The sequence below is a fragment of the Pseudomonas sp. o96-267 genome, assembly GCF_003935465.1.
Classification (GTDB): Bacteria; Pseudomonadota; Gammaproteobacteria; order Pseudomonadales; family Pseudomonadaceae; genus Aquipseudomonas; species Aquipseudomonas sediminis.
This window is the reverse complement of sequence record NZ_RHQP01000011.1, coordinates 54,906-152,391: the sequence shown is the minus strand read 5'-3', so window position 1 is coordinate 152,391 and position 97,486 is coordinate 54,906. Positions and strand designations below refer to the sequence as shown.

Sequence of the window (97,486 nt, the reverse complement as noted above, 5' to 3'; positions counted from 1 at the left end):
CGACCCCGGAATCCTCCCCCCGCCTGGGTCTCGGGGGCTCGCTATATGTTTAAACCACACCGCTGCTGCTCGCCAGCCAGCTGCGCCACCCGCGGGGACCCCTGCTCGTCTATGGGCGCCGCGCGGCCGGCCGCGCTGTCGATGTTCATCAGCATCTGTTCGCTTTCCGCGAGGCTAGCGTCTTCACCCGGCCGATAAAGACCATGGTGGATATGCAGGCGCTTGGCGTCGTGCGCCAGCAACTGGGTGCGCACCTCCACCCGCTCGCCCTCCTTCACCTCCGCCAGGAAGTTCAGGTGACACTCCAGGGTGTACAGCGTGTGGCCGGTGCGGGCGCGACCGGCTTCATCCAGGCCCAGCACATCCATCAGCGCATCGGTGGCATGGCTGAAGATCAGCAGGTAGAAGGCGTCACGCAAGTGGCCGTTGTAGTCGACCCAGTCAGGGGAGATGGTGGTGCGATAGGTTGGCAGATTCATGCTCGGCTTCCGATGAGGCCCTCTCCCCCAGCCCCTCTCCCACAAGTGGGAGAGGGGAGCTGGATTGGAGTCGGTCTGTAGGGTGCGCCGTGCGCACCGGGAATGACTCGGTTACTCGGCGAACTCGAAGCCATGCTTGGCTTTGGTCTGGCGAATCGCCTCCAGCACCGCCAGAAGGCAATCATCGCGATAGCGCTCCAGGGCATCCAGGCTGCGCTCACCTTGCTGTTCGGCCGTGCCTTCGACCACCGCATCGATCAACCCATCGGTCAGTTCCGGCGCCTCCAGGTACGTCCAGGGCAGCTTCCGCGCCGGGCCGAATTGCGCCATGAAGGGGCGCATGCCGGCCGGGCCACCGGCCAGGGTGTAGGTCAAGAAGCTACCCATGAACGACCAGCGCAGACCGGCACCGAAGCGGATCGCGTCGTCGATCTCGCCGGTGGTCGCCACACCGTCGTTGACCAGGTGCAGCGCCTCGCGCCATAGCGCTTCGAGCAGGCGATCGGCGATAAAGCCCGGGACTTCCTTGCGCACGTGCAGCGGGCGCATACCCAGCGACTCGTACACACTGATCGCCGCCTGCACCGCTTCGGGTGCGGTCTTCGCCCCGCCGACTACCTCCACCAGTGGCAGCAGGTACACCGGATTGAACGGATGGCCAACCACGCAGCGCTCGGGGTGCGCGGCATCTGCGTAGAACTCGCTGGGCAGCAGACCCGAGGTGCTGGAACCGATCAGTACGTCGGGACGAGCGGCAGCGCTGATCTTGGCATGCAGCTCACACTTGAGATCGAGGCGCTCGGGCGCGCTTTCCTGAATGAAATCGGCATCGCGCACGCAGTCCTCGATGGTGCTGACGAAACGCAGGCGATCCAGAGCGGCGCCGGGTGCCAGGCCCTGTTTTTCCAGCGCAGGCCAGGCATTGGCTAAACGCGTGCGCAGCGCAGCCTCGGCGCCGGGCGCCGGGTCCCAGGCGATGACGTCGAGGCCATGGGCCAGGGCTCGAGCAATCCAGCCGGCGCCTATAACGCCGGTACCGAGGGCGGCGAAGGTCTTGATATCGGTGACGAAGGTCATGGTTGAACTCCGGTAGCCCGGATGCAATCCGGGGAATTGGCGGTAGGGAATGCCGCGGATTGCGTCCGGGCTACGGGGGATGCTTACAGGCCCTCTCCCTCGGCCCCCACTCTGTGCCCCAGCCCTTCGCAGAGCTCAGGTCGCACAAGCGGGCGAAGCAGTGCTTCGCTGTTCCCGCTTTTGCCCCATAAATGGGAGAGGGGAGGAAGCGGGCTTAGCGTCTGGGTTTGAGCTTCATCTTTTCCCGCCCCTCGGCCGGGGTCAGGGCGCGACCACCAAGGCGCTCGATGATCTCGATGGCGCGCTCGACCAGTTGGCCGTTGCTCGCATGCACGCCGCGATCCAGCCAGATGTTGTCCTCCAGCCCCACCCGCACGTGGCCGCCGAGCAACATCGCCTGGGCGACCATCGGCATCTGCATGCGGCCAATGCCGAAGCCAGCCCAGGTGATGCCTGGCGGCAGGTTGTCGGCCATGGCCTTCATGGTCGTGGTGTCGGCCGGCGCGCCCCAGGGAATGCCCAGGCACAGCTGGATCAGCGGGTCGTCCAGCAGGCCTTCCTTGATCATCTGCTTGGCGAACCACAGGTGGCCGGTGTCGAAAATTTCCAGCTCGGCCTTCACCCCCAGCTCGGTGATGCGTTTGGCGCCGGCGCGCAGTTGCGCCGGGGTGGAGACGTAGATGAAGTCGCCGTCGCCGAAATTCAGCGTGCCGCAGTCCAGGGTGCAGATTTCCGGCAGCAGCTCCTCGACATGCGCCAGGCGGGTGATCGGTCCGACCAGATCGGTGCCGGCACCGAACTCCAGTGGCTGCTCGCCGCGGCCAATCTCCAGATCACCGCCCATGCCGGCGGTGAGGTTGATGATCACGTCGGTATCGCTTTCACGAATGCGCTCGACCAACTCACGGTACAGCGCCACATCGCGGCTCGGCTTGCCGGTCTGCGGGTCGCGCACATGACAGTGGGCGACGGTGGCACCGGCCTTGGCCGCCTCGATGGCGGCGGCAGCGATCTCCTTGGGCGTGACCGGGATCGCCGGGTGCTTGCCGACGGTGTCGCCAGCGCCGGTCACCGCGCAGGTGACGATAACCTCGTAATTCATTTTCGACTGTCCTTTCCAGAGGCAAACGAGTGCCGACGGCGGGGCCGCAGGCGTTGTGCAAAAAGGGAAGTTGGCGCCGGATCAACCGGCGCCGTGCTATCAGTTACCGGCGACCAGCGCGGCGTTGGCCGGCTTGCCGTCCAGCGTGGTGACGCCCTCGAGCCAGGCATCGACCACCTGCGGGTTGGCCTTGATCCAGTCACGTGCCACCTGCGCGGCCGGCTTACGGTCCATGATCGGCTGCATCAGCTCGGCTTCCTGCTGGCTGGTGAAGCGCAGGCTGGTGAGCAGGCGGTTGGCGTTGGGGCAACGCTCGGCGTAGTCTGGCGCGGTGACGGTGGACACCGTGGCGGCGCCATCGTTGGGGCCGAACACGTCGTCGGTGCCGGTCAGGTAGGTGACCTGCATCGACAGGTTCATCGGGTGCGGTTTCCAGCCGAAGAACACCACCGGTTTCTCGTTGCGTACGGCGCGACCGACGGCGGCGAGCATGCCCGCCTCGCTGGACTCAACCAGTTTGAAGCCACCCAGACCGAACTGGTCGGAGTCGATCATCTTCTGGATCGCCGTATTGGCGCCCGAGCCGGCTTCGATGCCGTAGATCTTGCCGTCCAACTCGTCCTTGAATTTGGCGATGTCGGCCAGGGTCTTCAGGCCCTTGTCGGCGGTGTAGCTCGGCACCGCGAGCACCGCCACGGCGTCATCCAGCGACGGCTCGGCCGCGACCTTGACTGCACCGGCATCAAGGAAGGGTTTGATGTTGTCGTCCATGATCGGCTTCCAGTAGCCGAGGAAGGCATCGATCTGCCCTTTCTGGATACCGGCGAAGATGATCTGTTGCGACGCCTGGGTCTGCTTGGTTTCGTAGCCGAGGCCACTCAGCAGCTCGCTGGCGACGGCGGTGGTGGCGACCACGTCGGTCCAGCCGACGGCACCGATTCGAACGTTCTTGCAACTGGCGTCGTCGGCCAGCAGGGAGGTACTGAACAGGCTCAGGGTGCAGCACGCGGCCAGCGCGGTAAGACCTTTCATCTGGGTGCTCCTCATCGTGTCACAGCGGTTCTATTTCGTTCTTCTAGAGGCCTGCCAACGGACAGAGCCCCCACCGTGCTCGGGGACTTTCATCTCCCGATGAAAACACCTTACGCTTCGATTCGATGCAACATTCGCACTTGAACGACTATTTATTGACCTATACCGACTTTTCCTTGCATGAAAGCCATACTGACCGATTAATCTCTCGGTATGCCCGTAACCCTGCACCAGCCTCGTGACCTGAATGCCCCAGACCTTCTGCTTCCTGCTGCTGCCCGGCTTCTCGATGATGGGCCTGATGTCGGCCATCGAACCGCTGCGCGTGGCCAATCGCTTTCGCGGCGAGCTGTATCGCTGGCGCCTGCTCAGCCAGGACGGCAATGCCGTGCAGGCCAGCAACGGCATGTCGCTCAACGTCGACGACGGCCTGGAGCTGCCCGCTGACAGCCAGGCGCTGTTCGTGGTCGCCGGCTTCGAGCCGCTGGCCCATTACGACCATCATCTGGCGCACTGGCTGCAACGACGCGAGCCGGAACTGGCGATCCTCGGCGGCATCGACACCGGCAGCTTCGTGCTGGCTGAAGCGGGGCTGTTCCAGCACCAGCGCCTGACCCTGCACTGGGAAGCCATCGATGCCTTTCGCGAACGCTACCCGACGTTGCTGGTCACCCAGGAACTGTTCGAGATCGACGGCCGGCGCATCACCAGCGCCGGCGGCACCAGTAGTCTCGACCTGATGCTCGGCTTGATCGGCCAGGAACACGGCGAGTCGCTGGCGGTGCAGATATCCGAACAGTTCGTGGTCAGCCGCATCCGCACCCGTCTGGACCACCAGCGCATGCAGGTGGCCAGCCGCTACGACCTGCACAACAAGAAACTGGTACGGGTGGTCGGCGAGATGGAGCGCCAGTGCGAGCAACCGCTGTCCAGCGAGGCACTGGCCGAGCTGGTGAGCATCACCGTGCGCCAGCTGGAGCGCCTTTTTCGCCACCATCTGGCGACCACACCCTCGGCCTTTTACCTCGATCTGCGCCTGGACAAGGCGCGCCAGCTATTGCGCCAGAGCGATCTCAGCGTACTAGAGGTGAGCCTTGCCTGCGGCTTCGACTCGGCCTCTTACTTCTCGCGCAGCTACCACAGGCGCTTCGCCGTCAGCCCCAGCCAGGATCGTCACGAGCGGCCAGCCTGAATGCACACATGCCCGTAGGAGCGGCTTCAGCCGCGAAGCTTTCCATGTCGCGTTCTTTCGGTATAGACCGCGCCCCCCCCTTCGGGTCGGATCGAGGCTGAAGCCGCTCCTACAGGGGGATACCGCAGGCCAGGACGCATCCGGTCTCATAGCACTCGCGCCAACCCGGCAACGAGCAGCGACTGAACGCACACCTGCCCGTTGGAACGGGATACCACATGCAGAGCCACATATCCGTTCGCGACCTCGGCTTGACGCTTTCGGCAAACCCCCAGTCGTTTTTGCACCGGGTCGCCCTGCCCCCCAGGGATAAGCTCTCCCCAAAGCGCCGACGTCCGACTCGGCGTATCTGTTTAGGGGACAAGCCTGATGAGCCCAGCCGAATTGCACGCCGACAGCATCGTCATCGACGGTCTGATCATCGCCAAGTGGAACCGCGAACTGTTCGAAGACATGCGCAAGGGCGGCCTGACCGCGGCCAACTGCACCGTGTCGGTGTGGGAAGGTTTCCAGGCCACGGTGAACAATATCGTCGCCAGCAACAACCTGATCCGCGAGAACAGCGACCTGGTCATCCCGGTGCGCACCACCGCTGACATCCGTAAAGCCAAGGAACAGGGCAAGACCGGCATCCTTTATGGCTTCCAGAATGCCCATGCGTTCGAGGATCAGATCGGCTACGTCGAGGTATTCAAGCAGCTCGGCGTGGGTATCGTGCAGCTGTGCTACAACACCCAGAATCTGGTCGGCACCGGCTGCTACGAGCGCGACGGCGGCCTGTCCGGCTTCGGCCGCGAGATCGTCGCCGAGATGAACCGCGTCGGCATCATGTGCGACCTGTCGCACGTCGGTTCCAAGACCAGCGAGGAAGTCATCCTCGAGTCGAAGAAGCCGGTCTGCTACTCGCACTGCCTGCCCTCGGGCCTGAAAGAACACCCGCGCAACAAATCCGATGAAGAACTGAAGTTCATCGCCGACCACGGCGGCTTCGTCGGCGTGACCATGTTCGCGCCGTTCCTGGCCAAGGGCATCGACTCGACCATCGACGACTACGCCGAGGCCATCGAGTACGTGATGAACCTCGTCGGCGAAGACGCCATCGGTATCGGCACCGACTTCACCCAGGGCCACGGCAAGGAATTCTTCGAGTGGCTGACCCACGACAAAGGTTACGCCCGCCGCCTGACCAGCTTCGGCAAGATCGTCAACCCACTGGGCATCCGCACCGTGGGCGAATTCCCCAACCTCACCGAGACCCTGCTCAAACGCGGCATGCCCGAGCGCGTGGTGCGCAAGGTCATGGGCGAGAACTGGGTACGCGTATTGAAGGATGTCTGGGGCGAGTAAGCCTTTTTAACTGCCCCTCTCCCCCGGCCCCTCTCCCATGAATGGGAGAGGGGAGCAAAGCGGCCGGTATGCGCTTGAAGTCATGCATACACGGACAGCCCCCTCTCCCGCTTGCGGGAGAGGGTTGGGGAGAGGGCAAAAACCAACGAATTCTGGAGTTTGAACACATGTCCACCCACGCCCCCGAAATGCCCATCCAGGTCGACGACGAAACCGGCGTCTGGACCACCGACGCGCTGCCGATGCTGTACGTGCCGCGGCATTTTTTCGTCAACAACCACATGGGCATCGAGGAAGTGCTCGGCGCCGAGAAGTACGCCGAGATCCTCTACAAGGCCGGCTACAAGTCCGCCTGGCACTGGTGCGAGAAGGAAGCCGAGTGCCATGGCATTTCAGGCGCGGCGGTATTCGAGCACTACATGAAGCGCCTGTCGCAGCGCGGCTGGGGTCTGTTCGAAACGCAGAAGCTCGACCTGGAAACCGGCCATGCCGAGGTCAAGCTCAAGCATTCGGCCTTCGTTTACGTGTACGGAAAGGTGAATCGCAAGGTGGATTACATGTTCACCGGCTGGTTCTCCGGTGCCATCGACCAGATTCTGGCCGCCAAGGGCAGTCCGATCCGCACCGTCACCGTGCAGGAGTACAGCGGTTCCGAAGAAGGCCATGACGACGGCCTGTTCGTCACCCGGCCACTCTGAGTCACCCATAAGAATTCCGTGGAAAGGCCGGACTGCAGCGGCGACACCCTTGCCGCTGCAGCGCCTCCCACAACGCTAGAGCGCTTACCGTGAGGATGCCGTAATGGCCTTCGAAGCAATGTTCCAGCCGATCCAGATCGGCAAGCTGACCATCCGCAACCGCGTGCTCTCCACCGCGCACGCCGAGGTCTACGCCACCGACGGCGGCATGACCACCGAGCGCTACGTGAAGTACTACGAGGAGAAGGCCAAGGGCGGCATCGGCCTGGCCATCTGTGGCGGCTCCTCGGTGGTGGCCATCGACAGCCCGCAGCAATGGTGGAGCTCGGTGAACCTGTCCACCGACCGCATCATTCCGCACTTCCAGAATCTCGCTGACGCCATGCACAAGCACGGCGCCAAGATCATGATCCAGATTACCCACATGGGCCGTCGCTCGCGTTGGGATGGCTACCACTGGCCGACCCTGATGTCGCCATCCGGCATCCGTGAACCCGTGCACCGCGCCACCTGCAAGACCATCGAGGTCGAGGAAATCTGGCGTGTGATCGGCAACTACGCGCAAGCAGCGCGTCGTGCCAAGGAAGGTGGCCTGGACGGCGTCGAGCTGTCCGCCGTGCACCAGCACATGATCGACCAGTTCTGGTCGCCGCGCGTCAACAAACGTACCGACGAATGGGGCGGCACCTTCGAGGGCCGCATGAAGTTCGGCCTGGAAGTGCTCAAGGCTGTGCGCGCCGAGGTCGGTGACGACTTCTGCGTCGGTATGCGTATCTGCGGCGACGAGTTCCATCCGGACGGCCTGTCCCATGAGGACATGAAGCAGATCGCCGCCTACTACGACGCCACCGGCATGATCGACTTCATCGGTGTGGTCGGCTCGGGCTGCGACACCCATAACACCCTGGCCAACGTCATTCCGAACATGAGCTACCCGCCGGAGCCTTTCCTGCACCTGGCGGCCGGCATCAAGGAAGTGGTCAAGGTGCCGGTGCTGCACGCACAGAACATCAAGGACCCGAACCAGGCCACGCGCATCCTCGAAGGCGGCTACGTGGACATGGTCGGCATGACCCGCGCGCACATCGCCGACCCGCACCTGATCGCCAAGATCAAGATGGGCCAGATCGACCAGATCAAGCAGTGCGTCGGCGCCAACTACTGCATCGACCGTCAGTACCAGGGTCTGGACGTGCTGTGCATCCAGAACGCCGCGACCTCCCGTGAATACATGGGCGTGCCGCACATCATCGAGAAATCCACCGGGCCGAAGCGCAAGGTGGTGATCGTCGGTGGTGGCCCTGCCGGTATGGAAGCGGCACGCGTCGCCGCCGAGCGTGGCCACGACGTGACCCTGTTCGAGAAGCAGGATCAACTGGGTGGCCAGATCACTCTGGCAGCCAAGGCCCCGCAGCGTGACCAGATCGCCGGTATCACCCGCTGGTATCAGCTGGAGCTGGCACGCCTGGGCATCGATCTGCGCCTGGGTACTGCGGCCGACGAGGCCACCCTACTCGACCTGCGTCCGGACATCATCGTGCTGGCCAACGGCGGCCATCCGTTCCTCGAGCAGAACGAGCACTGGGGCGCTGACGAAGGCCTGGTGGTGAGCAGCTGGGACGTGCTCTCGGGCAAAGTGGCGCCGGGCAAGAACGTGCTGGTGTACGACACCATCTGCGAATTCACCGGCATGTCGGTCGCCGACTACCTGGCCGACAAGGGCGCACAGGTGGAGATCGTCACCGACGACATCAAGCCAGGCGTGGCCATCGGTGGCACCAGTTTCCCGACCTACTACCGCAGCCTGTATCCGAAAGAAGTGATCATGACCGGCGACCTGATGCTGGAGAAGGTCTACCGCGAGGGCGACAAACTGGTAGCGGTACTGGAGAACGAATACACCGGTGCCAAGGAAGAGCGCGTGGTCGACCAGGTGGTGGTGGAGAACGGCGTGCGGCCTGACGAGTCGCTGTACTACGCACTCAAGCAGGGCTCGCGCAACAAGGGCCAGATCGATGTCGACGCGCTGTTCGCGATCAAGCCGCAGCCGTGCCTGAGCGAGCCGGGCGACAGCTACCTGCTGTTCCGCATCGGCGACTGCGTGGCTCAGCGCAACACTCACGCGGCGATCTATGACGCCTTGCGCCTGTGCAAGGACTTTTAGCCACGACACGAACGGCCCCCTCTCCCGCTTGCGGGAGAGGGCGGGGGGAGAGGGTCCATTGGGCGGAGATCGATGTCGTCTGCCCCCTCTCCCTAACCCTCTCCCCAGGGGGAGAGGGGATGGATTTGCGTAGCTTTCGGTCCCGCTAAGGAGACCCCAAGATGTTGAACACCATCCTCCCCACTCTGCTCTTCGCCGCCCTGGCCCTCGCGGTCATCGGGGCGGCCAAGCGCTTCTTCATGTGGCGTCGCGGTCGGCCGGCCAAGGTCGACTGGATTGGCGGCCTGCTGAAGATGCCGCGTCGCTACCTGGTGGACCTGCACCACGTGGTCGAGCGCGACAAGTACATGTCCAAGACCCACGTGGCCACCGCTGGCGGCTTCGTTCTCGCGGCAGTGCTGGCCATCGTCGTGCACGGTTTCGGCCTGCATAACCGCATCCTCGGCTTCGCCCTGCTGGCCGCCACGGTGCTGATGTTCACTGGCGCCCTGTTCGTCGCCAAGCGCCGCCTGAACCCGCCCTCGCGCCTGTCGAAAGGCCCGTGGATGCGTCTGCCGAAAAGCCTGCTGATGTTCGCCGCCAGCTTCTTTATCGCCACTTTGCCAGTAGCTGGGATTCTGCCCGCCGACTTTGGCGGCTGGGTGCTGGCGGCGATCCTCGCCGTTGGCGTGGCCTGGGGTGTGTCCGAGCTGTTCCTCGGCATGACCTGGGGCGGACCGATGAAGCACGCCTTCGCTGGCGCCCTGCACCTGGCCTGGCACCGCCGTGCCGAGCGCTTCGGTGGCGGTCGCTCCACCGGCCTGAAAGCGCTGGACCTGAATGACCCAAAAGCCCCGCTGGGCGTGGAAAAGCCCACCGACTTCACTTGGAACCAGCTGCTCGGCTTCGACGCCTGCGTGCAGTGCGGCAAGTGCGAGGCCATGTGCCCGGCCTTCGCCGCCGGCCAGCCGCTGAACCCGAAGAAGCTGATCCAGGACATGGTCATCGGCCTGGCCGGTGGCAATGACGCCAAGTTCGCCGGCTCGCCGTATCCGGGCAAGCCACTCGGTGAACACGGCGGCGGCCCGCACCAACCAATTGTTTCGCTGCAGGGCAAAGCCCTGGTCGACGCCGACACCCTGTGGTCGTGCACGACCTGCCGCGCCTGCGTCGAGGAATGCCCGATGATGATCGAGCACGTCGATGCCATCGTCGACATGCGCCGTCATCTCACGCTTGAGAAAGGCTCGACGCCGAACAAGGGCGCCGAAGTGCTGGAAAACCTCATTGCTACCGACAACCCGGGCGGCTTCAACCCAGGCGGTCGCCTGAACTGGGCCGCCGACCTGAACCTGCCGCTGCTTGCCGACAAGGGCGAAACCGACGTGCTGTTCTGGGTCGGCGACGGCGCCTTCGACATGCGCAATCAAAGAACGCTGAGGGCCTTCGTGAAGATCCTCAAGGCTGCCGACGTCGACTTCGCCGTACTCGGCCTGGAGGAACGCGACAGCGGCGACGTGGCTCGCCGCCTGGGTGACGAAGCGACCTTCCAGCACCTGGCCAAGCGCAACATCGCCACCCTGGCCAAGTACCGCTTCAAACGCATCGTCAGCTGCGACCCGCACAGCTTCCACGTGCTGAAGAACGAATACGGCGCACTCGGCGGCAACTATCAGGTTCTGCACCACAGCACCTTCATCGAAGAGCTGGTGCGCAAGGGCTCGCTGAATCTCGGCCAGAGCAAGGCCGCCAGCGTCACCTATCACGACCCCTGCTACCTCGGCCGCTACAACGGTGAGTACGAAGCGCCCCGCGCGGTACTCAAGGCCATCGGCATCGAGGTCAAGGAGATGGAACGGTCGGGTTTCCGTTCGCGCTGCTGCGGCGGCGGTGGCGGCGCGCCGATCACCGACATCCCCGGCAAGCAACGTATCCCCGACATGCGCATGGTCGACATCAAGGAAACCGGTGCCGAACTGGTAGCCGTCGGTTGCCCACAGTGCACCGCGATGCTCGAAGGCGTGGTCGCGCCGCGCCCGGAGATCAAGGACATCGCCGAGCTGGTCGCCGAAGTGCTGATCGAAGCTACCGACGTAGCGGCCAAGCGCCCTGCCGCCAAGCGCGAACTGGCGGAGGTGCAGTGATGAAACAACAATCCCAGCGCATCCAGGAGGCCCAGGCATGAGTGACATAATCCGTCGCGACCCACGCGCCGAGTGGATCGCCCGCAACCGCCTGCATCCACTGCATGCCTCGATGCAGAAGGCCGAAACCAGCTGGATGGGGCCCAATGGCATCATCCGCAAGAACCCGCACGTCATTGCCGCCGGTTTCGTCGGCCCGGCCGGGCTCAAGCGCATCGACCGCAGCGGCGCCCAGCAGGGCACTGTCGGCAAACGCAGCAACGCCAGCGTCGAGGTGCAACTACCGCTGCACATTATCGAACAGCCAGCCTTCCACATCTGTGTGGTGCCGGATATGGTCGGCGGACGTCTCTCCAGCCATGACAAGGATCTGCTCGGCCTGGCACGCAAGCTGGCCGGCGATAGCGGTGCCGTAGTCGCCGTGATCTTCGGCGAAGACAAGGAAGGCGCCTTCGACACAGCCGGCGTCGACCGCCTGCTGCGCGTCCTGGGCGATGCCTTCGACGGCTACGCCCCGGACGCCCGCGTACTGGCGCTAAGCGCCGTAGAGAGCCAACTGGCTCCACGCCACTGGCTGCTGCCCGACAGCCGCACCGGCGGCGGAGAACTGGGTCGGCGCCTGGCTGCCAAGCTCGGTGAGCGCCCTGCGACGCGCGGCTGGCAGGTCGCCGGCGAGCAGGCCATCGGCCGTGCCGGCAGTGGCCAGCAGGATATCCAGCGCGCGCTGCCACGGTTGATCCTGGCCGCCGCCGAATGCGCCGAGCCGGTCAGCGACACCCGCCATGAAGTCCGCTCGCTGGAGCTGGCCGAAAAAGTCGCGCACAGCCTGCCGCGCGTCGAAGATCTCGGCCCGGTGGCCGTAGACCCTGCACAGATTCCCATGGCCGAAGCCGAATTCATCCTCTCCGGCGGCAACGGCGTGAAGGACTGGAAGCTGTTCCATCAGGCCGCCATTGCCCTGGGCGCCACCGAAGGTGCCTCGCGCGTGGCGGTCGACGATGGCTTCATGCCGCGCAACCGTCAGGTCGGCGCCACCGGCACCTGGGTCACCGCTCGCGTCTACCTCGCCGTCGGTATTTCCGGCGCCATCCAGCACCTGCAGGGTATCGGTGCCTGCGACAAGGTGGTGGCAGTGAACATGGACCCCGGCTGCGACATGATCAAACGTGCCGACCTCTCGGTGATCGGTGACTCGGCAGCGATCCTCGCAGCGCTGATGGAGCGCGTCGCGGCCTGGCGCCAGGAAGGAAAACGTGATGCGGCCTGACTCTCACGAATGCGCCCTCGTGGGAGGGGCTTCAGCCGCAACAGAGTGCGTGCATGGCCAGATCGCGGCTAATGCCGCTACAGCGGTTCGAGGTTGCCACCATGACTGATCTGAATATCGTCGCCCTGGTCTCGGTCGGCGCCCACCCGACCTCCGCTCGCCCACGGCGTGCCGAGCAGGACGCCCGCGCGGTGGAGCTCGGCCTGCGTCTGGCCGGACAGAATCTGCAGCTGTTGCACGCTGGCGATCCCCAGAACGAAGCCCTGCGCGGCTACCTGGGCATGGGATTGGAACAGCTCGACGTACTGGAGCAACCCGAAGGCGCCGACGCCTTGCCGCTGCTGGTCGATTACCTGCAAGGCAGCCGCACGCAGCTGGTGCTGACCGGTAGCCAGGCGGAAACCGGCGAAGGTTCGGGCATGCTGCCGTTCCTGCTCGCCGAGCGGCTGGGCTGGCCGATGGTCGTTGGCCTGGCCGAAGTGGAGAAGGTCGAGAACGGCGTAGCCCAAGTGCTGCAAGCACTTCCACGTGGCCAGCGGCGTCGCCTAAAGGTGCGCTTGCCGTGCGTGGCCAGCGTCGACAACGCCGCACCCGTTGCTCGCCAGAGCGCCTTTGGCCCGGCACGACGCGGACAGATCGAAGCACATGAAGTGACGGTGGTGGATGACACGCTGCTGGCCGAGGCTAGCCTGCAGCCGGCCAAGCCGCGGCCCAAGCGTCTCAAGGTGATCAAGGCCAAGACCGGCGCGGAACGGATGAAGGCAGCCACGGCCAAAGCCAGTGGTGGCGGCGGCCAGATCCTCAAGGATGTCTCGCCACAGGAAGGAGCAGAGGCTATCTTCAAGCTACTGATCGAAGAAGGCGTCCTGCGCTAGCAGGCAGTTTAAAAACTACCTGCGTTGCCATTGCGGCGTTAAAAACAGGCTGGAACGCCAGCCCGGTCAAATGCTCATTTACAAGTCGTAAAGTCGGTCGCGACCCCGGCCGTTTTTCGCCTGTTTTTGCGGGGCCGCCATCGGTATTGCACTGGCTGCCTCGCCTACGTTTTTAAACGCCTGCTTTTCCACAAGGAGCCACGACCATGATGCATGCCGATCTGATCGACCAGGAAGACTTCCGTGAACGCCTGATCGCGTTGGGCCTGAGCATTCCAGCAGGCGTTACGCCCGAGCAGGCTTGCGAGCTGGCCGTCAGCGGCCTCAGCGCCGAACGCGCCGTGGCCTTGCGCCGTCTGGTGGAGGAGTTGCTCGGCGGCAGCGCCACCCTGCTGCCCAACGTGCGCGAAGCCATCAGTAAGCATTTGCTGCCAGCGCTGGTGCCCAAGCCGGCTTGATATTACCCGGTGCGCATGGCGCACCCTACAGCAACGACACAATGAAAACGGGGCGCCACTGGCGCCCCGTTTTCATTGCGGCTCGACTCAGATGCGTACACTCGCGAAGGTCGACTCGCCCTGCGCCCGGTTGAGTGCCAGCACCGCGCTGGAGTTGACCTGATGCTCGGGGATCGGCAGCAGCATGACCAGGTTGTTGCCCTGCTGACCGGCGCGCTCGTCGCGTGGCGGAATACCGAAATATTCGCGGTAGCACTTGGAGAAATGCGGGGTTGAGACGAAGCCGCAAACCGAGGCCACTTCGATGATCGACATGCTGGTCTGCTTGAGCAACTGGCGTGCGCGGATCAGCCGCAGCTTGAGGTAGTAACGCGACGGCGAGCAGTGCAGATACTTCTGGAACAGGCGCTCGAGTTGACGACGGGAGATGTCGACGAAGCAGGCAAGCTCGTCGAGATCGATCGGCTCTTCAAGATTCGCCTCCATCAGTGCGACGATTTCCTGCAACTTCGGCTGGTTACTGCCAAGCATGTGCTTGAGCGGTACACGCTGGTGATCCTGCTCGTTACGAATACGTTCGTAGATGAACATTTCGGAGATGCCGGCTGCCAGCTCGCGGCCATGCTGCTGACCGATCAGGTGCAGCATCATGTCCATCGGCGCGGTCCCGCCAGAGGAAGTGTGGCGATTGCGGTCGATGGAAAACAGGCGAGTGGTGATGGCCGCACGCGGGAAGGCTTCCTGCATCGAGGCCAGGCACTCCCAATGCACGCTGCAATCGTAGCCGTCGAGCAGACCGGCCTTGGCCAGCGCCCAACTGCCGGTGCACACAGCACCGAGCAGGCGCCCCTGGCGCGCCTGCAGTTGCAGCCAGCTGACATGTTCACGCTTGACGCTGTGTTGAATATCCACGCCACCACAGACGATCACCGCATCCGGCGCCGGCGCACTTTGCATGGCCGCGTCCGGGGTGATCTGCAAGCCATCGCTGGCGCAGACCGGCAGGCCATCATGAGTCAGGGTGTGCCAGCGAAACAGTTCCTTGCCGGAAAGCTGGTTGGCCATGCGCAGGGGCTCTACCGCCGAAGCGAGAGAAATCAGGGTGAAGTTGTCCAGAAGCAGGAAGCCGATGGACTGGGCGACACGGTTCTGGGGATGCGCCCCTTGGCTGAACTGCGACATTGATGGAACCCTCTCACGCTAAGCACGGTGTGAGCCCAATTGAAGTGGGCCTCTGTTTTATCCTGGCCAGGCCTGAAAACCCGGTGGTTATGCATCTCTACGCAAAGGTCATGCCTAAATTGATCAAGCGTTCAATAAAAACAGAGCCTTCCATGCGTGGCGCGCCAGACGGGCTTCTTGACGCGAATCCAAGAGCTTGCGAAACGCTCTCAAAGCCTCTTACCGCAAGGCTTTGAGCATTTCGGTAGCACGGATTGAGTGGCCTTCTACGGCTGCCCTGATTACCAGTAACGGACGGACGGTAACAGCAGCGACCGATCGGTCACGACCGATGGAGTCGATGACCGCACGCGTCGCACCAAAATCTCGCGAAGCGGTGGCCTAGCCAGAATCACTGCACCAGCACAGGTCAACGCTCGCCGATGCACCAGCCGCCAGACCTGATAGAGACAAGCGACCTGACTAATCCGCAACAGGTTCGCGATGATCCAACTTTCGTCAGCTCGTCCAGATCTCCAACCGACTCGTACATATTCAATCGCGCCGCAGCGAGCAGCCGTATCAAGGTCTTTTCTCGGCATGCCAGTGTCGCTTCTCGCCCAGGGGGCGGCCCACCTCTTGCTGTGAAATAGTCAATCGTCCGCTCCAAGAATCTTCCAGCGGCTTCAGCCGCCCGAACAGAGGCACACCCCATGAACAGATTCGCTCGCTGGCTGCTCGTGATCGCCCTCACCTCCTCCACCACCTTGTACGCCGCAGAATCCGAGCGCTGCGAGCTGGTACGCCTCAGCGATGTAGGCTGGACCGACATCACCATGACCACCGCCGTGGCTCGCCTGATACTGGGCGAGATCGGCTATCGCACGCAGATCCGCCGCATGTCACTGCCCGATACCTATCGTGGATTGTCCGAAGGCCAGTTGGACGTGTTCCTTGGCAACTGGATGCCGGCACAGAGCGAGCAGGTACAGCCGCACCTGGACAGCGGCAAGATCGAAAAACTGCACACCAACCTGCCCACGGTGCGCTACACCCTGGCAGTGCTGGCACCAGGTTATGAAGCGGGGCTCAAGGACTTCGCCGACATCCATCGTTTCAAGGACGAGCTCAGCGGGCAGATTTTCGGCATCGAGCCTGGCAACGAAGGCAACGAGATGGTCAAAGGCATGATCCGCGACAACGTATTCGGCTTGCAGGGATTCACCCTGGTGGAGTCCAGCGAAAGCGGCATGCTCAACCACGTCGAACGCGCTCAGCGCCTGGGCAAATGGGCAGTTTTTCTGGGCTGGGAACCGCACCCGATGAACGAGCGTCTGAAGATGAGCTATCTGGCCGGTGGCGATGATTATTTCGGCCCCAATTACGGTGCAGCGCAGGTCAACACGGTGGCACGCGGCGGCTTCAGCCAGCAGTGTCCTAATCTGGCCAAGCTGTTTCGCAACATGACCTTCACCATCGCCGCAGAAAACCATTTGATGAGCGCCGTGCTGGAAGGCAATACCAATCGTCGCCGCGTGGCCAAGCAGTGGATCGAAGACAACCCGCAGATGGTTGCGTCCTGGCTGGAAGGTGTGACTCGCTATCAAGGCGGCCCCATCAGCAAGGTATTCGACGTATCGCTAGCGAAAAATGACTGATAAATTCGACGAAATAGCCGAGAAAAATCAATAAAAATGGCAGAAAGCACAGACCGCCACATGGCTCGAAAGGGTTTTCCCTTGTCGTGTCGAGAATCACGGCCAGGCTCGCAAGCCTGGCCAGCCATGACCGACCGGTCACATTGCGCCGCCTTTGGATTTTTCAGCGCTTTTCGGCACGCCTTCACCTCTGGCTGTAAATTTTTTTCAACATCGCCACAGCCCCCGCGCTACGCCGCCTGCGCCTCGCTTAAAGAGCTGAAAACCAGCACCGGCGCGGCGTTCAGCCGTGGCCAAGGGACGAAAAAGTCTGTTAAGGTTTTTAAAGCACGTTCTCGAAAGCGCTTCTCGATGCTCACATCGAGCGCTATTCAAAACGGCATCATGCAGTGCTTTCAGGAGCCCGAAAAACGGCGAAAACATGGAAAAACACGGGGTGTGACGGGCCATGTCGTCGCCCAACACGTCAGGGTCGCAAACCGATAATTGCGCAGACCCCAAGACTATATCGTTGAGTCAGCCGATGACGTCGCTGCCGCCTCCCGAGGGGACCGGCAGACTGGGGCCCACCGCCCCGGACCGAAGAACACATAAGCGCTGGCCCACCATCGATAGGGCGCCAGCCCAACAAGAAATTTCGGATGTACGCATGCGCCAGGACGACGCATGAAACCCCAAAGGAATGGGCTTCGAAACACTGCCAGAGGGTTTGGAAAGCGGTTTGCAGCACGGCAAGACAGTGGTCACTCATCAACAGGTTGCAACGACGCAGTGGGCAGTTTCTGCCACCAGCCGCGTCCGCTGCAGCGTGCCCGAGCGCCACATCCGACGCCCGCAGCGAAGCGCTCGCCAGCCCCGAAACCCAGCAAACACCCAAACAGGTATCAGAAGCCTGACACCGCTGTTCTACGCTTCGACAATGCGTACCCAGCCGTGCCAGCGCGAACCGGATGCCGATTGAAGGGGAAACGTCCCATGCAGTCTGGAAAGATCGTGGTCGAACACCTGTACAAGGTTTTCGGCCCTAACCCACAAGAAGCCATCGACCTGCTCAAGGAAGGCTGGAGCAAGGAGAGGATTCTGGCCGAGAAAGGCGCCGTGATCGGCGTCAGCGATGTGTCGTTCAGTGTCGAAGAGGGCGAAATCTTCGTGCTCATGGGCCTGTCCGGTTCTGGCAAATCCACCCTGATCCGCCTGATAAACCGCCTGGTCGAGCCCAGCGGCGGTGACGTCTACATCGATGGCCAGAACGTGGCCAAGCTGCCGCAGTCGCAACTGATCGACCTGCGCCGCCGCGACATGAGCATGGTCTTCCAGTCCTTCGCCCTGATGCCTTCGCGCAGCGTGCTGGACAACGCCGCCTTCGGCCTGGAAGTGGCCGGCACCGGCCGCAAGGCGCGCGAGAAGCGCGCCATGGAAGTGCTCAAGCAGGTCGGCCTGGACACCTTCGCCCACAAGTACCCGCACGAACTCTCCGGCGGCATGCAGCAGCGCGTCGGCCTGGCTCGTGCACTGACGGTGAACCCGTCGATGATCATCATGGACGAGGCCTTCTCCGCCCTCGACCCGCTCAAGCGCCGCGAGATGCAGGACGTGCTGCTGGAGCTGCAGAAGACTCATCGCCGCACCATCATCTTCGTCTCCCACGACATTGAAGAAGCCATGCGCATCGGTACCCGCATCGGCATCATGGAAGGCGGCAAGCTAATTCAGGTCGGCACCCCGCAGGAACTGATCGAAAAGCCAGCCAACGAGTACGTGCGCAACTTCTTCGACACCGTCGACACCAGCCGTTACCTCACCGCCGGCCAACTCAAGGCCGACAGCGTGCCGACCTACGTCTACAACGGCAGCGCGCCGGACGCGGCGAAGATCTGCAAGGAGCTGCAGGCGCTGGATAAGCACTACGCCTTCATCGTCGACGAGCAGAACAACTTCCAGGGCTCCATCAGCCTGGAGAAGATCGCCCTGATGGTCGACGGCGACGAACCCCGACCACTCGAAGCAGATGCGCTCAAGCAGGTCGTGCCGGTGCCCGAAGACATGCCGCTGGAAGACGTGATCACCCGTCTGGTGGACAACGAAGGTCCGATCCCGGTGGTGGACGCCGACGGCCATTACTGCGGCGCCATCAGCAAGGGCCGTCTGCTGACCCGACTGCAGGGGGAATCCAATGAGTGACAAGAAACTCGACCTGGGTAGCTGGGTCAACGACGTCGTCCAGCACCTCCTGGATAACTACAGCGGCGCCTTCGACAGCATTGGCAGCGTGGTCGCCGGCTTCTCTGAGGCCATCGAGAAGGTGCTGATGCTGCCGCCAGCCTGGCTGCTGATCGCCATCTTCGTCGCTCTCGGCCTGTGGCGCATCGGCGCACGCTTCGCGATCTTCACCGCCGTGGCCTTCATCCTGATCGTCATGACCGGTTTCTGGGATCAGACCGTGGTCACCCTCGGCCTGACCTTCTCAGCCACCCTGATTAGCCTGCTGCTGGGTATCCCACTGGGCATCTGGGCCGCCAAGAGCGAGCGCGTGGCCACCATCATCCGGCCGATTCTCGACTTCATGCAGACCATGCCGGCGTTCGTCTACCTGATCCCGGCTGCCATGCTCTTCGGCCTCGGTCGCGTGCCAGGCATCATCGCCACGGTGATCTTCGCCATGCCACCCGCGGTGCGCCTGACCAGCCTGGGTATCCGCCAGGTGAACAAGGAAATCGTCGAAGCCGGTCAATCCTTCGGCTGCACCAGCCGCCAGTTGCTGTTCAAGGTGCAACTGCCCAACGCCATGCCGTCGATCATGGCCGGGGTCAACCAGACCATCATGATGGCCCTGTCGATGGTGATCATCGCCTCGATGGTCGGCGCCGGTGGCCTGGGTAACGATGTATTGGCAAGTATCCAGCGACTGGACATCGGTCTAGGCTTCGAGAGCGGCATGGCCGTGGTGCTGCTGGCGATCATCCTCGACCGCATCACCGAAAGCTTCGGCACGCCGCAGACCGCCAAACGCGGCCTATTCGCCTGGTTCAGTGGCAAACTGCAGCGCCAGTCCAGCTAATACGTTTTTTCACTTCACAGGGAACCGCAGATGAAAACGATCAAGACCACCGCCGTCATCGGCCTGTTGTCCTGCGCACTGATGCAGGGCGCCATGGCCGCTGAACCGGCCAGCTGCAAGCAGGTACGCTTTGCCGAAATTGGCTGGGCCGACATCGCCGCCACCACCGGTGTGGCCATGACCCTGGCCGAAGGTCTGGGCTATCAGCCACGCAAGATCATGGCCTCGGTGCCTATCGCCTTCACTGGCGTGAAGAGCGGCCAGGTCGATGTCTTCCTCGGCTACTGGGCGCCGTCGATGGACTCGGTGATCGAGCCCTTCCTCAAGGATGACGGCGTCAAGGTGCTGCCCAAGGCAAACCTCGAAGGCGCCAAGTACACCCTCGCCGTGCCGACCTACGCAGCCGAGGCTGGCCTGAAGAGCTTCCAGGACATCGCCAAGTTCAAGGATCAACTGGGCGGCAAGATCTACGGCATCGAGCCGGGTAACGACGGCAATCTGCTGATCGATGGCATGATCAAGAACAACCAGTTCGACCTCGGCGACTTCCGCATGGTCGAGTCCAGCGAAGCCGGGATGCTGGTGCAGGTATCGCGCGCCATCAAGAAGAAAGAGCCGGTGGTCTTCCTCGGCTGGGCGCCGCACCCGATGAACACTCAGCACGACATCACCTACCTGTCCGGCGGTGAGGACGTGTTCGGCCCCGACTACGGTGCAGCCAAGGTCTACACCGTGGTACCTCCGGATTACGAAGCACGCTGCGAGAACGTCGGCAAACTGCTGAACAACCTGCAGTTCACCGTCGATATCGAAAGCCAACTGATGGAAAAGGTGCTGGAGAAGGAAAACCCGCAGACCGTCGCCAAGGAGTGGATCAAGGCCAACCCGGCGATCCTCGACCAGTGGCTGAACGGCGTGACCACCTTTGACGGTCAGGACGGCGTTGCCGCCGTGAAGAAACACGTCGGGCTGTAACAGGCCACGACCCGATTCGGGCTCGAACCTCAGGGTTCGAGCCTGAAAATCTCCTCGTAAACCACTAGCGGCTGATTTCTGGCCGTGACGGGGAGACTTTGCCCGCGAAACCGCTATCTGCTGCGCAACACGGATTCGCAAGGCCCGCAATGAGAACGAGCCAGTCAACGATTTTGCAACTGCCACTCACTGATGGAGCACAACAACATGCGCGTACTTAAGCACCTCTGCCTCGGCGCTGCCGCCCTGGCCATCGGCATGGGCAGCGCCCTGGCCGCCGACAAACCCACCCTGAAGATCGGCTACGTCAACGGCTGGGACGACAGCGTCGCCGTCACCCATGTCGCCGGTGAAATCCTGCAAAGCAAACTCGGCTACAGCGTCGAGCTGAAGCCGGTCGAACCCGCCATCATGTGGCAGGGCGTGGCCCGTGGCGACCTCGATGCCACCCTCTCCGCCTGGCTGCCGGCTACCCACGGCGAGTACTACGACAAGCTCAAGGACAAGGTGGAAATCCTCGGCACCAACTACTCCGGCGCCAAGATCGGCCTGATCGTGCCGGACTACGTTCAAGCCAAGACCATCGAAGACCTGGAAAAATATTCCAAGGACTTCGACGGCAAGATCACCGGTATCGACGCCGGTGCCGGCGTGATGCGCCGCACCGAAGACGCCATCAAGGAATACAACCTGGCCAGCATCAAGCTGATGCCGAGCTCGGGCCCGGCCATGGCCACTGCCCTGACCCGTGCCGAGAAGGCGCAGAAGCCGATCGTGGTCACCGGCTGGATTCCGCACTGGATGTTCGCCAAGTGGAAACTGCGCTTCCTTGAAGATCCGAAGAAAGTCTTCGGCGACGACGAGCGTGTCGACACCGTGGCCAACCCGGAACTGAAGGGCAAGGCCCCCGACGCTGCTGCTTTCCTCAGCAAGATTTCCTGGAGCGGCGAAGAAGTCGGTGCAGTCATGCTGGCCATCCGCGAAGGCGCCAAGCCTGACCAGGCTGCCAAGGACTGGATCGCCCAGAACCCGGACCGCGTTGCGGAGTGGCTGAAGTAAGCCTCACCCTGTCGCATCACAACGCGGGCTTCGGCCCGCTTTGTCGTTTCCGTAGGATGTCGCAAGTTCGCGTGTGCACCGCAGGCACCGATGATAAGGCGGTCTGCACGGCCAAGGTGGCCCCGTGACGCCCTGCGGAATCGGCGCCCCGCCCCCGCACCCCCACCTCGCTTGATTGATCGAACGATCAAAATCCGCCTAGACTCCGGCCCAACTTCACCCGCTGGAGATCCCCATGCCCAAGGTCGGCATGCAGCCCATTCGTCGTTCGCAACTGATCGCCGCCACCCTGGAAGCGGTCGACCAGGTCGGCATGGCCGATGCCAGCATCGCCTATATCGCCCGCCTGGCGGGGGTGTCGAACGGCATCATCAGCCACTACTTCAACGACAAGAACGGCCTGCTCGAAGCGACCATGCGCCATTTGATGCAGGCGCTCAGCAATGCCGTGGGGGAACGCCGTCGCGCATTGCGCGAGGACAGTCCGCGGGCACACCTGAAGGCGATGATCGATGGCAACTTCGATGAAAGTCAGGTCAGCGGCCCGGCGATGAAAACCTGGCTGGCATTCTGGGCCAGCAGCATGCACCAGCCGGCACTGCGCCGCCTGCAGCGGGTCAACGACCACCGCCTCTACTCCAACCTGTGTGGCCAGTTCCATCGCGCGCTGCCGCAGGATCAGGCGCGCTTCGCCGCCCGCGGCCTGGCTTCGCTGATCGACGGCCTGTGGCTGCGTGGCGCGCTGTCCGGCGAGGCCTTCGACACCGAACAGGCGCGCCGCATCGCCTACGACTACCTCGACCTGCAATTGGCCAAGGCCCGTTAGGGTTGTCGGCGGCGAGGCCTCAGGAGCTCGATCCTTCAACCCTGGTGGGCTAAAGCCCACCCTACGGACGACCGTTCGCCCGCGTGCATGTCGCGTTTGGCTGCGCGCTGTCGTTTTTGTTGATTGATCGTTCAATTTAAATAAAATAGGCTGTTCTCTTAGCAGATTGCCAAGTGCAGAGGACAGCCCATGCCCCATTTCGCCGAACAGCAGCTCTACATCGGTGGCCAGTACGTCGCCGCCAGCAGTGGAGAAACCTTCGACAGCATCAACCCGGCTACCGGTGAGGTGCTGGCCGAGGTGCAGCGCGCCAGCCAGGCGGATGTCGACCGCGCCGTGGCCAGTGCCGCCGAAGGGCAGAAGGTGTGGGCAGCGATGACCGCCATGCAGCGCTCGCGCATCCTGCGCAAGGCCGTCGACATCCTGCGTGAGCGCAACGACGAGCTGGCCGAGCTGGAAACCCTCGACACCGGCAAGCCACTGTCGGAAACCCGCTACGTCGACATCGTTACCGGTGCTGATGTGCTGGAGTACTACGCTGGCCTGATCCCGGCCATCGAAGGCGAGCAGATCCCGCTGCGCGAGACCTCGTTCGTCTACACCCGTCGCGAACCGCTGGGCGTAGTCGCCGGCATCGGTGCCTGGAACTACCCGATCCAGATCGCCCTGTGGAAATCCGCCCCGGCCCTGGCCGCCGGCAACGCGATGATCTTCAAGCCCAGCGAAGTCACCTCGCTGACCGCACTGAAATTGGCCGAGATCTACACCGCAGCCGGCCTGCCCGACGGCGTGTTCAACGTGCTCACCGGCAGCGGTCGCGAAGTCGGCCAGTGGCTGACCGAGCATCCGGGTATCGAGAAGATTTCCTTCACCGGCGGCACCGTCACAGGCAAGAAAGTGATGGCCAGCGCATCCAGCTCCAGCCTCAAGGAAGTGACCATGGAGCTGGGCGGCAAGTCGCCGCTGATCGTGTTCGAGGACGCCGACCTGGACCGCGCCGCCGACATCGCGGTGATGGCCAACTTCTACAGCTCCGGCCAGGTGTGCACCAACGGCACCCGCGTGTTCGTACCGCGCATGCTGCAAGCGCGCTTCGAGGCCAAGGTGCTGGAGCGGATCAAGCGCATCCGCCTAGGCGATCCGCTCAGCGACACCACCAACTTCGGCCCGCTGGTGAGCTACGCGCACATGGAAAGCGTGCTCGGCTACATCGAGCAAGGCCGCAAAGAAGGCGCGCGCCTGCTGATCGGCGGTTCACGCGTCACGGATGGCGACTACGCCAAGGGCGCCTACGTGGCACCGACCGTGTTCACCGACTGCCGCGACGACATGACCATCGTGCGCGAGGAAATCTTCGGCCCGGTAATGAGCATCCTCATCTACGACAGCGAAGAGGAAGTGATCCGCCGCGCCAACGATACCGACTACGGCCTGGCTGCCGGCGTGGTGACGCGCGATCTGAACCGCGCGCACCGGGTGATCCACAAGCTGGAAGCCGGCATCTGCTGGATCAACACCTGGGGCGAGTCGCCGGCCGAGATGCCGGTGGGCGGCTACAAGCAGTCCGGCGTCGGCCGCGAGAACGGCCTGGTCACCCTCGGCCACTACACCCGCATCAAGTCGGTGCAGTTGGAAATGGGCGATTACGCGTCAGTGTTCTGAACACCGTTTTGTGGGAGCGGCCGGGCGGCGCACCGCTTCAGCCGCGAAAGACATCGCGGATGAAGCCGCTCCTACAAAGAATCGCCGCCCCCGTAGCCCGGATGCCATCCGGGGACATTCATCCAGGTTTTCCCGGTTCGCAGCCGGGCAACAGGAGGAGCCATGACCCAGGAATTCGACTACATCATCATCGGCGCCGGTTCAGCCGGTAACGTCCTGGCCACCCGTCTGACCGAAGACGCAGACGTCAGCGTACTGCTGCTGGAAGCTGGCGGCCCCGATTACCGTCTCGACTTTCGCACTCAGATGCCGGCCGCCCTGGCCTTCCCGCTGCAGGGCCGACGCTACAACTGGGCCTACGAGACCGAACCCGAGCCGTACATGAACAACCGCCGCATGGAGTGCGGGCGCGGCAAGGGCCTGGGCGGCTCATCTTTGATCAACGGTATGTGCTACATCCGCGGTAACGCGCTGGATTTCGACAACTGGGCCACGGCCAAAGGCCTGGAAGACTGGACCTATCTGGACTGCCTGCCGTACTTCCGCAAGGCGGAAACCCGCGACATCGGTCCCAACGACTACCACGGCGGCGATGGCCCGGTGAGCGTGACCACGCCCAAGGCCGGTAACAACCCGCTGTTCCACGCCATGGTCGAGGCTGGCGTGCAGGCTGGTTACCCGCGCACCGATGACCTTAACGGCTACCAGCAGGAAGGCTTTGGCCCGATGGATCGTACCGTGACTCCGGAAGGTCGCCGCGCCAGTACCGCGCGGGGATATCTGGATCAGGCACGGGCGCGCGCCAACCTGACCATCGTCACCCATGCCACCACCGACCGCATCCTGTTCGACGGCAAACACGCCAGTGGCGTCAGCTACCTGATCGGTAATTCGAATGACACCATCACCGCCCGTGCCCGCCGCGAAGTGCTGCTGTGCGCCGGCGCCATCGCCTCGCCGCAGATCCTGCAGCGCTCCGGCGTTGGCCCTGCCGCGCTGCTGCGCGAGCTGGATATCCCTCTGGTGCATGAACTGCCTGGCGTCGGCCAGAACCTGCAAGACCACCTGGAGATGTACCTGCAGTACGCATGCACCCAGCCGGTGTCGCTGTACCCGGCGCTCAAGCTGCTCAACCAGCCAGGCATCGGCGCGCAATGGCTGTTCGCCGGCAACGGCATCGGCGCCAGCAACCAGTTCGAGGCCGGAGGCTTCATCCGCACCCGCCCGGAATTCGCCTGGCCCAACATCCAGTTCCACTTCCTGCCGGTGGCGATCAACTACAACGGCAGCAACGCAGTGAACGAGCACGGCTTTCAGGCTCACGTCGGCTCGATGCGCTCGCCCAGCCGCGGGCGCATCCAGCTCAAGTCCAAGGACCCGCGCCAACACCCGAGCATCCTGTTCAACTACATGAGCCATGAGCAGGACTGGCAGGAGTTCCGTGACGGCATACGCCTGACCCGCGAGATCATGGCGCAGCCGGCACTCGATCCTTACCGTGGGCGTGAAATCAGCCCTGGCGCGCATGTGCAGAGCGACGCCGAGCTGGATGCCTTCATTCGCGAGCATGCGGAAACGGCTTTCCACCCCTCCTGCTCGTGCAAGATGGGCGAGGACGACATGGCAGTTGTGGATAGCCAGGGCCGCGTGCACGGCGTGCAGGGCTTGCGCGTGGTGGATGCGTCGATCATGCCGGAGATCATCACCGGCAACCTCAACGCCACCGCCATCATGATGGCGGAGAAGATCGCGGACCGGATTCGCGGTCGTCAGCCCTTGCCGCGCAGCACCGCGCCCTACTTCGTCGCCGGTGAGCGCCCGGTGCGCGGCACGCCGTTGCGCAGCCAGCACGACAGGTTAGTCGGGTAACTCCTGGCGGATCATCCAGTGCCCCTCGGGCGGCATCAGCCGGCCGAGGTCGAAGCGATCCAGCGCCTCCGCGTCGAGCATTTCGATCTGCGGGCTCACCAGTTGCGGCAGCTTTTCGCCCTGCAGGCCACGAACGGCCAGATCCAGCGCGATACGCGCCTGAATCACCGGTGAGTCGGTGGGCGCGGCCAGCACCTGCCCCTCGCGTATCTGCTCCAGCACCCGCTCGGTGGCGTATAGCGACAGCACCTGTGCCTCGGAGCCGAGGTTACGCACCAGTTGCGCAGCGAAGGCTGCTGCTTCGGCATTGGCGATCAGATAATCGAGATGCGGATGCTGCTTGAACAGCTCGCGCGCCAGCTGCGCCTGCCGGCTGCGATCCACCGGGCCGTAGCCGCCATGGATCAGGGTCACCTGGGTTCCCGGCAAGGCATCGCGCAGACCGCGTTCGGCATCCTGCACCCAGCCTGCATCGGCTGGGCCGGGTAGCCAGCCGACCTGAATCGGCCGACCGTCGCTGATGCGCACCAGATACTCGAGCGTGGTGCGCGCCATGTCGGCGAAATCGACCCGCGAGTGTGCGCTCAGCGTTGGGCACTCCAGGCGATTGACCAGATCGATGACCGGGTGGCCCGCCTTGCTCTGCACTTCTGCCGCGCTGCACAGGTCATAGGTGTTGATGCTGGCGACGACGAAGGCATCGGCGCCCTCGGCCACACAATGCTCGAACTGCTCCACCTGCACCTCGGCATGCTCGTAGCCACCGGCTTCATAGATGCCCAGGCGCACGCCCAGACGGTTGGCCTCCTGATCCAGGCCCCAGGCCACGCCCCACCAGTAGCGGTCCTTGCCATGAGGCAGTAGCGCGCAGATCCGCCAGGGCTGGCTGGCCACCGGCAGAGGCCGGTAATCCAGCAGGCGGCCATCGGCGCGTACCGGATACGGGAACCACTCGGCTGCCAACAGCGGCTGACAGGCCAGCGAAAACCACAGAGAGAACCAGCGCATGAAGCCATCCTTAGCCCTTGCGGGGCGATGTGCCAGTCACCCCAGCGTAGCACTCCCATTGACTCGCGCCTGCCCGCAGCCTGTCGCGGTTGCCCCTGCTGAACCAGCAGCCTAGAGTGAAAGGCACAAACCATGAGAACAGCATGACCAACCCTGCCCTGCTCGACCCTCGCACTGCCCGCCTGCTGCCCTGGATAGTCGCCATCGCCTTCTTCATGCAGACGCTTGACGGCACCATCCTCAATACGGCGCTGCCAGCCATGGCGGGCGATCTCAACGAGGACCCACTGCGCATGCAGTCGGTGGTGATCGCCTACATGCTCACCGTGGCCCTGCTGATCCCGGCCTCGGGCTGGGTCGCCGACCGTTTCGGTACGCGACGTATCTTCTTCGGCGCCATCGCCCTGTTCAGCCTCGGTTCACTGCTCTGCGCACTGTCGGAGTCGCTCAGCATGCTGATCGGCGCACGGGTCATCCAGGGCCTGGGCGGCGCGCTGATGATGCCGGTCGGGCGCCTGGTGGTGCTGCGTGCTTATCCGCGCTCGGAGCTGGTGCGGATCATGAGCTTCATCACCCTGCCAGGCCTGCTCGGCCCGCTGATCGGCCCAAGCCTCGGCGGCTGGCTGGTGGAGGTGGCCAGCTGGCACTGGATCTTCCTGATCAACCTGCCGGTGGGGCTGCTCGGCTGCTGGGCGGTATGGCGGCACATGCCGGACCTGCGCGGGCCGGAACGCAGCCGCTTCGATACCGCCGGCTTTCTGCTGTTCGGCGCCGCCATGCTGCTGATCACCGTAGCCCTGGAAGGGCTCGGCGAGCTGCACCTGCCAACCATGCGCGTGGTGCTGCTGTTGCTCGGCGGCATGGCCTGCCTGGCCGCCTACTGGCTGCGCGCCGGGCGCATCGAGCAGCCCTTGTTCTCACCTGCGCTGTTTCATACCCGTAGCTTCGCCGTGGGCATCATCGGCAACCTGTTCGCCCGCCTCGGCAGCGGCGCGCTGCCCTTCCTCACCCCGCTGTTGCTGCAACTGGCGATGGGCTATTCGCCGGCCCAGGCCGGCATGAGCCTGATCCCGCTGGCACTGGCGGCGATGGCGGCCAAGCCCCTGGCCAAACCGTTGATCGAACGCCTCGGCTACCGTACCATCCTCACCAGCAATACCTTGCTGCTCGGCGCCCTGATCGCCAGCCTGGCGCTGGTCGATGCCGAGACCTCGACGCTGCAGTTGATCATCCAGCTAGGCCTGATCGGCGCCTGTAACTCACTGCAGTTCACCGCAATGAATACCGTGACCCTGATCGACCTGGACAACCGCGATGCCAGCAGCGGCAACAGCCTGCTGTCGGTGGTGGTGCAACTGGCGATGGGCCTCGGCGTTGCTTCGGCGGCAGCGCTGCTCAGCGGTTTCAGCCGTGAACTGGGCGACAGTGGGCATGTGTTGCAGGCGTTCCAGGCCACCTATCTGTGCGTCGGCCTGTTGTCGATGCTGGCAGCGGCTATCTTCCTGCAACTGGATGCGAAAGACGGCCGCGGCGGGGGCAATATCGAGGTTTCAGCGGACGAATGATCGGGCCTGCTACACTGCCGGCCTGTTTCTCCATGCCCGAGCCACTGCCGTGACCGCCAACGCCTTCGCCAGCCTGCCCCTTTCCGCCGCCATGCAGGCCAACCTCGCCGCCATCGGCTATGCCGAGATGACGCCGATCCAGGCCGCCAGCCTGCCGCTGATTCTCAAGGGCCGCGACCTGATCGCCCAGGCCAAGACCGGCAGCGGCAAGACCGCCGCCTTCGGCATCGGCCTGCTGCATCCCCTCAATCCGCGCTACTTCGGCTGCCAGGCGCTGGTGCTGTGCCCGACACGCGAGCTGGCCGACCAAGTGGCCAAGGAAATCCGCCGGCTGGCCCGCGCCGCCGATAACATCAAGGTACTGACCCTGTGTGGTGGCGTGCCCTTCGGCCCGCAGATCGGCTCGCTGGAGCATGGTGCCCACGTAATCGTCGGCACGCCGGGCCGGGTGCAGGAACACCTGCGCAAGGGCACGCTGAAGGTCGACGGGCTCAATACCCTGGTGCTCGACGAGGCCGACCGCATGCTCGACATGGGCTTCGTCGACAGCATCAGCGAGATCATCGAACAGACCCCGGCGCGCCGGCAGACCCTGCTGTTCTCCGCCACCTATCCGGCCGGCATCGAGCAACTCGCCGCGCGCTTCCTGCGCACACCCGAGCGGGTCGAGGTCGAGGCGATGCACGACGATGATCAGATCGAGCAACGCTTCTACGAAATAGCGCCGAGCCAGCGCATGGAAGCGGTCAGCACCCTGCTGCGGCATTTCCGCAAGCAACCAACCGTGGCCTTCTGCGCCACGCGCCAGCAGTGCGACGAGCTGGCCGCGCAACTGGAAGCCGAGAAGATTTCCGCCGCGGCCCTGCATGGCGATCTGGAACAGCGCGAGCGCGATCAGATTCTCGCCCTGTTCGCCAATCGCAGCCTCAGTGTGCTGGTGGCCACCGACGTGGCCGCGCGCGGCCTGGATATCGCGGGGCTGGAAATGGTGATCAACGTCGAGCTGTCGCGTGATGCCGAGGTGCATATCCACCGTATCGGCCGTAGTGGTCGCGCTGGCGAGAAAGGCCTGTCACTGAGCCTGGTGGCGCCCGCTGAAGCCGGTCGCGCCCAGGCCATCGAAACCCTGCAAGGCAAGGAACTCGCCTGGTACCCATTACCCGCGGCCAAGGCAACGGGTGAGCCGCTGCTGCCGCCAATGCACACCCTGTGCATCGGCGCCGGACGCAAGGACAAGCTGCGCCCCGGCGATATTCTCGGTGCCCTGACCGGCGACGCCGGGCTGCCCGGTAGTCAGGTCGGCAAGATCGCCCTGTTCGACTACCAAGCCTATGTCGCAGTCGACCGCGATGTCGCCCGCCAGGCGCTCAAGCGCCTCACTGAGGGCAAGATCAAGGGCAGAACACTGCGCGTGCGTCTACTGTAAGAGCCTGCACACGACCTGCTGCGCGTCGGCGCTACTGCGTTGAAAGCAAGCTCGGACGCTCGTTTTCTTGCCGGGCGCTCTAGCTCGCAAGATCGCGAACAGGCTCTTAGGCTGATATAAAGCATCAAAAGGCCTGGGCCGGAGTTACCCATGCGCAATATTCTGGTCATTGAAGACAGTCCACTGGTACTGAAGATCCTCGAACATCTGTTTCGCCAGGAAACCGATCTGGAGCCGATCTTCTGTGCCTCGCTGGCAGAAGCCGAAGTGATGCTGGAAACCTCGGCCGCGCTGTTCTTCGCCGCTATCGTCGACCTGCACCTGCCCGATGCACCGGACGGCGAGAGCGTCGACCTGGTGATGCGCTATAACCTGCCGTGCATCGTGCTCAGTGGCAGTTACAACGAGCAGCGCCGCGATGATCTGCTGATGAAAGGCGTGGTCGACTACGTGCTCAAGGAAAGCCAGCACTCCTACGAGTACGCCTTTCGCCTGCTGCACCGGCTCGATCACAACAGCCACATCAAGATTCTCATCGCCGACGACTCCACGGCGCAGCGCCACTACATTCGCCACATTCTCGAGCCGCACCACTACCAGATCATCGAAGCCAGCGATGGCAAGGAGACGCTGCGCCAGCTGAACGAGCACCCTGACCTCGACCTGCTGGTCCTCGACCATGCCATGCCCGGCGTCAGCGGTTTCGAGTTGGTCAAGCTGCTGCGGCAGAAGCTGCGCCTCAACGACCTGATCATCATCGGCGTGTCCGCCGACCCCAAGGGTTCGCTCAGTGCGCAGTTCATCAAGCACGGCGCCGACGACTTCCTGCGCAAACCCTTCTGCCCGGAAGAACTGAACTGCCGGGTGATGTCCACCCTTGAGCGGCGCGACCTGCTGCGCGCGCTGAAGAAGGCCGCGCAGTTCGATGCCCTGACCGGCCTGAACAACCGCCGCGCCTTCTACGAGCAAGGCATGCAGATACTGCAGAAGGCGCAACGGGAAAGTCGCGAGGTCAGCGTGGCGATGCTCGATCTCGATCACTTCAAGCAGATCAACGATGGCTTCGGTCATGCCAGCGGCGACAGTGCTCTGGTGGTGTTCGCCCGAGCGATGAGCACTGCCTTCCCCGACATGCTGCTGGGCCGCCTGGGCGGTGAGGAATTTGCCCTGCTCACCCTGCACGGCGCGGACCATGTGGTGCAGGCACTGGATAAACTGCGCCGACAGTGCGCCGGCCTGCACTACGCCGTTGGTGCGCCTGCGCTATCGTTCAGCGCCGGCCTTTACCAGGGTGAACCCGAAGACCTGGAAAGCCTGCTGCACGAGGCCGACATTCGCCTGTATCGCGCCAAGCAGCAGGGCCGTGCCCGCACCGTACTGGCCTGATCAGGGACCGTGGCGCCTCAGCGTGGCGGCATAGCTGCCGTCTTCGCTCATGGACTGAATCGCCGCATCGAAACGCCGGGCAATATCGCGATGCTGTGCATGGCTACGGCGTATCAGGATATGCAGACCGTTCTCGCTCAACGGCAGTGGCAGAAACTCCAGCTCATCACGAATGCTGCTCAGTGTGCGCCCGAGCATGTAGCGCGCGACCAGCTCATCCTCCAGCGCCAGTTGCACGCGCCCGGCATGCAGCATGCGCGCGGCGATCTCGAAACTGCCGACACCGACCTTGAGCAACTGCGGGTCGCTGTCGAACTCTTTGGAGTAGGCATAGCCCCTGACCACCGCGATGCTGTGCGAATAGAGATCGGCCAGGGTCTCGAAGCGGATATCGCTGCCCTTGCGCCGCATGAAGCGAATGCGATTGACCAGATAGGGCTGGGAGAAATAACCGTACTCGGTGCGATCGGCGCTATACCAGGCGTTGATCAGCACATCGTAATCCCCGCGTTTGAGCCCTAACACAGCACGCTCCCAGGGCACCTCCACATAACTGGTGGTGTAGCCAGCGCGGGCCAGCGCCTGCTCCACCAGATCACTGGCCAGCCCCTTGCCGGGCAAGCGTTGATCATTGAACGGCGGCCAGGGGTCGGCCACCAGACGCAAAAGCTCAGCCGAGGCCGATGCCGGCGACAGCAGCAAGAGCAATAGCCAGGCACGCACGACGGTCATGAGTGGAGATCCATCCGAAATGATCAGTTCTAGTCATAGCAGGCACAACGCCACTCGTCACTGTCTCATATCTGAGACAGTCATTCGCAGTGTGCCCTTCTTGCCAGTAGCGCGCTGACAGAAGCGTCGGCACAGAGCGGTTCGGGTAAACTTCAGCGGTTTTCGCGCGGCGCTGGCTGCGTCAGCAGATTCACCTGAGGACATCCCGTGTTGCAAACCGACGTATTGATCATCGGCGCAGGGGCCGCCGGCCTGATGTGCGCAGCCAGTGCAGCTGCCCGTGGTCGCCGCGTGCTGGTGCTCGACCACGCCAACAAGGCCGGCAAGAAGATCCTCATGTCCGGCGGCGGGCGCTGCAACTTCACCAACATGTATTGCGAGCCGAGCAACTTCCTCTCCGGCAACCCGCACTTCTGCAAATCCGCCCTGGCGCGCTTCACCCAATGGGACTTCATCGGCCTGGTGGCCAAGCATGGCGTGCCGTATCACGAGAAGAAACTCGGACAGCTGTTCTGCGATAACAAGTCCAGCGACATTCTCGAACTGCTACTGGCCGAGTGCGCAGAAGCAGGCGCAGAGATCCGCCTCGACACCGCCGTGCAAAGCATCGAGAAAACCGACGCCGGCTTCTGCCTGCAAACCGATCTCGGCGCCGTGGCCTGCCAGTCGCTGGTGATCGCCACTGGTGGGCTGTCGATCCCGACCCTGGGTGCGACCGGCTTCGGCTATCAGGTAGCCAGGCAATTCGGCCACGAACTGCTGCCAACCCGCGCCGGGCTGGTGCCGTTCACCCTCACCGATCCGCAACTCAAGGCGCTGTGCACCGAGCTGTCCGGCACGTCGGTGGAGGATTGCCGGGTGACCTGCAACGGCCAGAGCTTCGTCGAGAACATCCTCTTCACCCACCGCGGCCTGTCCGGGCCGGCGATCCTGCAGATTTCCTCCTACTGGCAGCCGGGCGATACCGTGCACATCGACCTGCTGCCGCATATTGATCTGCCCGAATGGCTGGCGACGCAACAGCGCGAGCGCGGCAACAGCGAGCTGAAAACCCTGCTGGCCGAGCTGTTCACCAAGAAGATGGCGACCCTGCTGGTCGACGCCTGGTTCAGCAACAAACCCCTCAAGCAGTACACGCCTGGCGAACTAAAGACGATCGCCGAGCACCTGGCCGACTGGCAATTGGTGCCGGCCGGCACCGAGGGCTACCGCACCGCCGAGGTAACCCTGGGCGGGGTGAACACCGACGAGGTGTCGTCCAAGACCCTGGAATCGCTCAAAGTGCCGGGGCTGTATTTCATCGGCGAAGTGCTCGACGTCACCGGCCACCTCGGCGGCTTCAACTTCCAGTGGGCCTGGGCTTCGGGCTACGCCGCCGCGCAATACGTCTGAGACAAAATTTTGCGCCCCATTTGAAGGCGCGCCGGGAACTGCCGGCGCGGCGCAGACTCTGCTGTGAACAGCCACGCAACGCTGCAATCACAGGGATGACGCCGCATCATGACGTTCGAACAAGGCCTGATCTTCGCCATTCTAATCGCCAGCATGGGCTTGTTCATCTGGGGTCGCTGGCGCCACGATGTGGTCGCACTGGGGGCGCTGCTGGCCTGCGTGATCGTCGGCATCGTGCCAGACCGCGACGCCTTCGCTGGTTTCGGTCACCCGGCGGTGATCACCGTTGCCTGCGTGCTGGTGCTCAGCCATGGCCTGCAGCGCACTGGCGCGGTCAACCGCCTGGCGCAACGCCTGCTGCCCAGCGGCGCGGGCGCTCTAGTGTCCATCGCTGCGTTGACCAGCCTCGGGGCGCTGCTCTCGGCATTCATGAACAACGTCGGCGCCCTCGCTCTGCTGATGCCCATCGCCCTGCAGATTTCCGCACGCCTGGAGTTGCCGCCAGGACGCGTGCTGATGCCGCTGGCCTTCGGCACCATCCTCGGCGGCATGACCACGCTGATCGGCACACCGCCGAACCTGATCGTCTCCAGCTTCCGCGCCCAGCATGGCGGTGGGCCCTTCGAAATGTTCGACTTCAGCCCGGTCGGCGTGGCCGTGGCGCTGGCCGGCGTACTGTTCATCAGCCTGCTTGGTTGGCGCCTGGTACCCAAGCGCGAAGTGGGCAACGCCGCCAGCTTCGATACTGGCCATTACCTCACCGAGGCGCGGGTCAAGGCAGGCGGCAGCGCCGAGGGCAAGACGCTGCGCGAGATCGAACAGTTGCTCGATGAAGCCGACGCCCAAGTGGTGGCCATGGTGCGCAACAAGCTGCGCCTGACTGCCCCCAACCCGCGGCGTGTGCTGCAGGCCGACGACGTGCTGGTGATCGAGGCCGACCCGACAGAACTGGGCGAAGTGCTCGGCAAGCTGGACCTGCTGCTGGAGGCCGAGCGCGAAGCCAGGGAGGCGGAGCAACAGAACGACAAGAACAGTGATACCGAGAAGAAAGTCAGCAACGACGAAGACCGTGCAATGCAGGAACTGCTGGTCAAACCTGACTCCTCGCTGATCGGGCGCTCCGCCAGCAGCACACGCTTGCGCAGCCGCTACTCCATCAACTTGCTGGCCATCTCACGGCAGAGCCATCGCTCGATCAAGCGCCTGCGCTCGACCCTGATCCAGGGTGGTGACGTACTGCTGATGCAGGGCAGCGCCGAGGATATCGGTGAGTTCGCCAGCGACTATGACTGCGTGCCGCTGGCGGCGCGCGCCATCAACATTCCCGATCCACGTCAGGCCAACCTGGCCCTTGGCATCATGATCCTGGCCATCGTCGCGGCGGCCTTTGGTCTGCTGCCCACGGCGATCGCCTTCGCCTGCGGGGTGCTGGCCTACATGCTGCTGCGCCTGGTGCCGCTGCGGGCCGTCTACGAGTCCATCGACTGGCCGGTGATCGTGCTGCTCGGCGCGTTGATCCCTGTGGCTGGGGCGATGTCCACCACAGGCGCGGCCGATCTGCTGGCACGAGTGCTGATGGAAAATCTGGCGCAGGGCAACGCCATCATCACTCTGACCCTGTTGCTGGTGGTGACCATGACCCTGTCGGACTTCATGAACAACGCGGCAACCGCTGCGGTGATGTGCCCGATTGCGCTGAGCGCCGCGAGCCAACTTGGCGTCAGCCCGGACGCACTGTTGATGGCGGTGGCCATCGGCGCCTCGTGCTCGTTCCTCACGCCCATCGGCCACCAGAACAACACCCTGATCCTCAGCCCCGGAGGCTTTCGCTTCGGCGACTACTGGCGCTTGGGCCTACCGCTGGAAATCCTCGTAGCGTTGGTCAGTATTCCGTTGCTGCTCTGGGTCTGGCCGCTGTAATTGGCCACCAGCCTACCCGACGCACCGGAGCCACCCTGTCGAAAACGTCTCAGAGCTGCTCGATCACGCTGGCCGGCGACTGGAAGCGCAGGTCATGAGCCTCGGCGACACTGGCACAGGTGATGATGCCGCGCGCGACGTTGAGGCCAGCGAGCAGGTGTGGGTCCTCCTGCAAGGCGCGTCGTGTGCCCTTTTGCGCCAGCGCCACGACGAACGGCAGCGTGGCGTTGTTGAGCGCCAGGGTCGAGGTACGCGCCACCGCGCCAGGCATGTTGGCCACGCAGTAATGCACTACATCATCAACCACATAGGTGGGCTCGGCATGGGTGGTGGCGCGCGAGGTCTCGGCGCAGCCGCCCTGGTCGATGGCGACATCCACCAGCACTGCGCCCACCTTCATCTGCCGGACCATCTCCGCAGTGATCAGCTTCGGCGCGGCAGCGCCGGGAATCAGTACCCCGCCGATCACCAGATCAGCAGCCAATACCTGCTCGCGCACCGCCGCGCGGGTGGAATAGAGCGTGGTGATGCGATTGCCATACTGGGAATCGAGCCGGCGCAGTGCGTCGACGCTCTTGTCCAGCACCGTGACATCGGCGCCCAGGCCAACTGCCATGGCCAGGGCATGGCTACCGACCACGCCAGCGCCGAGAATCACCACCTTGCCCGGCGCCACGCCTGGCACACCGCCGAGCAGGACGCCACGCCCGCCGCGGGCCTTTTCCAGGCAGCCGGCGCCGGCCTGGATCGACATGCGTCCGGCCACTTCCGACATCGGTGCCAGCAACGGCAGGCGCCCCTGTGCATCGGTCACCGTCTCATAGGCAATACAGGTGGCGCCACCGGCCATCAGCTCTTCGGTCTGCGCCCGGTCCGGCGCCAGGTGCAGGTAGGTGAACAGCGTGTGATGGGCGCGCAACCTAGCGCGCTCCACTGCCAGCGGCTCCTTGACCTTGACGATCAACTGCCCCTGCTGGAACACCTCGGCCGAGTTCCTGGCGATCTGCGCGCCGGCCTCGAGGTAATCCTCGTCGGCAAAACCGATGGCGGCTCCGGCATGGGTTTCGACCCACACCTCATGGCCGAGCGCGGTCAGCTCGGCCACCGACTGCGGCGTGAGACCGACGCGGTATTCGTGGTTCTTGATTTCCTTGGGTACGCCGATTCGCATCACCATCTCCAACCATTGCGGGCCAACAGTCTGAAGTCTAGGAAAGCGTGAGCCGTATCACAGGAAAATCCGCGAGAAAGTTCGCCCGTCCGTCACTGTCCGAACAGCAGGCGCCGCGCCTCAGCCGTGAGCAATGCCTGCGGATCGGCATTCACCTGCTCTACCAGCGCGTAGGCACGCTGCACCGCAGGGCGTGCATCGATGCGTTCTAGCCAGGCGGCCATGTTGGGGAAGTCCTCCAGCTTCTGCTGCTGCATCTTCCACAGCTTGGCCCAGGGGTAGATGGCCATGTCGGCGATGGAATACTCGCCCGCCACATACTCGCGCCCGGCCAGCTGGCGGTCGAGCACACCGTAGAGGCGCGCGGTTTCCTTCACGTAGCGGTCGATGGCATAGGGGATCGGCTCCGGTGCGTAGCGCACGAAGTGATGATTCTGCCCCGCCATCGGCCCGAGGCCGCCCATCTGCCAGTACAGCCACTGCAGCACGTCGAAGCGTGCCCGCGTCTCGCGCGGCAGGAACTGCCCGCTCTTGTCCGCCAGGTATTCGAGAATTGCCCCGGACTCGAACAGGGCAATGGGCTCGCCAGTATCGGCCGGCGCGTTATCGACGATGGCGGGAATGCGATTGTTCGGCGCGATCTTGAGAAACGCCGGCGCGAACTGCTCACCCTTGCCGATGTGCACCGGGACGATGCGGTAGTCGAGCCCGGCCTCCTCGAGAAAGATGCTGACCTTGTGGCCGTTGGGTGTGGTCCAGTAGTACAGGTCGATCATTGCTTTTCCTCCACGTGGATCTCGGCCCGCTTGACCGGGCCGTGAGTCGCCTCATACGCCTGCAGGATGCGCGCGAACCAGGCGCCCAGCGCCGAATCGTCGGCCCAGGGTTGTGCCCCCAGGCACCATGCCCAGAACAACATGCCGGCCAGCAGGTAGTCGCAGCCACCGGGCGCCTGGCCTTCGAAGAAGGGCTGATCACGTAGCCACATTTCCAGCGGCGCCACGCCCTCACGGAACAGCCGCTCACCACCCTGCGGATCGGCGAACGCCTCCAGGCTCATGCCCAGCGCCTTCTCCCGACTGCTGCGGAAGTAATCGCGATCAGCGGGGTCGATCACCTGCCAGACCCGCGGGATCAGCATCTTCAACAGCGGCGCACGCACCATGTGAAAACTCAGCCGCTCGACCAGCCGGGCGCGCTCGGCAGCCAAGGCATCACCGAGCAGAGGATGCTGCGGATAACGCTGGTCGAGGTAGGCGAAGATGGCCAGGCTGTCATGCACGGTTTCACCGTCATCGATCAGCACCGGCACCAGCTTCTGTCCGGAAAAAGCGATCAGCTCCTTGTCGGTGAAACGTGTCGGCCGGCTCTGCCAGTCCAGGCCCTTGTGCGCCAGCGCCAGACGTACGCGCCAGCAGTAGGGCGAGAACACCAGCTCAGGGTCGGCACCGCACAGCTCGAACAATTCCCGCATATCAGCTCCTTTAAAAACCAGTCAGTCCAAAATTGGACGAAGAAAAGCCTGCGCAACGCCGCTCATGCGCAATCCAGGCTAGCCATGACCACCGCCACGGTGGCGCGAATCGAGTCCGCAGGCACTGCGGATTTCACCTGGGTACGCAGCCCGCTCATCACGCACTGCAGGTAGCCAGCACGGGCCGCAAGGCCATGAGCGTTGTTCAGCTCCCCGCAGGCCACGGCGCGTTCGAGCGCCTGCTGGAAAATCTGGCAGATGCCCGTCGTGGCCTGTTGCAGCACCGGCACCAGAGCCGGTTCCGACAAGGAGAATTCATTGGCGACGTTGACCAGCATGCAGCCACGCGGCACGCCATCGGGGCCGTCGTCCTCCAGCACGCTGAGCAGACGCTCGCGGATAAAGGCGAGCGGCGAGGCACTGGTCTGCAGTTGCTCCAGCAGCAGGGCGCGGCGCTGCGCTACATACAGGCTGAAGGCCGCGACGAACCAAGCCTGCTTGCTCGGATAGGTCTGATAGAGGCTGCTCTTGGACAGCCCGGTGGCCGCCTGCAGGTCCTGTAGCGACGCGGCTTCATAACCGCGCTGCCAGAACAGCTGCATGGCATTTTCCAGGGCCCGGTCCGGGCAGAAGCTTTTGGGGCGTCCACGTGTCGTCATATGTCGAATTTAGAACCAATCGGTCCAAATAATCAACACGATCTGCGTATCGCTACCGATACCCAGTGACCGATGAGTTCCGGTAGGCTTCATGCATCGCTTCAGATCAGGCTTCGTATGCCCCGCCCTCGCCTCCGTCAATCACTGCGCCGCCTCTGGGCACTGGACAAGTTCAGCACAAGCCTGCGGGTGTTCATCGCCCTGGCCGGAGCCCTTGCGCTGTGCTGGTGGCAGGGCTGGATGCACGGACTGATTCCGTTGTTCCTCGGCATCATCGCCAGCGCCCTGACCGAGACCGACGACAGCTGGCAGGGCCGTCTCGGTGCAGTGCTGGTGACCCTGGCCTGCTTCAGCGCGGCCGCGTATGCAGTGGAGCTTCTCTTTCCCTACCCCTGGCTGTTCGTCATCGCCCTGGCGCTATCGGCGTTCTGCCTGACTCTGCTCGGCGCCCTGGGCGAGCGTTTCGCCACCTTGGGCTCCGGTACGCTGATTCTCGCCGTGTACAGCATGATCGGCGTCGAGCAGCGCGGCGGCGTCACCGGCCTGTGGCTGGAGCCGCTGCTGCTGGTCGCTGGCGCCGCCTGGTACGGACTATTGTCGGTGATCTGGCATGGCCTGTTCGCCCATCAGCCGGTGCAGCAGAGCCTGGCCAGGCTGTTTCGCGAACTGGGCAAGTACCTCAAGCTCAAGGCAGCCCTGTTCGAACCCGTGCGCCAGTTGGACGTCGAGCAGCGCCGCCTGGAGCTGGCGCAGCAGAACGGGCGCGTGGTGTCGGCGCTCAATGCGGCCAAGGAGATCATCCTGCACCGGGTCGGCAACGGTCGCCCCGGGCCCAAGGTCAATCGCTACCTGAAGCTGTACTTTCTCGCCCAGGACATTCACGAACGCGCCAGCTCCTCGCACTACCCCTACAACGAGCTGGCCGAGGCCTTCTTCCACAGCGACGTGCTGTTCCGCTGCCAGCGCCTGCTGCGCCTGCACGGTGAAGCCTGCCAGCGCCTGGGCAGCGCCATCGAGTTGCGCCAGCCATTCGAATATCGCGAACTGTGCAGCCAGGCGCTGGAAGACCTGCATGCGTCGCTCGACCATCTGCATCTGCAAAGCAACCCGGCCTGGCGCCGCCTGCTGCGCTCGCTCGGTGCATTGGCCGGCAACCTCGCCGGCCTCGACCTGCTGCTCGGCAACGCCAGCAAGCCCGCCGCTCTGGCCGATGAGCAGGACAGTAGCCTGCTGGACCGCGAGCCGCATTCGTTGCGCGAAGTCATCGATCGGATCGGCCAGCAACTGACGCCCACTTCGCTGCTGTTCCGCCACGCGCTGCGCCTGTCCATTGCCCTGGCGGCAGGTTACGGCCTGCTGCATTTGATCCACCCGACTCAGGGTTACTGGATTCTGCTGACCACCCTGTTCGTCTGCCAGCCGAACTACGGCGCCACGCGCCTGAAGCTGGTGCAGCGTATCGTCGGCACCCTGATCGGCTTGGGCCTCGGCTGGGCATTGTTCGATCTGTTCCCCGACCCGCGCATCCAGGCACTGTTCGCCGTGATCGCCGGGGTCGCCTTCTTCGCCACACGCAGCACCCGCTACACCCTGGCCACAGCGGCGATCACCCTGCTGGTGCTGTTCTGCTTCAACCAGATCGGCAATGGCTACGGCCTGTTCCTGCCGCGCCTGGTCGACACCCTGCTCGGCGGTATGCTGGCCGGGCTGGCGGTATTCCTGATCCTGCCGGACTGGCAGGGTCGACGGCTGGGGCGCATGCTGGCGAGCACACTGAGCTGCAACAGCGCCTACCTGCGGCAGATCATCGCCCAATACGCGCGCGGCAAGCGTGACGACCTCGGCTACCGCCTGGCCCGACGCAACGCGCATAACGCCGACGCGGCGCTATCCACCACCCTCGGCAACATGCTGATGGAGCCCGGCCACTTCCGTAAGGATGCCGACCTCGGCTTTCGCTTTCTGGTGCTATCGCACACCCTGCTCAGCTATCTCTCCGGGCTCGGCGCCCATCGTGGCGAGCAGTTGCCGCAGGCGGCCCAGGCACAATTGCTGGAACAGGCCGAAGCGCTGGCGGTGAGCCTCGATGAAATCGCTACCGGCCTGCGCGGCGAGCAGCCGCTGGCCATCCACAGCGACGAGGAGCAAGCGTTGGCACAGAGCCTGGAGCAGATAGCCGATGACGTCGACGAACGCCAGCGCCTGGTGCAAACACAACTGGCGCTGATCTGCCGCCAGCTCGCGCCGCTGCGCACCCTGGCCGTGCATCTGCAGAAGGATAGCCACTAGCAGGCTCATGGGGCTTTCTGCCACTATCTGACGACGCCGAGTTCCCAGACCTTGCCCATGCCAGCCAATCGACACACCACCCTCGCCTACCTGGCCTCGCTGCCGGGTCTGCTGTTGGTGTGCAGCCTGCTTTTGGCCAGCCAGGCCACCCTCGCCAGTACGCGACTGGGCGATAGCAGCGCAGCACAGGATCTCTACGGCCTGGTCGACTTTCTCGCCGATCCCCAGAGCACCCTGAGCCTGGACGACGTTCGCGCTATCGATGCCCCTTTCCAACCCTCGTTGGACCGCCGTGACCTCAGCTTCGGCTACGTGCCGGGGGTGATCTGGCTGCGCCTGGCGCTGCAATCGGATGCCCAGCAAACACGCATCTGGAGACTGGAGCTGAACTACGCCTCGCTGGACGAGGTGCGCCTGTACGACATCGGCGCCGATGGCGTGCGCGAGTCGCGCAGCGGCGACACCGTACCCTACGTGCAGCGCAGCGTTGGCCATCGCAACCCAGTATTCGAGATCGTTCTGCAGCCCGGCGAACAACGCACGCTGTACTTGCGCGTCGACTCGCGTGGCAGCATGACCCTCAGCGGCGCGCTGATGTCTGCCCGCGATTTCGAGCAACACAGCCAGAACGGCTATCTGGTGCACGCCATCTACTTCGGCGTACTGATCGCACTGGGCCTGTACAACCTGCTGCTGTTTCTCGCCCTGCGCGAGCGGCCTTTCCTCAATTACGTGCTGTTCATGTGCGCCTTCGCCCTCAGCGTGCTGTCGCTCAATGGCCTTGGCGCGCAGTATCTGTGGTCCGAAGCCGCGCCCTGGAGCAACCGCATGCTGCCGGTGAGCCTGACGACGGCGGCGCTGCTGTCGGTGGTTTTTGCGCGCAGCTTTCTCGATACCCGCCAGTGGCTGCCGCGCTGGGACAAGGGCCTGTTGATACTGTCCATCGCCATCGGTGGGGCCGTATAGGCCAGTATGCTGCTACCACTGCAGCGGGCGCTGCAACTGATGTCACTGACTGGCCTGATCGCCACCCTGACGCTGCTGCTCACCAGTTTCGTCTGCGTCGGCTACCGCGTACCCGGCGCTCGCCTGTTCGCCCTGGCCTGGCTGATGCTGCTGACCGGTGCAGTGCTACTGGCACTGCGCAACTTCGCCCTGATTCCGTCGAACTTCCTGACCCTGTACGCCATGCAGATTGGCTCGGGGCTGGAGATGATCCTGCTGTCCTTCGCCCTGGCAGCCCGTTTCAACGAACTCAAACGCCAGCGCGAGGCCGCGCTGCAACTCAACGAACAGATCCTCGCCAAACGCGTCACCGAGCGCACCATGGCGCTGGAGCAGGCCAACCAACGCCTCAGTGAGCTGGCCCTGCAGGACCCGCTGACGGGCCTGGCCAACCGCACCGCCCTGCAGCAGCATCTGGAGCAAGCACTGGCGCGCAGCCTGCGACGCAATGAATTGCTCGCGGTGATGTTGATCGACCTCGACGGTTTCAAACCAATCAACGATCAACACGGCCATGGCTTTGGCGACCAGGTGCTGGCCGAAATCGCCGGTCGCTTGCGCCAGTACATCCGCGATGCCGACCTGCCAGCGCGTCTGGGTGGTGACGAGTTCGTGGTGATCTGCGAGAACGTGCAATCGGCCGAGGATGCTCAGGACTTGGCCAAACGCCTGCTGGAAGGCCTGGACACGCCGATGTACCTGGAAGATCGTGCCGTACGTGTAGGCGCCAGCATCGGTATCGCCCTGAGTCACGGCGCCGACGATGCCACCCTGCTGATTCGCCTGGCTGATGCTGCGATGTACCGGGCCAAGGCCGAAGGTCGCAACCGCGTACAGCTGGCCACCCAACAGCTTTGAAGAGGGGCCGCTGCCCCTCTCATCACCCCAAATCCGATAGCCCGCCATGGACAAGAATCAGCTGCTGCAAGACGTGCTCGCCCACCTGCAGGCCGACCTGGAACAGGCCAGCCTCGCCGCTCTCAGTGCACACGAAGCGGCCACCCACGAAGAGAACGTCGCCGAGAACAAGTATGACACCCTGGGCCTGGAAGCGGCCTACCTGGCCAGCGGTCAGGCGCGCCGCGTCGAAGAACTGCGCCAGACCCTGATCACCTGGCGCCAGTTACGCCCACGGCCGTTCGACGAGGTGCAAGGTATCGAACTGGGCGCGCTGATTCTGCTGGCCAGCGAAGACGGTCATGAGCAGTGGCTGTTTCTCGGTCCGCAAGGCGCCAGCATGAAGCTGCAGCATGCCGGGCAGAACATTCAGGTATTGAGCAATGCTGCACCGCTGGGACGCCTGCTACTCGGCAAGCACCCCGGCGACGAAATTACCCTGCCGATGGGCCAGCGGCTGCAGGCCTTCGAGGTATTGACGGTCGATTGAGCGGAACTATCTGCGCCTGGGTTGGGTAATTAACGATGAACCTCACGTTTGGAGAGCCCATCATGGAAAAGCCCATCCACAGCCTGCCAGCCCTGTTCAAACAACTCGGCCTGCCCGACGATGCCGCCAGTATCAACGCCTTCATCAGCACACATTCGCCACTGCCGGACGCATGTAAGTTGTCCGATGCCCCGTTCTGGACGCCAGCGCAGGCCGCGCTGCTGCGCGAAGAAATTCTCGAAGACGCCGACTGGGCGCCAGTGGTCGATCAGCTCAACGTGCGCCTGCACGGCTGATACCGCGCCTGGCATCAAATACCGGGTCGGACGCGTAGGGTGCGCCGTGCGCACCGTTTTTCCCTATCGCCGAGGCATCGTTGCGCGCGGCGCACCCTACGAAGTCATCTCGCGCCAGGTCAGGAACATGCGCAGGTCGAACTCGATCTGCGCATAGCCCGGCAGCATATGGTCGCACAGCTTGTAGAACGCCTTGTTGTGATCACTCTCTTTCAGGTGCGCCAGCTCGTGCACCACGATCATCTGCAGAAAGGCCGGCGCCGCATCGCGAAACAGCGAGGCAACGCGAATTTCCTTTTTCGCCTTGAGCTTGCCGCCCTGCACGCGCGAGACCGCCGTGTGCAGGCCCAGAGCGCGGTGCGTGAGGTCGAGCCGATTGTCGTAGAGCACCTTGTCGATGGCCGGCGCGTTCTTCAGGTGCTCCTGCTTGAGCGCCATGACATAGCCGTACAGCGCCTTGTCGCTCTGCACTTCATGCCGCCCCGGATAGCGCTGCGCAAGGTAGTCGCCCAACCGATCATCGGCGATCAGCTGACGAACCTGCTGCTGCAAGGCGACCGGATAACCCTGTAAATACTTCAACGATACGATCCCGCGTTCATCTGGACCGTCAGTGTAACGGATGCCGCATTACTCGCTGGGCACCACACGCAGCAAGCGCCCCTGCGGGTTATCGGTGAGCAGGTAGAGCGCGCCATCCGGCCCGCTGCGCACATCGCGAATCCGCTCGCCCAGCTCTTCGAAGAGGATTTCCTCACCGGCCAGCATGCCGTCGCGCACACGGATGCGCCGTACGCTGCGCTCGGCCAGGGTGGCTGCGAACAGGTCATCCTGCCAGTCGGGGAACAGCTCGCCGCGATATAGCGTCAGGCTCGACGGCGCGACCGAGGGCGTCCAGTGCAGCAGCGGCGCGGTCAGCCCCGGCAGCTCGGTGTAGGGGCTGATGCGCGCACCGGTGTAGTCGATACCGAAGGTCGCCAGCGGCCAGCCATAGTTGTTGCCGGCCTCGATCAGATTCAACTCGTCTCCCCCGCGCGGGCCGTGCTCGTGGCTGTACAGGCGATTGTGTTCGGCATCAAAGAAGATGCCCTGCACGTTGCGATGGCCGAGGCTGTAGATCTCCGGCGCAGCACCTTCCTGGCCGATCAGCGGGTTGTCCTGCGGCACGCTGCCGTCGCGGTTCAGGCGCACGATCTTGCCCAGGTGGTTGGCCGGGTTCTGCGCCTCTTCTCGCCAGTCGAAACCGTCGCCAAGGGTCAGCACCAGGGTCTTGTCGGCGAGAAAGGCGATGCGCCCACCGTAATGCGCGGCACCGGCCTTGAGCGGCTGGGCGGTGAACAACACTTCGAAGTCGTGCAGTTCGTCATCCACTAGGCGGGCACGCGCCAGACGCGTGTTGTTCGCCTCCTGCGAGCCGTGCGCATAGGTCAGGTACAGCCAGCGGTTATCGCTATAGTCCGGGTCCAGCGCCACTTCCATCAGCCCGGCCTGGGCAGCGATGAAGACCTCAGGCAGGCCCGCCACCGGCTCCGGGTCGATACTGCCATCGGCTTCGATGATACGCAGGCGCCCAACACGCTCGGTAACCAGCAGGCGCCCGTCCGGCAGGAAAGCCACGGCCCATGGGTTCTCCAGCCCTTCGCTGAAGGTTTCGATGCGGTAATCCAGGGCCAGCAGCGGCGTACTGACGAACAGGGCGCAGAGCATCAGCGCACGGGTGCTTCTCAACATGGGCAACGCCTTGTCACAGAGAATCGGAAGAAGTCGGTTGCACGCGGTAGCGCACCCGCCGGCCAAGCAGGCCGAACAGCAATGCACCGACGCTGCCGCAAGCCATCAGGCCGAGCGTGCCGAACGGGCTGCGGTCGGCGGCGATCAGCGTCGGCATCGGCGCTACAGCATTGGCCAGCGCCAGTGCCGTCCAGATGGCTGCAGCGCCCGACAGTACGAAAATCAGCCAACGCAGCGGCGGCACACGCCGCGCCAACCAGGCAGCCAATGGCAAGGCAACCAGAAAACCCAGGGCGCTGAGCAAGGCGAAGGTCGGTGCGAAACCGATCAGATCGAGGCCGGTGGTGCCAACGCGCACATCCAGCGGCATCGGCGCACCGAGCGCCTGCAAGGCAGCGAGGTTGGTCTGGGTCTGGAAGATCGAGGCGAGCAGCGAGGCCAGCAACACGGCGAGGAGAAAAGCGAGCAACAGACGTGGCTTGCTGGACATGGGTGGCAGTTTCCCGGAACGACAGTCCACGAATTATGGCGCACCCCGCCTGCCCTCACGCTTCGGGAGTTTTACAGGGTTTTACCTCTCGCCGCGTTGCTCACGCCGAACCCGTCTTATAAAAAGCAGAAGCCCCGCACATGGCGGAGCTCCGGGTCACGCATCAGGCTCAATTGACCTTGGCGTTCAGCTCACCCTTGGCGTAGCGCTGGTACATGCCTTCCAGGGAGATCGGCTTGATCTTGGAGGCATTGCCAGCGGTGCCGAAGGCTTCGTAGCGGGCGATGCAGATATCGCGCATGGCGACGATGGTCTTGGCGAAGAACTTGCGTGGGTCGAACTCGCTCGGGTGCTCGGCCATCATGCGACGGATCGCGCCGGTGGAGGCCAGGCGCAGGTCGGTGTCGATATTGACCTTGCGCACGCCGTGCTTGATGCCCTCGACGATTTCCTCGACCGGCACACCGTAGGTTTCCTTGATGTCACCGCCGAATTCGTTGATTACCTTCAGCCATTCCTGCGGAACGGAGGAGGAACCGTGCATCACCAGGTGGGTGTTGGGGATGCGCTTGTGGATTTCCTTGATGCGCTCGATGGAGAGCACGTCACCGGTTGGCGGCTTGGTGAACTTGTAGGCGCCGTGGCTGGTGCCGATGGCGATGGCCAGGGCATCGACCTGGGTAGCCTTGACGAAGGCCGCCGCTTCTTCCGGGTCGGTCAGCAGTTGGCTGTGATCCAGCACGCCTTCGGCGCCGACGCCGTCTTCTTCACCGGCCATGCCGGTTTCCAGGCTGCCCAGGCAACCCAGCTCGCCTTCCACGGACACGCCGCAGGCGTGAGCGAAAGCTACGGTCTGGCGGGTAACGGCGACGTTGTAGTCGTAGTCGGCCGGAGTCTTGCCGTCTTCTTTCAGCGAACCGTCCATCATCACCGAGGAAAAACCCAGCTGGATGGAGCGCTGGCATACGTCAGGGCTGGTGCCATGGTCCTGGTGCATGCACACCGGGATGTGCGGGAATTCTTCGATGGCAGCCAGGATCAGGTGGCGCAGGAACGGCGCACCTGCGTATTTGCGGGCACCAGCGGAGGCCTGGACGATGACCGGCGAATCGGTCTTGTCGGCGGCTTCCATGATGGCGCGCATCTGCTCGAGGTTGTTGACGTTGAAAGCCGGCACGCCGTAGCCGAATTCGGCGGCGTGGTCGAGCATCTGGCGCATGCTGATAAGTGCCATGGTGTTTCTGTCTCCCGGTTTGGAGGTCGTTAATCGTGCAAGCCTGCCGCAGGGGCAGGCGTTGTTCAAGTTTCGTCGTGCCGGAGCCTGTGCCCGCGGCCCGTCTCGGCAGCGCCGAAGGTGTTACGGGGCCTTGCAGCCACGGCCGATCAGGTCATCGGTCGCGGTCCAGTAGACTAGGCCTTCCTCACCTTTGGTGTGGAAGGACAGGCGTCCATCGCTGTACAGCACGCCGGATGCCGCCGGCTCCTGGGTCAGGCGATAGACGATGTCATCACCGCCCAGGCGCACATCCACCTGCTCGACACTGCCATTGGCGAAGCGCCACAGCACTTCGGTCTGGCTGTCGCACACCCAGCGAGTCAACTGATCCGACACTGGCGGCTTGCTGCTGCAGGCCGCAAGCAGCAAGCCGGTGGCGGCGAGCCCTGCGAGTCTGATAGCGATCATTGTCTCTCCTTCTCAGCAACGCTGTTCCGGTGCCGGGCCAGTGGGCTCACCACTGTTCTGCTCGACACGCTGATCATCCTGAGTGGTCGGGGTTTCGATCTGCGCCGGGCTGAACACCTCGCAGGCCGCTTCACGACCACCGCCGGCACAACCGGCCAGCAACATACCAATAACGCCCAGGGCGGCTAACTTGTCCATGACATGACTCCTTGTTCGATGATCCGGTCTTCTTACAGACCACCCGTTCACGTCAGGGTTTTATCCGCCGTGGCGCAGGGTGACTCCATTCACCCTAGCTGGTGTTTATTGTGCGCGTTGCTCCAGCACTTCCACGGCCGGCAGTACCTTGCCCTCGACGAACTCGAGGAAGGCGCCGCCACCGGTGGAAATGTAGGAAATCTTGTCCGCCACGCCGTATTTGTCGATCGCCGCCAGGGTATCGCCGCCGCCTGCGATGGAGAACGCCGGACTTTCGGCGATGGCCAGGGCCAGGGCCTTGGTGCCGTTGCCGAACTGATCGAACTCGAACACGCCGACCGGACCATTCCACAGGATGGTCTGCGAGGCCTTGAGCATCTCGGCGAACATCGCTGCAGTCTGCGGGCCAATGTCGAGGATCATGTCGTCTTCGGCCACGTCAGCGACGGCCTTGATGGTGGCTTCGGCGTCTTCGGCGAAGGCCTTGGCCACCACCACGTCGACCGGCAGCGGTACGCTGACCTTGGCCGCGATGGCCTTGGCGGTGTCGACCAGATCGGCCTCGTACAGCGATTTGCCCACCGGCAGGCCGGCAGCCGCGAGGAAGGTGTTGGCGATGCCGCCACCGACGATCAGCGAGTCGCAGATATCGGCAAGGGAGTTGAGCACGTCGAGCTTGGTCGACACCTTGGAGCCGGCGACGATGGCCAGCATCGGGCGGGCCGGTTTGTCCAGCGCCTTACCCAGCGCGTCCAGCTCGGCAGCCAGCAGCGGGCCGGCACAGGCGACCTTGGCGAACTTGGCCACGCCATGGGTCGAGCCCTGGGCGCGGTGAGCGGTACCGAAGGCGTCCATGACGAACACGTCGCACAGGGCAGCGTACTGCTGGGCCAGCTCGTCGGTGTTCTTCTTCTCGCCCTTGTTGAAGCGGACGTTCTCCAGCAGCACCAGCTCGCCGGCCTTGACCTCGACACCACCGAGGTAGTCCTTGACCAGCGGCACCTCGCGACCGAGCGCCTTGCTCAGGTAGGCGGCGACCGGCGCCAGGCTATCTTCCTCACTGTAAATGCCCTCTTCCGGGCGGCCCAGGTGCGAGCAGACCAGCACGGCAGCGCCCTTCTCCAGCGCCAGCTTGATGGTCGGCAGGGACGCAAGGATACGCGCGTCGCTCTTGACCACACCGTCCTTCACCGGGACGTTTAGGTCTTCGCGGATCAACACGCGCTTACCATTGAGGTCGAGGTCGGTCATCTTCAGAACGGTCATAGATCAGTCCTTCACGGGGGCTGGTTGTACGGAGGAAGTAGATGCAGCGAGAAAATGTTCGGCAACATCGAGCATGCGGTTGGCAAACCCCCACTCGTTGTCGAACCAGGCCAGCAGGTTGACCAGGCGTGGGCCGGACACGCGGGTCTGGCTGCCGTCGACGATGGCCGAGTGCGGGTCGTGGTTGAAGTCGCAGCTGGCGTGCGGCAGTTCGGTGTAGGCCAACAGTCCCTTGAGCGGGCCACTTTCCGCCGCCTGACGCAGCACGCGATTGATCTCTTCGGCAGAGGTATCGCGTGCGGTCTGCAGGGTGATGTCCAGGCAGGAGACGTTAACCGTCGGCACGCGGATGGCCTTGGCCTGAATGCGCCCGGCCAGCTCCGGCAGCAGGCGTTCGATACCGCGCGCCAGGCCGGTGGACACCGGAATCACCGACTGGAAGGCCGAGCGCGTGCGGCGTAGGTCTTCGTGGTGGTAGGCATCGATCACCGGTTGGTCGTTCATCGCCGAGTGAATGGTGGTAATGGAGACGTACTCCAGACCCACCATCTCATCGAGAAGTTTCAGCAGCGGCACGCCGCAGTTGGTGGTGCAGGAGGCGTTGGATACCAGTCGCTCGGCACCGCTGAGGCACTGCTGATTGACGCCGTAGACCACCGTGGCGTCGATATCCGCCTCGCTGGCCATCGGCTGCGACAGCAACACGCGCGGCGCGCCGGCAGCGAGAAAACGCTCGGCATCGGCGCGCGTGGTGTATTGCCCGGAGCATTCCAGCAGAAGGTCGATATCCAGCGCGGCCCAGTCGATCGCCTCGGGCTCGCTCTGGCGCAGCACCTTCACGCAATCGCCGTTGATATGCAGGCAGTCGCCATCGACCTTCACCTCGCCGGGAAAGCGTCCGTGAGTGGAGTCGAAGCGGGTCAGGTATTCGATGCTGGCCTGATCGGCCAGATCGTTAAGCGCGACGATTTCCAGGCTCGCTGAATTGCCACGCTCGTGCAGCGCGCGCAGCACGCAACGGCCGATACGACCATAGCCGTTGAGGGCGACACGATAGGGGCGTTGTCGTGACATAGGCGCTCGCAAGGCAAAAGGAACCCGGTAGGAGCGAGCTCTGCTCGCGAACCCTGCGCGAGGCAAACAGCTTCGCGAGCAGAGCTCGCTCCTACGGAAGGGTCAGGCGTCCAGCAGTTCTTCGGCGGTGGCGACGATGTTGTCGACGGTGAAACCGAAGTGCTCGAACAGCGCCGGGGCCGGGGCAGATTCGCCGAAGCTGGTCATGCCGATGATGCGACCTTCCAGGCCCACATACTTGTACCAGTAATCGGCGTGCGAGGCCTCGATGGCGATGCGCGCACCGACCTGCAGTGGCAGCACGTCCTGCTTGTAGGCGGCGTCCTGGGCGTCGAATACGCTGGTGGACGGCATCGACACCACACGTACCTTGTGGCCGGCAGCAGTCAGTTTGTCGTAGGCAGCCACGGCCAGGCCGACTTCCGAACCGGTGGCGATCAGGATCAGCTCCGGCTCGCCAGCGCTGTCCTTGAGCACGTAGCCGCCACGGGCGACGTCAGCCAGTTGCTGGGCATCACGCGGCTGGTGCGGCAGGTTCTGGCGGCTGAACACCAGAGCGCTGGGGCCGTCGGCGCGCTCGATGGCGTATTTCCAGGCCACAGCGGACTCCACGGCATCGGCTGGGCGCCAGGTGTCGAGGTTCGGCGTGCCACGCAGGCTGGCCAGTTGCTCGATCGGCTGGTGGGTCGGGCCGTCTTCGCCGAGACCGATGGAGTCGTGGGTGAACACGTACAGCACGCGCTTCTTCATCAGCGCGGACATGCGCACGGCGTTACGGGCGTATTCCATGAAGATCAGGAAGGTGGCGCCGTACGGCACGAAGCCACCGTGCAAGGCGATGCCGTTCATGATCGCGCTCATGCCGAACTCGCGCACGCCGTAGAACATGTAGTTGCCGGACGCATCTTCAGCGGAGACGCCCTTGCAGCCCTTCCACAGTGTCAGGTTGGAACCGGCCAGGTCGGCCGAACCACCGAGGAATTCTGGCAGCAGCGGGCCGAAGGCATTCAACGCGTTCTGGCTGGCCTTGCGGCTGGCGATGGTCTCGCCCTTCTCGGCGACGTCCTTGATGTAGGCAGCGGCCTTCTCGGCAAAGTCGGCCGGCAGCTCACCAGCGATGCGGCGCTTGAACTCGGCAGCCAGTTCAGGATGGGCAGCGGCGTAGGCGGCAAATTTGTCGTTCCAGGCGGCTTCGGCGGCAGCGCCGGCTTCCTTGGCGTCCCACTCGGCGTAGATCTCGGCGGGGATTTCGAACGGGCCATGGTTCCAGCCCAGCGCGGCGCGGGTCAGGGCGATTTCGTCATTGCCCAGCGGCGCGCCGTGGCACTCTTCCTTGCCCTGCTTGTTCGGCGAACCGAAGCCAATGGTGGTCTTGCAGCAGATCAGGGTCGGCTGATCCGTGGTCTTGCGCGCGGTGTCGATGGCCATCTTGATTTCTTCGGCATCATGGCCGTCGACATTGCGGATCACCTGCCAGCCGTAGGCTTCGAAGCGCTTCGGCGTGTCATCGGTGAACCAGCCCTCGACCTCACCGTCGATGGAGATACCGTTGTCGTCGTAGAAGGCGATCAGCTTGCCCAAGCCAAGGGTGCCGGCCAGCGAACAGACTTCGTGGGAAATGCCTTCCATCATGCAGCCGTCGCCGAGGAACACATAGGTGTTGTGGTCGACGATGGCGTGGCCTTCACGGTTGAACTGCGCGCCCAGTACCTTCTCGGCAATGGCGAAACCGACGGCGTTGGCGATGCCCTGGCCGAGTGGGCCGGTGGTGGTTTCCACGCCAGGGGTGTAGCCGTATTCCGGGTGACCCGGGGTCTTGCTGTGCAGCTGACGGAAGTTCTTCAGGTCGTCGATGGACAGGTCGTAGCCGGTCAGGTGCAGCAGCGAATAGATCAGCATCGAACCATGGCCGTTGGACAGCACGAAGCGGTCACGGTCGGCGAAGTTCGGGTTGCTCGGATTGTGCTTCAGAAAATCGCGCCACAGCACTTCGGCGATATCCGCCATACCCATGGGGGCACCGGGGTGGCCGCTGTTGGCTTTCTGCACAGCATCCATGCTGAGGGCACGAATGGCATTGGCTCGCTCACGACGGCTGGGCATCGCTGAATCTCCTACGGGGGCTGCTTCTGAATGAAGGGGGCGAAAAAAGACGCCTATTTTCGCCCAGCCGGCCCCCGCGGGGCAATGACAGATGGTCGTAGAGACCAAATCAACCTGTCTGCTCGCTCAGCACGCTCACCGCCGGGCTGCCTGGCCCACCCAGGCAGGGCGCCTGAAACAGCTCGCCATGCCAGACGCCAGCGAGCGTACGACTGAACACCAGCGACCATACCGCCGCCAGCTGGATCGCCAGCGCCACGCCGACCCAAGTGAAGAAGGTCAGCCCGGTCAGCGCCTGTAGCTCGAAGGTGGCCAGGGCGAAGACTCCGAGCGGGAAGGTGAAGCCCCACCAGCCGAGGTTGAACGGCATGTTGTCGCGGATGTAGTGACGGGTGAACAGGGTGGCAATCACCAGCCACCACAGCCCCGCGCCCCACAGCGCCAGGCCGCCGATCAGGCCAAGGTCACGAGCCAGCTCGGCAGCGCTGGCCAAGGGTGTGCCAGCGAACGCCAGTGGCGCGGCCTGACCCATGCTCAGCAGCCCCAGGCAGCCGGTCGCCAGCGGCCCCAGCGGTAGCCAACTGGTGGCAGCGAAATCGGTATCCGGCAACTTGTGCAGGGCCAGGCGCAGCAGCACCAGGGTGATCAGCGAGAACGCCAGCGACAGCGACAATCCCCAAAGGATGAAGCCGGCGACCAGCAGTTGCTGCGCGGCCGCAGCGCCCAGGTGCGGCGCCAACGCTCCCGCCGTGCTGGCAGCGACCTCGGGTGCGACGATAGGTAGCAGCCAGACCGCCGTGAGTTTCTCCAGTGCGTGATGCTGACGAGTGAACATCAGATAGGGCACCAGCAGGGCGCCGAGCAGCGCCAGCGTCGCATCCAGCCACCACAAGGCATGCGCCAGCGCATAGACGCCCTCGCCCCAGCGCGGGACGCCGAACAGCAACAGGCCCTTGATCAGCACCGCCAGGCCCATCGGGATTGCGCCGAGGAACATTGACTGCACCGGATGCAGCAGCATCGGCCAGACGGTGTCGCGAAACAGTGCCAGGAGCAGCAGAAACAGCGCCGTGAACATGGCGAACAGGCTGACAGCGAAGAACCACAGGCCTTCGGCCAGCAGCACCATGCCCGGCAGGCGCCAAGGCAGATGGGCGATCACTAGCGCCAGCACACCGGTGCCCATGGTCATGGCGAACCAGCTAGGAGTGAAGTGACGAATGAATGCGAGCGGCTCGGGCAAACGACTGAAAGGGCGCGGCATGAATCGGGTTGTCCCGTGACATGAGTGATAGCGCAAGGTTAAGAAGAGGCTTGCCATATGAAAAATACATATTCAGCATCTTAACCATGCCTTTCACTTATGCATGAATCATGAACCTCCATCACCTGAAGGTCTTCCTTGCCGTAGCAGAGGCCGGCAGCATCAGCGCTGGCGCCGAGCGCCTGCACATCAGCCAGCCGGCGGTGACGCGAGAAATTCGCGACCTCGAAGCCAGCCTCGACCTGCGCCTGTTCGACCGCCTGCCGCGCGGCGTACAACTGACCGAAGGCGGCCTGCGCCTGCTCGACTACGCCCAGCGCATCTTCAGCCTGGAACGCGCCGCCGAACGCGACCTGCGTGACTTCGCCCAACTGGAACAAGGCGAATTGCACCTGGGCGCCAGCGCCACCCTCGGCTCCTACCTGTTGCCGCCCCTGCTCACCCGTTTTCGCGCCCTGCATCCACAGATATTCGTCAGCCTCGACGTGAGCAACACCGACGCCGTCACCCGGCAGCTGGACGAAGGCCGCATCAGCCTGGGCTTCGTCGAAGGCCCGTTCGTCCGCACCGACTACGCCCATCGCCTGCTGGCACGCGACGCCCTGCTACCGGTGGTTGCGCCACACCATCCGCTGGCCGCCAGCCAGGCGCTCGCCGCGGAGAAACTGCAGGATTACCCGCTGTACATGCGCGAGCCGGGCTCTGGCGCGCGCGTCAGCGTCGAGCAGGCCTACCGCGCGCATGGCCTCGAACCCCGTGCCGGCATGGCCATCGGCAGCACCGAGGCGCTCAAGCGTCTGCTCGCTGACGGCCAGGGCATTGCCTGGCTGTCGCAGCGAGTGGTGGAGCGCGAACTGGCCAACGGTGAACTGCGCCATCTGCCGGTACAGGACCTGCAGATCGAGCGCGAGCTGCATGTGCTGTGGCGCCTGGGCGCCAGTCTGAGCCCGGCACCCGCGGCTTTCCTGGCGTTGACTCAAACGTCGGAGTAACAGCAATACCAATATCAAAACTTTTTGATATTGGTATTGCTGTATGAAAAATGACCGACTAGACTGCGCCACCATGACCCTGCGCGCCCCCCAGTTGGAATTCGACCCCTGCGACACACTCGCCGCCCTGTGCAAGGCCGGCGGCGATCCGCTGCGCCTGAACGTGCTGCGCGTGCTGAGCAACGATTCCTTCGGCGTACTGGAGTTGGCACAGATCTTCGCCATCGGCCAGTCGGGCATGAGCCATCACCTCAAGGTGCTGGCCCAGGCTGGGCTGGTGGCAACGCGCCGCGAAGGCAACGCGATCTTCTACCGCCGCGCACTGCCCAATGGCCGTCTGCATGCCGCCCTGCTGGACGATATCGACGAGCTGCCGCTGCCCGGCGATGTACAGGCACGCATCGCCACCGTGCACCAGCAGCGCGCCACCGTCAGTCGCGATTTCTTCGCACGCATGGCCAGCAACTTCCAGGCCCAGCAGGACCTGATCGCCGGCCTGCCGCAGTACCGCGACAGCCTGCTGGCGCTGCTTGATGCCCTGCACTTCGCCCCCAGCGCCAGCGCGCTGGAAATCGGCCCGGGCGATGGCGCCTTCCTCCCCGAACTGGCGCGGCGCTTCGCCCAGGTCACGGCACTGGACAACAGCCCGGCTATGCTCGAACTGGCCAGCCAACGCTGCGCCGCTGAAAGCCTGCATAACGTCGAGCTGAAACTGGCCGATGCGCTGCAGGACGCGCCAGTCACGGCAGATTGCGTGGTACTGAACATGGTGCTGCACCACTTCGCCACCCCGGCCGAGGCCTTTCGCAAGCTGGCTGGCCTGGTCGCACCAGGCGGCAGCCTGCTGCTCAGCGAACTGTGCAGCCACGACCAGAGCTGGGCGCGCGAAGCGTGCGGCGACCTCTGGCTCGGCTTCGAACAGGAAGACCTGGCGCGCTGGGCGACGGCCGCCGGCCTGACACCCGGCGAAAGCCTCTACATAGGCTTGAAAAACGGCTTTCAGATTCAATTACGGCACTTTGCCAAACCCGATGCGCACAGCGCCTTCAGCCTCCGGCAAGAAAGGAACCGATAGATGAGCGAATATTCCCTGTTTACCTCCGAGTCCGTGTCCGAAGGGCATCCGGACAAGATCGCCGATCAGATCTCCGATGCGGTGCTCGACGCCATCATCACCCAGGACAAACACGCCCGCGTGGCCGTGGAAACCCTGGTCAAAACCGGTGTAGCCATCGTTGCCGGTGAAGTCACCACCAGTGCCTGGGTCGACCTGGAGCAGATCGTCCGCGACGTGATCTGCGACATCGGCTACACCAGCAGCGACGTCGGCTTCGACGGCGCCACCTGCGGCGTGCTCAACATCATCGGCAAGCAGTCCCCGGACATCAACCAGGGCGTCGACCGCGCCAAGCCGGAAGATCAGGGCGCTGGCGACCAGGGCCTGATGTTCGGCTATGCCAGCAACGAAACCGACGTGCTGATGCCGGCGCCGATCTGCTTCTCGCACCGCCTGGTCGAGCGTCAGGCCGAAGCACGCAAGTCCGGCCTGCTGCCGTGGCGGCGCCCGGCTGCCAAATCCCAGGTCACCTGCCGCTACGAGAACGGCAAGGTCGTCGCCATCGACGCGGTGGTACTGTCCACCCAACACAACCCGGAAGTGAAATACGACGACCTGCGCGACGGCGTGATGGAGCTGATCGTCAAGCACGTGCTGCCGGCCGAACTGCTGCACAAGGACACCCAGTTCCACATCAACCCGACCGGCCAGTTCATCATCGGCGGCCCAGTGGGCGACTGCGGCCTGACCGGGCGCAAGATCATCGTCGACAGCTACGGCGGCATGGCCCGTCACGGTGGTGGCGCGTTCTCCGGCAAGGACCCCTCCAAGGTCGACCGTAGCGCTGCCTACGCCGGCCGCTACGTGGCCAAGAACATCGTCGCCGCCGGCCTGGCCGAGCGCTGCGAGATCCAGGTGTCCTACGCCATCGGCGTGGCCCAGCCGACCTCCATCTCGATCAACACCTTCGGCACCCACAAGATCGCTGAAGACAAGATCATCAAACTGGTGCGTGACGTGTTCGACCTGCGCCCGTACGCCATCACCAAGATGCTCGACCTGTTGCACCCGATGTACCAGGACACCGCAGCCTACGGCCACTTCGGCCGCACGCCGCAGTCCAGAACCGTTGGCGACGACAGCTTCACCACCTTCACCTGGGAACGCACCGACAAGGCTGCCGACCTGCGCGCCGCCGCTGGCCTGTAAGCCCGCCGCGCTACGCGAAAACAAAAAACCGATGCCGGCAACGGCATCGGTTTTTTCATGCCTGCAGATCGCAGCGGCTTACCAGCTCACCTCGATACTGCTGGCCTGCGTGGTGCCCTGCACATTGCTCATGCGCAACGGCAAGCCGGCGAACTTACCCGAAGCAATGATCCACTGCTGCCAGGTAGTTTTCGGCACCATGGCGCCCTCGGTCGAGAACTCCATCTTGCAGGTGTCGAAGGCGCCGAACTCCGTCTCGATGCGTTCTCGCCCTCGGTACGTCACCGTATTGGTCAACTTCATGGCGAAGGGCTCCGCCCCTGGCTGCACGGTGATCGCGTCGAAGCTGACCGAATGGGTCTGGTCCTGGGGCAAATCCGCAGGCACGGAAAAGCTCGGCTGGTTATAGCTTTCATTGATGGCCGGCTGGATCATCACACTTCCATACCAATGGACGACGCCATCGACGACATTGCCGTAGGCGTCCGCCACCGTTCCCACGCTGTTCTCGGTATGAGTGCGATAAGCACTCTGCCCACGATAGTCGGCCAGCTCTGCAACCGTATTGACGTCGCTGGCCGTCGGTGGTGATCGTCCAGGTATTGCCGACCGTACGTAGAGCGGGCACATCGAGACAGGCCGCACTGCCGCCATTGGATGCTGCCACGGCTGGGGATGCCTCGGCAGGCGCGGCAACCGCTTCCTCGCTGACAGCGTCGGCCTTGGCGACTTGCTTGTCAGCGCTTTCACCACAACCGGCCAGCATGGCCATGGCCAACAGCGGAGTGATTCGCTTGGTAAAACGCATGTCCTGCATATGAACGTCCCTCTGAATGAACGAGTTCCTTGCCAACCCTGAGCGGGCCGCCGTCGAACAGGGTAGTAGACATGGCCCGCGCCTTACCGTGCCCTGATCATGTTTCCGCATCTACACCAGCCTGGTGAGCAGCCCACACTGGTCTAGACTGCCAAGTATCTCGACTTGGTACTGCAATCACAGGCCCAGGCCACTCGACCAATCGGAGCAAGGATGCTCAACATGAAGCGCTGGATCGCTCTGCTGCTTTTCCCCCTCACCGCCCAGGCCAGCCCCTGCCCCGACTGGCCCTCCAGTCGCGCCAGTTCCGAGCTCACCGCGCTCAGTCAGCAGATCGCCGAGTGGGACGACGCCTACCATAATCACGGCCGCTCGCTAGTGGCCGATGAAATCTATGATCAGGCACGCGAGCGCCTGCAGTCCTGGCATCAGTGCTTCCCGACTGCCCATACGGCACTGGCAGACCCACTGGCTGGCAGCAGCGGAACGATCGCCCATCCAGTGCCGCAGACCGGGCTGCGCAAGCTGAACGACGCGGCGGTGGCCGAATGGATCAATAGCCGCGACGACCTGTGGATTCAGCCCAAGGTCGACGGCGTTGCGATCACCCTGGTCTATCGCAACGGTTCATTACAACAAGCCATCAGCCGCGGCGATGGGCGCCATGGACAGGACTGGACGGCCCGCGCCAGGCAGCTACCGGCCATTCCCACGCACCTGATACAGCCACTCGATGCCGTGCTGCAAGGCGAGCTTTACTGGCGCCTGGACGACCACGTGCAGGGCCGCGACGGTGGCGCCGGAGCCCGCGGCAAGGTGGCCGGCCTGATGGCGCGACAAACGCTCGACCAGCAACAGCTCGATGCCATCGGCCTGTTCGTCTGGGATTGGCCGGATGGCCCAGCGAACATGCCAGAGCGCCTGCATACCCTGCAGAAACTGGGTTTCGCCGACAGCCTGCATTACACCCAGCCCCTGCGGGGCGCCAAGGAAGCTCACAGTTGGCGCCAGCGCTGGTTCGATCAACCGCAGCCGTTTGCCAGCGATGGTGTGGTCCTGCGTCAGGGCACGCGGCCACCCGGAGCGCGCTGGCAGGCAGAAGCACCGTACTGGGCGATTGCCTGGAAATACCCGGCCGGCCAGGCGCTGGCCGTGGTGCAGGCGGTGGATTTCAGTATCGGCCGCACTGGGCGCATCACGCCGATCCTGCGTTTGCAGCCGGTCGACCTCGACGAGCGGCGCATCAGCCGGGTCGCACTCGGCTCGCTGCAAGCCTGGGAAGAGCTGGACATTCGCCCCGGCGATCAGGTGGCGATACGCCTGGCTGGCCTGACCATTCCGCGCCTCGACCAGGTGATCTGGCGCAGCCAGGAGCGCGCAGCGGTGCACGCACCTGACCCTAATCGATATCACGCCCTGAGCTGCTGGCGACTCAGCGATGAGTGCCAGCAACAGTTCCAGGCACGCCTGAACTGGCTCGCCAGCAAACAGGGACTGAACCTGCCCGGCGTGGGACCAGGCACCTGGAGCACGCTACTTACGGGGCAAAAACTGCATGGCTTGCTCGACTGGCTGGAGCTCGATAGCGAGCACCTGCAGCAACTGCCAGGTATCGGTCCACGGCGCGCCTCGCAGTTGCAGCAGGCCTTCGCCCAAGCCCAGCGGCGCTCACTGCAACAATGGCTGCAGGCCCTCGGCGCACCACCTGGCATTCAGCTAAGCGCGGAGGATGACTGGGCCACGCTACTGGCACGCAGTCACGCCGACTGGATGCAGCAACCCGGCATGAGCCAGAAGAGCGCTGAGCGTCTGTTGGCGTTCTTCAGCCACCCCGAGGTTCAGCGCCTGGGCGCACAATTGCAGGAGGCCGGCACCGTTGGTTTCCTGCCGCAGGAAAATTCACCGCGCGGTTGACCCGGGTCAGCAGATGACTCACTCGGGTCGAACCTCGCGCGGTAACCAGGGTCACTTCGAAGTAGACCTACACGAGGACAGACCATGATTCGTCAAACCGCTTTGCTCGGCCTGTTGCTGGCCGCCAATCTCAACGCCACGCCCATCCTCGCTGCGGAAGGCGACGGTGGCTGTGCGGCCAAGCGCCAGGTCATCGAAGAAAAGATCGAGGCTGCGCGCAAGAACGGCAACTCACAGCAACTGGATGGACTGCAAAGGGCGCTAGGCAATGTGGAAATGAATTGCGACGACGCCACCCTGCACAGTGATCGCCTGGCCAGCGTCAAGGAAGCCCGTGAGGAAGTGCAGGAGCGCGAGATGGATCTGCGCGAAGCCATGGGCAAGGGCGATCAGGAAAAGATCGCCAAGCGTCAGGCCAAACTGGCCGAGGCGCGCGCCGAACTGGAGCAGGCCGAGGCCGAAGCGCGCGCCGATCAGTAAGCGCGAAACGCCTTGTGGCAGGCCTCGCAACTGTCCTCGACGGCCTGCACTGCCGGCTCCAGTTCGGAGCGGCGTAGCGGCGGCGCGGTCGTCGCCTGAACCAGTGCGGCGGTGGCCTGCTCCAGCTCACGCGCCATCTTCTGGAATTGCTCCTGGCGCTGCCAGACCTCGGGATTGGCCTTGCTACGCTCGTCGTCACGTACCTGCGGAAAGTGCTGCCAGGGCTCGTGCGACAGACGCTCGAGCTCGGCTGCGCCGCTGATGAATGCGGCTTCGTCGTAGGGAATACGACTGCGCAACATCCCACCGAGGTCTTCGCTGACCTTGAGCATCTCCTTGAACGCGGCTTGGCGCTTGCCCAACGGCGAGTCGGGGTCGACCCCACCACAAGCAGCCAGGGTCAGGCAGACGCAGGTGAGCAGCAGGAGTTTCTTCAAGGTCATCGACACGACTTCCAGGCGACAAGGGGCCGCCAGTATCGCGGCTAGCCCCGGTCGGGCCAAGCGACCTCTTGTCACAACGGCTGTCGTTTGTGTGCATTGGTCAGCCGGGGTTCAGGTACGGAAGCGCCCCAATTGGCTGTTGAGCTGCTGCACCTCGCCCTGAATCTGCGCGCTGACCTGCACCACACTCTCGGTTTCGCCCTGGCTGCGCTCGGCCAGGCTGGAGATGTGCGTTACCCGCTGGTCGATCTCCTGCGCCACCTGGCTCTGCTGTTCTGCGGCCGTGGCAATCTGCGCGTTCAGGGCATTGATGCCGTCCACTGCGCCGACGATGGTCTCCAGCGCCTCACTGGCCTGACGAATATGCTGGAGATTGCCATCGGCCAGGGTCGCACTGCGCTGCATCGCCAGAACCGCATCGCGCGCACCGCCCTGTAAACGCTGGATGATCGCCTGAATTTCACCAGTGGACTGCTGGGTGCGACTGGCCAGGGTGCGCACCTCATCAGCGACTACGGCGAAGCCACGTCCTGCCTCACCAGCGCGCGCAGCCTCAATGGCCGCGTTGAGCGCCAGCAGATTGGTCTGTTCAGCGATACCGGTGATCACTTCGAGCACCTTGCCGACACCACCGGTTTCGACCTCCAGGCGCTGTACCTGCTCGCCACTGCGCTGCAGTTGCTCCACCAGCTCGGCGATCTGCGCCGCACTGCGCTGCACCACCTGTTTACCACTCTGCGCACAATCATCAGCACTGCGCGCAGATTCGGCAGCATGTGCAGCATGACGCGCCACCTCGGCCACGGTGGAACTCATCTCGTTCATTGCGGTTGCGACTTGATCGAGATCCTCGTACTGGCGCCGTACGCCATCACCCGCCGAGTGCGCAGCGCCGACCACACTGCCGACATGCTCTCCGGTACGCTCGCCGCTGCGCTTGACCTCCGCCAACAAGCCACGCACCTGCTCCTGCATGCGGTTGTAGCCAGCGAAGATGCGGCCGATCTCGTTGTCACCCTGACGACCTTCCAGGCTACGCGTGAAGTCGCCGGAGCCGACCCGGGTCAGCGCCGCCTCCACCGCATTGAGGTTGTGCATCAGCGGACGCAGGCCGAACTGACGGCCCAGCACTACCAGAGCCAGAATGCCCAGCACGCAACCGAACGCCAACCACATCTGCCGGCGCTGGCTGCCTTCAGCGTGCGCGGCCATCAAGCCGACAGCCTGGTTCATTTCGCGCAGCAGCTCGACCGACTGCTGCTCCAGGGCCTTGAGGTCGACCGCTGCATCCCCCGTGACCACACGCTGCAGCTGAGCACGAAAACCCTGCCAGAGACCACCGACCTTGTTCATCTGCGCCTGGACGTTAGGCTCGGCGATAGCACTGATATTGCGCGCTGCATTGCCACTCAGCAGATCACGATGGGCGGCGTCGAACTGCGCCATGGTGGCTTCCAGCGTCGTTGCAGGCAGGACGCCTTCACGCAGCAACAGCGCCTCCTTGGTCATCTTCTGGCTGAGCATGCGCTGCGCGCCGGCGACGTTGATGGTCTCCGGCGACACCGACATGCTCAGGTACAGCGCTACCGAAGCGACCACCGCGAGCAGAAACATCAGCGCATAGGAAAACAGAAACTGCTGATTCAGCGTGCGCAGGCCGATGGCGCAGAGCAGGCGGTCGAAAAAGGTGGTGGCGGACATGAGAGGCTCCCTGGCAGACGGCGGGAAACCCCGCCAAATAACCGGGAGCAAGCAAGAACGTGGCCAACGGCCAGCCGCCCTACAGGCTGAGCTAGCCCATAAAACGCACCAAAGCAGAGCAATGACTGATTGGTCACGCGCTTTTTCAGTCCATTCCCAATAGTCGGCTGCAGACGCCCGGCTAAGCGGACACCACGAACAACGCCGCGATCAGCCCCATCCCAGCGAACCACACCAGCGAGCGTACGGGGCCCCAGTCGGCCAGGTAGCAGATGAAATACAGCACACGGCTGACGATGAATGCCACAGCCAACTGGTCGAGCAGCGCTTGCTCGGCGCCACCGGCCTGGTGCGCAATGATCACTGCGGCGGCGAACGCCGGAGTCACCTCGAAGCCATTGAGCTGGGCGTTGTTGGCGCGCTTGCGCCAGCCCTCCAGGGTATTCAGGAAGGCGCGCGGGTCCTGATTGGCGCGCGGTCCGTAGCCGGGGCCAAGAAACTTGGCAGTGGCAGTGCCCAGGTAGGGCAGAAAGATGGCGATCAGTACGCACCAGTAGGCAAGGGTCATGGTGTGGCTTCACTCGAAAGGTCGGGAAGCCAAGCCTGAGCGAGCGCCCCGTTACCGTCCATGGCCGCACCCGCCAATGATGCCGGCGCTTCGGCCAAGCCGGCAGCCATCCGCGCCAGCGGCGCTCAGTCCGTGAAGCGATCTCTGGCGTAGGTGATCGCGCTCTTGCCATGCGGCTGCGGCTGACCGTCCTCGCCGAGATTGACGAACACCAGCTTGTCGATGGTCAGGATGCTCTTGCGGGTTACCTTGTTGCGCACTTCGCAGCGCAGGGTGATGGAGGTGCGGCCAAACTCGGTAGCAGTGATGCCCAGCTCGATGATGTCGCTCTGACGCGCCGAACTGACGAAGTTGATCTCGGAAATGAATTTGGTCACCACACGCTGATTGTCGAGCTGGACGATGGCGTAGATCGCTGCTTCTTCATCGATCCATTTCAGCAGGCTGCCGCCGAACAGAGTGCCGTTGGGGTTGAGATCCTCGGGCTTGATCCACTTGCGAGTATGGAAATTCATGCAGTGTCCTCCGTGCCAGATTGAGCGCCCATGATGCGCCCGCAGCGCTGCGCTTGTCGTTGCATCGCTGGCTATGACGATCATAGCCAGGCAAATGCGACGGAAAGCCTTGGGCTGCGCCGCGCACACGGCTATAATTTGCCGGTTTCACGCAACCGGCACCGCTCCGGTTGTGCCCGCCACCTGTCCGAGGGGCGCTGCAGCAGGGCAACCTGTCAGGCTCGGATGGGGCGTTAACCATACGCATCAACGGCGCCCATTCGCAGACAACGAATGGAGTGCTATTGCATGTCTTTCAATGATTTCAAAGTCGCCGACATTTCCCTGGCCGATTGGGGCCGCAAAGAGCTGATCATCGCCGAGTCCGAGATGCCGGCACTGATGGGTCTGCGCCGCAAGTACGCCGCCAGCCAACCGCTGAAAGGCGCGAAGATCCTCGGCTGCATCCACATGACCATCCAGACCGGCGTGCTGATCGAGACGCTCACCGCCCTGGGCGCCGAAGTGCGCTGGTCGTCGTGCAACATCTTCTCCACCCAGGATCAGGCCGCTGCCGCCATCGCCGCCGCCGGCATCCCGGTATTCGCCTGGAAGGGCGAGACCGAAGAAGAGTACGAGTGGTGCATCGAGCAGACCATCCTCAAGGACGGCCAGCCGTGGGACGCTAACATGGTGCTGGACGATGGTGGTGACCTGACCGAGATCCTGCACAAGAAATACCCGCAGATGCTCGAGCGCATCCACGGCGTCACCGAAGAGACCACCACCGGTGTGCACCGCCTGCTCGACATGCTCAAGGCCGGCACCCTGAAAGTCCCGGCGATCAACGTCAACGACGCCGTGACCAAGAGCAAGAACGACAACAAGTACGGCTGCCGCCACAGCCTCAACGACGCCATCAAGCGCGGTACCGACCACCTGCTGTCGGGCAAGCAGGCGCTGGTCATCGGCTACGGTGACGTGGGCAAGGGCTCGGCCCAGTCGCTGCGTCAGGAAGGCATGATCGTCAAGGTTTCCGAAATCGACCCGATCTGCGCCATGCAGGCCTGCATGGACGGCTTCGAGCTGGTTTCCCCGTACAAGAACGGTCTCAACGACGGCACCGAGGCCAGCGTCGACGCTGCGCTGCTGGGCAAGATCGACCTGATCGTTACCACCACCGGTAACGTCAACGTCTGCGACGCCGGCATGCTCAAGGCACTGAAGAAGCGCGCCGTGGTGTGCAACATCGGTCACTTCGACAACGAGATCGACACCGCCTTCATGCGCAAGAACTGGGCGTGGGAAGAGGTCAAACCGCAGGTGCACAAGATTCACCGCACCGGCGCCGGCAGCTTCGATCCGACCAACGACGACTACCTGATCCTGCTGGCCGAAGGCCGTCTGGTGAACCTGGGCAACGCCACTGGCCATCCGAGCCGCATCATGGACGGCTCCTTCGCCAACCAGGTGCTGGCGCAGATCTTCCTGTTCGAGCAGAAGTTCGCTGATCTCTCCGCAGAGAAGAAGGCCGAGCGCCTGACCGTCGAAGTGCTGCCGAAGAAGCTCGACGAAGAAGTCGCCCTGGAAATGGTCAAGGGCTTCGGCGGCGTGGTCACCCAACTGACCAAGCAGCAGGCCGAGTACATTGGCGTGACCGTGGAAGGCCCGTTCAAGCCGGACGCTTACCGCTACTAATGCGTAGGGTGGATAAGCCCCTGGCTTATCCACCGCCGACTTCCAGCAAGGTGGATGGGTAAACGCCATCCACCCTAAGTCTCCAAGGCTAGAAACCCTATGAGCCAACAACGCCGCTACAGCTTCGAGTTCTTCCCTACCAAGACCGAAGCCGGGCATGAAAAACTGATGGATGTGGCGCGCCAGCTGGCGACCTACAACCCCGATTTCTTCTCCTGCACCTATGGCGCCGGCGGTTCGACCCGCGACCGTACCGTCAATACCGTGCTGCAACTCGACGGCGAGATCAAGGTACCCACCGCACCGCACCTGTCCTGCGTGGGCGACAGCAAGGCAGAGCTGCGCGAGCTGCTGAACCGGTACAAGGATGCCGGCATCAAGCGCATCGTGGCCCTGCGCGGCGACCTGCCGTCGGGTATGGGCATGGCTAGCGGTGAGCTGCGCTACGCCAATGAACTGGTCGAGTTCATCCGCACTGAAACCGGTGATCACTTCCACATCGAAATTGCCGCCTACCCGGAGATGCATCCGCAGGCACGCAACCTCGAGGACGATATCGCCAACTTCGTGCGCAAGGCCAAGGCCGGTGCCGACAGTGCCATCACCCAATACTTCTTCAACGCCGACAGCTACTTCTACTTCGTCGAGCGCGTGCAGAAACTGGGCGTGGACATTCCAGTGGTGCCAGGCATCATGCCGATCACCAACTACAGCAAGCTGGCGCGCTTCTCCGACGCCTGCGGCGCTGAAATCCCACGCTGGGTTCGCAAGCAGCTGGAAGCCTACGGCGACGATGCCGACAGCATTCGCGTCTTCGGCGAACAGGTCATCACCGAGATGTGCGAACGCCTGCTGCAAGGCGGCGCGCCCGGCCTGCACTTCTACAGCATGAACCTGGCCGGGCCCAGCCTGTCCATTTGGAACAATCTCAAGCTGCCGCGCTAACAGGCCGCTTACTCACAGGCTGCCCACCCTGGGCAGCCTGCCCGCTTCACCCTCCCGCCTTGCCGCCGAAGGATCGCCCCTCATGCTCAAACGCTCCACGATCAACGCCTCCGTCAGCCCCAAGGGCAGCCTGGAAACCCTCTCCCAGCGCGAAGTGCAGCAACTGCGCGAGACCGGCTCGGGCAGCGTCTACCGCCTGTTCCGCCAGTGCGCCCTGGCGATCCTCAATACCGGTTCGCACAGCGACAACGCCAAGACCATCCTCGAAGCCTACCCGGACTTCGAAGTGAAGATTCACCAGCAGGATCGCGGCATCCGTCTGGAGCTGATCAACGCCCCGGCCGACGCCTTCGTCGATGGCGAGATGATCGCCAGCACCCGCGAGATGCTGTTCAGCGCGCTGCGCGACATCGTCTTCACGCAAAGCGAGCTGGAGCACAAGCGCATCGACCTGGACAGCTCCGAAGGCATCACCGATTACGTCTTCCACCTGCTGCGCAACGCACAGACCCTGCGCAGCGGCGTCGAGCCGAAGATGGTGGTGTGCTGGGGCGGCCATTCGATCAGCACCGAGGAATACAAATACACCAAGAAGGTCGGTCACGAGTTGGGCCTGCGCGGCCTGGACATCTGCACCGGCTGCGGCCCAGGCGTGATGAAGGGGCCGATGAAAGGCGCCACCATCAGCCACGCCAAACAGCGCAACCTCACCGGCCGCTACCTGGGCCTGACAGAACCGGGGATCATCGCCGCCGAAGCGCCGAACCCGATCGTCAACGAGCTGGTGATTCTTCCGGATATCGAAAAGCGCCTGGAGGCTTTCGTTCGCGTCGGCCACGGCATCATCATCTTCCCGGGTGGCGCTGGTACTGCCGAAGAATTCCTCTACCTGCTGGGCATCCTCACCCACCCGGACAACCAGGACCTGCCCTTCCCGGTCATTCTTACCGGGCCGAAAAGCGCCGGGCCGTACCTGCAGCAGCTGCATGATTTCATCGGCGCCACCCTGGGCGAAGCTGCGCAGCAGCGCTACAGCATGATCGTCAACGACCCGGCCGAAGTAGCTCGTGAAATGGCCGTCGGCATCAAGGCCGTGCGTCAGTTCCGCCGCGAGCGCAACGACGCCTTCCACTTCAACTGGCTGTTGAAGATCGACGAAAGCTTCCAGCATCCATTCGAGCCGACCCACGAAGCCATGGCCAGCCTCAACCTCACCCGTGAGCAGCCACTGCATCACCTCGCCGCCAACCTGCGTCGCGCGTTCTCCGGCATTGTCGCCGGCAACGTCAAGGAGAACGGCATCCGCCTGATCGAGGAGCACGGCCCCTACGAGATTCGCGGCGAAACCACCATCATGCGCCCGCTGGATCGCCTGCTGCAGGCCTTCGTCGAGCAACACCGCATGAAACTGCCGGGTGGCAGCGCTTATGAGCCCTGCTATCGGGTAGTCGACTGAGGCTGCGCAAGACGCACTTTCAAGGCACCTGCAAAATCGCTAACCTGGCGCGATGTCATTATTCCAGCGCCAGATTATCGCCACTCTTTTGCTATGCTGTTGCGCTTTCGCCGCCCGCGGCGAAACGCTGCGCCTGGTCACGGATGCCTGGGCGCCCTATGTCTACGAGGACAACGGCCAAGCCGCAGGCCTCGACTACGAAATAACCCGCGAGGTGCTGCAGCGCCTGGGGGTAACGCTGGACCTGCAATTCCTGCCCTGGAAGCGCTGCCTGTTGGCGCTGGAACAAGGCCACGCCGATGGAATTCTCGACATATTCCACCTCCCGGAGCGCGAGGCGAGCATGCTGTTCGTCGAAGAACCACTGAGCGAGGTCGAACTCGTGCTGTTCTACGCACGTAACCGCCCCTACCCCTACGAAAGCCTGGAAGACCTGCGCGAGCTGGTCATCGGCATCTCGCCAGGCTACTGGTACAACGACGAAACCTTCCGCACCTCGACCCTGTTCAGACGTGAAGAAGCGCCGACTCATGAGGCCAACCTGGGCAAGCTGATCCGCCACCGCGTCGATCTGGTGGTCAACGATCGCCGCGCTGGGCTCTACCTTGGGGCACAGCTGGGCCTGCAAGGCCAGATCGACTACAACCGCAAAGCAGTCGGCCATGACCGCATGTACCTGGCGCTGCGTCACGACCCCAAGCTGGCGCGCCTGGCCGCGGGTTTCGCTGCCGAACTGCGCCGTTTCAAACGCGAGCCCGCCTACGCACAGTTACAACTGCGTTACGCCAGCCCTGAACGCTTAAAGCCGTGAACCAACCGACAGGCTGGTAGCTGCGCAAGGCCTCAGCTCTGTTATACTCGGATCTTCCCGCCAGGCTTGCGCCCGGATGCTAGCCCCCAGAGGCCAGCAGTACCGGACGGGATCACGCCCCCCACGTGTGATTCAAGCCAGGCTCTACACCCCCAGGGCCACGCCCTCACTTAGTACAGGATTGCTCATGTCCTTTGCCTCCCTCGGTCTCTCCGAGGCTCTAGTCCGTGCGGTCGAGTCCGCCGGCTACACCCAGCCCACTCCGGTGCAACAGCGGGCCATTCCCGCCGTGTTGCAAGGTCGCGATCTCATGGTGGCGGCCCAGACGGGTACAGGTAAGACGGGCGGTTTCGCCCTGCCGATCCTCGAGCGCCTGTTTCCGGGTGGTCATCCGGATCGCGAACAACGGCACGGCCCGAAACAACCGCGCGTGCTGGTGCTGACACCCACTCGCGAGCTAGCCGCTCAGGTGCATGACAGCTTCAAGGTCTATGCCCGCGATCTGAAATTCGTCAGCGCCTGCATTTTCGGCGGCGTTGGCATGAACCCGCAGGTCCAGGCCCTGGCCAAGGGCGTCGACGTGCTGGTGGCCTGCCCTGGCCGCCTGCTCGACCTGTCCAATCAGAAAGCCATCGATCTGTCGCACGTGGAAATTCTCGTCCTCGACGAAGCCGACCGCATGCTCGACATGGGCTTCATCCACGACGTCAAGAAGGTGCTGGCCAAACTGCCCGCACAGCGCCAGAACCTGCTGTTCTCGGCCACCTTCTCCAAGGACATCACCGACCTGGCCGGCAAGCTGCTGCACAACCCCGAGCGCATCGAGGTCACGCCGCCGAACACCACAGTCGAGCGCATCGAACAGCGCGTGTTCCGTCTGGCTGCCAGCCACAAGCGCGCCCTGCTCGCCCACTTGATCACCCAGGGTGCCTGGGAACAGGTGCTGGTGTTCACCCGCACCAAGCATGGCGCCAACCGCCTGGCCGAGTACCTCGACAAGCATGGTCTGCCGGCTGCCGCGATCCATGGCAACAAGAGCCAGAACGCGCGCACCAAGGCCCTGGCCGACTTCAAGGCCAACCAGGTACGCATCCTGGTGGCCACCGATATCGCCGCACGCGGCCTGGATATCGATCAACTGCCGCACGTGGTCAACTTCGAGCTGCCCAACGTCGAGGAAGACTACGTTCACCGCATCGGCCGCACTGGCCGTGCCGGCCGCAGCGGTGAGGCCATCTCGCTGGTCGCTCCGGACGAAGAGAAGCTGCTGAAAAGCATCGAGCGCATGACCAAGCAGAAGATCCCCGACGGCGATCTGATGGGCTTCGACGCCAGCGCCGTGGAAGCGGAGCGCCCGGAAGTACGTGAGCCACGCCAACCGCGCAATGCCGGGCAGAAAAAGCAGAAAGCCGAAGGCGGTGGCGATAAGCCCAAGGGCGAGCGCAACAACGGTGGCCGCAGAGACAAGGGCAAGGATGGCGGCAGGGATCAGAAAGCCAAGCCGCAGCAGCAAGGTCAGGGCCAAGGGCAGAACCGCCGAGGTCAGCAGCCTCGCAACCAGAATCGTGGCGCAGCCCCGGCCGTTCCCGCACTGCCGCCGGATCGCGATCCAGAAGAGTTTCTCGACGACGAAATCGACAATTTCGGTAACCGTGCCGATTACGTCCCGGTGCAGAACAAGCCGCAAGGTCGCGGCCGCCGCTCGGGAGGCGGTGCATCTGGTAATGGCGCTGCTCAGGGCCAAGGTCAGAGAGCCAACAGCAACAACAGGCAGCCCCGCAGCAACACTGGCGGTAACCCAGGCAATCCCGGCAAGAATCGCCGTCAAGGTGGCCAGGGTGGTCAAGGCCGCAACGGCGGGGGCCGTGGCCGACAGGCGGATGGTCGCATCACCTCGCTGGACCGCGACGAACTGCCACGCGCCGAAGCGGCCGTGCGCAACCCGCGCGAGAAGCAGCCGATCATCGTGCACAAGGGCTCGCGCCTGGATCGTTTCCCCAGCGCCGAGCAGCTAGACGAGTTGAGCAACAGCACTCGTCCACGCGGCGAGAAGCCGGCGCTGCTGACGCGTAATCGCGAAGAGTAAGCTGCCACGCAAACAAAAACGCCACCCCATGGGGTGGCGTTTTTGCTGGTGCCGGCAGAGTCAGAATAAACAGCTAAATAGCCCTCTCCCGCCCTGCGGGCACCCTCTCCCATAAATGTGAGAGGGTCATCAGTGGGCCGCAAGCGGCCGCTTTCTTTACTGACGCACACCTTCGACCGAGATGATCAGCTCCACGGTTTGCGAAGCCGGGCCGAGATCCATGGAGATGTCGAAGTCTTTCAGCGTCAGGGTGGTGGTGCCCTCGAAGCCGGCGCGGTAGCCGCCCCACGGGTCCTTGCCCTCGCCGATGAACTTGGCAGCGATCACCACCGGCTTGGTCACGCCGTTCAGGGTCAGGTTGCCGGTCACGTCGGCAGTGCCTTCGCCAGTGGACTTGACCGAAGTCGATTCGAACGTGGCAGTAGCGTGCTTGCTCGCATTGAGGAAGTCGGCACTGCGAATGTGCTTGTCACGCTCGGCGTGGTTGGTATCGACGCTGGCAGTCTTCAGGGTCACGCTGACTTTGCTCGCCTCAGGATTGGCGGCGTCGAAGCTGAACTTGCCGTCGAAATCCTTGAAGGTGCCGTACAGCCAGCTGTAACCCAGGTGGCTGATCTTGAAATTGACGAAGGCGTGCTGGCCTTGCTTGTCGATGGCGTAGTCTGCCGCCATGGCCTGGCCGCCGATCAGAGCGGAACCCAGAACCAGTGCAGCGAGGGCGTTCTTCAACATGGGTGTTCTCCTTGCGAGGTTGTCGATCTAGGTGGGCACGAGCCCGGTTATGAAGTGCTTCAGCGCCCGAACATCCGCAGCAGGGTGCTGTCGCGGTCGATGAAATGATGCTTGAGTGCGGCCAGACCATGCAGGCCAGCGAAAATCACCAGGCCCCAGGCCAGGTATTCGTGAATGGCTCCGGCAATGTCTTCCTGTTGCGCGATACCGGTCAGGGTGGCCGGCACACTGAACAGACCGAACACCTCGATGCCACGGCCATCGGCAGTGGAAATCAGGTAGCCGGAAATCATCACGCCAAACAGGCCGAAATAGAGCACGCCATGACCCAGTTTGGAGGCCAGACGAGTGAGCTGGCCGTGGCTGGCCAGAGCTACCGGCGCAGGGTTGAGCAGACGCCACAGCACGCGCAGCAGCATCACCGCGAACAGCAGGATACCGATGCTCTTGTGCAGGTCCGGCGCACTCTGGCGCCACGGGTCGTAGTAACTGAGCCCCACCATCCAGAAGCCAAGGGCGAACAGACCGAACACGACCAACGCCACCAGCCAGTGCAGCACGACGCTGACCAGACCATAACGAGCAGAGGTATTGCGCCATTGCATGGGGAGCTTCCCTAATTCAGTGTCGGAGCAAGACTAACGACAAATATATCGATTTAAAGCGGAAAATTTCGCTATGAAACATCGAGAAATGCGATACCTAATTTCAGCCACCATTGGCCGATCAGCTTAGTTGCACGCGCTCGTCGTAGAGTTCAGCCACAGCGGCGCGGACGGTGCATTGCAGCAGACCGACGGTAGCGTCCACGTCCTAGTGGTGGCTTCTGGTAGGCTGTGCCGCCGAACACTGGGAGATCGTTAATGAGCCTGAACCAACACTGGATGCAACGCGACCTCGACGTGTTGTGGCACCCCTGCACCCAGATGAAGGATCACCAGCGCCTGCCGCTGGTGGCCATTCGCAAGGCCTCTGGCGTATGGCTCGAAGACTTCGACGGCAAACGCTACCTGGATGCCGTCAGCTCTTGGTGGGTCAATGTCTTCGGCCACGCCAACCCGCGTATCAACGCGCGAATCCGCGAGCAGTTGGAAAACCTCGAACACGTGATGCTCGCCGGCTTTACCCATCAACCGGTCATCGAGCTGTCCGAGCGCCTGGTGCAGATCACCCCGGCAGGCCTGAACAAGGTGTTCTACGCCGACAATGGATCCTCGGGCATCGAAGTGGCACTGAAGATGAGCTTCCACTACTGGCTCAACAACGGCCGACCGGAGAAGAAGCGCTTCGTCACCCTGAGCAACAGCTATCACGGTGAAACCGTGGCGGCGATGTCGGTGGGTGACGTGTCGCTGTTCACCGACACCTACAAGCCGCTGCTGCTCGACACCCTAAAAGTGCCTAGCCCGGATTGCTACCTGCGCCCCGAGGGCGTGAGCTGGGAAGAACATTCGCGCGTCATGTTCGCCCACATGGAGCAGACACTGGCCGAGCATCACCACGAAGTCGCCGCGGTAATCGTCGAGCCGCTGATCCAGGGCGCCGGCGGCATGCGCATGTACCACCCGATCTACCTCAGGCTCTTGCGCGAGGCCTGCGACCGCTACGGCGTGCACCTGATCCACGACGAAATCGCCGTCGGTTTCGGCCGTACCGGCACGATGTTCGCCTGCGAGCAGGCTGGCATCACCCCGGATTTCCTGGTGCTTTCCAAGGCGCTGACCGGCGGCTACCTGCCGATGGCAGCGGTACTGACCACCGATGAGGTCTATGGCGCCTTCTATGACGACTACGCCACCCTGCGCGCCTTCCTGCACTCGCACACCTACACCGGTAACCCGCTGGCCTGCGCCGCCGCCCTGGCGACGCTGGATATCTTCCGCGATGACGACGTGATCGAACGCAACAAGGCCCTGACGGCGCGCATGGCCAGCGCCACCGCGCACCTGGCCGACCATCCGCATGTCGCCGAAGTGCGCCAGACCGGCATGGCCCTGGCTATCGAGATGGTGCAGGACAAGGCCAGCAAGGCAGCCTACCCCTGGCAGGAGCGGCGAGGCCTGCGCGTGTACCAGCACGCACTGGAGCGCGGCGCGCTGCTGCGCCCACTGGGCAGTGTGGTGTATTTCCTGCCGCCCTACGTGATCACGCCCGAAGAGATCGATTTCCTCGCCGAGGTGGCCAGCGAGGGCATCGATATCGCCACCCGAGAGTCCGTCAGCGTGGCAGTGGACAACCGTTACCCCGATCATCGCGATCCGGGCTGACTCAGGAGCGGTGCGCACCGCGCACCCTACAGCTAGAATTCGCGCCTCTGCTCAAGGTTGATACGTCATGCGCCTGTCCCGCTTCTTTATCGATGCCCCGCTCTCCCTCGGCCAACACGACCTGCCCGAAGCGCAGGCCCATTACATCGGCCGTGTGCTGCGCCATGCGGTGGGTGATGCCGTGCAGCTGTTCGACGGCAGCGGCCAGGAATACCTCGGTGAGCTGATCGAGGTGGGCAAGAAGAGTGTGCGTGTCGAGCTGCGCGAGTCTATCGCCGGGCTGAGCGAATCGCCGCTGCGCATCCATCTGGGGCAGGGCCTGTCGCGCGGCGAGCGCATGGACTGGGCGATCCAGAAAGCTACTGAGCTGGGCGCCAGCGAAATCACCCCGATCGTCTCCGCGCGCTGCGAGGTACGCCTGAAAGACGAACGCGCCGACAAGCGCATGGCGCATTGGCGTCAGGTGGCGATCAGCGCCTGCGAGCAGTGTGGCCGCTCGGTGTTGCCGGTGATCAACCCGCCGCTGGAGCTGGACACCTGGCTGCAGCAGATCGAAGCCGATCTGAAGCTGGTGCTGCACCCAGTTGCAGCCCCCCTGCAAAGCCACGACAAACCCAATAGCCTGGCCTTTCTCATCGGTCCTGAAGGCGGTTTGAGCGATGCCGAAGTCGACCAGGCCAAGGCCGCAGGCTTCCATGCAGCGCGCCTGGGCCCACGCGTTCTGCGCACGGAAACGGCCCCCGTGGTGGCCTTGAGCGTCGCCCAACAGCTCTGGGGCGACCTGCAGGCGTAAAATGTCGCCTGAGCGTAACAAAATGTGATTTCAAGAGATTGCAAGATCGACAGTCTTTGTCATGCTCTGCGCGCCGCATGCGCGACCCGCTCACCAGCAATTCCCGCGCGGCCGAGGCCGGCGCCCCGCAGCGTCGTTCCTCTTCCAATAACAAATCAACGGGCTTCGGCCCCGCCCAAAAGGCGGCCGCATGCCCAGGAGCATTGCATGAACGAACTGGTCTCGACCCTTAACGGTCTGGTCTGGAGCCCGGCGCTGATCTATCTATGTCTTGGCGTTGGTCTCTACTTCTCCCTGCGCGGCCGCTTCCTCCAGGTTCGCCATTTCAAAGAAATGATTCGCCTGATGTTCACCGGCAAGACCGATGAACACGGCATCACTTCCTTCCAGGCGCTGACCATGACCCTCGCCGGTCGTGTCGGTACCGGTAACATCGCTGGTGTGGCCACCGCGATCACCTTCGGTGGTCCGGGCGCCGTTTTCTGGATGTGGATGGTGGCCTTCCTCGGCGCCAGCTCGGCCTTCGTCGAGTCGACCCTCGGCCAGGTGTACAAGGAAAAGCTCAACGGTGAATACCGCGGCGGCCCTGCTTTCTACATCGAGCGCGGCCTGGGTCTGAAATGGTACGCCTGGCTGTTCGCCATCGTTACCGTATTCGCCTGCGGCCTGCTGCTGCCGGGCGTACAGGCCAACTCCATCGCCTCCAGTGCGCAAACCGCCTTCGGTATCGACCCGAACGTCACCGCGGCAGCCCTGGCAGTACTGATCGGCCTGATCATTTTCGGCGGCGTCAAGCGTATCGCCCACTTCACCCAAGTAGTCGTGCCGTTCATGGCGCTGGGCTACATCCTGGTGGCGTTGGTGATCATCCTGCTGAACATCAGCCAACTGCCGGACGTCATCGCACTGATCTTCAAGAGCGCCTTCGGCCTCGAAGCTGGTTTCGGCGCCATCGTCGGCATGGCCATTCAGTGGGGCGTGAAACGCGGCGTGTATTCCAACGAAGCAGGCCAAGGCACCGGCCCGCATGCCTCGTCGGCCGCAGCGGTCAGCCACCCGGCCAAACAGGGCCTGGTTCAGGGCTTCTCGGTTTACATCGACACCCTGTTCGTCTGCTCCGCAACCGCGTTCATGTTGCTGATCACCGGCCAGTACAACGTTCAGGCTCCTGATGGTAGCGCGCTGTTCACCGGTATCGCTGGCGTAGCCGCAGGCCCGGGTTACGTGCAGACCGCGATGGAGAACATGATGCCCGGCTTCGGTAACGCCTTCGTTGCCATCGCCCTGTTCTTCTTCGCCTTCACCACTATCCTGGCGTACTACTACATCGCCGAAACCAACATTGCCTACATCAACCGCAAGGTGAAGCGCCCCATCCTCACCCTGCTGCTGAAATTCGGCATCATCGCGGCCACCGTGTACGGCACCGTGCATACCGCTACGTTCGCCTGGGATCTGGGTGACCTCGGTGTGGGCCTGATGGCCTGGCTGAACATCATCGCCATCCTGCTCATGCACAAGGTCGCTTATAAGTGCCTGAAGGATTACGAGCAGCAGTTGGACGAGGGCAAAGACCCGGTCTTCCACCCCGAGAAGCTTGGCATCACCAATGCCGACTACTGGGATCAGGCTCCGTCTAAAGACGACAACCTGACTGCAGAGAAGTCCGAAGCGCAGCAACCACAGCGCTGATCACCTCAAGGCAGTAACGAAAAAGCCCCGGCCAGTGCCGGGGCTTTTTCATGGGCGATGCGCTCGCGCTGGGTTATTTCAGATGAGGCCAGCATCGGCGAGCAGTTGCTCCAGTGCCGCCAGATCAGGAATCCGCACCACGTCGTCACCGACGCGCGCAGCCCCAAGCTCCAGCGGCGCCAGCTCGACATCCGCCGCCGCCAGGTCGCTGCCGACCTTCAGCGAGCGCGGAATACCCTGCACCAGCAAGGCGATGAACTTGACCTTGGGACGACCGCCCAGGGCATTGATCACCGCAACGCGAGCGCCACTGGCAACCTGTGCCTGGCCACCACTGGCGGCCTCGAAGGAGAGCAGCGGCAGGCGCAGGTCACGCCAGGCGATCTGGCCGAGAAACCAGTCGGGAGTACCTTCGGTCGTCTGCGGCGCGCGATAGGGAATCAGTTCCGCCACCGCCACGTTGGGCAGCAGCAAAGTGCGGTCGGCCAGCGGCACCAGCAAGCCGGTGAGGCTGGCGGCGCTGTTCTGGGTGGCGACGGCTTGGCTCATTGAAACGTCCTCAACTGCAATGTTCGGCGAGGTGATTGACCAGGGCCACGGCCAACTCACGCGGGTCGGCACTAAAACTGCTGTAGCCGCCCTCGCGCAGGCTGTCGGGCATGCTCGGGCTGGCGCAACTGTCGGCGCGCTGGGTCCAGATCAAGCCACCCTGGCGTTTGACGTAAGCGGCAGCGGCACTGCCATCGCTGCCCATGCCGCTGAACGCGATCACACCGCACAGGCCGCCGAATTGCTGCGCCAGATTGAGCATCATCTGATCGATGGAAGGGCTGTAGGGCTCAGGCCAACCGCGTTCGGTAATCTGCATCGCACCGTCTTCGGCAAAGCCCAGCTCGTTGCTGATCGGCACCACCACCACTTCACCGCACCGCACCGGATCACCATGACGTGCCGAGTTGACGTGCCACTGGCTATGTCGACCCACCGCCTGCGGCAGGGCCGCCTCGAAACTGGCATCGATGTGCTGGGCGTAGATGAAGCCGATGGGCAAGCCACCCGGCAGGGCGTCTAGAAATGCCTTGACCGCTGCCGGGCCGCCCAACGAGGCTGCCAGCAACCAGACCTGGCGTGCCGGCTCGCCAGCTTTAAGCGGCGTATTGGCCAATGCTTGCGGCAGCTCCAGACGCGCTGGACGCTGCGCTTCATCGAGCAGTGCCTGCAGGCTGGGCCCGACCGCCTGAGTCGGATCACCGACCAGGCGCTTGAGTTTGCCGAACAGGCTGCGCTCCCAGCGTGGATAGTTCTCCGAGTGACGCTCGGGCGCATGCCCCTCGCCGAACAGCACGGGGGCACTGGCACGCTCGAGCAGGCTGTCGACCAGCGGCGAATCTTCCGACTGAGCCAGGTCCACTAACCACAGGTCGGTTTCGCAGGCTGCCAGTTGCTCCTCGTCGAGCCGCGCCGGGTCGCTGTTGAGCACTACCTGATAACCGCCACCGGCCAATGCCTGCTGCAACACATGGCGCTGCAACGAGGTGTCGGCGATTACTGCAATGCGCGCGGAGGTTTTGTCTGTCATGTCCGTTTGACCCGATGGCTATCCACCAACTGAGCGATGGTCTCGAGCAGCAAGGACTCCTGATAGGGCTTGCCGAGGTATTGGTTGACGCCGATGGACATGGCCCGCTCGCGGTGCTTCTCGCCGGTACGCGAGGTGATCATGATGATCGGCAGGTCCTTCAGGCGCTCGTCGTGGCGCACCAGCGTGGCCACCTCGAAGCCATCCATGCGCGGCATTTCGATGTCCAGCAGCATGATGTCAGGCTTGTGTTCCTGGAGCTGAGCAATAGCGTCGACCCCGTCCTTGGCGGTGACCACGTTCATGCCATTACGCTCGAGTAAACGGCTGGTGACCTTGCGCACGGTGACCGAGTCGTCGACCACCATGACCAGCGTCGGACGGTCGATCTCCACCTCTTCGCTGGCCGAAGCCTGACGCGAAGCCAGGCGCGGCGTCAGCTGATTCTGCAGATGCGCATGCAGCACACGAATGGTCGCCAGCAGATCGAGAATCACCACCACGCGGCCGTCACCGAGGATGGTCGCACCGGAGATCCCGTGCACCCCGGCGAACTGCGGGCCGAGGCTCTTCACCACGATCTCGCGCGAACCGGCCAGGCTGTCTACCTGCACCGCCACGGCGTGCTCGCTGGAACGCACCAGAATCACCGGCAGCGGCAGGCTCTGACCCACCAGTTTGGGATGCTGGCCATTGTTCAGCAGATCGCCCAGGTACTTCAGCTCGTAGGCCTGCCCGGCGTATTCGAAGCGCGGCGCGTCAGGCGCGTAATAGGCCTCCAGCTCGAACGGCGACACCCGCACGATACCTTCGATGGTGTTCAGCGGGATGGCGTAGAGGTCTTCGCCGGAGTACACCATCAGTGCACGGTTGACCGACACGGTGAATGGCAGGCGAATGGTGAAGCGCGTGCCCTGGCCCAGCGTCGAGTCGATGCTCATCGCACCGCCGAGCTGCTTGACCTCCGAGTGCACCACGTCCATGCCGACACCACGGCCGGAAATCTGCGTGACCTTCTCGGCAGTGGAGAAACCCGCCTCAAGAATGAACTGCAGGATTTCGTGATCGCTCAGGTCGCTGTCGGCGTCCATCAGCCCACGCTCGATGGCCTTGCGCCGCACGGCTTCCAGGCGAATACCACCGCCGTCATCGTCCAGGGTAAGAACGATATCGCCGCCCTCACGACCGAGATTGAGGCGGATGGTGCCGGTCTCCGACTTGCCAGCAGCGCGACGTACATCGCTCAGCTCGATGCCGTGATCGACGGCGTTACGTAGCATGTGTTCCAGCGGCGCGACGATGCGCTCGAGCACCGTGCGGTCCATTTCCCCTTCGGCGTTGCCGACGACGAACTCCACCTGCTTGCCCAGTTCGCCCGCAACCTGGCGCACGATGCGGCGCAGACGCGGCACCAGGCGGTCGAACGGCACCATGCGGGTGCGCATCAGACCTTCCTGCAGCTCGGTATTGACCCGCGCCTGTTGCAGCAGCAGGGTCTCGGCGTCGCGGTTCTTCGCCGCCAGGGTTTCCTTCAGATCGAGCAAGTCGGAGGCCGATTCGAACAGCGCGCGCGAGAGCTGCTGCAGTTGCGAGTGGCGGTCCATCTCCAGCGGGTCGAAATCTTCATAACCGGCGCGCTCGGCCTCGGCCTGGTAGCGGCTGAGAATTTGCGCCTGGGTCTCGGTATCGAGACGGCGCAGCTGGTCACGTACGCGGTCGATGGTCGCTTCCATCTCGCTCAGAGTGAAACCGACATCGCTCACCTGCTGCTCGACACGTCCGCGGAAGATCGATGTCTCACCGGCCAGGTTGACCAGGCCTTCGAGCAGCTCGGCTGGCACCTTGACCAGCTCCTGTGGCGCACGGCGGGACGCTGCCTCCAGTGCGGCCTCCTGCGCACGCTGCACGAACGGCAGCACCTTCGGCGCCTGCAACTGGCTTGGCATGTCACTGGCAGCAACGATCGGGTTGAGCAGATTGCTCACAGGCGCTGCCGCTGGCTCGGCATCGGCGTCGGCCGCCACCGGCTCATCACCGAGACTGGCGCTAAGACGCTGGCGCAGCACGTCGAGCTCATTCTGCAGCCCTTCGAAACCGGACTGCACGTCGAGCAACAGGCTCTCCGGCCAGGGGGCGCCCTGCAGCAGAGCCTCGCTAAGATGTTGTTCCAGGTCGTGGCTCAGATCGCCAAGGCGTTTCTGCCCAGCCAGACGCGCACCACCCTTGAGGGTGTGCAGCGTGCGCAGCATTTCGTCGATGGCGCTGACATCATCGCGCTGTTCTTCCCAGCGCCCGATCGACACCTCCATCGCCTCGAGCAGGTCGTCGCCTTCTTCGAGGAAGATATCGAGGATGTCGCTGTCAGCCTCCTCGGCTTCGTCGCTCTCGACCACCGCCCTGAGCTGTACCGCCGACGGCATGCTCAGTTGCTCGTCAGGGTTGGCACGAAAGCGTTTGATCGTCTCGATCAGGGCATGGCCCTGCGGCACTGCCCGCTTATCTCGCACGGCTTCGAGCATCTCGGCCAGGCGGTCGTGACAGGCCTGCAACAGCGTGAACAGCTCCTGGCTAGCCCTCAGGCGACCACCGCCGAGACCTTCGTACAGGAATTCCAGCTCGTGGGCCAAATCACCGATTTCACGAATTTCAGCCATGCGCGCACCACCCTTGAGGGTGTGCAGGTCACGCTGCAGGGCTTCCAGCTCCAGACTGTTGTCGACATCGCCCATCCAGCGCTGCAGCGCGGCGCCGGCGCTGTCGATGATGTCGAAACCTTCCTCGAGGAAGATTTCGACCAGTTCAGGATCACGCTCTTCATGCCAGTTGGCCAGCGTCGTACCTTGCGGCTCGGGCTCGGCAACAGGCATTTCGTCTTCGGGTATTACCAGCTCGACTTCGTCGATCAGCGGCAACACTGCCTCTGGCTCTGCCTGTGGCGCTTCGTCGAGCACGATTTCGTCTTCGACCAGCGCCAAGGGCGGCAGCTCGAAGCTATCCGGTTCGACCACCTCGATCGGCTCGACGAGTTCGTCGTCCAGCTCCGGCTCAACCTGGGCGACGGCCGCCGACAGGCTCTGCGGCGTACCACCCTGGCGGAATTGACGAATGGCCTGAATCAGGTCGTCACCAGAGACCAACGGCAGTCGGGCCTGCAACTGATCGAGCATCTGCGCCAGGCGATCATGGCTTTGCTGCAGCAGATTGCCCAGTGCCGGCGAATGGCTGTAACGGCGGTCGACCAAGCCCTCGTAGAGCGACTCCAGTTCGTGGCCAAGATCACCGATCGGGCGAATCGCGGCCATGCGCGCACCACCCTTGAGGGTGTGCAGGTCGCGCTGCAGCGAGGACAGCGGCATGGTGTTGTCCGGCTCACTGAGCCAGCGCTCCAGCGCCTGACCAGCGCTGTCGAGAATATCCACAGCCTCTTCGAGGAAGATCTCGACCATTTCCTCATCGAGATCGGCGTCGACAGGGCTGAAGCCCAGCTCGGCCTCGGACTGCGACTCCAGACCAGTGTCTTCGGCGACTTCCGGTTCGGCGGGTGCCTCTTGCCACAGCACCGGCTCAGCCTCGGCTTCTTGTTTCAGCTCGGCAGTGGCCTGGTCCAACTCGATGACTTCCAGCCCTTCGACGCCAGGCGTCAGCAAGGCCAAGGTATGCGGATCGATGGCTTCGCTCAGCAGATCACGTAGCGCCTGCACCCGCTCGGGTTGCGGGGTGACCTGCAAGGCCGCAGCGACCTGATCCATCATCCCGATCAGCGCTTCGTGGGCCTTCTCCGCCTCGTCGAAGAAGCGCTCGCTGACCGCCAGGCTGCCTTCTTCGACGGCGCCATAAAGATCCAGCAGGGCTTCGCAGAGCTCGTCGATCTGCGGCAGCTCGGCCATTTCGGCGCCACGGCCGAGGGTCGTCAGCTCCTCCAGCAGCGCAGACAGCTCCTGGCGCTCGGACGGATGCTCGCGCCATTTGCGCAGCAGGTCCTCGGCGTCCAGCAAGATGTCCATGCCTTCGGCGAGGAAGATGCTGATCATCTGCGGGTCGCGACTTTCGCCGCTCTGCGCCATGCGCTCGTCTTCGGCGCTGGCGAGACGCTCCTGATGCAACGCCTGGACGCGAGCAAGAAGTGCCTCTGCGCCAGGAATGGGTGCCAGAGGCTGGGTCTCGAGATTGTCGAGACCGATACGGAACACACCCTCGGCGCTGCTCAACAGCTCGGCAGCCGCCAGATCAACCTGGATCAGGTTGGTCTTGAACTCCTTGACCAGCTTCTCCAGCGGCGCCGCGATTTCTGCCACAGGCAGGATGCCGGCCATATAGGCGCTACCCTTGAGGGTGTGCAGCGCACGCTGCAGGTCATCGGTGACTGGCTGCGGCATTTCCTGCGCGCAGTCGGCAAGAAAGCCCACCAGGGTATCCAGATGGGTTTCCGCCTCGTTGCGGAAAATTTCCAGCAACTGCGGGTCGAGGGGCTCACCATCGAGCGGTTGGTCGTTGGCCGACTCGTCCAGCTCGACGACCTCGGTAGCGTCGTCAACGCCCACGGGCTCGGCTACCTGCTGGGTGGCCGGGGCGTTAGATTTTGGGGGCGTCAGCCCCTTGGCCAAAGCATGCGCGGTGGCCGCCAGCAGATCGACATCGTCGCGCTGACGCTGCGCCTTGGCGGCAAACTCGTCGACCAGCGCCGGCATCAGGGCCACGACATCGAGTACCACCTGCTGCACAGGCGCGTTCGGCTCGATGCTGCGGTCCAGCACGCGGTTGAGCAGGTTCTCGATAGACCAGCCCAGCTCACCGATGATCAGCGCGCGAACCATGCGCCCGCTGCCCTTGAGCGTGTGGAAGGCGCGGCGCACTTCGATCAGCGCGTCCTTGTTGTCGGTATCGGCCTGCCACTGCGGCAGGTACTCACCGATGGTTTCCAGCACTTCGCCGACTTCTTCGATGAAGACTTCCAGCAGCTCTTCGTCCACCGGCTCTTCGTCGGCAGGCGGCGGCAGCAGGCTCGGCGGCACGTCGGCAGCAGGCGGGTTGATCGCCTGTACCGGAGCGGCCATGACATCGGCCATCGACAGCGGCTTCTCCGCTGCCGGTTCATCCGGCAGTTCCTGCACCTGCGGTGCGCTGGGCAGCTCGACTTCCGGTAGCTCCAGATCGGCCAGTTCCAGCTCATCCCACTGCGCCGGCTCGGCCAGTTGATCCAGGCTCAGCTCTTCGAGCTCAAGCTCCGGCTCAACGTCAAGCAGCGGTGCGGCAACAGTCTCTTCGTCCTGCTGGGCGGGTAGTTCTTCAAGCTCGTCCAGCTCGAAGGTAAAGCTGTCGGCAGTCTCACGGGCGCCCGACTGCTCGGGCTCAGCGTCCAGCAGTTGCAGATCCGCAGCCTCATCGCTGGACGACTCGACTACATCGAAGGTCAGCGCATCGCTCTCGGTCAGGGGCTCTTCGAGTTGTTCGTCTTCGGCACCCAGCAGCTCGATTTCCTGCAGCGGGTCAGCCAGCGGTGCCAGGCTTTCTTCCTGCGGCTCGACACGGTCGAGGATCGACGGTTTTTCCTTAAGCGGATAACCCAGGGTTTCCAGGCTTTCCTCGGCAACGTCGAGAATCAGATCGCCCTGCGTGCCATGGTCCTCGGACAGCCGCTCGAGGTAGTACTCGACGCTGGTGATGGCATCGGCCAGAGTGTCCAGGCTCTGCCAGTTGGGAACGGCCTTGCGCGCCAGCAGCTGTTCCTGAATGTAGCGATTGCAGGCATTGAGCAGGTCGGCAGCGCGCTGCAGCGGAATCATCGCCAGGCCGCCACGGACCTGGGTCAGCAGCTCGGGCACACGGGCCAGGTGCTCGTGGTTCCACTGCGAGGCGATGAACTCGATGATCGCGTCCTTGGCCTGCTCCAGGCCATTGCGCGCTTCCTTGATGACAAGCTGGTGGATCTGCGCCACGTCGGTGGTCGGCAGATGGCTCTGTTCGTTCGGGCCGTCATCGCTCGGGCCGACCATGCCGGCCAGCGTCGCCTCGACATAGAGCAGCGCGCCAGCGACGTCCATCAGCACTGCATCGTTGGGCTCGCGCTGACCGAGAGACAGGCCATGGATGACGTCGATCTGATCGAGAATGACCTTGCGCGGCTGACCGAAGCCAAGCACCGCGAGGGTATCGGCGATCTGCTTGAGCGGTGCAAGCAGGGCGTCCAGCTCACCGGGCTGGCTACGATCACTGCGCACGAACAGATCGAGGCTGTCCTTGACCCGCACCAGTTCCTCGCACAGCGCGGCGACCACCGAACGCATGGCGTCACGGTCTGGCCCGGCCAGGCGAGCACGTTCCTCGTCCACCACCTCATTGTCAGGCAGTGCTTCGTCGAGGCGATACTGCTCCTTCAGCGCACGAATGCGTGGGGACTGTGCCGGCGCCTTGGCGACGTAGAACAGCAGGTTCTTGGTCAGCTCATCGGGCGCAGACTGGTTGATGCCATCGGCGCCCTGTTCGACCAGGCGCTTGAGCTCCTTATCGACCTGACGCAGCAGGGTACGCACCGACGTGCCGTTGACCACGCTGCCGTTGGCCAGACCTTCGACCATGCCGGAAGCGATCTGCCACAGGCCGCCCAGCGGAGCGTCCTTGCACAGTGTTTCCAGGCGCGCGAAGACGCGCGCCATATAACCCAGATTGGTCGCCAGCTCCTGATTGCGGATCACGCCGACCAGGGCCATTTGCAGCATCTGCCGCAGTTTGCGCAACAGCACGGGAAGCTCGGCGGTACGCAGGCGCGCCAGGCTGTCGGATGGCAGCGCTGGCAGGCGCGCGGACATGTCCGGGGAAAACAGGCTGGTTTCCGACAGCAGCTTCTCGCCACGGGCGGCACGCAGGTCGTTGAGCAGAGGCAGCACGACCATGGGCAGGTCGCGGCGAGCGGTCTGGATACGGTCGAGGTACACCGGCAATTGCAGGATGGCCTGCATCAGCACTTCCAGGGCTTCGCCCTGATTGGCTACGCGACCTTCCATCAACGCCTTGGCCAACTGCTCCATTTCTTCGGCGAGCAACGCGGCGCCGTAGAATTCGACCATCTGCAAGGTGCCGTGAACCTGGTGCACGTAGGTCAGGCAGAAGCGCATGCGCGTAGGGTCCTGCGGGTTCTCGACGAACGCCTCCAGGGCTTGCCGCGCCTGCTTCAGGGTTTCCCCGATCTCGCCTTTGACCCACTCCAGGGCGACATAATCATGCCGATCACCCATAGCCACTCCACTCATAAACTTGGCCTTATCCCTTGCGGGTAAACGCCAGAACTCGCTCGTCGGCCACCGGCACCAGTTGCGGGTGCTGCCAACCGGCTACTTCGCCCACGCCCACGACCAGCAGGCCACCCGGCGCCAGGCTTTCGGCCAGGCGATTGAGGATGTCGCGGCGACGCCAGCGGCGGAAATAGATCAGCAAGTTCTGACAGAAAATCACATCCATGCCGGACATCGGCGCCTTGGCCAGTTCCAGCACATTGAGCTTGGCGCAGCACACGCGCGCAGCCAGGCTCGGTACTACCTTGAAGCGTCCATCGGCCTGTGCGAGAAAGTAGCGCTCGCGCAGCTCGTCACTCACCTGCTCCAGGCGTCGCACCGAATAACACGCCTCGCGTGCCTTGCTCAGTGCGCCCTGACTGATATCCGTGCCGGTTACCGCGAAGTGCTCGGGCAACTCGCTGCCTTGAAGCGCATCCGCGGCCTGAATCGCCAGCGAGTAAGGCTCTTCACCACTGGAGCAACCCACGCTCCAGAACTCCCAGGGTTTGCCCAGGCCCGCCGCCAGACGCTCCTGCAGGTACTGCGAGAGCACCTCGAAGGACGGCGGGTGGCGGAAGAAGCGGGTTTCCTGCACGGTCAGACGATCCAGCAGGGTCGACCACTCCACCGCGCCACGCGGGCCATCGGTGACCTGGCGGTAATAGCTGGCGTAATCCGTGACGCCCAGTTCGCGCATGCGCGCACTCAGGTTGGTCTGCAGAAAGGCGCGCCGCTGCTCGCTGATCACCACACCGGTACGCGCTTCGAGCAACGTCTGCCAGTCGTGAAAATCGGCTTGCGACATATCGGCCACCGGGCGCAATGCCCAAACGCCCGCTGACTGCATACCTTCGCCCTGAGTCATGGCTATGTAGCGAAGGCTGCCGCCAGCCTCCGCACTCCTTTATCAGGCGTCTGGCAGGGTGAAACCGGACACCGACTTGCGCATCTCACTGGCCATCTTGGCCAGGTTACCAATGCTCTTCGCGGTGGCGGTGGTACCCGAGGACGTCTGCGAGGTGATCTCCTGGATCACGTTCATGGTGTTGGAAATGTGGCCGGCCGAAGAGGCCTGCTGACGCGCAGCGTTGGAAATGTTCTGGATGAGGGCCGCGAGGGTCTTCGATACCTTCTCGATCTCTTCCAGCGCCACCCCGGCGTCCTGCGCCAGGCGGGCACCGCGCACCACTTCGGAAGTTGTCTGCTCCATGGAGATAACGGCTTCGTTGGTGTCGGTCTGAATGGTTTTTACCAGCGCCTCGATCTGCTTGGTCGCCGCCGAGGAACGTTCTGCGAGGCGTTGTACCTCGTCCGCTACCACGGCGAAGCCGCGGCCTGCATCACCGGCCATGGAGGCCTGGATCGCGGCGTTCAGTGCGAGGATGTTGGTCTGGTCGGCAATGTCGTTAATCAGGCTAACGATGTCACCAATCTCCTGGGACGATTCACCGAGGCGCTTGATCCGCTTCGAAGTGTCCTGGATCTGCTCACGGATGTTATCCATGCCGGTGATGGTGTTGTGTACGACTTCGTTACCCTTGTTGGCGATGGCTACGGAACGTTCCGCTACCGCGGAGGATTCCGAGGCGTTCGCCGATACCTGGTCAATCGACACGGCCATTTCGTTGATCGCCGCAGAGGCGCCGGCAATTTCCTGCGCCTGGTGCTCGGAAGCTTCCGCCAGGTGCATCGCCGTGGCCTGGGTTTCCTGGGCAGCACCGGCTACCTGAACGGCGGTCAGGTTGATCGTGGCTACCAGGTCGCGCAGCTGGTCGATGGAGTAGTTGATGGAGTCGGCGATGGCACCGGTGAAGTCTTCGGTTACCGTCGCGGCCACGGTCAAGTCACCGTCTGCGAGGTCGGCGATTTCGTCGAGCAGACGCAGAATCGCGGCCTGGTTACGCTCGTTCTTCTCGGCGGTCTCGGCCAGACGACGGTTGGTTTCGCGCACCATCACCAGACCGATGAGGATGATCGAACCCAGCGCCAGGCCGCCCAGCACGTAGCCGAACAGGGTGTTGATGGCGCGGCCCGAGGCCAGGTTCTCAAAGCCGACGGCGAGTTCGGAGGCCTTGTCCAGCAGGGTCTGCGACACGGTGAAGATCGAGTTCGCCGATTCACGTACCTGGAACAGTTCCGGCGAGGTTTCGAGAATCTCGTCCACGGAGCCGGATACGAATTCGAACAGCTCGGAAATCTCGGCCAGACGTTCGAGGGCTTCCTCGTCGGTCACCTGGCTGATTTCCATCGCCGCGTTGCCTTCGAGCATTGCAGCCAGTACACGGCCGAACAGGCTGGCGTCACGACCGAACATGTCGGCGGCCTGTACCGAGTCTTCGTCACCAGCCAGTACCTTGTTCACCGAGCCGAGAATACGCTCGGCCAACAGCGACTGGCGTTGGGCTACAGAAACCTGGGCAGCCGGTGCACCGCTTTCCAGCAGGATGTCGACCACTTCCTCGTACTCGACCTGCAACTGCGGGATGGTTTCCGCCAGGGTGGCGGCTACCTGGTGCAGGGACAGTACGGTCTGTTCACTGGCCAGAATGGCGTCGGTATTCTGCCGCAGGCTATCCCAGTCCTGCTGCACCGCAGCCATCTGCGCCTGCACCGACGCGGGCGCCGACGGCAAGCCACTGCTGGCATCACCATCGGTCAGATACCCCCAGCGCTGCTGGAAGTCGTTGCGCGCGTCACGCAACAGGCCGAACGCTTCGGCTTTACCTGCCGCAGCTTCCGTGGCGTTCTTGGCGATACGCTGGGACAGTACGCGCAGCTCACCGGAGTGGCTGATGTACTCGGTATCGTAGTTGGACTGGGTGTTGATGTAGGCGAAGTTCGCGAACAACAGCACGATGGAAACGATCAGCACGACGAATAGCGTCGCGATCAGCGTGCTACTGCGCGCCCCGACCAACAAATTACCTGCATTGAATTTTTTCATTTTCTGGCCCCCGCCTGGACCGACCGCACTACGGTTCCCATGTAACGCCAAAGGGCCGGAAGAACCGACCCAACCGAAAATCTACTGAAAGGACACATCGAGAAAGCCAGGATCGGCCGTCAGCGCATGAGGGCTGAACACCAACCAGGGCTGTTCTCGTTGAAAGACACCGTGGATAAACGGCGCAATGCTCGCCTCGAGAGGCGGCAGTTGTTCTGAAAATGCATCCACGGGGAAGTGCTGCATACCGAAAACTTCATCGACCGTCAGGCCAGCGAAGATTTCCTGATAGTCGACCACCAGAATTCGCCGCAACTTGCGCAGCGGCGACAACTCATTACCGAAGAACCCGCACAGGTCCATGATCGGCAGCAGGCGGCCACGCACGTTGGCCACCCCTTTGACCCAGCCTTTGACACCCGGCAGCAGGGTGTAGCGCGGCTCATGCAGTACCTCACCCACCTCCCCCATCGGCGCGACGAAGAATCGCTCACCCATGCGAAAGCCGATACCGCTCCAGGTCTGTACCGCCGCTTGCTGCGACGGCAGGCCGGCCGCCAGGGCTCGGCAACGCTGGTCGATCTCGAGGAGAATCTGGAAAGGAGTCTGCACGGACATGCCAGCCTTGGCCTTCTTTTTATTTAGTACGCGAGCAGCACGGCATCAGCCGGCCAGCACCGCATTGAGAGTCTTCAGCAAGGTATCTTCATCGATCGGCTTGGTCAGGTAGTCCTTCGCGCCCTGGCGCTTGCCCCAGACCTTGTCGGTCTCCTGATCCTTGGTGGTAACGATGACCACCGGGATGTGGCTGGTCTCGGCGTCCTTGGTCAACTGACGGGTCGCCTGAAAACCGTTGAGGCCGGGCATGACGATGTCCATCAGCACCGCATCGGGTTTTTCCTGGCGAGCCAGAGCTACGCCATCGGCGCCATTTTCCGCTTTGAGTACCTGATGCCCATGCTTTTCCAACATGGCGGTCAGCTTGTACATCTCGGTCGGTGAGTCATCAACAATCAGAATTCGAGCCATGGTGTTTCCCAATACAGAAGTGGCGTACGGCGGTCAGGCCGGAACGTCAGGAGGCTTGTTCCACTGGGGTGAAGTCAGGCACGTGGGCTTTGATAGCACCGAGCAGCTCTTCCTTGCTGAAAGGCTTGGTCAGGTACTGGTCGGAGCCGACGATACGCCCCTTGGCCTTGTCGAACAGGCCGTCCTTGGAGGACAGCATGATCACTGGCGTGGACTTGAAAGCACTGTTGTTCTTGATCAGGGCACAGGTCTGATACCCATCGAGACGCGGCATCATGATGTCAACAAAGATGATGCTGGGATGCGTGTCGGCAATCTTGGCCAGGGCATCGAAGCCATCGACCGCAGTGATGACATCACAACCCACTTTTTTCAGCAGAGTTTCAGCGGTGCGACGAATCGTTTTCGAATCGTCGATCACCATCACTTTCAAACCCTCGGTATGCTGTTCCATGTTTGCCCTACCATCGCCTCGGTGAGTCGTTATATTCGCGTTATCAGTATGCCTGAGGCCCAGTCTTCGATGGGTCTTGACCCAATCGTCGGGCCTTTTTAGCACACTCTCCAGATGCAATCTATAAGGCTTCCCGGGCAGCTCCGCCCTTGACCACGCGTCCCGGCCGGCGCCACCCTGAGAGCCGTCATTCGGCTCGGTCAGCCCGGCCTTCACCCTCATCTCACGGAGTTTATCCCCCCATGAGCCTTCGTCTCGGGATCGTCATGGATCCTATTGCCAGCATCTCCTTCAAGAAAGACAGCTCGCTGGCCATGTTGCTGGCCGCTCAAGCACGCGGCTGGTCGCTGTTCTACATGGAGCAGCAGGATCTCTATCAGGTTCGCGGTCAGGCTCGCGCCCGCCTGCGCTCTCTGGAAGTATTCAACGATCCGCAGCGCTGGTTCACTCTTGGTACGGAACAGGACACGCCGCTCGCCGAACTGGACGTGATCCTGATGCGCAAGGACCCGCCCTTCGATAACGAGTTCGTCTACTCCACCTACCTGCTCGAGCAGGCCGAGCGCGACGGCGTACTAGTGGTCAATCGGCCGCAGAGTCTGCGCGACTGCAATGAAAAGTTCTTCGCCACCCAGTTTCCTCAATACACACCTGCGACTCTGGTAAGCCGGCGCCCCGACATTGTGCGCCAGTTTGCCGATGAGCACCGTGACATCATTCTCAAACCCCTTGATGGCATGGGCGGATCGCAGATATTTCGCCACCGTGAGGGCGACCCGAATCTCTCGGTGATTCTGGAAACCCTGACCCTGCACGGCCACCAGCAGATCATGGCGCAGGCCTACCTGCCGGCGATCAAGGACGGCGACAAACGCATCCTGATGATAGACGGGGAACCGGTACCCTACTGCCTGGCACGTATTCCGGCTGCCGGAGAGACCCGCGGCAACCTGGCGGCAGGTGGCCGTGGCGAGGCACGCCCACTGACCGAACGTGATCGTGAGATCGCCGCCGCAGTCGGCCCGACCTTGCGCGAAAAAGGCCTGATCTTCGTTGGGCTCGACGTGATCGGTGACCATCTGACAGAAATCAATGTCACCAGCCCGACCTGTATCCGCGAGATCGATGCGGCATTCGGCACTCGCATCGGCGAACAACTGATGGACTGCATTGCACGCAAGCGCGGGTTAAACGCTTGACGCAGGTGGCCGCCGGGCGCCTGCAACTTGCCGGCGCCTACTGCTACCCGGCAGACTGCGCGACATTCGAAAGCAGACCCGATACGCGATGAACGCAGCAGCCTCCCCACCGACCGCTTCCTCCGCCAACGCCCGACCGGCGGACCGCCTGGGATTCACCCTGTTTCTCGCGGCAGCACTGCACGCGGCACTGATCCTCGGCGTCGGCTTCACCCTGGAGTCGCCGCCGGAAATCAGCAAGACGCTGGAAATTACGCTCTCCACCTTCAAGAGCGAAGAAAAGCCCAAAGAAGCGGATTTCCTGGCGCAGGACAACCAGCAAGGCAGCGGCACGCTGGAACATGCAGTTGCCCCCAAGACCACCGAACAAGCGCCCTTCCAGGACAGCGAGGTGCGCAAGGTCACACCGCCCGCCACCCCGCAACAGCCCGCCACCAAACAGGAAGCACCCAAGGCCGCGGTCGCTACACGTGCACCACAGCAGCAGAAAACTCCGGTCAAACGCGAAGAAACCAAGCCGGTGCCTCAAACCCAGCCTGCGCCAGTGTTCGACTCCGCTCAGTTGTCCGCCGAGATCGCCAGCCTGGAGGCGGAGCTTGCCCAGGAGGTTCAGCAGTACGCCAAACGCCCGAAGATCCACCGCCTCAATGCTGCCTCGACCATGCGTGACAAGGGCGCCTGGTACAAGGACGAATGGCGCAAGAAGGTCGAGCGCATCGGCAACCTGAATTATCCCGACGATGCTCGTCGCCAACGCATCTACGGTAGCCTGCGCCTGCTGGTGTCGATCAACCGTGACGGCTCGCTGTACGAGGTCCAGGTGCTGGAATCGTCCGGCCAGGCCATGCTCGACCAGGCCGCGCAGCGCATCGTGCGCCTGGCCGCGCCCTATGCGCCCTTCACCGGCGACCTGGCTGATATCGACCGCCTGGAGATCATCCGCACCTGGCGCTTCGAGCGCGGCGACCGCCTGTCGAGCAACTAGCCAGAGCCGCGACAAGCCTCAATACGGAGAACCGCGACGGAGGTTCTTCTGCTGATGCTTGTCGCTTGCAGCTTGCGGCTTCAAACTAGCCGACATGAAGAGTTCAGCCCCTACCTCGCTCAAGCACCACTTCCTGATCGCCATGCCGCACATGGACGATCCGAATTTCGCGCAGACCGTCACCTACCTGGTCGAACACAACGAGCAGGGCGCGATGGGCCTGGTGATCAACAAGCCCAATGGCCTCAACCTGGCCGATGTGCTGGAGCAATTACGCCCCGATGAGGAGCCCGCGGCGCTGTGCCACAGCCTGCCGATCTTCGCCGGCGGCCCGGTACAGACTGACCGCGGCTTCGTCCTGCATCCAGCTGGCCCGCAGTTCCAGGCGACCCTGGACCTGGGCGAACTGGGGCTTTCGACCTCGCAGGATGTGCTGTTCGCCATCGCCGACGGCAGCGGCCCGGATCGCTACCTGATCACCCTCGGCTACGCCGGCTGGGATGCCGGGCAACTGGAGGCCGAACTGGCTGACAACGCCTGGCTGACCTGCCCCGCCGACAGCAACATTCTCTTCGACCTGCCGTTCGACCAACGCCTGAATGCCGCAGCTGCGCGCCTGGGGGTCAACCTCAGCCTGCTGACCTCACAGGTCGGGCACGCCTGATGAGCGACAAGCCACTGCGCCTGCTGCTGGGCTTCGACTATGGCACCAAGCAGATCGGCGTCGCCGTCGGCCAGGTAATCACCGGCCAGGCCCGCGAACTGTGTGTGCTCAAGGCGCAGAACGGCGTGCCGGACTGGAGCCGCGTCGAAGCACTGATCAAGGAGTGGCAGCCGGACGCCGTGGTGGTCGGCCTGCCACTTAACATGGATGGCACGTCCAGCGAGATGAGCGCCCGCGCCGAGAAATTCGCCCGCCGCCTCAACGGCCGCTTCAACCTGCCGGCCTACACCCACGACGAACGCCTGACCACCTTCGAGGCCAAGGGCCAGCGTCTGCGCGAAGGCCAGAGTGGCGGCTATCGCGAGCGCCCCGTCGACGCCATTGCCGCAGCTCTGCTCCTTCAGGGCTGGCTAGAGGAAAACTGTCCGGGCTGAGCGACTCGGCCCGCATCAAGGAGTTTCGCCATGCTACCCAACCCCAACGACCTGCTGCCGGCCATGGCCAGCGCCCTGACCCAGCATCTGAATCGGCGCCAGATCAGCGAACCGCGTTTTATCGGCATCCGCACTGGCGGTGTCTGGGTCGCCCAGGCCCTGCAGCAGGCCCTGAATCGTGACGACGCGCTGGGCGTGCTCGACGTGTCCTTCTACCGCGACGACTTCACCCAGAACGGTCTGCATCCACAGGTGCAACCGTCCGAGCTGCCGTTCGAGATCGAAGGCCAGCACCTGGTACTGATCGACGACGTATTGATGAGCGGCCGCACCATCCGCGCCGCACTGAACGAACTGTTCGATTATGGCCGCCCGGCCAGTGTGACCCTGGTCAGCCTGCTCGACCTCGATGCCCGCGAGTTGCCGATTCGCCCCGACGTGGTCGGTGCCACCCTGTCGCTGGCAGCCAACGAGCGGGTAAAATTGTCCGGCCCCACGCCGCTGACCCTCGAACTCCAGACGCTCGCCAACTGAGACCCCCGCGATGACGCCACTCGCCGCCAAGCGCCCGCTGCAGCTGAACGACCAAGGTCAGCTGCGTCACTTCCTCTCACTCGACGGTTTGCCCCGCGAGCTGTTGACCGAAATCCTCGACACCGCCGACTCCTTCCTCGAAGTCGGCGCGCGGGCAGTGAAGAAAGTCCCGCTGCTGCGCGGCAAGACCGTGTGCAACGTGTTCTTCGAGAACTCCACGCGCACCCGCACCACCTTCGAGCTGGCCGCCCAGCGCCTGTCGGCCGACGTCATCAGCCTCAACGTCTCGACCAGTTCCACCAGCAAGGGCGAGACGCTGTTCGACACCCTGCGCAACCTCGAAGCCATGGCCGCCGACATCTTCGTCGTGCGCCATGCCGACTCCGGCGCTGCGCACTTCATCGCCGAGCACGTGTGCCCGAACCTGGCGATCATCAACGGTGGCGACGGCCGCCATGCCCACCCGACCCAGGGCATGCTCGACATGCTCACCATTCGCCGCCACAAAGGCGACTTCGAGAATCTCTCGGTGGCCATCGTCGGCGACATTCTGCATTCGCGGGTGGCACGCTCGAACATGCTGGCGCTGAAGACCCTGGGCTGCCCGGACATCCGCGTGATCGCGCCGAAGACTCTGCTGCCCATCGGCCTGGAGGAAAGCTACGGCGTACGCGTGTTCAGCGACGCCAACGAAGGCCTCAAGGACGTCGACGTGGTAATCATGCTGCGCCTGCAGCGCGAGCGTATGCAGGGCGGCCTGCTGCCCAGCGAGGGCGAGTTCTATCGTCTGTTCGGCCTGACCGAGCAGCGCCTCAAGCTGGCCAAGCCGGATGCCTTGGTGATGCACCCGGGGCCGATCAACCGCGGCGTCGAAATCGAGTCGGCAGTGGCCGACGGCCCGCAGTCGGTGATCCTCAACCAGGTCACCTACGGCATCGCCATCCGCATGGCCGTGCTGTCGATGGCCATGAGCGGGCAGAACGCCCAACGTCAACTCAACGCCGAGGAGGCCAACTGATGCGTACCGCAATCCTCGGCGCCCGCGTGATCGATCCAGCCAGCGGACTGGATCAGGTCACCGACCTCTATATAGAAGGCGGCAAGCTGGTCGCCACTGGTCAAGCGCCGGCTGGCTTCGTTGCCGACAACAGTCTCGACGCCCAAGGCCTGATCGCAGCGCCCGGCCTGGTCGACCTGTCGGTGGCCCTGCGTGAGCCTGGCTATAGCCGCAAGGGCAGCATCGCCACGGAAACCCTGGCAGCAGCGGCCGGCGGCGTCACCAGCCTGTGCTGCCCACCGTTCACCAAACCAGTGCTGGACACCTCGGCGGTGGCCGAGCTGATCCTCGACCGCGCCCGCGAAGCCGGGCACACCAAGGTCTATCCCATCGGCGCGCTGAGCAAGGGCCTGGCTGGCGAGCAGCTCGCCGAACTGGTCGCCCTGCGTGACGCCGGCTGCGTGGCCTTCGGCAATGGCCTGGACAACTTCCGCAGCAGCCGCACCCTGCGCCGCGCGCTGGAATATGCAGCCACCTTCGACCTGCAGGTGATCTTCCACTCGCAGGATGCCGATCTGGCCGAAGGCGGCCTGGCTCACGAAGGCCCGACCGCCAGCTTCCTCGGCCTGGCCGGCATCCCGGAAACCGCCGAAACCGTGGCCCTGGCTCGCGACCTGCTGCTGGTGGAACAGAGCGGCGTGCGCGCGCACTTCAGCCAGATCACCAGCGCCCGTGGGGCCGAGCTGATCGCCGCTGCCCAAGCCCGCGGCCTGCCGGTGACCGCCGACGTGGCGCTGTACCAGCTGATCCTCACCGACGAAGCATTGATCGACTTCTCCAGCCTCTATCACGTGCAGCCGCCGCTGCGCTCGCGCACCGACCGCGACGGTCTGCGCGAAGCGGTGAAAGCCGGGGTGATCTCTGCCATCTCCAGCCACCACCAGCCGCACGAGCGCGATGCCAAGCTGGCGCCCTTCGCCGCCACCGAGCCGGGCATCAGCAGCGTACAGTTGCTGCTGCCACTGGCCCTGAGCCTGGTGCAGGACGGCCTGCTGGATCTGCCGACGCTGCTGGCGCGACTGACCAACGGCCCCGCCGCCGCGCTGCGCCTGCCAGCCGGCAGCCTGAACGTCGGCGGCGCCGCCGATATCGTGCTGTTCGATGCGCAGGCCTCGACCATCGCCGGCGAGCAGTGGTACTCCAAGGGCAGCAACTGCCCGTTCATCGGCCATTGCCTGCCTGGCGCGGTGCGCTACACACTGGTCGACGGACACATCAGCTACCAGGGTTGAACCGATACGAGCCCGCCACCCGGCGGGCTCGCCAGCTCCGTAGGGTGTCGCGGGGTCGCCCAGGCCGCAGGCACCAACCGCTGAAGGCCGCGGTGCGCACGGCGCACCCTACGTCCAGGCGACCTTCCCATCCGCGACACGCCCCGCTCTTGCCACGACATTGGACGAAGTAGTGACTCGACGGTCATGATCCACGTCAGGTTAGGCAGCCGAAATTTTCCAAATGCCACCGCCCTATGACCCCGCTCGCGCCCGAAGGCGCCGGCCTGGCGTCGCGCTGGCCTTGTTCAGGAGCTTTTGATTTATGTCGCGCTTACCTGTGATCGTGGGTTTTGGGGGTTACAACGCAGCCGGGCGCAGCTCCTTCCACCACGGCTTCCGTCGCACCGTGCAGGAGTCGCTGGAACCCCAGGCGCGCCAGGAAACCCTGGCCGGATTGGCGCAAATGATGAAACTGGTGCGCGTGGTCGATGGCCAGTACCAGGATCAGGACGGCCAGGCGCTGAGCCTCGCCGACATCGAAAGCCGCTACGCCAAGGAGATCCTCGCCGGCACCCTGGTGCGCCGTCTCGAGAAGCAGCACCTGGACCCGGACGCCGCCCACTGGCAGAAAAGCATCAGCCTCGCCCCCGTCAATGGCGCCAACCTGAGCTTCATCACCCAGCGCAAGCAACTGCCCGAGCCGCTGCCGGCCAACTGGTCGGTCGAAGAGCTCGAAGGCAACGAAGTACGCGTAACCCTGCATGACAGTTGCGAATTCAAGATCGACAGCTATCGCCCGCTGGCAGTGAAATCCGCCGGCCAGTTGCCCACCGGCTTCGAGCCGAGCGAGCTGTACAACGCCCGTTTTCACCCCCGCGGCCTGGCCATGACCGTAGTCGGCGTCACCGACGCCCTGCGCTCGGTGGGCATCGACTGGCAGCGCATCGTCCAGCACGTCGCCCCGGACGAGATCGCCGTATTCGCCAGCTGCATCATGAGCCAGCTCGACGAGAACGGTTTCGGCGGCATGATGCAGTCGCGTCTCAAAGGTGGTCGCGTCACGGCCAAGCAACTGGCCCTGGGCCTGAACACCATGCCGGCGGACTTCATCAACGCCTATGTGCTCGGTAGCGTCGGCACCACCGGCAGCATCACCGGTGCCTGCGCCACCTTCCTCTACAACCTGCAGAAGGGCATCGAGCAGATCGCCTCAAGCAAGGCGCGCGTGGTCATCGTCGGCAGCAGCGAGGCGCCGATCAACCAGGAATGCATCGAGGGCTACGGCGCCATGGGCGCACTGGCCACCGAGGAAGGCCTGCGCCAGATCGAAGGCAAGAGCGAGGTGGACTTCCGCCGCGCCAGCCGCCCGTTCGGCGACAACTGCGGCTTCACCCTGGCCGAAGCCTGCCAGTTCGTGGTGCTGATGGACGATGAGCTGGCCCTGGAGCTGGGCGCCGACATCCACGGCGCGGTGCCGGACGTGTTCATCAACGCCGATGGCTTCAAGAAATCCATTTCCGCCCCCGGCCCGGGCAACTACCTGACCGTGGCCAAGGCCGTGGCCAGCGCCGTGCAACTGCTCGGCCTCGATGCCGTGCGCAACCGCAGCTTCGTCCACGCCCATGGCTCCAGCACACCGGCCAACCGCGTCACCGAGTCGGAAATCCTCGACCGCGTCGCGGCGGCCTTCGGCATCGAGCAATGGCCGGTGACCGCAGTGAAGGCCTTCGTCGGCCACTCCCTGGCCACCGCCAGCGGCGACCAGGTTATCGGCGCCCTCGGCGCCTTCAAGTACGGCATCGTGCCGGGCTTGAAGACCATCGACGCAGTCGCTGGCGACGTGCACCAGGATCATCTAAGCCTGTCCACCGAAGACCGCAAGGTGGGTGAGCAGGCGCTGGACGTGGCCTTCATCAACTCCAAGGGCTTCGGCGGCAACAACGCCAGCGCCCTGGTGCTGGCCCCACACGTGACCGAGCGCATGCTGCGTAAGCGTCATGGCCAGGTCGCTTTCGAGGCCTACCTGGCGCGCCGTGAAGGCACACGCGCCGCCGCTGCCGCGTACGACCAACTTGCCCTGCTGGGCAAGCTGGACATCATCTACAACTTCGGCAACGACATGATCGACGACCAGGCGATCTCCATCACCACCGAAGAAGTGAAGGTGCCTGGCTTCGACCAGCCGCTGGTGTTCAGGAAGGACGCGCGTTACAGCGATATGCTCGATTGAGCGAAGCAGCAACGACGCACAAACCGTAGGAGCGAGCTCTGCTCGCGAAGCTTCTGGATCGCCGGGGTTCGCGAGCAGAGCTCGCTCCTACAGGTAACTTGCCAAGGCTAAAGACCGCGCGCCCGCTCGATCATC

Annotated in this window: 82 protein-coding genes, 1 pseudogene and 1 riboswitch; of the genes and pseudogenes, 47 read left to right on the top strand and 36 right to left on the bottom strand. The window is 63.6% G+C overall.

From position 1 onward, the window contains the following. Positions 1–41: 41 nt before the first annotated feature. From EGJ86_RS10150 to choX, 4 genes are all read right to left on the bottom strand, one after another. Positions 42–479, bottom strand: a complete 438-nt coding sequence (locus EGJ86_RS10150) for a thioesterase family protein (protein WP_125835015.1) — start codon at positions 477–479, stop codon at positions 42–44. 111 nt (positions 480–590) lie between these two features. Continuing rightward, entirely contained in the window at positions 591–1,556 is a 966-nt protein-coding gene (locus EGJ86_RS10145; protein WP_125835014.1) for an L-carnitine dehydrogenase, read from the bottom strand. 214 nt (positions 1,557–1,770) lie between these two features. After that, positions 1,771–2,658 (bottom strand): 3-keto-5-aminohexanoate cleavage protein, encoded by an 888-nt coding sequence (locus EGJ86_RS10140; RefSeq protein WP_125835013.1) that lies wholly within the window; start codon positions 2,656–2,658, stop codon positions 1,771–1,773. A 99-nt stretch (positions 2,659–2,757) separates the two neighbouring features. Next, positions 2,758–3,690 (bottom strand): choline ABC transporter substrate-binding protein, encoded by a 933-nt coding sequence (gene choX / locus EGJ86_RS10135; RefSeq protein ID WP_099522829.1) that lies wholly within the window; start codon positions 3,688–3,690, stop codon positions 2,758–2,760. A 247-nt stretch (positions 3,691–3,937) separates the two neighbouring features. Here choX and EGJ86_RS10130 point away from each other — a divergent pair, with 247 nt between their 5' ends. The 8 genes from EGJ86_RS10130 to EGJ86_RS10090 all read left to right on the top strand — a co-directional run bounded on the left by EGJ86_RS10130 (position 3,938) and on the right by EGJ86_RS10090 (position 13,814). Further along, complete coding sequence (locus EGJ86_RS10130) at positions 3,938–4,882, top strand: GlxA family transcriptional regulator (protein WP_125835012.1); 945 nt, start codon at positions 3,938–3,940, stop codon at positions 4,880–4,882. A 369-nt stretch (positions 4,883–5,251) separates the two neighbouring features. After that, positions 5,252–6,229 carry a dipeptidase gene (locus EGJ86_RS10120; RefSeq protein ID WP_125835010.1) on the top strand — a complete coding sequence of 326 codons (978 nt, stop codon included), beginning with the start codon at positions 5,252–5,254 and terminating at the stop codon, positions 6,227–6,229. A gap of 167 nt (positions 6,230–6,396) precedes the next feature. Continuing rightward, positions 6,397–6,927: a DUF5943 domain-containing protein gene (locus tag EGJ86_RS10115; RefSeq protein WP_125835009.1), complete on the top strand. Its 531-nt coding sequence runs from the start codon at positions 6,397–6,399 to the stop codon at positions 6,925–6,927. A 103-nt stretch (positions 6,928–7,030) separates the two neighbouring features. Further along, positions 7,031–9,091 carry a dimethylglycine demethylation protein DgcA gene (dgcA, locus tag EGJ86_RS10110; protein ID WP_125835008.1) on the top strand — a complete coding sequence of 687 codons (2,061 nt, stop codon included), beginning with the start codon at positions 7,031–7,033 and terminating at the stop codon, positions 9,089–9,091. 161 nt (positions 9,092–9,252) lie between these two features. Further along, positions 9,253–11,214: a dimethylglycine demethylation protein DgcB gene (gene dgcB, locus EGJ86_RS10105; RefSeq protein ID WP_125835007.1), complete on the top strand. Its 1,962-nt coding sequence runs from the start codon at positions 9,253–9,255 to the stop codon at positions 11,212–11,214. A 37-nt stretch (positions 11,215–11,251) separates the two neighbouring features. Further along, on the top strand, positions 11,252–12,481 hold the full coding sequence (locus EGJ86_RS10100) for an electron transfer flavoprotein subunit alpha/FixB family protein (protein ID WP_125835006.1): 1,230 nt from the start codon (positions 11,252–11,254) through the stop codon (positions 12,479–12,481). A gap of 101 nt (positions 12,482–12,582) precedes the next feature. Then, the gene (locus EGJ86_RS10095; RefSeq protein WP_106733691.1) at positions 12,583–13,356 is read left to right on the top strand and encodes an electron transfer flavoprotein subunit beta; all 774 of its coding nucleotides are present in this window, start codon (positions 12,583–12,585) and stop codon (positions 13,354–13,356) included. Between the two features lie 206 nt (positions 13,357–13,562). Next, entirely contained in the window at positions 13,563–13,814 is a 252-nt protein-coding gene (locus EGJ86_RS10090) for a hypothetical protein (RefSeq protein WP_125835005.1), read from the top strand. Between the two features lie 87 nt (positions 13,815–13,901). Here the strand turns inward: EGJ86_RS10090 and EGJ86_RS10085 are convergent, their stop codons facing one another. After that, entirely contained in the window at positions 13,902–14,996 is a 1,095-nt protein-coding gene (locus EGJ86_RS10085) for a GlxA family transcriptional regulator (protein WP_125835004.1), read from the bottom strand. 692 nt (positions 14,997–15,688) lie between these two features. Between EGJ86_RS10085 and EGJ86_RS10080 the strand changes: the two genes are divergently transcribed. From EGJ86_RS10080 to betA, 8 genes are all read left to right on the top strand, one after another. Then, positions 15,689–16,633: an ABC transporter substrate-binding protein gene (locus EGJ86_RS10080; protein WP_106733690.1), complete on the top strand. Its 945-nt coding sequence runs from the start codon at positions 15,689–15,691 to the stop codon at positions 16,631–16,633. Positions 16,634–17,608: 975 nt separating this feature from the next. Further along, positions 17,609–18,814 (top strand): glycine betaine/L-proline ABC transporter ATP-binding protein, encoded by a 1,206-nt coding sequence (locus EGJ86_RS10075; RefSeq protein ID WP_125835003.1) that lies wholly within the window; start codon positions 17,609–17,611, stop codon positions 18,812–18,814. Further along, the gene (locus EGJ86_RS10070) at positions 18,807–19,691 is read left to right on the top strand and encodes a proline/glycine betaine ABC transporter permease (protein ID WP_099522842.1); all 885 of its coding nucleotides are present in this window, start codon (positions 18,807–18,809) and stop codon (positions 19,689–19,691) included. The genes EGJ86_RS10075 and EGJ86_RS10070 overlap by 8 nt, the downstream gene beginning before the upstream one ends. A 30-nt stretch (positions 19,692–19,721) precedes the next feature. Further along, positions 19,722–20,666 (top strand): choline ABC transporter substrate-binding protein, encoded by a 945-nt coding sequence (locus tag EGJ86_RS10065; protein ID WP_125835002.1) that lies wholly within the window; start codon positions 19,722–19,724, stop codon positions 20,664–20,666. A gap of 207 nt (positions 20,667–20,873) precedes the next feature. After that, the gene (locus EGJ86_RS10060; RefSeq protein WP_125835001.1) at positions 20,874–21,725 is read left to right on the top strand and encodes a glycine betaine ABC transporter substrate-binding protein; all 852 of its coding nucleotides are present in this window, start codon (positions 20,874–20,876) and stop codon (positions 21,723–21,725) included. Positions 21,726–21,960: 235 nt separating this feature from the next. After that, the gene (gene betI / locus EGJ86_RS10055) at positions 21,961–22,551 is read left to right on the top strand and encodes a transcriptional regulator BetI (protein ID WP_125835000.1); all 591 of its coding nucleotides are present in this window, start codon (positions 21,961–21,963) and stop codon (positions 22,549–22,551) included. A 189-nt stretch (positions 22,552–22,740) separates the two neighbouring features. Next, entirely contained in the window at positions 22,741–24,213 is a 1,473-nt protein-coding gene (gene betB, locus EGJ86_RS10050) for a betaine-aldehyde dehydrogenase (RefSeq protein ID WP_125834999.1), read from the top strand. Positions 24,214–24,375: 162 nt separating this feature from the next. Further along, positions 24,376–26,082 carry a choline dehydrogenase gene (gene betA / locus EGJ86_RS10045; protein ID WP_125834998.1) on the top strand — a complete coding sequence of 569 codons (1,707 nt, stop codon included), beginning with the start codon at positions 24,376–24,378 and terminating at the stop codon, positions 26,080–26,082. Here the strand turns inward: betA and torT are convergent. Then, the gene (torT, locus tag EGJ86_RS10040) at positions 26,071–27,090 is read right to left on the bottom strand and encodes a TMAO reductase system periplasmic protein TorT (RefSeq protein WP_125834997.1); all 1,020 of its coding nucleotides are present in this window, start codon (positions 27,088–27,090) and stop codon (positions 26,071–26,073) included. The genes betA and torT overlap by 12 nt on opposite strands. Before the next feature lie 143 nt (positions 27,091–27,233). On the opposite strand from torT, the gene mdtD reads away from it, so the two are divergent. The 3 genes from mdtD to EGJ86_RS10025 all read left to right on the top strand — a co-directional run bounded on the left by mdtD (position 27,234) and on the right by EGJ86_RS10025 (position 31,467). Continuing rightward, positions 27,234–28,655, top strand: a complete 1,422-nt coding sequence (mdtD, locus tag EGJ86_RS10035; protein ID WP_125834996.1) for a multidrug transporter subunit MdtD — start codon at positions 27,234–27,236, stop codon at positions 28,653–28,655. Positions 28,656–28,704: 49 nt separating this feature from the next. Then, on the top strand, positions 28,705–30,081 hold the full coding sequence (gene dbpA / locus EGJ86_RS10030) for an ATP-dependent RNA helicase DbpA (protein ID WP_125834995.1): 1,377 nt from the start codon (positions 28,705–28,707) through the stop codon (positions 30,079–30,081). 150 nt (positions 30,082–30,231) lie between these two features. Next, the gene (locus EGJ86_RS10025; RefSeq protein ID WP_125834994.1) at positions 30,232–31,467 is read left to right on the top strand and encodes a diguanylate cyclase; all 1,236 of its coding nucleotides are present in this window, start codon (positions 30,232–30,234) and stop codon (positions 31,465–31,467) included. Here EGJ86_RS10025 and EGJ86_RS10020 read toward each other — a convergent pair whose 3' ends face one another. Then, positions 31,468–32,199: an ABC transporter substrate-binding protein gene (locus EGJ86_RS10020; protein WP_106733682.1), complete on the bottom strand. Its 732-nt coding sequence runs from the start codon at positions 32,197–32,199 to the stop codon at positions 31,468–31,470. Positions 32,200–32,406: 207 nt separating this feature from the next. On the opposite strand from EGJ86_RS10020, the gene EGJ86_RS10015 reads away from it, so the two are divergent. Next, complete coding sequence (locus EGJ86_RS10015; protein ID WP_125834993.1) at positions 32,407–33,591, top strand: NAD(P)/FAD-dependent oxidoreductase; 1,185 nt, start codon at positions 32,407–32,409, stop codon at positions 33,589–33,591. A 108-nt stretch (positions 33,592–33,699) separates the two neighbouring features. Further along, positions 33,700–35,511, top strand: coding sequence for an SLC13 family permease (locus tag EGJ86_RS10010; protein WP_125834992.1), 1,812 nt, complete (start codon positions 33,700–33,702; stop codon positions 35,509–35,511). 49 nt (positions 35,512–35,560) lie between these two features. Here the strand turns inward: EGJ86_RS10010 and ald are convergent, their stop codons facing one another. From ald to EGJ86_RS09990, 4 genes are all read right to left on the bottom strand, one after another. Continuing rightward, entirely contained in the window at positions 35,561–36,682 is a 1,122-nt protein-coding gene (gene ald / locus EGJ86_RS10005; RefSeq protein WP_125834991.1) for an alanine dehydrogenase, read from the bottom strand. A gap of 92 nt (positions 36,683–36,774) precedes the next feature. Continuing rightward, the gene (locus tag EGJ86_RS10000) at positions 36,775–37,458 is read right to left on the bottom strand and encodes a glutathione S-transferase N-terminal domain-containing protein (protein ID WP_125834990.1); all 684 of its coding nucleotides are present in this window, start codon (positions 37,456–37,458) and stop codon (positions 36,775–36,777) included. Beyond that, positions 37,455–38,156, bottom strand: coding sequence for a glutathione S-transferase N-terminal domain-containing protein (locus EGJ86_RS09995; RefSeq protein WP_125834989.1), 702 nt, complete (start codon positions 38,154–38,156; stop codon positions 37,455–37,457). Before EGJ86_RS09995 ends, EGJ86_RS10000 begins: the two co-directional genes overlap by 4 nt. Before the next feature lie 62 nt (positions 38,157–38,218). Continuing rightward, on the bottom strand, positions 38,219–38,758 hold the full coding sequence (locus tag EGJ86_RS09990) for a TetR/AcrR family transcriptional regulator (RefSeq protein WP_125834988.1): 540 nt from the start codon (positions 38,756–38,758) through the stop codon (positions 38,219–38,221). Between the two features lie 174 nt (positions 38,759–38,932). On the opposite strand from EGJ86_RS09990, the gene yccS reads away from it, so the two are divergent. From yccS to EGJ86_RS09970, 5 genes and pseudogenes are all read left to right on the top strand, one after another. Beyond that, entirely contained in the window at positions 38,933–41,104 is a 2,172-nt protein-coding gene (gene yccS / locus EGJ86_RS09985; protein ID WP_125834987.1) for a YccS family putative transporter, read from the top strand. Positions 41,105–41,161: 57 nt separating this feature from the next. Then, positions 41,162–42,337, top strand: a pseudogene (locus tag EGJ86_RS09980) (7TM diverse intracellular signaling domain-containing protein); the annotation flags it as partial. Beyond that, positions 42,317–42,967: a GGDEF domain-containing protein gene (locus EGJ86_RS25320; RefSeq protein WP_305965125.1), complete on the top strand. Its 651-nt coding sequence runs from the start codon at positions 42,317–42,319 to the stop codon at positions 42,965–42,967. The pseudogene EGJ86_RS09980 and the gene EGJ86_RS25320, both read left to right, overlap by 21 nt. A gap of 46 nt (positions 42,968–43,013) precedes the next feature. Next, positions 43,014–43,496, top strand: a complete 483-nt coding sequence (locus tag EGJ86_RS09975; RefSeq protein WP_099522860.1) for a transcription elongation factor GreAB — start codon at positions 43,014–43,016, stop codon at positions 43,494–43,496. Positions 43,497–43,558: 62 nt separating this feature from the next. After that, the gene (locus EGJ86_RS09970) at positions 43,559–43,792 is read left to right on the top strand and encodes a DUF2789 domain-containing protein (protein WP_099522861.1); all 234 of its coding nucleotides are present in this window, start codon (positions 43,559–43,561) and stop codon (positions 43,790–43,792) included. A gap of 96 nt (positions 43,793–43,888) precedes the next feature. Here EGJ86_RS09970 and EGJ86_RS09965 read toward each other — a convergent pair whose 3' ends face one another. The 10 genes from EGJ86_RS09965 to EGJ86_RS09920 form a co-directional block, all read right to left on the bottom strand. Further along, entirely contained in the window at positions 43,889–44,383 is a 495-nt protein-coding gene (locus EGJ86_RS09965) for a YgjP-like metallopeptidase domain-containing protein (RefSeq protein ID WP_177432813.1), read from the bottom strand. Positions 44,384–44,422: 39 nt separating this feature from the next. Next, positions 44,423–45,523 carry a PQQ-dependent sugar dehydrogenase gene (locus EGJ86_RS09960; RefSeq protein ID WP_125834985.1) on the bottom strand — a complete coding sequence of 367 codons (1,101 nt, stop codon included), beginning with the start codon at positions 45,521–45,523 and terminating at the stop codon, positions 44,423–44,425. A 13-nt stretch (positions 45,524–45,536) separates the two neighbouring features. Further along, the gene (locus EGJ86_RS09955) at positions 45,537–46,013 is read right to left on the bottom strand and encodes a hypothetical protein (RefSeq protein ID WP_125834984.1); all 477 of its coding nucleotides are present in this window, start codon (positions 46,011–46,013) and stop codon (positions 45,537–45,539) included. Between the two features lie 169 nt (positions 46,014–46,182). Beyond that, the gene (fba, locus tag EGJ86_RS09950) at positions 46,183–47,247 is read right to left on the bottom strand and encodes a class II fructose-bisphosphate aldolase (RefSeq protein WP_037003821.1); all 1,065 of its coding nucleotides are present in this window, start codon (positions 47,245–47,247) and stop codon (positions 46,183–46,185) included. 123 nt (positions 47,248–47,370) lie between these two features. After that, positions 47,371–47,697 carry an MliC family protein gene (locus tag EGJ86_RS09945; protein ID WP_125834983.1) on the bottom strand — a complete coding sequence of 109 codons (327 nt, stop codon included), beginning with the start codon at positions 47,695–47,697 and terminating at the stop codon, positions 47,371–47,373. 12 nt (positions 47,698–47,709) lie between these two features. Continuing rightward, on the bottom strand, positions 47,710–47,895 hold the full coding sequence (locus EGJ86_RS09940; RefSeq protein WP_106733667.1) for a hypothetical protein: 186 nt from the start codon (positions 47,893–47,895) through the stop codon (positions 47,710–47,712). 105 nt (positions 47,896–48,000) lie between these two features. Further along, complete coding sequence (locus EGJ86_RS09935; protein ID WP_125834982.1) at positions 48,001–49,161, bottom strand: phosphoglycerate kinase; 1,161 nt, start codon at positions 49,159–49,161, stop codon at positions 48,001–48,003. A 3-nt stretch (positions 49,162–49,164) separates the two neighbouring features. Beyond that, positions 49,165–50,235 carry an erythrose-4-phosphate dehydrogenase gene (gene epd / locus EGJ86_RS09930; protein ID WP_125834981.1) on the bottom strand — a complete coding sequence of 357 codons (1,071 nt, stop codon included), beginning with the start codon at positions 50,233–50,235 and terminating at the stop codon, positions 49,165–49,167. A 102-nt stretch (positions 50,236–50,337) separates the two neighbouring features. After that, positions 50,338–52,338 carry a transketolase gene (gene tkt, locus EGJ86_RS09925; protein ID WP_125834980.1) on the bottom strand — a complete coding sequence of 667 codons (2,001 nt, stop codon included), beginning with the start codon at positions 52,336–52,338 and terminating at the stop codon, positions 50,338–50,340. Positions 52,339–52,447: 109 nt separating this feature from the next. Continuing rightward, on the bottom strand, positions 52,448–53,602 hold the full coding sequence (locus EGJ86_RS09920) for a TDT family transporter (RefSeq protein ID WP_125834979.1): 1,155 nt from the start codon (positions 53,600–53,602) through the stop codon (positions 52,448–52,450). A 110-nt stretch (positions 53,603–53,712) separates the two neighbouring features. Here EGJ86_RS09920 and EGJ86_RS09915 point away from each other — a divergent pair, with 110 nt between their 5' ends. The 3 genes from EGJ86_RS09915 (at position 53,713) to metK (ending at position 56,860) form a co-directional block, all read left to right on the top strand. Beyond that, positions 53,713–54,594, top strand: a complete 882-nt coding sequence (locus EGJ86_RS09915) for a LysR family transcriptional regulator (RefSeq protein ID WP_125834978.1) — start codon at positions 53,713–53,715, stop codon at positions 54,592–54,594. A 73-nt stretch (positions 54,595–54,667) separates the two neighbouring features. Further along, positions 54,668–55,669 carry a metalloregulator ArsR/SmtB family transcription factor gene (locus EGJ86_RS09910; RefSeq protein WP_125834977.1) on the top strand — a complete coding sequence of 334 codons (1,002 nt, stop codon included), beginning with the start codon at positions 54,668–54,670 and terminating at the stop codon, positions 55,667–55,669. Further along, a complete protein-coding gene (gene metK, locus EGJ86_RS09905) occupies positions 55,670–56,860 on the top strand; it encodes a methionine adenosyltransferase (RefSeq protein ID WP_125834976.1) in 1,191 nt (396 codons plus the stop codon). 78 nt (positions 56,861–56,938) lie between these two features. On the opposite strand, the gene EGJ86_RS09900 is transcribed toward metK, so the two are convergent. After that, positions 56,939–57,556, bottom strand: coding sequence for a hypothetical protein (locus tag EGJ86_RS09900; protein WP_125834975.1), 618 nt, complete (start codon positions 57,554–57,556; stop codon positions 56,939–56,941). Between the two features lie 343 nt (positions 57,557–57,899). On the opposite strand from EGJ86_RS09900, the gene ligB reads away from it, so the two are divergent. Together ligB and EGJ86_RS09890 are read left to right on the top strand one after the other, a co-directional pair. After that, a complete protein-coding gene (ligB, locus tag EGJ86_RS09895; RefSeq protein ID WP_125834974.1) occupies positions 57,900–59,591 on the top strand; it encodes an NAD-dependent DNA ligase LigB in 1,692 nt (563 codons plus the stop codon). An 84-nt stretch (positions 59,592–59,675) separates the two neighbouring features. Next, entirely contained in the window at positions 59,676–60,071 is a 396-nt protein-coding gene (locus EGJ86_RS09890) for a DUF1090 domain-containing protein (RefSeq protein WP_125834973.1), read from the top strand. Here EGJ86_RS09890 and EGJ86_RS09885 read toward each other — a convergent pair. The 4 genes from EGJ86_RS09885 to EGJ86_RS09870 form a co-directional block, all read right to left on the bottom strand. Further along, entirely contained in the window at positions 60,065–60,514 is a 450-nt protein-coding gene (locus EGJ86_RS09885; RefSeq protein ID WP_125834972.1) for a cytochrome c, read from the bottom strand. The genes EGJ86_RS09890 and EGJ86_RS09885 overlap by 7 nt on opposite strands. Before the next feature lie 111 nt (positions 60,515–60,625). Further along, on the bottom strand, positions 60,626–62,215 hold the full coding sequence (locus EGJ86_RS09880) for a methyl-accepting chemotaxis protein (protein WP_125834971.1): 1,590 nt from the start codon (positions 62,213–62,215) through the stop codon (positions 60,626–60,628). Positions 62,216–62,396: 181 nt separating this feature from the next. Continuing rightward, positions 62,397–62,783, bottom strand: coding sequence for an MAPEG family protein (locus EGJ86_RS09875; protein WP_125834970.1), 387 nt, complete (start codon positions 62,781–62,783; stop codon positions 62,397–62,399). 125 nt (positions 62,784–62,908) lie between these two features. After that, positions 62,909–63,298, bottom strand: coding sequence for an acyl-CoA thioesterase (locus tag EGJ86_RS09870; protein ID WP_099522878.1), 390 nt, complete (start codon positions 63,296–63,298; stop codon positions 62,909–62,911). A 183-nt stretch (positions 63,299–63,481) separates the two neighbouring features. Beyond that, positions 63,482–63,563, top strand: a riboswitch (S-adenosyl-L-homocysteine riboswitch). Between the two features lie 23 nt (positions 63,564–63,586). On the opposite strand from EGJ86_RS09870, the gene ahcY reads away from it, so the two are divergent. The 5 genes from ahcY (at position 63,587) to EGJ86_RS09845 (ending at position 70,273) form a co-directional block, all read left to right on the top strand. After that, the gene (gene ahcY / locus EGJ86_RS09865; protein WP_037003797.1) at positions 63,587–64,975 is read left to right on the top strand and encodes an adenosylhomocysteinase; all 1,389 of its coding nucleotides are present in this window, start codon (positions 63,587–63,589) and stop codon (positions 64,973–64,975) included. A 99-nt stretch (positions 64,976–65,074) separates the two neighbouring features. After that, entirely contained in the window at positions 65,075–65,920 is an 846-nt protein-coding gene (gene metF, locus EGJ86_RS09860; protein ID WP_125834969.1) for a methylenetetrahydrofolate reductase [NAD(P)H], read from the top strand. A gap of 82 nt (positions 65,921–66,002) precedes the next feature. Further along, positions 66,003–67,376, top strand: coding sequence for a nucleotide 5'-monophosphate nucleosidase PpnN (gene ppnN, locus EGJ86_RS09855; RefSeq protein WP_125834968.1), 1,374 nt, complete (start codon positions 66,003–66,005; stop codon positions 67,374–67,376). Between the two features lie 52 nt (positions 67,377–67,428). Further along, entirely contained in the window at positions 67,429–68,187 is a 759-nt protein-coding gene (locus tag EGJ86_RS09850) for an ABC transporter substrate-binding protein (protein ID WP_125834967.1), read from the top strand. A 187-nt stretch (positions 68,188–68,374) separates the two neighbouring features. Further along, on the top strand, positions 68,375–70,273 hold the full coding sequence (locus EGJ86_RS09845; RefSeq protein ID WP_125834966.1) for a DEAD/DEAH box helicase: 1,899 nt from the start codon (positions 68,375–68,377) through the stop codon (positions 70,271–70,273). A 156-nt stretch (positions 70,274–70,429) separates the two neighbouring features. Here the strand turns inward: EGJ86_RS09845 and EGJ86_RS09840 are convergent, their stop codons facing one another. Continuing rightward, a complete protein-coding gene (locus EGJ86_RS09840; RefSeq protein ID WP_106733649.1) occupies positions 70,430–71,005 on the bottom strand; it encodes a YceI family protein in 576 nt (191 codons plus the stop codon). 59 nt (positions 71,006–71,064) lie between these two features. Continuing rightward, a complete protein-coding gene (locus EGJ86_RS09835; protein WP_125834965.1) occupies positions 71,065–71,610 on the bottom strand; it encodes a cytochrome b in 546 nt (181 codons plus the stop codon). Positions 71,611–71,868: 258 nt separating this feature from the next. Here EGJ86_RS09835 and EGJ86_RS09830 point away from each other — a divergent pair, with 258 nt between their 5' ends. The 3 genes from EGJ86_RS09830 (at position 71,869) to EGJ86_RS09820 (ending at position 75,757) form a co-directional block, all read left to right on the top strand. Next, the gene (locus EGJ86_RS09830) at positions 71,869–73,272 is read left to right on the top strand and encodes an adenosylmethionine--8-amino-7-oxononanoate transaminase (RefSeq protein ID WP_125834964.1); all 1,404 of its coding nucleotides are present in this window, start codon (positions 71,869–71,871) and stop codon (positions 73,270–73,272) included. Positions 73,273–73,339: 67 nt separating this feature from the next. Then, on the top strand, positions 73,340–74,065 hold the full coding sequence (locus EGJ86_RS09825; protein ID WP_125834963.1) for a 16S rRNA (uracil(1498)-N(3))-methyltransferase: 726 nt from the start codon (positions 73,340–73,342) through the stop codon (positions 74,063–74,065). 207 nt (positions 74,066–74,272) lie between these two features. Further along, the gene (locus EGJ86_RS09820; RefSeq protein ID WP_125834962.1) at positions 74,273–75,757 is read left to right on the top strand and encodes a sodium:alanine symporter family protein; all 1,485 of its coding nucleotides are present in this window, start codon (positions 74,273–74,275) and stop codon (positions 75,755–75,757) included. Positions 75,758–75,835: 78 nt separating this feature from the next. On the opposite strand, the gene EGJ86_RS09815 is transcribed toward EGJ86_RS09820, so the two are convergent. From EGJ86_RS09815 to pilG, 8 genes are all read right to left on the bottom strand, one after another. After that, a complete protein-coding gene (locus EGJ86_RS09815; RefSeq protein ID WP_099522889.1) occupies positions 75,836–76,306 on the bottom strand; it encodes a chemotaxis protein CheW in 471 nt (156 codons plus the stop codon). A 10-nt stretch (positions 76,307–76,316) separates the two neighbouring features. Beyond that, positions 76,317–77,336 (bottom strand): chemotaxis protein CheB, encoded by a 1,020-nt coding sequence (locus EGJ86_RS09810; protein WP_125834961.1) that lies wholly within the window; start codon positions 77,334–77,336, stop codon positions 76,317–76,319. Continuing rightward, the gene (locus EGJ86_RS09805) at positions 77,333–84,568 is read right to left on the bottom strand and encodes an Hpt domain-containing protein (protein ID WP_125834960.1); all 7,236 of its coding nucleotides are present in this window, start codon (positions 84,566–84,568) and stop codon (positions 77,333–77,335) included. The genes EGJ86_RS09810 and EGJ86_RS09805 overlap by 4 nt, the downstream gene beginning before the upstream one ends. A gap of 25 nt (positions 84,569–84,593) precedes the next feature. Further along, a complete protein-coding gene (locus tag EGJ86_RS09800) occupies positions 84,594–85,454 on the bottom strand; it encodes a protein-glutamate O-methyltransferase (protein WP_099522980.1) in 861 nt (286 codons plus the stop codon). Positions 85,455–85,514: 60 nt separating this feature from the next. Then, positions 85,515–87,551, bottom strand: a complete 2,037-nt coding sequence (locus EGJ86_RS09795; RefSeq protein WP_125834959.1) for a methyl-accepting chemotaxis protein — start codon at positions 87,549–87,551, stop codon at positions 85,515–85,517. 81 nt (positions 87,552–87,632) lie between these two features. Further along, positions 87,633–88,169 (bottom strand): chemotaxis protein CheW, encoded by a 537-nt coding sequence (locus EGJ86_RS09790; protein WP_099522893.1) that lies wholly within the window; start codon positions 88,167–88,169, stop codon positions 87,633–87,635. 45 nt (positions 88,170–88,214) lie between these two features. Then, positions 88,215–88,580, bottom strand: coding sequence for a twitching motility response regulator PilH (gene pilH / locus EGJ86_RS09785; protein ID WP_099522894.1), 366 nt, complete (start codon positions 88,578–88,580; stop codon positions 88,215–88,217). 46 nt (positions 88,581–88,626) lie between these two features. Then, positions 88,627–89,034, bottom strand: coding sequence for a twitching motility response regulator PilG (gene pilG, locus EGJ86_RS09780; protein WP_017678433.1), 408 nt, complete (start codon positions 89,032–89,034; stop codon positions 88,627–88,629). Between the two features lie 242 nt (positions 89,035–89,276). On the opposite strand from pilG, the gene gshB reads away from it, so the two are divergent. The 8 genes from gshB to EGJ86_RS09740 all read left to right on the top strand — a co-directional run bounded on the left by gshB (position 89,277) and on the right by EGJ86_RS09740 (position 97,351). Next, positions 89,277–90,233: a glutathione synthase gene (gene gshB / locus EGJ86_RS09775; RefSeq protein WP_125834958.1), complete on the top strand. Its 957-nt coding sequence runs from the start codon at positions 89,277–89,279 to the stop codon at positions 90,231–90,233. Between the two features lie 88 nt (positions 90,234–90,321). Then, positions 90,322–91,218: an energy transducer TonB gene (locus EGJ86_RS09770; RefSeq protein WP_125834957.1), complete on the top strand. Its 897-nt coding sequence runs from the start codon at positions 90,322–90,324 to the stop codon at positions 91,216–91,218. A gap of 94 nt (positions 91,219–91,312) precedes the next feature. Then, complete coding sequence (locus tag EGJ86_RS09765) at positions 91,313–91,882, top strand: YqgE/AlgH family protein (RefSeq protein ID WP_125834956.1); 570 nt, start codon at positions 91,313–91,315, stop codon at positions 91,880–91,882. After that, complete coding sequence (ruvX, locus tag EGJ86_RS09760; RefSeq protein WP_125834955.1) at positions 91,879–92,316, top strand: Holliday junction resolvase RuvX; 438 nt, start codon at positions 91,879–91,881, stop codon at positions 92,314–92,316. Before EGJ86_RS09765 ends, ruvX begins: the two co-directional genes overlap by 4 nt. A gap of 30 nt (positions 92,317–92,346) precedes the next feature. Further along, positions 92,347–92,850 carry a bifunctional pyr operon transcriptional regulator/uracil phosphoribosyltransferase PyrR gene (pyrR, locus tag EGJ86_RS09755; protein WP_106733638.1) on the top strand — a complete coding sequence of 168 codons (504 nt, stop codon included), beginning with the start codon at positions 92,347–92,349 and terminating at the stop codon, positions 92,848–92,850. Positions 92,851–92,860: 10 nt separating this feature from the next. Next, positions 92,861–93,868, top strand: coding sequence for an aspartate carbamoyltransferase catalytic subunit (locus tag EGJ86_RS09750; RefSeq protein WP_011920651.1), 1,008 nt, complete (start codon positions 92,861–92,863; stop codon positions 93,866–93,868). Then, on the top strand, positions 93,868–95,139 hold the full coding sequence (locus EGJ86_RS09745) for a dihydroorotase (protein WP_125834954.1): 1,272 nt from the start codon (positions 93,868–93,870) through the stop codon (positions 95,137–95,139). The genes EGJ86_RS09750 and EGJ86_RS09745 overlap by 1 nt, the downstream gene beginning before the upstream one ends. Positions 95,140–95,443: 304 nt before the next feature. Continuing rightward, a complete protein-coding gene (locus EGJ86_RS09740) occupies positions 95,444–97,351 on the top strand; it encodes a beta-ketoacyl synthase (RefSeq protein ID WP_125834953.1) in 1,908 nt (635 codons plus the stop codon). The last annotated feature ends 135 nt before the right edge of the window (positions 97,352–97,486 follow it).

Coding starts and splice junctions, on each gene's coding strand:
- ppnN (WP_125834968.1), top strand. CDS start 66,003: ATGCTCAAACGCTCCACGATCAACGCCTCCGTCAGCCCCAAGGGCAGC.
- EGJ86_RS09745 (WP_125834954.1), top strand. CDS start 93,868: ATGCGTACCGCAATCCTCGGCGCCCGCGTGATCGATCCAGCCAGCGGA.
- EGJ86_RS09940 (WP_106733667.1), bottom strand. CDS start 47,895: ATGGACAAGTTAGCCGCCCTGGGCGTTATTGGTATGTTGCTGGCCGGT.
- EGJ86_RS10115 (WP_125835009.1), top strand. CDS start 6,397: ATGTCCACCCACGCCCCCGAAATGCCCATCCAGGTCGACGACGAAACC.
- EGJ86_RS10130 (WP_125835012.1), top strand. CDS start 3,938: ATGCCCCAGACCTTCTGCTTCCTGCTGCTGCCCGGCTTCTCGATGATG.
- epd (WP_125834981.1), bottom strand. CDS start 50,235: ATGTCACGACAACGCCCCTATCGTGTCGCCCTCAACGGCTATGGTCGT.
- ligB (WP_125834974.1), top strand. CDS start 57,900: ATGAAGCGCTGGATCGCTCTGCTGCTTTTCCCCCTCACCGCCCAGGCC.
- EGJ86_RS09795 (WP_125834959.1), bottom strand. CDS start 87,551: ATGAAAAAATTCAATGCAGGTAATTTGTTGGTCGGGGCGCGCAGTAGC.
- EGJ86_RS10020 (WP_106733682.1), bottom strand. CDS start 32,199: ATGACCGTCGTGCGTGCCTGGCTATTGCTCTTGCTGCTGTCGCCGGCA.
- EGJ86_RS09740 (WP_125834953.1), top strand. CDS start 95,444: ATGTCGCGCTTACCTGTGATCGTGGGTTTTGGGGGTTACAACGCAGCC.
- pilH (WP_099522894.1), bottom strand. CDS start 88,580: ATGGCTCGAATTCTGATTGTTGATGACTCACCGACCGAGATGTACAAG.
- betB (WP_125834999.1), top strand. CDS start 22,741: ATGCCCCATTTCGCCGAACAGCAGCTCTACATCGGTGGCCAGTACGTC.
- EGJ86_RS09790 (WP_099522893.1), bottom strand. CDS start 88,169: ATGTCCGTGCAGACTCCTTTCCAGATTCTCCTCGAGATCGACCAGCGT.
- EGJ86_RS09830 (WP_125834964.1), top strand. CDS start 71,869: ATGAGCCTGAACCAACACTGGATGCAACGCGACCTCGACGTGTTGTGG.
- EGJ86_RS09875 (WP_125834970.1), bottom strand. CDS start 62,783: ATGACCCTTGCCTACTGGTGCGTACTGATCGCCATCTTTCTGCCCTAC.
- EGJ86_RS09845 (WP_125834966.1), top strand. CDS start 68,375: ATGTCCTTTGCCTCCCTCGGTCTCTCCGAGGCTCTAGTCCGTGCGGTC.
- EGJ86_RS25320 (WP_305965125.1), top strand. CDS start 42,317: ATGATCCTGCTGTCCTTCGCCCTGGCAGCCCGTTTCAACGAACTCAAA.
- EGJ86_RS09810 (WP_125834961.1), bottom strand. CDS start 77,336: ATGACAGACAAAACCTCCGCGCGCATTGCAGTAATCGCCGACACCTCG.
- yccS (WP_125834987.1), top strand. CDS start 38,933: ATGCCCCGCCCTCGCCTCCGTCAATCACTGCGCCGCCTCTGGGCACTG.
- EGJ86_RS10065 (WP_125835002.1), top strand. CDS start 19,722: ATGAAAACGATCAAGACCACCGCCGTCATCGGCCTGTTGTCCTGCGCA.
- choX (WP_099522829.1), bottom strand. CDS start 3,690: ATGAAAGGTCTTACCGCGCTGGCCGCGTGCTGCACCCTGAGCCTGTTC.
- EGJ86_RS10120 (WP_125835010.1), top strand. CDS start 5,252: ATGAGCCCAGCCGAATTGCACGCCGACAGCATCGTCATCGACGGTCTG.
- EGJ86_RS09880 (WP_125834971.1), bottom strand. CDS start 62,215: ATGTCCGCCACCACCTTTTTCGACCGCCTGCTCTGCGCCATCGGCCTG.
- EGJ86_RS09970 (WP_099522861.1), top strand. CDS start 43,559: ATGGAAAAGCCCATCCACAGCCTGCCAGCCCTGTTCAAACAACTCGGC.
- EGJ86_RS09990 (WP_125834988.1), bottom strand. CDS start 38,758: ATGCAGCTGTTCTGGCAGCGCGGTTATGAAGCCGCGTCGCTACAGGAC.
- EGJ86_RS09910 (WP_125834977.1), top strand. CDS start 54,668: ATGACCCTGCGCGCCCCCCAGTTGGAATTCGACCCCTGCGACACACTC.
- EGJ86_RS09890 (WP_125834973.1), top strand. CDS start 59,676: ATGATTCGTCAAACCGCTTTGCTCGGCCTGTTGCTGGCCGCCAATCTC.
- EGJ86_RS09915 (WP_125834978.1), top strand. CDS start 53,713: ATGAACCTCCATCACCTGAAGGTCTTCCTTGCCGTAGCAGAGGCCGGC.
- EGJ86_RS09975 (WP_099522860.1), top strand. CDS start 43,014: ATGGACAAGAATCAGCTGCTGCAAGACGTGCTCGCCCACCTGCAGGCC.
- EGJ86_RS09820 (WP_125834962.1), top strand. CDS start 74,273: ATGAACGAACTGGTCTCGACCCTTAACGGTCTGGTCTGGAGCCCGGCG.
- EGJ86_RS09935 (WP_125834982.1), bottom strand. CDS start 49,161: ATGACCGTTCTGAAGATGACCGACCTCGACCTCAATGGTAAGCGCGTG.
- dgcA (WP_125835008.1), top strand. CDS start 7,031: ATGGCCTTCGAAGCAATGTTCCAGCCGATCCAGATCGGCAAGCTGACC.
- EGJ86_RS10070 (WP_099522842.1), top strand. CDS start 18,807: ATGAGTGACAAGAAACTCGACCTGGGTAGCTGGGTCAACGACGTCGTC.
- fba (WP_037003821.1), bottom strand. CDS start 47,247: ATGGCACTTATCAGCATGCGCCAGATGCTCGACCACGCCGCCGAATTC.
- EGJ86_RS09805 (WP_125834960.1), bottom strand. CDS start 84,568: ATGGGTGATCGGCATGATTATGTCGCCCTGGAGTGGGTCAAAGGCGAG.
- EGJ86_RS09885 (WP_125834972.1), bottom strand. CDS start 60,514: ATGACCTTGAAGAAACTCCTGCTGCTCACCTGCGTCTGCCTGACCCTG.
- EGJ86_RS10025 (WP_125834994.1), top strand. CDS start 30,232: ATGCGCAATATTCTGGTCATTGAAGACAGTCCACTGGTACTGAAGATC.
- EGJ86_RS09870 (WP_099522878.1), bottom strand. CDS start 63,298: ATGAATTTCCATACTCGCAAGTGGATCAAGCCCGAGGATCTCAACCCC.
- EGJ86_RS09850 (WP_125834967.1), top strand. CDS start 67,429: ATGTCATTATTCCAGCGCCAGATTATCGCCACTCTTTTGCTATGCTGT.
- tkt (WP_125834980.1), bottom strand. CDS start 52,338: ATGCCCAGCCGTCGTGAGCGAGCCAATGCCATTCGTGCCCTCAGCATG.
- pyrR (WP_106733638.1), top strand. CDS start 92,347: ATGCTACCCAACCCCAACGACCTGCTGCCGGCCATGGCCAGCGCCCTG.
- betI (WP_125835000.1), top strand. CDS start 21,961: ATGCCCAAGGTCGGCATGCAGCCCATTCGTCGTTCGCAACTGATCGCC.
- EGJ86_RS10085 (WP_125835004.1), bottom strand. CDS start 14,996: ATGTCGCAGTTCAGCCAAGGGGCGCATCCCCAGAACCGTGTCGCCCAG.
- ahcY (WP_037003797.1), top strand. CDS start 63,587: ATGTCTTTCAATGATTTCAAAGTCGCCGACATTTCCCTGGCCGATTGG.
- EGJ86_RS10140 (WP_125835013.1), bottom strand. CDS start 2,658: ATGAATTACGAGGTTATCGTCACCTGCGCGGTGACCGGCGCTGGCGAC.
- EGJ86_RS10000 (WP_125834990.1), bottom strand. CDS start 37,458: ATGATCGACCTGTACTACTGGACCACACCCAACGGCCACAAGGTCAGC.
- torT (WP_125834997.1), bottom strand. CDS start 27,090: ATGCGCTGGTTCTCTCTGTGGTTTTCGCTGGCCTGTCAGCCGCTGTTG.
- EGJ86_RS09960 (WP_125834985.1), bottom strand. CDS start 45,523: ATGTTGAGAAGCACCCGTGCGCTGATGCTCTGCGCCCTGTTCGTCAGT.
- EGJ86_RS09995 (WP_125834989.1), bottom strand. CDS start 38,156: ATGCGGGAATTGTTCGAGCTGTGCGGTGCCGACCCTGAGCTGGTGTTC.
- metK (WP_125834976.1), top strand. CDS start 55,670: ATGAGCGAATATTCCCTGTTTACCTCCGAGTCCGTGTCCGAAGGGCAT.
- EGJ86_RS10010 (WP_125834992.1), top strand. CDS start 33,700: ATGACGTTCGAACAAGGCCTGATCTTCGCCATTCTAATCGCCAGCATG.
- ald (WP_125834991.1), bottom strand. CDS start 36,682: ATGCGAATCGGCGTACCCAAGGAAATCAAGAACCACGAATACCGCGTC.
- EGJ86_RS09955 (WP_125834984.1), bottom strand. CDS start 46,013: ATGTCCAGCAAGCCACGTCTGTTGCTCGCTTTTCTCCTCGCCGTGTTG.
- EGJ86_RS10060 (WP_125835001.1), top strand. CDS start 20,874: ATGCGCGTACTTAAGCACCTCTGCCTCGGCGCTGCCGCCCTGGCCATC.
- pilG (WP_017678433.1), bottom strand. CDS start 89,034: ATGGAACAGCATACCGAGGGTTTGAAAGTGATGGTGATCGACGATTCG.
- EGJ86_RS10095 (WP_106733691.1), top strand. CDS start 12,583: ATGACTGATCTGAATATCGTCGCCCTGGTCTCGGTCGGCGCCCACCCG.
- EGJ86_RS09920 (WP_125834979.1), bottom strand. CDS start 53,602: ATGCCGCGCCCTTTCAGTCGTTTGCCCGAGCCGCTCGCATTCATTCGT.
- dgcB (WP_125835007.1), top strand. CDS start 9,253: ATGTTGAACACCATCCTCCCCACTCTGCTCTTCGCCGCCCTGGCCCTC.
- EGJ86_RS09770 (WP_125834957.1), top strand. CDS start 90,322: ATGAACGCAGCAGCCTCCCCACCGACCGCTTCCTCCGCCAACGCCCGA.
- gshB (WP_125834958.1), top strand. CDS start 89,277: ATGAGCCTTCGTCTCGGGATCGTCATGGATCCTATTGCCAGCATCTCC.
- EGJ86_RS10090 (WP_125835005.1), top strand. CDS start 13,563: ATGATGCATGCCGATCTGATCGACCAGGAAGACTTCCGTGAACGCCTG.
- mdtD (WP_125834996.1), top strand. CDS start 27,234: ATGACCAACCCTGCCCTGCTCGACCCTCGCACTGCCCGCCTGCTGCCC.
- EGJ86_RS10075 (WP_125835003.1), top strand. CDS start 17,609: ATGCAGTCTGGAAAGATCGTGGTCGAACACCTGTACAAGGTTTTCGGC.
- EGJ86_RS10150 (WP_125835015.1), bottom strand. CDS start 479: ATGAATCTGCCAACCTATCGCACCACCATCTCCCCTGACTGGGTCGAC.
- EGJ86_RS09800 (WP_099522980.1), bottom strand. CDS start 85,454: ATGCAGTCAGCGGGCGTTTGGGCATTGCGCCCGGTGGCCGATATGTCG.
- EGJ86_RS10080 (WP_106733690.1), top strand. CDS start 15,689: ATGAACAGATTCGCTCGCTGGCTGCTCGTGATCGCCCTCACCTCCTCC.
- EGJ86_RS09750 (WP_011920651.1), top strand. CDS start 92,861: ATGACGCCACTCGCCGCCAAGCGCCCGCTGCAGCTGAACGACCAAGGT.
- EGJ86_RS10145 (WP_125835014.1), bottom strand. CDS start 1,556: ATGACCTTCGTCACCGATATCAAGACCTTCGCCGCCCTCGGTACCGGC.
- EGJ86_RS10100 (WP_125835006.1), top strand. CDS start 11,252: ATGAGTGACATAATCCGTCGCGACCCACGCGCCGAGTGGATCGCCCGC.
- EGJ86_RS09825 (WP_125834963.1), top strand. CDS start 73,340: ATGCGCCTGTCCCGCTTCTTTATCGATGCCCCGCTCTCCCTCGGCCAA.
- EGJ86_RS09835 (WP_125834965.1), bottom strand. CDS start 71,610: ATGCAATGGCGCAATACCTCTGCTCGTTATGGTCTGGTCAGCGTCGTG.
- EGJ86_RS09815 (WP_099522889.1), bottom strand. CDS start 76,306: ATGAGCCAAGCCGTCGCCACCCAGAACAGCGCCGCCAGCCTCACCGGC.
- metF (WP_125834969.1), top strand. CDS start 65,075: ATGAGCCAACAACGCCGCTACAGCTTCGAGTTCTTCCCTACCAAGACC.
- EGJ86_RS09765 (WP_125834956.1), top strand. CDS start 91,313: ATGAAGAGTTCAGCCCCTACCTCGCTCAAGCACCACTTCCTGATCGCC.
- EGJ86_RS09945 (WP_125834983.1), bottom strand. CDS start 47,697: ATGATCGCTATCAGACTCGCAGGGCTCGCCGCCACCGGCTTGCTGCTT.
- EGJ86_RS09840 (WP_106733649.1), bottom strand. CDS start 71,005: ATGTTGAAGAACGCCCTCGCTGCACTGGTTCTGGGTTCCGCTCTGATC.
- betA (WP_125834998.1), top strand. CDS start 24,376: ATGACCCAGGAATTCGACTACATCATCATCGGCGCCGGTTCAGCCGGT.